Annotated in this window: 102 protein-coding genes and 2 pseudogenes (1 of these 104 only partly in view); 61 read left to right on the top strand and 43 right to left on the bottom strand. The window is 71.8% G+C overall.

Annotated features, from left to right (window positions below; genetic code table 11):
* Positions 1–478: 478 nt before the first annotated feature.
* Positions 479–1768 carry a PAS domain S-box protein gene (locus ACFYNS_RS07355; protein ID WP_388601389.1) on the bottom strand — a complete coding sequence of 430 codons (1290 nt, stop codon included), beginning with the start codon at positions 1766–1768 and terminating at the stop codon, positions 479–481.
* A 398-nt stretch (positions 1769–2166) separates the two neighbouring features.
* Between ACFYNS_RS07355 and ACFYNS_RS07350 the strand changes: the two genes are divergently transcribed.
* The 3 genes from ACFYNS_RS07350 to ACFYNS_RS07340 are packed head-to-tail and all read left to right on the top strand — an operon-like array spanning position 2167 to position 7084.
* Entirely contained in the window at positions 2167–3600 is a 1434-nt protein-coding gene (locus tag ACFYNS_RS07350; protein WP_360290432.1) for an ATP-grasp domain-containing protein, read from the top strand.
* Complete coding sequence (locus ACFYNS_RS07345) at positions 3597–5618, top strand: PEP/pyruvate-binding domain-containing protein (protein WP_388601386.1); 2022 nt, start codon at positions 3597–3599, stop codon at positions 5616–5618. Before ACFYNS_RS07350 ends, ACFYNS_RS07345 begins: the two co-directional genes overlap by 4 nt.
* On the top strand, positions 5615–7084 hold the full coding sequence (locus tag ACFYNS_RS07340; RefSeq protein ID WP_388601384.1) for an MFS transporter: 1470 nt from the start codon (positions 5615–5617) through the stop codon (positions 7082–7084). The genes ACFYNS_RS07345 and ACFYNS_RS07340 overlap by 4 nt, the downstream gene beginning before the upstream one ends.
* 81 nt (positions 7085–7165) lie before the next feature.
* Here ACFYNS_RS07340 and ACFYNS_RS07335 read toward each other — a convergent pair whose 3' ends face one another.
* Positions 7166–7798: a hypothetical protein gene (locus ACFYNS_RS07335; RefSeq protein WP_388601382.1), complete on the bottom strand. Its 633-nt coding sequence runs from the start codon at positions 7796–7798 to the stop codon at positions 7166–7168.
* Between the two features lie 184 nt (positions 7799–7982).
* On the opposite strand from ACFYNS_RS07335, the gene ACFYNS_RS07330 reads away from it, so the two are divergent.
* Both ACFYNS_RS07330 and ACFYNS_RS07325 read left to right on the top strand, forming a co-directional pair.
* Positions 7983–8153 carry a hypothetical protein gene (locus ACFYNS_RS07330; protein ID WP_388601379.1) on the top strand — a complete coding sequence of 57 codons (171 nt, stop codon included), beginning with the start codon at positions 7983–7985 and terminating at the stop codon, positions 8151–8153.
* Positions 8150–8581, top strand: a complete 432-nt coding sequence (locus ACFYNS_RS07325) for a transposase (protein WP_360290442.1) — start codon at positions 8150–8152, stop codon at positions 8579–8581. Before ACFYNS_RS07330 ends, ACFYNS_RS07325 begins: the two co-directional genes overlap by 4 nt.
* A 177-nt stretch (positions 8582–8758) precedes the next feature.
* Here the strand turns inward: ACFYNS_RS07325 and ACFYNS_RS07320 are convergent.
* Positions 8759–9531 (bottom strand): annotated as a pseudogene (locus ACFYNS_RS07320) (transposase family protein).
* A gap of 403 nt (positions 9532–9934) precedes the next feature.
* Between ACFYNS_RS07320 and ACFYNS_RS07315 the strand changes: the two are divergent.
* Both ACFYNS_RS07315 and ACFYNS_RS07310 read left to right on the top strand, forming a co-directional pair.
* Complete coding sequence (locus tag ACFYNS_RS07315) at positions 9935–10180, top strand: hypothetical protein (protein WP_388601376.1); 246 nt, start codon at positions 9935–9937, stop codon at positions 10178–10180.
* A gap of 249 nt (positions 10181–10429) precedes the next feature.
* Positions 10430–11056 carry a hypothetical protein gene (locus ACFYNS_RS07310; protein WP_360290446.1) on the top strand — a complete coding sequence of 209 codons (627 nt, stop codon included), beginning with the start codon at positions 10430–10432 and terminating at the stop codon, positions 11054–11056.
* Positions 11057–11426: 370 nt separating this feature from the next.
* On the opposite strand, the gene ACFYNS_RS07305 is transcribed toward ACFYNS_RS07310, so the two are convergent.
* Genes ACFYNS_RS07305 through ACFYNS_RS07290 form a run of 4 tightly spaced genes read right to left on the bottom strand, consistent with a single transcriptional unit; the run spans position 11427 to position 16094 of the window.
* Positions 11427–12212, bottom strand: coding sequence for an enoyl-CoA hydratase-related protein (locus ACFYNS_RS07305; protein WP_360290448.1), 786 nt, complete (start codon positions 12210–12212; stop codon positions 11427–11429).
* The gene (locus ACFYNS_RS07300) at positions 12209–14332 is read right to left on the bottom strand and encodes an acetate--CoA ligase family protein (protein ID WP_388601372.1); all 2124 of its coding nucleotides are present in this window, start codon (positions 14330–14332) and stop codon (positions 12209–12211) included. The genes ACFYNS_RS07305 and ACFYNS_RS07300 overlap by 4 nt, the downstream gene beginning before the upstream one ends.
* Positions 14332–15507 carry an acyl-CoA dehydrogenase family protein gene (locus ACFYNS_RS07295; protein WP_388601370.1) on the bottom strand — a complete coding sequence of 392 codons (1176 nt, stop codon included), beginning with the start codon at positions 15505–15507 and terminating at the stop codon, positions 14332–14334. Before ACFYNS_RS07295 ends, ACFYNS_RS07300 begins: the two co-directional genes overlap by 1 nt.
* Positions 15508–15518: 11 nt before the next feature.
* Positions 15519–16094, bottom strand: coding sequence for a thioesterase family protein (locus tag ACFYNS_RS07290; RefSeq protein ID WP_360290454.1), 576 nt, complete (start codon positions 16092–16094; stop codon positions 15519–15521).
* Positions 16095–16289: 195 nt separating this feature from the next.
* On the opposite strand from ACFYNS_RS07290, the gene ACFYNS_RS07285 reads away from it, so the two are divergent.
* A complete protein-coding gene (locus ACFYNS_RS07285) occupies positions 16290–17099 on the top strand; it encodes an IclR family transcriptional regulator (protein ID WP_360290456.1) in 810 nt (269 codons plus the stop codon).
* Positions 17100–17240: 141 nt separating this feature from the next.
* Here ACFYNS_RS07285 and ACFYNS_RS07280 read toward each other — a convergent pair whose 3' ends face one another.
* From ACFYNS_RS07280 to ACFYNS_RS07250, 7 genes are all read right to left on the bottom strand, one after another.
* Positions 17241–18653, bottom strand: coding sequence for an aminobutyraldehyde dehydrogenase (locus ACFYNS_RS07280; RefSeq protein WP_360290458.1), 1413 nt, complete (start codon positions 18651–18653; stop codon positions 17241–17243).
* A complete protein-coding gene (locus ACFYNS_RS07275; protein ID WP_388601367.1) occupies positions 18646–19992 on the bottom strand; it encodes a flavin monoamine oxidase family protein in 1347 nt (448 codons plus the stop codon). The genes ACFYNS_RS07280 and ACFYNS_RS07275 overlap by 8 nt, the downstream gene beginning before the upstream one ends.
* A 60-nt stretch (positions 19993–20052) precedes the next feature.
* A complete protein-coding gene (locus tag ACFYNS_RS07270; RefSeq protein WP_388601447.1) occupies positions 20053–21105 on the bottom strand; it encodes an ABC transporter ATP-binding protein in 1053 nt (350 codons plus the stop codon).
* Between the two features lie 80 nt (positions 21106–21185).
* Positions 21186–22034 carry an ABC transporter permease gene (locus tag ACFYNS_RS07265; protein WP_360290464.1) on the bottom strand — a complete coding sequence of 283 codons (849 nt, stop codon included), beginning with the start codon at positions 22032–22034 and terminating at the stop codon, positions 21186–21188.
* On the bottom strand, positions 22031–23026 hold the full coding sequence (locus ACFYNS_RS07260) for an ABC transporter permease (RefSeq protein ID WP_360290466.1): 996 nt from the start codon (positions 23024–23026) through the stop codon (positions 22031–22033). The genes ACFYNS_RS07265 and ACFYNS_RS07260 overlap by 4 nt, the downstream gene beginning before the upstream one ends.
* A gap of 4 nt (positions 23027–23030) precedes the next feature.
* Positions 23031–24197 (bottom strand): spermidine/putrescine ABC transporter substrate-binding protein, encoded by a 1167-nt coding sequence (locus ACFYNS_RS07255; protein WP_360290468.1) that lies wholly within the window; start codon positions 24195–24197, stop codon positions 23031–23033.
* A gap of 287 nt (positions 24198–24484) precedes the next feature.
* Positions 24485–25708: an aromatic ring-hydroxylating dioxygenase subunit alpha gene (locus ACFYNS_RS07250; RefSeq protein ID WP_360290470.1), complete on the bottom strand. Its 1224-nt coding sequence runs from the start codon at positions 25706–25708 to the stop codon at positions 24485–24487.
* A gap of 372 nt (positions 25709–26080) precedes the next feature.
* Here ACFYNS_RS07250 and ACFYNS_RS07245 point away from each other — a divergent pair, with 372 nt between their 5' ends.
* The 8 genes from ACFYNS_RS07245 (at position 26081) to ACFYNS_RS07210 (ending at position 34439) form a co-directional block, all read left to right on the top strand.
* Positions 26081–26527, top strand: coding sequence for a hypothetical protein (locus ACFYNS_RS07245; protein WP_360290472.1), 447 nt, complete (start codon positions 26081–26083; stop codon positions 26525–26527).
* Positions 26524–27894, top strand: a complete 1371-nt coding sequence (locus ACFYNS_RS07240) for an NADH-ubiquinone oxidoreductase-F iron-sulfur binding region domain-containing protein (protein WP_360290474.1) — start codon at positions 26524–26526, stop codon at positions 27892–27894. Before ACFYNS_RS07245 ends, ACFYNS_RS07240 begins: the two co-directional genes overlap by 4 nt.
* A 23-nt stretch (positions 27895–27917) precedes the next feature.
* Entirely contained in the window at positions 27918–28109 is a 192-nt protein-coding gene (locus ACFYNS_RS07235; protein ID WP_360290476.1) for a ferredoxin, read from the top strand.
* Between the two features lies 1 nt (position 28110).
* Complete coding sequence (locus ACFYNS_RS07230; protein WP_388601361.1) at positions 28111–30183, top strand: acetate--CoA ligase family protein; 2073 nt, start codon at positions 28111–28113, stop codon at positions 30181–30183.
* 63 nt (positions 30184–30246) lie between these two features.
* Complete coding sequence (locus ACFYNS_RS07225; RefSeq protein ID WP_388601359.1) at positions 30247–31419, top strand: acyl-CoA dehydrogenase family protein; 1173 nt, start codon at positions 30247–30249, stop codon at positions 31417–31419.
* Between the two features lie 121 nt (positions 31420–31540).
* Positions 31541–32713, top strand: coding sequence for an acyl-CoA dehydrogenase family protein (locus ACFYNS_RS07220; protein ID WP_388601357.1), 1173 nt, complete (start codon positions 31541–31543; stop codon positions 32711–32713).
* Between the two features lie 116 nt (positions 32714–32829).
* Positions 32830–33726 carry a 3-hydroxybutyryl-CoA dehydrogenase gene (locus ACFYNS_RS07215; RefSeq protein ID WP_360290484.1) on the top strand — a complete coding sequence of 299 codons (897 nt, stop codon included), beginning with the start codon at positions 32830–32832 and terminating at the stop codon, positions 33724–33726.
* A gap of 101 nt (positions 33727–33827) precedes the next feature.
* On the top strand, positions 33828–34439 hold the full coding sequence (locus tag ACFYNS_RS07210; RefSeq protein WP_360290486.1) for a TetR family transcriptional regulator C-terminal domain-containing protein: 612 nt from the start codon (positions 33828–33830) through the stop codon (positions 34437–34439).
* Between the two features lie 169 nt (positions 34440–34608).
* Here ACFYNS_RS07210 and ACFYNS_RS07205 read toward each other — a convergent pair.
* Positions 34609–35229, bottom strand: a pseudogene (locus ACFYNS_RS07205) (DUF5701 family protein); the annotation flags it as partial.
* A 386-nt stretch (positions 35230–35615) separates the two neighbouring features.
* On the opposite strand from ACFYNS_RS07205, the gene ACFYNS_RS07200 reads away from it, so the two are divergent.
* The 3 genes from ACFYNS_RS07200 (at position 35616) to ACFYNS_RS07190 (ending at position 37281) form a co-directional block, all read left to right on the top strand.
* Positions 35616–36269, top strand: a complete 654-nt coding sequence (locus ACFYNS_RS07200) for a TetR/AcrR family transcriptional regulator (protein WP_360290488.1) — start codon at positions 35616–35618, stop codon at positions 36267–36269.
* Positions 36270–36439: 170 nt separating this feature from the next.
* Positions 36440–36865 (top strand): MerR family transcriptional regulator, encoded by a 426-nt coding sequence (locus tag ACFYNS_RS07195; protein ID WP_075000144.1) that lies wholly within the window; start codon positions 36440–36442, stop codon positions 36863–36865.
* Entirely contained in the window at positions 36862–37281 is a 420-nt protein-coding gene (locus tag ACFYNS_RS07190) for a carboxymuconolactone decarboxylase family protein (RefSeq protein ID WP_360290490.1), read from the top strand. The genes ACFYNS_RS07195 and ACFYNS_RS07190 overlap by 4 nt, the downstream gene beginning before the upstream one ends.
* A gap of 245 nt (positions 37282–37526) precedes the next feature.
* Here ACFYNS_RS07190 and ACFYNS_RS07185 read toward each other — a convergent pair whose 3' ends face one another.
* Positions 37527–38255: a sensor domain-containing protein gene (locus tag ACFYNS_RS07185; RefSeq protein ID WP_388601354.1), complete on the bottom strand. Its 729-nt coding sequence runs from the start codon at positions 38253–38255 to the stop codon at positions 37527–37529.
* Positions 38256–38685: 430 nt separating this feature from the next.
* On the opposite strand from ACFYNS_RS07185, the gene ACFYNS_RS07180 reads away from it, so the two are divergent.
* The 10 genes from ACFYNS_RS07180 to ACFYNS_RS07135 all read left to right on the top strand — a co-directional run bounded on the left by ACFYNS_RS07180 (position 38686) and on the right by ACFYNS_RS07135 (position 48944).
* A complete protein-coding gene (locus ACFYNS_RS07180) occupies positions 38686–39072 on the top strand; it encodes a hypothetical protein (RefSeq protein WP_360290494.1) in 387 nt (128 codons plus the stop codon).
* Positions 39073–39262: 190 nt separating this feature from the next.
* A complete protein-coding gene (locus ACFYNS_RS07175; RefSeq protein ID WP_360290496.1) occupies positions 39263–40165 on the top strand; it encodes a hypothetical protein in 903 nt (300 codons plus the stop codon).
* Between the two features lie 255 nt (positions 40166–40420).
* Positions 40421–40894: a hypothetical protein gene (locus ACFYNS_RS07170; protein ID WP_360290498.1), complete on the top strand. Its 474-nt coding sequence runs from the start codon at positions 40421–40423 to the stop codon at positions 40892–40894.
* A 428-nt stretch (positions 40895–41322) separates the two neighbouring features.
* Positions 41323–42357: an ArsR/SmtB family transcription factor gene (locus tag ACFYNS_RS07165; RefSeq protein ID WP_388601350.1), complete on the top strand. Its 1035-nt coding sequence runs from the start codon at positions 41323–41325 to the stop codon at positions 42355–42357.
* A 532-nt stretch (positions 42358–42889) separates the two neighbouring features.
* Positions 42890–43801, top strand: coding sequence for an STAS domain-containing protein (locus ACFYNS_RS07160; RefSeq protein WP_360290502.1), 912 nt, complete (start codon positions 42890–42892; stop codon positions 43799–43801).
* Entirely contained in the window at positions 43798–44187 is a 390-nt protein-coding gene (locus ACFYNS_RS07155; RefSeq protein ID WP_360290503.1) for an STAS domain-containing protein, read from the top strand. Before ACFYNS_RS07160 ends, ACFYNS_RS07155 begins: the two co-directional genes overlap by 4 nt.
* Positions 44184–44753 (top strand): ATP-binding protein, encoded by a 570-nt coding sequence (locus ACFYNS_RS07150; RefSeq protein WP_388601349.1) that lies wholly within the window; start codon positions 44184–44186, stop codon positions 44751–44753. The genes ACFYNS_RS07155 and ACFYNS_RS07150 overlap by 4 nt, the downstream gene beginning before the upstream one ends.
* Positions 44750–45796, top strand: a complete 1047-nt coding sequence (locus tag ACFYNS_RS07145) for a SpoIIE family protein phosphatase (protein WP_388601347.1) — start codon at positions 44750–44752, stop codon at positions 45794–45796. Before ACFYNS_RS07150 ends, ACFYNS_RS07145 begins: the two co-directional genes overlap by 4 nt.
* A complete protein-coding gene (locus ACFYNS_RS07140) occupies positions 45793–47091 on the top strand; it encodes a PP2C family protein-serine/threonine phosphatase (protein WP_388601345.1) in 1299 nt (432 codons plus the stop codon). Before ACFYNS_RS07145 ends, ACFYNS_RS07140 begins: the two co-directional genes overlap by 4 nt.
* Positions 47092–47360: 269 nt before the next feature.
* On the top strand, positions 47361–48944 hold the full coding sequence (locus tag ACFYNS_RS07135) for an FMN-binding glutamate synthase family protein (protein WP_360290510.1): 1584 nt from the start codon (positions 47361–47363) through the stop codon (positions 48942–48944).
* Between the two features lie 101 nt (positions 48945–49045).
* Here ACFYNS_RS07135 and ACFYNS_RS07130 read toward each other — a convergent pair whose 3' ends face one another.
* Complete coding sequence (locus ACFYNS_RS07130; RefSeq protein ID WP_360290512.1) at positions 49046–50737, bottom strand: APC family permease; 1692 nt, start codon at positions 50735–50737, stop codon at positions 49046–49048.
* Positions 50738–51364: 627 nt separating this feature from the next.
* On the opposite strand from ACFYNS_RS07130, the gene ACFYNS_RS07125 reads away from it, so the two are divergent.
* From ACFYNS_RS07125 to ACFYNS_RS07105, 5 genes are all read left to right on the top strand, one after another.
* Entirely contained in the window at positions 51365–52885 is a 1521-nt protein-coding gene (locus tag ACFYNS_RS07125) for an MFS transporter (protein WP_360290514.1), read from the top strand.
* A 58-nt stretch (positions 52886–52943) separates the two neighbouring features.
* Entirely contained in the window at positions 52944–53504 is a 561-nt protein-coding gene (locus ACFYNS_RS07120; RefSeq protein WP_360290516.1) for a cysteine hydrolase, read from the top strand.
* A gap of 380 nt (positions 53505–53884) precedes the next feature.
* Entirely contained in the window at positions 53885–55432 is a 1548-nt protein-coding gene (locus ACFYNS_RS07115; protein ID WP_388601341.1) for a glycosyl hydrolase, read from the top strand.
* Between the two features lie 249 nt (positions 55433–55681).
* Complete coding sequence (locus ACFYNS_RS07110) at positions 55682–56482, top strand: helix-turn-helix domain-containing protein (protein ID WP_360302349.1); 801 nt, start codon at positions 55682–55684, stop codon at positions 56480–56482.
* A 10-nt stretch (positions 56483–56492) separates the two neighbouring features.
* Positions 56493–56879 carry a VOC family protein gene (locus ACFYNS_RS07105; protein WP_360302347.1) on the top strand — a complete coding sequence of 129 codons (387 nt, stop codon included), beginning with the start codon at positions 56493–56495 and terminating at the stop codon, positions 56877–56879.
* Between the two features lie 91 nt (positions 56880–56970).
* Here the strand turns inward: ACFYNS_RS07105 and ACFYNS_RS07100 are convergent, their stop codons facing one another.
* Complete coding sequence (locus tag ACFYNS_RS07100) at positions 56971–59226, bottom strand: MMPL family transporter (protein WP_388601339.1); 2256 nt, start codon at positions 59224–59226, stop codon at positions 56971–56973.
* Between the two features lie 365 nt (positions 59227–59591).
* Between ACFYNS_RS07100 and ACFYNS_RS07095 the strand changes: the two genes are divergently transcribed.
* Positions 59592–59984, top strand: a complete 393-nt coding sequence (locus tag ACFYNS_RS07095; RefSeq protein ID WP_360302341.1) for a peptidase inhibitor family I36 protein — start codon at positions 59592–59594, stop codon at positions 59982–59984.
* Positions 59985–60070: 86 nt separating this feature from the next.
* On the top strand, positions 60071–61006 hold the full coding sequence (locus ACFYNS_RS07090; RefSeq protein ID WP_388601337.1) for a hypothetical protein: 936 nt from the start codon (positions 60071–60073) through the stop codon (positions 61004–61006).
* A gap of 81 nt (positions 61007–61087) precedes the next feature.
* On the opposite strand, the gene ACFYNS_RS07085 is transcribed toward ACFYNS_RS07090, so the two are convergent.
* The gene (locus ACFYNS_RS07085; protein WP_388601335.1) at positions 61088–61273 is read right to left on the bottom strand and encodes a hypothetical protein; all 186 of its coding nucleotides are present in this window, start codon (positions 61271–61273) and stop codon (positions 61088–61090) included.
* A 345-nt stretch (positions 61274–61618) separates the two neighbouring features.
* On the opposite strand from ACFYNS_RS07085, the gene ACFYNS_RS07080 reads away from it, so the two are divergent.
* A complete protein-coding gene (locus tag ACFYNS_RS07080) occupies positions 61619–62473 on the top strand; it encodes an alpha/beta fold hydrolase (protein ID WP_388601333.1) in 855 nt (284 codons plus the stop codon).
* Between the two features lie 44 nt (positions 62474–62517).
* On the opposite strand, the gene ACFYNS_RS07075 is transcribed toward ACFYNS_RS07080, so the two are convergent.
* The 4 genes from ACFYNS_RS07075 to ACFYNS_RS07060 all read right to left on the bottom strand — a co-directional run bounded on the left by ACFYNS_RS07075 (position 62518) and on the right by ACFYNS_RS07060 (position 66409).
* The gene (locus ACFYNS_RS07075) at positions 62518–63528 is read right to left on the bottom strand and encodes a DUF389 domain-containing protein (RefSeq protein ID WP_388601331.1); all 1011 of its coding nucleotides are present in this window, start codon (positions 63526–63528) and stop codon (positions 62518–62520) included.
* A 257-nt stretch (positions 63529–63785) separates the two neighbouring features.
* A complete protein-coding gene (locus tag ACFYNS_RS07070) occupies positions 63786–64646 on the bottom strand; it encodes a hypothetical protein (RefSeq protein WP_388601328.1) in 861 nt (286 codons plus the stop codon).
* Positions 64647–64676: 30 nt separating this feature from the next.
* Entirely contained in the window at positions 64677–65381 is a 705-nt protein-coding gene (locus tag ACFYNS_RS07065) for a hypothetical protein (RefSeq protein WP_388601326.1), read from the bottom strand.
* A complete protein-coding gene (locus tag ACFYNS_RS07060; protein ID WP_360301918.1) occupies positions 65378–66409 on the bottom strand; it encodes an NlpC/P60 family protein in 1032 nt (343 codons plus the stop codon). Before ACFYNS_RS07060 ends, ACFYNS_RS07065 begins: the two co-directional genes overlap by 4 nt.
* A 300-nt stretch (positions 66410–66709) precedes the next feature.
* Here ACFYNS_RS07060 and ACFYNS_RS07055 point away from each other — a divergent pair, with 300 nt between their 5' ends.
* The 7 genes from ACFYNS_RS07055 (at position 66710) to ACFYNS_RS07025 (ending at position 74632) form a co-directional block, all read left to right on the top strand.
* Positions 66710–67156, top strand: coding sequence for a DUF6668 family protein (locus ACFYNS_RS07055; RefSeq protein WP_360301915.1), 447 nt, complete (start codon positions 66710–66712; stop codon positions 67154–67156).
* Positions 67157–67169: 13 nt separating this feature from the next.
* The gene (locus ACFYNS_RS07050) at positions 67170–67487 is read left to right on the top strand and encodes a hypothetical protein (RefSeq protein ID WP_075000170.1); all 318 of its coding nucleotides are present in this window, start codon (positions 67170–67172) and stop codon (positions 67485–67487) included.
* Positions 67488–67538: 51 nt separating this feature from the next.
* Complete coding sequence (locus tag ACFYNS_RS07045; RefSeq protein WP_360301912.1) at positions 67539–68303, top strand: hypothetical protein; 765 nt, start codon at positions 67539–67541, stop codon at positions 68301–68303.
* The gene (locus tag ACFYNS_RS07040; protein ID WP_388601322.1) at positions 68303–69649 is read left to right on the top strand and encodes a hypothetical protein; all 1347 of its coding nucleotides are present in this window, start codon (positions 68303–68305) and stop codon (positions 69647–69649) included. The genes ACFYNS_RS07045 and ACFYNS_RS07040 overlap by 1 nt, the downstream gene beginning before the upstream one ends.
* Positions 69636–71135, top strand: coding sequence for an SCO6880 family protein (locus tag ACFYNS_RS07035; protein WP_360301906.1), 1500 nt, complete (start codon positions 69636–69638; stop codon positions 71133–71135). Before ACFYNS_RS07040 ends, ACFYNS_RS07035 begins: the two co-directional genes overlap by 14 nt.
* Before the next feature lie 220 nt (positions 71136–71355).
* On the top strand, positions 71356–72843 hold the full coding sequence (locus ACFYNS_RS07030; RefSeq protein WP_388601319.1) for an ATP/GTP-binding protein: 1488 nt from the start codon (positions 71356–71358) through the stop codon (positions 72841–72843).
* Between the two features lie 274 nt (positions 72844–73117).
* Entirely contained in the window at positions 73118–74632 is a 1515-nt protein-coding gene (locus ACFYNS_RS07025) for an RICIN domain-containing protein (RefSeq protein ID WP_388601316.1), read from the top strand.
* Between the two features lie 131 nt (positions 74633–74763).
* On the opposite strand, the gene ACFYNS_RS07020 is transcribed toward ACFYNS_RS07025, so the two are convergent.
* Together ACFYNS_RS07020 and ACFYNS_RS07015 are read right to left on the bottom strand one after the other, a co-directional pair.
* On the bottom strand, positions 74764–77652 hold the full coding sequence (locus ACFYNS_RS07020; protein WP_388601313.1) for a BTAD domain-containing putative transcriptional regulator: 2889 nt from the start codon (positions 77650–77652) through the stop codon (positions 74764–74766).
* A 144-nt stretch (positions 77653–77796) separates the two neighbouring features.
* Positions 77797–78255 carry a DUF4913 domain-containing protein gene (locus ACFYNS_RS07015; RefSeq protein ID WP_388601445.1) on the bottom strand — a complete coding sequence of 153 codons (459 nt, stop codon included), beginning with the start codon at positions 78253–78255 and terminating at the stop codon, positions 77797–77799.
* Positions 78256–78442: 187 nt separating this feature from the next.
* Here ACFYNS_RS07015 and ACFYNS_RS07010 point away from each other — a divergent pair, with 187 nt between their 5' ends.
* Positions 78443–79924, top strand: a complete 1482-nt coding sequence (locus tag ACFYNS_RS07010; protein ID WP_360298886.1) for a hypothetical protein — start codon at positions 78443–78445, stop codon at positions 79922–79924.
* 574 nt (positions 79925–80498) lie between these two features.
* Here ACFYNS_RS07010 and ACFYNS_RS07005 read toward each other — a convergent pair.
* From ACFYNS_RS07005 to ACFYNS_RS06970, 8 genes are all read right to left on the bottom strand, one after another.
* Positions 80499–82604, bottom strand: coding sequence for a type IV secretory system conjugative DNA transfer family protein (locus ACFYNS_RS07005; RefSeq protein WP_388601310.1), 2106 nt, complete (start codon positions 82602–82604; stop codon positions 80499–80501).
* Complete coding sequence (locus ACFYNS_RS07000; RefSeq protein WP_388601443.1) at positions 82601–84076, bottom strand: ATP/GTP-binding protein; 1476 nt, start codon at positions 84074–84076, stop codon at positions 82601–82603. Before ACFYNS_RS07000 ends, ACFYNS_RS07005 begins: the two co-directional genes overlap by 4 nt.
* A gap of 119 nt (positions 84077–84195) precedes the next feature.
* Positions 84196–85689, bottom strand: coding sequence for an SCO6880 family protein (locus tag ACFYNS_RS06995; protein WP_360298880.1), 1494 nt, complete (start codon positions 85687–85689; stop codon positions 84196–84198).
* Positions 85690–85863: 174 nt separating this feature from the next.
* Positions 85864–87201, bottom strand: coding sequence for a hypothetical protein (locus ACFYNS_RS06990; protein WP_360298877.1), 1338 nt, complete (start codon positions 87199–87201; stop codon positions 85864–85866).
* Between the two features lies 1 nt (position 87202).
* Entirely contained in the window at positions 87203–88054 is an 852-nt protein-coding gene (locus ACFYNS_RS06985) for a hypothetical protein (RefSeq protein WP_388601307.1), read from the bottom strand.
* A 3-nt stretch (positions 88055–88057) separates the two neighbouring features.
* Positions 88058–88393, bottom strand: coding sequence for a hypothetical protein (locus ACFYNS_RS06980; protein ID WP_276477081.1), 336 nt, complete (start codon positions 88391–88393; stop codon positions 88058–88060).
* Positions 88394–88450: 57 nt separating this feature from the next.
* Positions 88451–88759 carry a hypothetical protein gene (locus ACFYNS_RS06975; RefSeq protein WP_276477080.1) on the bottom strand — a complete coding sequence of 103 codons (309 nt, stop codon included), beginning with the start codon at positions 88757–88759 and terminating at the stop codon, positions 88451–88453.
* On the bottom strand, positions 88756–89739 hold the full coding sequence (locus ACFYNS_RS06970; protein ID WP_388601305.1) for a DUF6668 family protein: 984 nt from the start codon (positions 89737–89739) through the stop codon (positions 88756–88758). The genes ACFYNS_RS06975 and ACFYNS_RS06970 overlap by 4 nt, the downstream gene beginning before the upstream one ends.
* Before the next feature lie 240 nt (positions 89740–89979).
* Between ACFYNS_RS06970 and ACFYNS_RS06965 the strand changes: the two genes are divergently transcribed.
* The 3 genes from ACFYNS_RS06965 to ACFYNS_RS06955 all read left to right on the top strand — a co-directional run bounded on the left by ACFYNS_RS06965 (position 89980) and on the right by ACFYNS_RS06955 (position 93010).
* Entirely contained in the window at positions 89980–90804 is an 825-nt protein-coding gene (locus ACFYNS_RS06965) for a transglycosylase SLT domain-containing protein (protein WP_360298867.1), read from the top strand.
* Positions 90805–90809: 5 nt separating this feature from the next.
* A complete protein-coding gene (locus ACFYNS_RS06960) occupies positions 90810–91994 on the top strand; it encodes a hypothetical protein (protein WP_388601302.1) in 1185 nt (394 codons plus the stop codon).
* A 446-nt stretch (positions 91995–92440) separates the two neighbouring features.
* Positions 92441–93010 (top strand): sigma-70 family RNA polymerase sigma factor, encoded by a 570-nt coding sequence (locus tag ACFYNS_RS06955; RefSeq protein WP_388601299.1) that lies wholly within the window; start codon positions 92441–92443, stop codon positions 93008–93010.
* 175 nt (positions 93011–93185) lie between these two features.
* Here ACFYNS_RS06955 and ACFYNS_RS06950 read toward each other — a convergent pair whose 3' ends face one another.
* From ACFYNS_RS06950 to ACFYNS_RS06940, 3 genes are all read right to left on the bottom strand, one after another.
* On the bottom strand, positions 93186–93776 hold the full coding sequence (locus ACFYNS_RS06950) for a DUF4232 domain-containing protein (RefSeq protein WP_388601297.1): 591 nt from the start codon (positions 93774–93776) through the stop codon (positions 93186–93188).
* Positions 93777–93870: 94 nt separating this feature from the next.
* Positions 93871–94017 carry a hypothetical protein gene (locus ACFYNS_RS06945; protein WP_360293648.1) on the bottom strand — a complete coding sequence of 49 codons (147 nt, stop codon included), beginning with the start codon at positions 94015–94017 and terminating at the stop codon, positions 93871–93873.
* 176 nt (positions 94018–94193) lie between these two features.
* On the bottom strand, positions 94194–95645 hold the full coding sequence (locus ACFYNS_RS06940; RefSeq protein WP_360293646.1) for an amidase: 1452 nt from the start codon (positions 95643–95645) through the stop codon (positions 94194–94196).
* Between the two features lie 132 nt (positions 95646–95777).
* On the opposite strand from ACFYNS_RS06940, the gene ACFYNS_RS06935 reads away from it, so the two are divergent.
* Complete coding sequence (locus tag ACFYNS_RS06935) at positions 95778–96404, top strand: TetR/AcrR family transcriptional regulator (RefSeq protein WP_388601294.1); 627 nt, start codon at positions 95778–95780, stop codon at positions 96402–96404.
* A 316-nt stretch (positions 96405–96720) separates the two neighbouring features.
* On the opposite strand, the gene ACFYNS_RS06930 is transcribed toward ACFYNS_RS06935, so the two are convergent.
* The 3 genes from ACFYNS_RS06930 to ACFYNS_RS06920 all read right to left on the bottom strand — a co-directional run bounded on the left by ACFYNS_RS06930 (position 96721) and on the right by ACFYNS_RS06920 (position 100629).
* Positions 96721–97242 (bottom strand): Tn3 family transposase, encoded by a 522-nt coding sequence (locus tag ACFYNS_RS06930; protein ID WP_388601291.1) that lies wholly within the window; start codon positions 97240–97242, stop codon positions 96721–96723.
* Between the two features lie 458 nt (positions 97243–97700).
* On the bottom strand, positions 97701–97871 hold the full coding sequence (locus tag ACFYNS_RS06925) for a hypothetical protein (protein ID WP_360293635.1): 171 nt from the start codon (positions 97869–97871) through the stop codon (positions 97701–97703).
* 142 nt (positions 97872–98013) lie between these two features.
* The gene (locus tag ACFYNS_RS06920) at positions 98014–100629 is read right to left on the bottom strand and encodes a polysaccharide lyase family 8 super-sandwich domain-containing protein (RefSeq protein ID WP_388601287.1); all 2616 of its coding nucleotides are present in this window, start codon (positions 100627–100629) and stop codon (positions 98014–98016) included.
* 296 nt (positions 100630–100925) lie between these two features.
* On the opposite strand from ACFYNS_RS06920, the gene ACFYNS_RS06915 reads away from it, so the two are divergent.
* From ACFYNS_RS06915 to ACFYNS_RS06880, 8 genes are read left to right on the top strand one after another with little or no spacing between them, the layout of a single operon-like run.
* On the top strand, positions 100926–101276 hold the full coding sequence (locus ACFYNS_RS06915; protein WP_360293629.1) for an NADH-quinone oxidoreductase subunit A: 351 nt from the start codon (positions 100926–100928) through the stop codon (positions 101274–101276).
* Positions 101267–102577 (top strand): hypothetical protein, encoded by a 1311-nt coding sequence (locus ACFYNS_RS06910; RefSeq protein ID WP_388601284.1) that lies wholly within the window; start codon positions 101267–101269, stop codon positions 102575–102577. Before ACFYNS_RS06915 ends, ACFYNS_RS06910 begins: the two co-directional genes overlap by 10 nt.
* Positions 102570–103499, top strand: coding sequence for a complex I subunit 1 family protein (locus ACFYNS_RS06905; RefSeq protein WP_388601281.1), 930 nt, complete (start codon positions 102570–102572; stop codon positions 103497–103499). Before ACFYNS_RS06910 ends, ACFYNS_RS06905 begins: the two co-directional genes overlap by 8 nt.
* Before the next feature lie 60 nt (positions 103500–103559).
* Positions 103560–104120 carry an NADH-quinone oxidoreductase subunit J gene (locus tag ACFYNS_RS06900; RefSeq protein ID WP_360293621.1) on the top strand — a complete coding sequence of 187 codons (561 nt, stop codon included), beginning with the start codon at positions 103560–103562 and terminating at the stop codon, positions 104118–104120.
* Entirely contained in the window at positions 104117–104422 is a 306-nt protein-coding gene (locus ACFYNS_RS06895; RefSeq protein WP_360293618.1) for an NADH-quinone oxidoreductase subunit K, read from the top strand. Before ACFYNS_RS06900 ends, ACFYNS_RS06895 begins: the two co-directional genes overlap by 4 nt.
* Positions 104419–106320, top strand: a complete 1902-nt coding sequence (locus ACFYNS_RS06890) for a proton-conducting transporter membrane subunit (protein WP_388601278.1) — start codon at positions 104419–104421, stop codon at positions 106318–106320. The genes ACFYNS_RS06895 and ACFYNS_RS06890 overlap by 4 nt, the downstream gene beginning before the upstream one ends.
* Before the next feature lie 7 nt (positions 106321–106327).
* Entirely contained in the window at positions 106328–107839 is a 1512-nt protein-coding gene (locus ACFYNS_RS06885; RefSeq protein ID WP_360293612.1) for an NADH-quinone oxidoreductase subunit M, read from the top strand.
* Positions 107836–109248: an NADH-quinone oxidoreductase subunit N gene (locus ACFYNS_RS06880; RefSeq protein WP_388601275.1), complete on the top strand. Its 1413-nt coding sequence runs from the start codon at positions 107836–107838 to the stop codon at positions 109246–109248. The genes ACFYNS_RS06885 and ACFYNS_RS06880 overlap by 4 nt, the downstream gene beginning before the upstream one ends.
* Before the next feature lie 4 nt (positions 109249–109252).
* On the opposite strand, the gene ACFYNS_RS06875 is transcribed toward ACFYNS_RS06880, so the two are convergent.
* From ACFYNS_RS06875 to ACFYNS_RS06865, 3 genes are read right to left on the bottom strand one after another with little or no spacing between them, the layout of a single operon-like run.
* Positions 109253–109483, bottom strand: a complete 231-nt coding sequence (locus tag ACFYNS_RS06875; protein ID WP_360293606.1) for a DUF397 domain-containing protein — start codon at positions 109481–109483, stop codon at positions 109253–109255.
* A gap of 29 nt (positions 109484–109512) precedes the next feature.
* Entirely contained in the window at positions 109513–109722 is a 210-nt protein-coding gene (locus ACFYNS_RS06870; RefSeq protein ID WP_360293603.1) for a DUF397 domain-containing protein, read from the bottom strand.
* Positions 109719–110558 (bottom strand): helix-turn-helix transcriptional regulator, encoded by an 840-nt coding sequence (locus ACFYNS_RS06865; protein WP_388601273.1) that lies wholly within the window; start codon positions 110556–110558, stop codon positions 109719–109721. The genes ACFYNS_RS06870 and ACFYNS_RS06865 overlap by 4 nt, the downstream gene beginning before the upstream one ends.
* Positions 110559–110676: 118 nt before the next feature.
* On the opposite strand from ACFYNS_RS06865, the gene ACFYNS_RS06860 reads away from it, so the two are divergent.
* The 4 genes from ACFYNS_RS06860 to ACFYNS_RS06845 all read left to right on the top strand — a co-directional run bounded on the left by ACFYNS_RS06860 (position 110677) and on the right by ACFYNS_RS06845 (position 113208).
* Complete coding sequence (locus tag ACFYNS_RS06860; RefSeq protein WP_360293601.1) at positions 110677–110907, top strand: hypothetical protein; 231 nt, start codon at positions 110677–110679, stop codon at positions 110905–110907.
* A complete protein-coding gene (locus ACFYNS_RS06855; protein WP_360293598.1) occupies positions 110904–111119 on the top strand; it encodes a hypothetical protein in 216 nt (71 codons plus the stop codon). Before ACFYNS_RS06860 ends, ACFYNS_RS06855 begins: the two co-directional genes overlap by 4 nt.
* 121 nt (positions 111120–111240) lie before the next feature.
* On the top strand, positions 111241–111828 hold the full coding sequence (locus ACFYNS_RS06850) for a hypothetical protein (protein WP_360293596.1): 588 nt from the start codon (positions 111241–111243) through the stop codon (positions 111826–111828).
* Between the two features lie 579 nt (positions 111829–112407).
* The gene (locus ACFYNS_RS06845) at positions 112408–113208 is read left to right on the top strand and encodes an MOSC domain-containing protein (RefSeq protein ID WP_360293593.1); all 801 of its coding nucleotides are present in this window, start codon (positions 112408–112410) and stop codon (positions 113206–113208) included.
* Positions 113209–113212: 4 nt separating this feature from the next.
* Here ACFYNS_RS06845 and efeU read toward each other — a convergent pair whose 3' ends face one another.
* On the bottom strand, positions 113213–113522 hold the 3' end of the coding sequence (gene efeU / locus ACFYNS_RS06840) for an iron uptake transporter permease EfeU (protein ID WP_360293590.1). 527 nt of this gene lie beyond the right edge of the window; 310 of the gene's 837 nt are visible here — the last part of the coding sequence; the start codon falls outside the window, past its right edge; it ends in the stop codon at positions 113213–113215.

The following is a 113522-nucleotide window of genomic DNA, read 5'->3' as shown; positions in this document are numbered from 1 at the left end:
GGCCGTCGAAGGGCCAGGCCGCCGACCAGCTCGTGACAGGATCGACCACGGCGAGGACAAGGCAGCGGGTCGCATGGTCACGCCGTCCGCCCGACGGAGTGCGCCCGGCACCATCGCGGACTGGTTGCCGCCGGCGCAGCCGCCATCGCGGAACTCCTCGGAGGCTGACGTACCGGCCGGTGGCGAAGAGCTCCCTTCCGGGGTGAGGGGGGAACCGGCGAAAGCCGGCACGGCGAGGGCCGAAGTCCTTGGCGACCTGGCCGACCGAGCGGTCACCACGACGGCACAGCTCCACGATCTCGGCCTCGAACTCCGGCGTGATCGAGCGGCGAGCGCGACGAGGCTTCTTCCCCATGCTCTCCATGACGGACATCCTCCCGGGGACGAACCCCTGATCTCGAATGTCCGCCGAACCGGATCAAGCCCAAGTCGCAGGTGGTCCCGCACCGTGGACAGTCCTCAGGAACGGCCGCACGTCTCAGGTGAGGGGGGTGGCCGTCGTGGCAGGGCGCGGGGGCCAGGCGCGGGGGGAGAGGATGCCGAGGACGTAGGCACGGGCGACGAGGGCGGGTCTGGTCGCCGCCCCCAGGAGACCGCGGAGCCGACTGAGGTGGTAGTCGATCGCCTGCCGGGAGAGCCTGAGCGAGGTGGCGATCTCGCCGTTCGTGCTGCCCTCCGCGAGGAGGGAGAGTATGCGGATCTGCGCGGCGGTGAGCGGGGGGTGGGCCTCGTGGGCGAGGCTCTGGTGGGTGACGACGGCCCACACGTGCGCGGCGCGGCCGGCGGACCGGCTCACGGTGGCCAGGTGCAGTTGCGCACGGCGTTGGCGCCCCTGGGAATCGACGAGCACGGCGGAGGTTTCCACGCGTCTGATGCGGCGGGATATCAGCCCCTCCCATGCGAGGCGCAGTTCGTGGAGGTCGGGTGTGGCGGCGAGCAGGGTGTGCGCACGGCGGCCGACGAGGTCGGACAGGCTTGTCCGGAACAGTTCGGCGGTGGCCGTACCCGCTTGCTCAATACGGCCGTTGACCGAGAGCAGCGCGCAGGGCAGCCCGCTGTGGTCGCGCAGTGCCCGCAGGTTCTCCTCGGCCTCCCGGCGCTGGTTCATGGCGCGGGCGTGCTCGGTGATGTCGACGTAGATCCCGGCCACACATGTCTGGCCGTTCTCCTGGGCGGGGAAGCGGTGGCCGGCCGCCTGCCCTGTGCTGCCGTCCGAGCGGTGATAGCTCAAGTTGTGGCGGACCGGCTTGCCACGGCTGAGGATCTCCTGATCGAGGGCGCGGAACTGCGCGGCGTCGGAGGGGGAGTCCAAGTCCTCGATGTGGCTGCCGACCACCTGTTCCGGTGTGGTGCCGTAGAGGTGCGCGTAGGAGTGGTTGGCCCATAGGTAGCACCCGGCGCGGTCGCGGATGAAGGCCGGGGCCGGGGCGAAGTCGGCGAACTCCGTGAAGGCGGCGTATTGGCGGCCGCCCGCGGGCTGTGCATCGGCCTCCACTGCGAGCCCGCGGGTGCAGTCCTGGCCTTGGTTCTCGGCCTGGGGTGATCTCACATCGAAGGTCCGGCCGTCGAACTGGACCCGACAGCGACCGTCTTCCAAGGAGCGGCGCGGTGAGGACATCTCCTGACGCAGGTGGTCGAGGAAGCGCTGCGCGGTGAGCAGGTCCGCGAAGGCGCCGCCGCCCCTCTCCAGGAGATGCCACTGCTCGTCGACCTCCCACCAGAACACGGAGAGGCGCTCCAGCAGCGCTTTGAGACTGGAATTGTCCACGACGGCCTTCCCCTCCATGTTCCCACCGACCGACTGGAGGCGACACCGCGATGTCTATCCCGTGCGGGTCCCGCCCATGCCCGGTTCTCGGCCATCTGCGAGTTGTGACCGCATCCCCGGTGAGGCGCGCCAAATGTGATCACGGATCTTCATCTTCACTCAACAATGTCTGCGACTTTGGCATTTGCCTGATCGCTGCCTGCCTCCTGCGGCACTTCTGGGTCCCACAGTCTGATTCCCTTGAGTGTGTTGCCAGTTACCCGTCGTGATCTATGCGGGTTGCGTCACCCGTGTGTCCCGGTCGGAGACGGAGAGCGGGACAGCGCAGGCGACCAGGCGGCGGGGCCGAGCCACCGCTCGATACCCCGGACAGGACAAGCGATGGGAGACGAACTTCAGTGAGCACAGTGCTGTTGGTGCATGCCAAGGGTGGTCCGCCGCTCGGCCACGTGCTGTCCCGGGCGGCCTCGAGAGCGCAAGTGCACTTGTTGGCGCTCAGCGAGGTTCCCGCGACTGTCGCCGCTTCCGCCGAAAACCTGTGCACCTCGGTCGTGACGCCCGCCGAGGCGGAGCGCTCGGACCTGGTCTCACTGATCACCTCGCGCGCCGAGGCTGTGGGCGCCGACGCGGTGCTCACCTTCTCCGAGTATGCGGTCGTAGCGGTCGCCGAGGCATGCGAGGTGCTCGGCCTCGCCGGGGCCGGCGGCGCCGCCGCGTCGGCCCGCGACAAGCGGATGATGCGGCGCACCTGGCAGCGCAGTGGCTTGCCGCAGCCTGAGTTCCGCCCGGTCGCCACGCAGGCGGAACTTCACGAGGCCGTCGCCGACCTGCCCGCCCCCATGCTGCTCAAGGCGGCCTGGAGCGCGGGCTCCACCGCCCACCAGATCATCAGCTCCCCGCAGGGGGCCGACGCGGCCTGGCGGCGCTCGCGCGAGGTGATGGCCGAATCCGCCCAGTCGGGCTTCGCCGAACTCCATGTGGCCGAGGCGGAGGCGCATTTCGTGGTCGAGGAGATCGTGACGGGCACCACGGCGCAGTGGTTCGACGAGCCCGGTTGGGGCGACTACGTCAGCGTCGAGGGGGTGGTGGCCGAGGGCGTCTTCCACCCGGTCTGTGTCAGCGGCCGGATGCCCACGGTGGAGCCGTTCACCGAGCGTGCCACTATCACTCCCGCGCTCCTTCCCGCAGACCTCCAGGACCGCGTGGTGGCCCTCGCCGGAAGGGCTGTCGACGCTCTCGGCCTGCGCGATTGCGGCACCCACACCGAGATCAAACTCGGGGCCGGCGGGCGCATGTGGCTGATCGAGACGGCCGCCCGGTTCGGCGGTGCGATGACCGTGCCGCAGATCGAGGAGGTCTTCCGGCTCGACCTCGTCGGCATGCTCGTGGACCACCTCCTGGGTCGCCCGGTCTCCTGGCCCGAGCGGGCCCTCGGCCCCGAGCAGGCGCGGGGCGCAGCAGGCTCCCTCGTCGTCCTCGCGGTGGACGGCCACGGTGCGGCCTGGCGGGACCGCAGGGTCTGGAACTTTCCCGCGGTGCAGCATGCCGTCGCACTGAGTGAAGGCAGCAACCTCTCGGTCGTCCCGGACAGTTCGCTGCCCGACGGCAGCATCGTGCCGGTCTACGATCCCGTCGGCGGAGCCAACACGATGGCGGCCCTGTGCCTGCTCTCCGCTGACGACGCGCGCACCGTGCTCCGCGATTTCACGGCCCTGGTGGACGCCCTGCCCGCCGTGCTGCCGCCGCCCGTCGTGCCCACCGTGCCGCAGTCCGCGCCCGCCGCCGGCTCCCGGATCCGTCCGGCCGCGGAGCCCGAGGGGGTCCCCGCATGAGCGGCCGCGCTACCGACCAGCTCGCAACCGTCGCTCCGGAACCCGCGACCGACCGCACAGTTGTCGGCGAGAATCTCTCGCTGCCGCTGTTCCGCACGCTTTCCGGGGTCCTTTCCGGCCACCCGTACCTCAAGGTCGTCGTCGACCGGGCCGAGGGCACCTGGCACCTGCTCGACACGGCCGCGCATCCCTTCCACGTCAACTACATCGCGACCCGTGTGCTCGGCATGGATCTCGCCGAACTCGACGCCACACTCGACGAGTTCAACGCATCCGTCTACATGGACCCCGAGCGACGCTTCCTGCTCGGGGTGCTGTCCCTGCACACCGGCGAGGACCCGGAGGGTCGTGAGCGCACCTTCCTCGTGCTGGAGACGACCGAGGCCGACACCATGCACGGGGGGTTGCTGGAGTTCTTCTTCACCTTCGTCCGTGAGCGCGTCGACGGCAGGCTGCCGCTCCTGCTCAAGCCCGCCAATCACGGCCAGGAGGAAGAGCTGGCCGCAGTCAGCGAGCAGCGGGTGCCGCGCATCCTCAGTCACGAACTCTTCGGCACCAGGACCCGGACCCCGCTCAACCCCGGGGAGGCGACTGGCAGGTTGCGCTGTTTCCGGAGCGTGGAGGAGTACGAGGCGGCGGTCGACGGGCTCGGCTGGTCGGACATCGTCGCCATGCCCTCCCTGCCGGACAACGTCGAGCGGGTGGCCGGGTTCATCAACACCGAGCCCATCACCCCGCTGTCCCACACCAACGTTCTCGCCTCCGGATGGGACATCCCCAACGCGATCCTCCGCGATCTGGAACAGCTCGTCGAGAAGGACGGCCTGGACGGCGCCTGGGTCCGCTACCGGGTTCGCGAGGACGAGATCACCCTGGAGCGGCTGGATCAGGCCCCCGAGCTGCGGGCCCCGGCCTGGCATCAACAGCGCATCCGGCTGGAACCCCCGCTCCTCGAGGACGCGCCCGTACTCTCCCTGTACCGGCTGCGCAGCGCTGACCGGGACCGCTACGGCACCAAGGCGGCCAACCTCGGAGAGCTGCATCAGGTACTCGACAGCCGCACGGCCGATCTCACCGGGTTCTACGGTCGCCCCCGCCCACCACGGGAGGACCTGTACGGGCACCTCGCGGCCAGGCTCGGCCTGCGCACGCCCTCCGCTGCGGAACTCCGCGCGGCTGCGGTGTCCTTCGTGGCCGACACGGTCGAGGCCCCCGAGGGCATCGCCTTGCCGTTCTCCCTCCAGCACCGCTTCCTCACCTCTTCTCCGGCGCTCCAACAAGGCATCGGCAAGCTGAAGATGGCGCTCGAACTCGACGCCACCGACGTGCTCGACTCGCTCTGCCTGCATGTCCAGCACCTGATCAGGCACACCCCGATACCCGAGTCCGTCGCCAGGGAGATCACCTGCGTCCTCCCCGCCCCGCTTGCCACGCGCGGCCGCCTCGTGGTGCGCTCCTCCTCCAACGCCGAGGACCTTCCGGGCTTCTCCGCGGCCGGCCTCTACGACTCCGTCACCACCGTCCGCGGCACCGAGGAACTTCTCGACGCCGTGCGCCGCGTCTGGGCCTCCCTGCTCTCGCCGCGCAGCGTGCGGCTGCGCCACCAGGCGGGCATCTCCCTGGACGACACGTACATGGGCGTGATCATCCAGGTGTATGTCCCCGCTGCGCTCGGCGGTGTCCTTGTGACCTGCAACCCGACCCGACGCCAGGACTTTCGCAACGTCTACCTCAACTGCTCACCGGGTTCGCCCGAACAGGTCGTGGAGGGAGCCGTCCTGCCGCAGCAGTACGTTTACAACACCGTCGAGGGGGGCGGCCGAACCGTCGACCTCGGTTCCTGGAGCGAGGGGCTGTCCGCCGGTACGCGCGCCCGACTTGCGGACCTGTCGCTGACCGGGCGGCTGCTGCAGTCCCACTTCAGCGCACCCGAGGTGGACGCCCCCCTGGACATCGAGTGGCTGCTGACCGACCAGGATGACTTCCGCCTGGTCCAGATCCGCCCCTACGCCCTGTGAGCGCCCGCCTCCAGCGCTCGCGCTCCGCCGCGCGGCCTGCGGCCACCCCTCTGACCGGCGCCGCCCGCCGCATCATCCGGCTCAACTACGGCTTCCAACTGCTGTTCAACCTGCTGTGGTGGATGCCGGTGTTCTACGCCTACCAGAAGGACGCCGGCCTCTCCGACGGGCAGATCTTCGGTATCCAGAGTATCTACTATGTGGCCTTCTGCCTCTTCGAGATCCCGACCGGGCTGATCGCCGACCGTGTCGGCGCCCGCAACTGCCTGCGCGCCGGCGCCCTTGTGATGACGGCGGCGAATCTCGCTCCGGTGTTCAGCGCCTCGTACACCGGCTTCCTCGTCCACTTCCTCGCGATCGCCGCGGGCCGCTCCCTCACCTCGGGAGCGGCCAGCGCCTACCTGTACGACGGGCTGCGTGCCGAGCGATGCGACAAGCACTACCTGAAGGCGGAGGGCACGGCCCGGGCACTCGGACTCGCTGCGAAAGTTCTGTGCTGGCCACTGGTCGGGCCGCTGATGGCCCTCGCTCACCCTGCTCCGTACGTCCTGAGCGCCGTGAGCGCGGCGGGCTCCCTGGCTTGCGCCCTGGCCCTGCCCCGGTTGGCCGTCCCCGGCGGGGCGGGCGGCACGGCATCATCGGGCCGAACGAGGAAGGAGTCCGGGGCTGCGGGAGGTGGCCGCGGGCGCGGTGTCTCGCTGGGCGACGCGAAGGCCGCACTGCGCTGCATCGCCTCGTCGCCATGGCTGGCACTGGTGATGGTGCAGGGCGTGGCCGTGTTCACGCTGTCCCGGATCTGCCAGGTCAACCTCTTCCAGCCGATCCTGCTCGACCACGGCATCGGTGAGTCGTCGCACGGTGGGGTGCTCGCTGCCATGACGGTGGCGGAGGCCGTGGGCTCGGCGCGCCCCCAGTGGCTCGGTTCTCGCCTGAGACCGGTGGCCTGGGTCTCCGTTCTCAGCCTCGTCCTCGCGGGCACCCTGGCGGGCATCACCCTCGGCGGACCCTGGACGGTCGTCGCCCTGCTCTGCCTGTTCGCCGCTGCCACTGGCTTCGCCTACCCGATCCAGCGCAAGCTGGTCAACGACGCCGTGCCCGCCCATGCCCCGCGGGCGACGCTCTTGTCGGCCGAGTCGATCGTGGACCGCGCAGTGTGCGCACTGGCGGCCGTCGCCGTGGGTGCCTACCTCTCCGCCGGACGCCTGGACGCCCTGCTCTGGCACAGCGCCCTGGCGACCGCTGTACTTCTCGGCGCCTTCCAACTCGTCCTGCGCAGCGGGGTGCTGCGGCGCGTTACCGACGGGACGGGCAACGGGAACGCCACCGAGGAGACGGCCGACCGCCCCCTCCCGGGCGCGACGGCGGACAAGGGTGCTCTGCCGGCGGCGTCCGGCGCACCTGGGAGGCCAGGCGCGGGCGGGCCAGGACACCCGACAGCGGACGCACACCCCAAGGCCGGAGCGTAGGGGTCTCATGTCCACCCCTCTCGGGGAAAACGGAGCCGCAGAGGCGCTTGCACGCGCCCGCCGTGCCGCGGCTCTCGGGCGTCAGGAGCGGTGCGTCAGGCGTTCGATGACCCGGGCCGGGAGGTAGGTGGGGCGGGAAGGCTGACCGACCTGGTAGGCGACGTAGCAGAGCGAGGCGGCGACAGCGGTCTCCTCGGCGGCCTCGGCCTCGTAGACGAGGCGGCAGCCGTTCGCGTCGGCCCTGGCACGCTCCCAGAGGGCGGGTGCGGGCTTGCGCTCAGCCTCGGTGCGCGGAGTGAGGATCCGGTCGCCGAAGTCCTCCCAGGCGAAGGAGGGGGAGCCCGTCCAGGCCCTGTCGACCTCCTTCTTCAAGGCGGCAGCACGCTCGGCATCCGTCTCACCCCAGGAGGACGGGACGTTGGTGATCAGCCCGACCTCGATGTTCCGCTTCCGCAACTCGCGCAGATAGGCGGCCGCGCCGGGCATATAGCTGATGCCGGCGTCCTCGGCCGTGTGCACCAGGGTCTCGCCCAAATCGAAGTAGACGATGACGCAGCCGCGCGCGGCGTCCGCCCGCGCCCCGGCCGGAGCGTCATGCGACACCTCCACGGGCACGGCCGCGTTCGCCGCAGTACCCGGCGCGGCCCACGCCAGTACGGCACCTGAGAACGCGAGGCTCGTGCGGAAGAAGCCGCGGAATGCGGATCTTGTCATGGTGGTTGGCGCCCTTCTCCTCGACGCATCTCATGGATGCACATGTCCGGTGCGTGACAGGCGGCCGGTCCAACGTGGCCCTCGCGTGCCCGGAAGAACGTTCTTTCTCTCGCCGTTCCCTCCCGCCATACCCCTGAACAGCGCACACCACTCGGCCCCCGCCTGAGCTGTGGAAGAAGAAGGTGTGGCCGCAGGTAAGACAGCCGCGGCGGCGTCCGGGGCCTGGATCCTCTTCGAGGACGAGGCCGGGCAGTCGATGACGCCGCCGCGCGCGAAGACCTGGGGCCGGATCGGCCGGACTCCGGTGGTGCGGGTTCGTGGACGCGGCTCCGGCCGGGTCTCGATGGCGGCATGACCTGCTACAAGACCGGCGAGCGTTCCCGGCTGATCTACGCGGTCCGCGAATACAACGGGCGTAAGAACCAGCCCCAGGGCTTCGGGTGGCGCGACTTCCGGGACCTGATCCTGCGCGCCCGCTCCCAGCTCGGCGGCCCGATCGTGCTGGTCTGGGACAACGTACGCATCCATCTGACCGCCCCGCGTCGGGAGTTCATCGGGGCGAGGGCCGACTGGCTCACTGTATTCCAGCTGCCCACCTGTGCACCGGACCTGAACCCGCAGGAAGGAGTGCGGTCGATGGTCGAACGCGACCTGGGCAACCTCGCTGCAGCCGACCTGTCCCAGATCACGCGAGCCGGGAAGCGACGACTCAAGCGCATCCAGTACCGGCCACACCTGATCGGAGGCTGCCTCGCCGAGACCGGCCTGACCATCAACCCCTGACCGAAAACGACACCACGAGTTCCACCTCAGTACCTGACTTCAGATCCTCTGGACGTGGCGCCAGCACCCAACCCGCACGCCTACGTCAGAAACCCGTTTACTCACGCCAATTACCTTTGGCTAGAGGTTGTCCCGTAAATGATCTGGGGCATGCAGGCTGACCTGCTCGTTTGCCTGTCATCCGGTGAGGGTGAGGTTGTGCAGGCGTGCGATGCCGAGCATGGCGTGGTGGACGCCTTCGCCTTTGAGCCGGGAGTCGCGCAGGATCTTCCAGCTCTTCATGTGGGCGAAGGTGTGCTCCACGCGGGCGAGGACCTTGCGGTGGGAGGCGTTGTGCTCCTCCTTCCAGGCCGACAGTTGTTCATTCTTGTGCCGGCAGTAGTGCGGGATGGTCAGTCCGGTGCCGCGGTGGCCGCCGTCGGCGATCACGGTGGGAGTGGTGCCGACGGCGGTCTTCGGGCCGGAGTCTTCCCAGGCCCGGCAGTCGTTGCGTTCGTCTGGCAGCGGCTTGCCGACGGTGACGACGAGCCGGGTGTCGGCATCGATGACGACCTGGTGGTTGGTCGAGTAGCGGTAGTTCTTGCTGGAGGCGGCCACGGTCCGGTCGCGGGTGGGGACCAGGACACCGTCCACGATGAGGACGGTGTCCTTGCGGAACCGCCTTCTCGGCTGGAGGGCGAGAGCCGGTCCGAGGTGGTCGACGATCCGGTCGGCCGCTGACTTGGAGATGCCGAACAGCAGGGCGAGTCGGCGCAGGGTGAGGTTGGTGCGCCAGTACGCGGCCACCAGCAGCACCGGTCCTCCAGCGGCAGCGACCACGGCCGACCCTTGCGGACCGGATCGGCTCCCTCACGCCGCAGCGCGGTGATCAGCCTGTTGAAATGCCGCGGCCTCAGTCCCGTGAACGGACCTGTCCAGGAGGGCTCCGACGCCGGCCACGACAAGATCATCTCATCCCTGACCAGCAGTTACGGGACAACCTTTAGCACCGGCCAGGGCGACTTCTTCTGCTAAAAAGCCGGGTAGCGGCAAGGAAGTTACGCCGTAGAGTCCGATCTTCGCCAACCGTCAGAGGTTGGGCGTCCATGTACCCAATCTGACGACGCCGAAGAGGAGAACACCCTCCTCGCACGCGGCGGAACGCGTTGCAGGAACTGGACCAGGGCGTCCGCCGATGACGCTCAACGCCATCGATTGCATCCTCGACAAGGGGAACAAGGTAAAATGCGATCCAGCGCGTCAACCTATCCAGGTGGGAGCGACGAGGCTTCCCGGGGGGCCTATTGGCGTAGTCATTTCCGCCGATCCGAATCATATTGTAACCGCCATTATTCCAAAGGAATTCGATACCCCGTGAATGCTAAGGCGGAGCTTCTTTCCCTCGTTGATGAATTTCTATCAGGTGAGGATCAATCGATTTCTTTGATCAATCGTATCGAGGGGGTCCTGGTGGAGAATTTCCCGGAGTCCCGCGCGTTTGAGGAGCTTGCTGAGCCGCTGTCATTTTTCCGCCCGGGGTGCGGCCCACCTTACTGTGATGTTCAGGGTATGCGTGAAGCTCTCCAGGGGGCATCAGGCAGCCTGAACTATCTTGAGTGACAAATTCTGCAGTTATCAGAATGGGTAAGTGGAGAATCCGTGCCCTCTCGTTCGAGAGGTCCTCGTCGGCACAAGCCTCGAATCCAATGGATGGGCGCATATCCAAAAGGGCTCCAATCGTATAGACAGGAAGGGTGGGGCAAGGTATTTCCTCCGAGGGTAATCAAATACTCACCAGGGATGGGCCGCGGACTACTATGCTCCAGGACCCAAGAAGCCAGACATGGAAATTAAGTCAGGAGAAGATTGATGGCAGGGGGCGACTGGATCGTCAAAGATTGCGAAGATTACCGGAAGGTCCGCTCTCGCATTGCAGCTACATTTGAACTTGACGTCAGATTGCCTGAAAAGGTGTTCAGGCGGGACAATGAAGAGTCCCTTTTCTGCGAGTTTGACGTAGTCCTCGCCCCGGAATTCTGGCCAGCGCTCAGCGCAATGGCGCAGTGGCACGGTGATACGCGAGTCGAGCTAGTAGTCCTTGAGCCTGCGTGTGAGACCTTCTATCTTTCTGACTACCGGATGTACCCGGCAGTCTCACTGCCCGTCGAAGCTGACAAAAATGAATACTGGGCGGCTATCGGTCACGAACCCGACGGCGACATCATGGGGTCACTGGCGATTTCAGCGAACGTCATAGCTTTGACCGGTCCATCTGGGAAATGGGGATGCTGGGGTGAAAGGGACCCTGAGGTGGCGGTTTTTCAAGGCTTCCCTGATGCGGCCATCCGAAATGACTGGTGTACGCGCTTTGGTCCCTTTTTGGGTGTTGCGGAGGCGCTGGAGGCTTACCTTCCGCCGACATTTGCTAATTGGGCCGTACCGCAAGAATACGCCGCAACTCTGACCGCGAACTACGGTGCCCCGAGGCAGCCATAGGCGAACTCGTTGCTCTCGCAGAGCAGTTGAGACTCCGTCTGTCCGTCGGGACGGACGGGGCAATGCTGGGGCAATGACCTGATCGGCACGCAGCCGCGGCTGACCGGAACATTCGCCCACTCCGCGATCTCCGAATGAATCGAGAACTGGTACAACGTGCAGCGTGTGCTCACTCTGTGGGTGCTCGCAATTGTGCTGGCCGAGGCGCGCCTGGGCCAGCATGTCTGTCGGCCGGGCTCATGGTGGAGCCGCCGCCCGAGCTTCCCGGGGGCGGCGGATCGGCGAGGACCGGGCTCGGCAGCCTCTCGGCCGAGGCCGCAGCACTACGCCACCCGGGCGCGGCGAGGCGTGGTGCGGTCGGCCGTCGCGCTCACGCACCGGTCCAGTGCGGGGACCGCTTCTCCGCGAAGGCGCGGGGACCCTCCAGGGCGTCGTCGGAGTTCAGCATGGCCCGGTACCGGGGCAGGTGGGTGTGGCGCATCCGGGTATAGGCGTCCTCGACGCTGAGATGCTCCGTCACGCGCAGTACCTCCTTCACGGCCGCCACCGCCAGCGGCGCACCCTCCCGCAGGGTGTGCGCCAGGGCGAGGGCCCGCTCCAGGGCGGTGTCCGGCCGTTCGGCGACCTCGTTCACCAGCCCCCAGCCGGCCGCCTCCTCCGCCCCCAGCCGGCGACCGGTCAGCAGCAGCTCCGTCGCCACGGCGCGCGGGAGCCTGCGCGGCAGTCGCAGGACGCCGCCGGAGTCCGCGATCAGGCCGAGCTTCACCTCGGGCAGCGCGAACTCGGCGTGCGCGTCGGCGACGATGAGATCGGCGGCGAGCGCGAGTTCGAAGCCCCCGCCCAGGGCGAGCCCGTTCACCGCGGCGATCACCGGCTTGTCCAGTTCGAACAGCTCCGTCAGTCCTGCGAATCCGCCGGGCCCGTGGTCGGCGTCGACGGCCTCGCCCCCGGCCGCCGCCTTGAGATCCCAGCCTGCGCAGAAGAACCGGTCCCCGGCGCCGGTGACCACGGCGGCGCGCAGGGTCCGGTCCCTGCGCAGCCGGTCGAAGCCTTCGTACAGGGCCTGGCTGGTGGCGGCGTCCACGGCGTTTGCCTTGGGCCGGTCCAGCGTGATCACCAGTACGCCGTCGTGTGCGTCCAGCCGTACGGGGGTCATGGCGACTCCTCTTCGTCGTTCCCGTTGTTCCGGTGCGGCGCGACACGCCTGAGCACCACGTCCGCGGCGACCGCGCCCCGCCCCTCGGGCAGTACGAGCAGCGGGTTGACATCGAGTTCGGTGACCTCGGGGTGGTCTTCCACATAGGCGCAGACGGCCTGAACGGCGGCGACCGCAGCACGTACGTCACCGGCCGGACGGCCGCGGAACCCGCGCAGCAGCGGCCATATCCGCAGCGAGGACAGCGCGTCCTCGATCTCCGTCACGGTCGTGGGCAGCAGCGACGTGGCGGTGTCGCGGACCAGTTCCACCAGTACTCCGCCGGCCCCCAGGGTGAGCGCAGGGCCGAAGGCGGGGTCGTGGTGCACGCCGACCAGGAGTTCGGCGACGGCGTCCGGCACCATCCGCTCGATCAGGAACTGGTCGGCGAGCCCGGTCATCGCCGAGACGGCCTCCTCCACCGCCTTCTCGTCGGCGAGCCCCAGCCGTACTCCGCCCACCTCGCTCTTGTGCGCCGTCCCGGCGGCGAGAGCCTTGGCGACGACGGGGAAACCCAGCGTGCGTGCGGCCTGTGCCGCCTCGCCGGGCCGGGCCACGGCGCTGTCCGGGACGGACAGTCCGTGGTCGGCCAGCTCCCGCTTCCCGGCATGCTCGTCGAGCATCTCCTCCTTGCGGGCGGGTCGGCCGGCCCGCCCGCCGTGCGGCGGCAGCGCCCGGTCCGCCGTGCGTCGGGCGGCACCGATGCGACCGGCCGCGGCGATGGCCCGTACACCGTCCGCCAGGCCCTGGAGGGGGGCGATACCTTCCGACAGCAGCCGTCGGCCGACTGGCTCCGGCACCCCCTCGGGCAGCGTACCGACGACGCACGCCGGGGCCCCGGTACGCCGGTGCGCCGCCACGAAGGCATCCAGTGCGGTGCTCCAGGCCTCGTCCTCGCACAGGTCGGCGCGAGGGAGGTCGAGCAGCAGCGCGTTCATGTCGCAGCCCGCTTCGAGCAGGGCGGTGAAGCATTCCAGCTGAGCGTGGAAGTCCCCCCAGATGTAGGTGTGGTAGTCGAGCGGGTTGCGTACGCTCACCTTGTCGCCCAGCACGTGGCGCAACCGCGCGGCCGACCGTTCCGGAAGCGGTGGGAGCTCGACCCCGTGCAGCTGAGCGGTGTCTGCCAGCAGGGCCGCCTCGCCGCCCGAGCAGCTGGCCGAGGTGATCCGGGTCCGCCCCGCCGGGTCCGGGGGTCCGCTGAGCGGACCGTGGACGTGCAGCAGCTTCAGCGTTTCCACGAAGGTGCCGACCTCCGCCACGCGTGCGACGCCGGTGCGCCGGAACAGGGCCTCGCACAGGACGTCCGACCCGGCGAGGGAACTGGTGTGGCTCATGGCGGTCTGCGCACCCAGCTCGGAGCTGCCGGTCTTCAGCGCCACGACAGGCACACCGCGTCGCAGGGCGGCCAGCGCCGCGCGGGCGAACCCGTCTGGGTCGGCGATCCCTTCCAGATGCAGCCCGATGGCAGTCACCCGGGGGTCGTCCAGCAGCGCCTCGATCAGTTCGGGTACCCCGGTGACGGCCCCGTTTCCCGCGTTGATCAGGTAGGCGAGGGGAAGGGCTCGGCGCTGCATGGTGATGTTCTGCCCGATGTTGCCGCTCTGGGTGATGACGGCGACACCGTTTCCGGTCCGGACGCCGCCGTGCTGGTCGGCCCAGAGCGCGGTGCCGTCGAGGTAGTTGAGGACGCCGAGGCAGTTCGGGCCGATCACCGGCATCTCGCCGGCGGCGGCCCGCAGGGCGTCCTCCAGTGCGGCGCCGCGGGGCCCGTCCTCGGCGAACCCGGAGGCATGGCACACGGCGCCGCCCGCGCCGCGCCCGGCGAGTTCCGCGAGGATCTCCACCGTGGCCTCCGCGGGTACGGCGAGGTACGCGGCGTCCGGCGCCGCGGGGAGCTCGGTCGTACTGCGGTGGCAGGGCAGACCCTCGATGTGGTCCCGCCGCGGGTGCACGGGCCACAGCTCGCCAGCGAAGCCGAGGGCACGACACCGGCGTACGGCCGCTGCGGCCGACGCGCCCCCGTAGACGGCGATGTGGCGGGGGTTGAGCAGGCGGCCGAGGGAGTGGGCGCCCGCTGCCATCAGGCGCCCAGTGGACGCAGCAGGGAGCGGGAGATGATGTGCCGCTGGATTTCGCTGGTGCCGTCCCAGATGCGCTCGACGCGGGCGTCGCGCCAGTAGCGTTCGATGGGCAGCTCGGCCATGAGTCCCATGCCGCCGAAGGTCTGGAGCGCCTGGTCGGTGATGCGGCCCAGCGCCTCCGAGGCGTACAGCTTGGCCATGGCCGCGTCGCGGTCGGTCATGGTGCCCTGGTCCTGTTTCCAGGCGGCGCGCAGGGTCAGCAGTTCGGCGGCCTCCAGCTCGGTGGCCATGTCGGCGAGGGGGAAGCTGACGCCCTGGAAGCGGCCGATGGGCTGCGCGAACTGTTCGCGTTCGGCGGCCCACTCCAGAGCGAGGTCGAGAACACGCCGGGCGCGGCCGATGCTGGTGGCGGCGACCTGGAGTCGGCTGGCGCCGAGCCATTCCCCCATCAGCGCGAAGCCGCCCCCCTCCTCGCCCAGCCGCTGCCCGGCCGGCAGCCGGACGTCGGTGAAGGTCAGTTCGCACTGGTGGTAGCCGCGGTGCGAGACGCACTGCGAGCCGCGCCGCACCTCGACGCCGGGTGCGTCGAGGTCCACCAGGAAGGCGGTGATGAGGTTCCTGGTGCCGCGCTCGGTCTCCTCGGTGCCGGTGGCCGCGAAGACGAGGGCGAAGTCGGCCATGTCGGCGTGCGAGATGAAGTGCTTGGTGCCGTTCAGTACGTAGATGTCGTCGCCGTCGCTGCCGCGTTCGCGAACGGCCCGGGTCCGCATCGAGCGCACGTCCGAGCCGGCGCCCGGCTCGGTCATCGCGAGGCAGTCGTGCCGCTCACCTCGGACGGTGGGCAGGAGGTAGCGGTCGCGCTGCTCGCCCTCGCATGCTCGGAGGATGTTGCTGGGGCGGGCGACGAGCATCTGGAGGGCGAAACCGGTCTTGCCCAGTTCCCGCTCGACAAGGGTGATGCTGACGGCGTCGAGGCCGCCGCCACCGATCTCCTCGGGCATGTTCGCCGCGTACAGCCCGGCGGCGATCGCCTTCTCACGGATGCTGCGGGCCAGCTCCGGCGGCACGTCGTCGAGCTTCTCGACCTCGTCCGCGTGCGGGTCCAGTTCCGTTCTCACGAATTTGCCGACCGTCTCCACGATCATGCGTTGCTCGTCGGTGAGCTCGAACTCCATGTCTTCCTTCCTCACCTGGCCCGGTGGCCGGTCCGGCCCCGGCCACCGGGTATGCCGATGGGTTTTCCGACCAGCTCGGGCACGGGCAGTACGTCGTGCGCCGCCTGGATCGTGTCGAGTCGGCCCAGCAGCTCATCGGAGAGCCGGCAGGCACGCCCCTGTGCCGTGTCCACGTGCAGCAGCATCTGTTCGGCTGCGGCGAGCAGGGTGCCGTCGGCGCCGTGCCACATCTCGTGGAAGAGGTGCAGCCGCTTGGTGTCGTGGTCGAGCAGCCGCAGCGTGAGCCGGAGCGGTGCCCCCTCGGTGGCCTCGCGTTTGTTGTGCAGATGCGTCTCGACCGTGTAGAGGGACCTCCCCTGCGCCCGGTACTCCTCGTCGATACCCAGGTAGCGGAAGAACGCGTCGGAGTTGTCGCCGAGGACGCGCAAGTAGCACGACTCGCTCATGTGCCCGTTGTAGTCCACCCACTCCGGCAGTACCGGAGTGCTGTGCAGATCGAGTGGCGCCGGTACGGGCGCCGTGTCCTTCCATGGCCGGTGGCCGGTCCCCTCGTACGGGGTGACCACGCGTGCCGGATTCTCTGCCATCCGTTCCCCTGCGGGCTGCTCGACTCGCGTCGCACAATGTGCGTCGCCTGCTCACATTGTGCGACGCTACGAGAGCGGCTTCCGACGCGTCAAGGGGAGCGACCGCCCCTGGCGGGCGGCGGAGCCCGCGGAGGCCAGGGGATGACGGGCGGCTACGCTTCCCCGAGCGGACGACGAGAGCGGGAGGCATCGGCAATGGACGCGGCGCACGCCCCGGACGCCTTGGAGGAGCGGGGCGGGACACGGCCGGGCGGAGGGCGCGTACAGGCGCTGGAACGGGCGATCGCACTGCTCAACGCCGTCTCGGCAGGCGCCCCCGAAGGCCGCCCCGCCGCGGAACTCGCCGCCGAGTGCGGCCTGAACCGGGCCACCGCCTGGCGGCTGCTGGCCACCCTGGAACATCACGCACTGGTCGAGCGCGACCCGGTGGGCAACCGGTACACCATCGGTTCCGCGGTCAGCCGACTGGCCTCCACCGCGGGCGTGGAAGGGCTGATCCGCCGCTCGCACGACGTGCTGGAGCGGCTGTGCCGGAACACCGGGGAGACGGCCAACCTCGCCGTCGCCCGCCGCCTCGGCCTCACCTACGTCGACGAGGTGGTGCCGCCCGCGGTGCTCAGCGCGCGCTGGCTCGGCCGACAGGTCCCGATCCACGCGACCTCGGCCGGCAAGGCACTGCTGGCCTGGCAGACGAGCGGCGAGGTGGACGCCATGCTCTCCGGCCCGCTGGCCGAGTACACCGACACCACCCGCACCGACCGGCCGGCTCTGCACGCCGAACTCGCCCAGGTCCGCGCCCGCGGTTACAGCGTCAGCGTCGGCGAACTCGAACCCGAGCTCTACGGGGTCGCCGCCCCCGTACTCGACGCGGGTGACCACCCCGTGGCCGTCGTCAGCGTCTGGGGCCCGCGGGACCGCGTCCCCGAGTCCCGCTTCGCGGAACTCGGTTCCCAGGCCCGACAGGCGGCGCGCGAGATCCGTGCACGCCTGACGCCGGAGGTCTAGCCACCGCCGGGCCGGGGACGGCCGCAGGGAGGTTCCCTCCTGAGGTGGTGAGGAACGACTCGGCGCGTGTGCTGTCCTGAGGCGTGGCTGTGCGGCCGGACACCACGCGAGGGCCACGGAAGGCGCTGCCCGGTCCGCTGCTCAGAGCATGACGTGCTTGACCTGGGTGTAGTCCAGCAGTCCGGCCATCGACAGATCGCTGCCGTAACCGGAGTGCTTCACCCCGCCGTGCGGCATCTCCGAGACCGTCGTCCCGTGGGTGTTCACCCAGACGATGCCCGCGCGCAGCGCCCGGGTGGCCCGCATGGCGCGGGCGTGGTCGCTCGTCCAGACACTCGCCGCCAGACCGTACCGGGTGTCGTTCGCCAGCCGCAGGGCCTCCTGTTCGTCCGTGAAGGGCTGCACGGTCACCACCGGGCCGAAGATCTCCTCCCGCACGATCTCGTCGTCCTGCCGCACCCCGCAGACCACGGTGGCCTCGTGGTAGTAACCGGCCCCTTCCCGGGCCGCGCCGCCCACCAGCACCTTCGCGTGCCCCGGCAGCCGCTGCAGGAGGCCCTCCACCACAGCGAGCTGACCGGCTCCTGCGAGCGGCCCGAAGTCGCTGCCGGGCCGCAGCGCCGAAGCGTGGGCGGCGAACGCCTCGACGAACGCGTCGTGAAGCTCCGCGTGCACCAGCAGCCGGGTCGGCGCCGTGCAGTCCTGCCCCGCGTTGTAGTACGCGACGGCGGCCAGCTGGGCGGCCGTCCACTCCACATCGGCATCCTGGTGGACGACGACCGGTGCGTTGCCGCCCAACTCCAGGTGTACGCGCTTGAGGTCGCTCGCCGCAGCGGCGGCGATCTCGCGCCCCGCTCGCACGCTGCCGGTCACCGCGACCAGCCGGGTCGCCGGGTGGGCCACCAGCGCCCGGCCGGTGTCACGGTCCCCGCACACCACGTTCAGCACGCCGGGCGGCAGATGCCCGGCGGCGCAGCGGGCCAGCAGCCCGGCCGAGGTGGGCGTGGAGTCCGCCGGTTTGAGCACGCTGGTGTTGCCTGCGGCCAGGGCCGGTGCCACCTTCCAGGCCGCCATCATCAGCGGGTAGTTCCAGGGGGTGATCTGGGCGCAGACGCCGACCGGTTCCCGCCGCTGCAGCGAGGTGTGCCCCTCGACGTATTCCGCCGCGGCGGCACCGGGCAGGTTCCGGGCCGCACCGGCGAAGAACCGGAAGGTGTCGAGGACCGCGGGGAGTTCGTCGGCCCGGAACAGCTCGGCGGGCTTACCGGTGTCCGCGACCTCCGCCGCCACCAGTTCGTCCGTGTGCGCCTCCAGCGTGTCGGCGATCCGCAGCAGCGCGTCCGCCCGTGCGGCGGGCGTGGTCACCGACCAGTGCTCGTAGGCCGCCTCCGCCGCCGCGCAGGCGGCATCGGCCTCCGCCCGGCCGGACAGCGGCGCCGTGCGGTCCGGGACGCCGGTGGCGGGGTCGGTCAGCGGCATGGTCGCGCCCGAGGCCGCGGGCAGCTCCGCGCCGCCGATGTGGTTGTACGGGACGGGGGCCGGTTGCTCAGCCACGGCGCAGCACCTCCTTGGCGGCGGCGCGTCCCGTCCGGACCGCGCCCTCCATGTAACCGGCGACCCACTGGTCCGAACCGCAGACGAAGAAGGGTGGTTCATGGGTGCCGTGCAGCGGCCCGACGGCTGTCACGTCGCCGGGCGTCCACTGCGTGACATAGCCCTGGGTCCACGGGTCGGTGCCCCACATCCGGGTCCAGGTGCCGACCGGGCGGTGTGCGTCGTCGCCGTAGAGGCGGGCGATCTCGGCCAGCAGCTCCCGTTCGCCCTCTCCCTCGGGCATGCCCAGCAGCACCCCGTACCGCTCGGGCGGGACGAGGCAGGAGAGCACGCCTTCGCTCTGCGGCCAGGTGCTGCCGAGCACGCCTTCGCACTCGGAGAGCCCGCTGCGGCCCGAGGCACGCCAGAAGGGCTTGTCGTAGGCGGCGACGAACTTGGCCGCCACGGCGTGTCGCTGGCGGTGCAGCGAGGCGAGCCGCCCGTCCGAGACCCCGGTGATCTCGACGGACCGCAGCGGTCCCGCGGGCAGTGCGCTGACCACGGCCCCGGCGGTCACCGTCTCGCCCCCGGTGAGGCGGACCGCGCAGCCGCCGGGATCGACGGCGACCGCTTCGACCGGTGCGCCGGTCCGCACCCGCGCGCCCAGCTCGTCGGCCATGCGCAGGGCCACGGTCGCCGAACCCTCCGCGACCCGCAGCCCCTCCCATTCCTCGTAGTCGTAGTGTTCGACGTGCTCGGCTCCCTCTCCCGGCACGGCAGCGCGCGGCGGTACGGCCGCGTGCTTGCGCAGCGCCGCCAGCAGCGAGGTGCGCTCGTACGAGCCGTCGGCCAGTGCCAGTTGGCCGATCTCCCACAGCCGTACGACGCCCGGCGAGGCGCCGGCGGACCGCAGCCAGTCGGCCACGGAGATCCGGTCGAGGGCCTGGGCGTGCGGATGGCTCCACGGGTCGCCGGGGTGGACGGTGCGGGCGAGGTCGGCGAACGCCTCGGAGACGCGCCGGTGGCAGGCGTCGTCCCCGGTACCGAACCAGTGCGGCGGGTCTCCGGCCGAGACCCCTTCGGGCGTGGCCCGGGCGAGGAGACCGGGCTCGGCCACGTAGCTGGGGACCAGAGTGAGCCCCAGTTCGCCGGCCAGGGTCAGATAGGCGGTGTGGGCACGGCCGACGACCTCGCCGCCGAGCTGGACGAGCCGGCCGTCCGGGAGCGTGGTCTGTTCGACCCGGCCGCCGACCCGCTCCCGGGCCTCGACGACCAGCACGTCGGCCCCGCCCGCTGCGAGGTCCCGCGCCGCCGCGAGACCGGCGAGCCCGGCGCCGAGAACGATCACGTCATGGTGCATGGGAAGCATTCCTTCGTATCGGTCCGCGTTCGGCCCGGGGCCACTGTCCGGTCATTCGAGTCATTCGAGGACCAGGCAGTGCTCCGGAAACCAGCCGACCTCCACGTGCTCGCCCCCGCTCCAGCGGTCCTCCATCCGCGAGCGGTCGGTGTTCTGCTCCAGCACCGACACCGTGACCCCGGGCGCCAGTTCGATCAGATAGGTGGTGGTCGGGCCCGAGTACACGGTCGCCCGGACCACGCCGTTCACCCGCGCCATGCCGGGAGCGAGGTCCGACAGCCAGATCTTCTCCGGCCGGATCGAAAGACTCACCCGGCTGTCCTCGGCGATGCCTTCGCGGGGGCCGACCGGCAGCTCGGGGCCCTGGTCCATGACCACGGCGCCGGACCGGTAGGTGCCGGGCACCAGGTTGGACGTGCCCATGAAGGAGGCGACGAAGCTGTTCGCGGGCCGCTCGTAGACGTCCTCGGGAGTGCCGCACTGCTGCAGGTGTCCCTCGTTCAGCACGGCTGTCCGGTCCGACATGGTCAGCGCCTCGTCCTGGTCGTGGGTGACGAAGACGAACGTGATGCCGATCTCCCGCTGGATCTGCTTGAGTTCGACCTGCATCTGGCGGCGCAGCTTGAGGTCCAGCGCCGCCAACGGCTCGTCGAGCAGCAGCACCTGGGGCCGGTTGACCAACGCACGGGCCAGCGCAACGCGCTGGCGCTGGCCCCCGGAGAGGGTGGTCGGTCTGCGGTCGGCGAGCTCTGCCAGCTGTACGCGCTCCAGCATCGTGGCGACCCGCTCGCGGATCTCGGTGCGGGCCACTCCCTTGCGCTTGAGGCCGAAGGCCACGTTGTCGCGCACCGACAGATGGTCGAAGAGGGCGTAGCTCTGGAAGACGGTGTTGACGTCCCGCTTGTTCGGCGGCAGAGCGGTGACGTCCGCGCCGTCCAGCAGGATCGTCCCGTCGGTGGGATCGGTGAACCCGCCGATCATGCGCAGCGAGGTGGTCTTGCCGCAGCCGGAGGGGCCGAGCAGCGAGAAGAACTCGCCCGGGGCGATGTCCAGGCACAGGTCCTGGACGGCGTAGGAGGAGCCGTAGCTCTTGGAGACGCTGTCGAGTCGCACGGCGGGCGGCGGGCCCGTGGCGTTCGTGGTGTTCGTGGTGTTCGTGGTGTTCGTGGTGGTGGCGGTGGTGGTCACGGGTGTCACTTCCCGGAGAGGAGATCGAGGCCGCCGCGGCGGCCGAACAGGCGCGGGATGAACAGCGCGAGGGCGATGAGGGCGATCGACCCGACGAGCATCAGCGTGCCGACGGCGTTGATGGTCGGCTGCACCCCGAAGCGGATGGCCGAGTAGATCCGCACCGGCAGCGGCTGGGGGTCGACGCCGGTGGTGAAGTAGGCGAGGACGAAGTCGTCGAAGACCAGCGCGAAGATCAGCACCGCGGATGCCAGGATGCTCGGCAGCAGCGCGGGCAGGGTGACCAGCCGCAGCGCCTGCCAGCGCGTCGCGCCCAGATCCATCGCGGCCTCCTCCACCTCCGGATTCAGCGCCGCGATCCGGGAGCGCAGGATGACCGTCACATACGAGATGGAGAAGGTGATCTCGGCCAGCATCACCGTGCCGGTGGAGAGCGGGATCTGCATGCCCTTGAAGAGCAGCATCGCCGCCACGCCGGTGACGATCTCCGGAGTGACCAGTGGCACCAGCATGATCAGCCCGGCGAGGGAGCCGAGCCGGTTGCGGCAGCGGACCAGGCCGAGGGCGAGCGTCACGCCCAGGACCAGCGAGCCCACCATCGCCACCAGGGCCACCTGCAGGCTCATGCCCAGCGAGTCGATCAATAGCTGGTCGTGGAAGAACTCCCGGTACCAGCGGAGACTGAAGTCCTTGAAGACCGTCAGCGACTTCTGGGAGTTGAACGAGTAGAGCACCACCACGCCGATGGGCAGATACAGCAGCGCGAAGAACGCGACGGTGACGGCGAGCGCGAACCGGGGCTTGCGGTCGGTGCCGCGGCGGGCGGGGCGGGCGGCGGCGGAGGGTGTCGTCATCGGATCGCCTCCGCCTCGTCCTTGCGGGCGCGCCGCAGGTATCCCAGCATGCCGAGGAAGAGCACGGCCAGCAGCAGCATGGTCAGCGCCGAGCCGAGCGGCCAGTTCTGGCCCTGGAAGAACTTGTCCTGGATCAGATTGCCGATCATGATCTGGTCGGGGCCTCCCAGCAGCTGAGCGCTGACGAAGTCGCCTATGGCGGGCAGGAAGACCAGGACACAGCCGGCGGCCGCGCCCTGTCTCGTGGCGGGCAGGGTGACGTGGAAGAACGTCCGCAGCGGGCCTCCGTACAGGTCGCGCCCGGCTTCGATCAGGGCGACGTCCATACGTTCCAGCGCGGCGTACAGCGGAATGATCATGAAGACGATGAAGCCGTAGACGAGCCCGGCCACCACGCTGGTGCCGGTCTGGAGGATCTTGGTGCCGTCGCTCGCCAGCCCGATCGCGCGCAGCCCTTGCAGCAGCGGCCCGTCGTCCGAGAGGACCACCGACCAGCCGTACATGCGCACCAGGTAGTTGGCGAAGAACGGTACGACGATCAGTGCGATCAGCAGTGTCTTGAAGCGCCCGCCGTGCAGCGCGATGGTGTAGGCGACGGGATACGCGATCAGCAGGCAGATCACACAGGTCAGCAGCGCGTAGCCGAGGGACCGCAGCATCACCTCCAGATATGCGGGTTCGGCCAGCGCCGAGAAGTTCTCGGGCCGGAAGCCGAAGCGCGGGTTGCCGAGCGCGTCGGTGGTGCCGAGCGCCAGGGTGGCGACCAGGACCAGGGAGCCGATGAGGAACGCGGTCATCCACAGCGTGCCCGGCAGCATCAGCACGGTCCACAGCCGGTTGCCCCTTGCGGAGGGGCCGCTCCGCGCGGGTCGCCCGGGGGAGCGGTCCCCACGGGGCCCGCCGGCTGTGTCGGCCGCACCGTTCTCGGGGAGGCGTCCGCTCTTTTCGTCGAGCCCGGGATGTGCCGGCTCGGTGGTGTTCTGCATGGCCATGGCGTCAGCTGGCTTTCACACGTGTCCAGGCGGCGTCGCGGGCACGTTCGGCCTGCTTGTCGCCGTTGTGGAAGTACAGGTCGTCCTTGAGTTCGTCGGTGGAGACGACACAGGAGGGGAAGGGCTCGACCAGCGCGGAGTAGGTGTCCTCCGAACCCTTGACCGGCATCGGGTATCCGATGTATTCGATGTTCTTGCGGACGTTCTCGGGCCGGAGCAGGTAGTCGATGAAGAGCATTGCCGTACCGGGGTGGGGAGCGTTGGAGGGAATGGCGTAACAGTCGGAGTTGAGGGGCGCCCCTTCCTTCGCGATCTCGAATCCGAACTTCGACGGGTCCTTGGCCTCGTTCAGCATGGCGGCCATGTCACCGCTCCAGGCCTGGGTCATGGCCGCGTTGCCGGTGAGCAGGTTGTTGTAGCTGTTACTGGAGAAGCCCCGCAGGTGCGGGCGGAGCGAGCGCAGAGTGGCGGTGATCTCGCTGAGGTCGTCCGAGTCGGAGGTGGAGACGTCGAGGCCACGCTTGAGCGCGGCCATGCCCAGCACCTCGTCCCGGTCGTCGAGCACGAAGACGCGGCCCTTGGCGCGCGACAGCCACAGGTCGTCCCAGGACCCGGACAGATCGTCGCCGATCTTGTCCTTCCGCCAGCCGATGCCGGTCTTGTACATGGTGAACGGCACAGTGTGCCGCGATCCCTGGTCGTACCAGGGATCGGTGAAGTAGTCGTAGTGGCCGAAGATGGCATCGGCGTTGCGGAGCTGAGAGTGATCGATGCGGCGCAACCGGTTGCCCTGGACGAGCCGCTCGGCCCACTTCGCGGTCGGGAAGATGATGTCGTACTTGTTGCCGGCGTTGAGCTTGGCGACCATGCCTTCCATCGAGTCGAAGTTCGACTGCACGACCTTCACGTCGTACTCCTTCTCGAACCCGGCGAAGACCGCCGGATCGATGAAGTCGGCCCAGTTGAAGTACACGAGATCGCCGTCGATCTTCATTTCGATGGGCTCGTCGTCGGTCTTCTGGGAGGCGGAGCCTCCGGAATCGAACCCGCACCCGGATGCGGCCGTGCCGAGCCCGAGTCCGACCGCGGCGGCGGAACCGGTGCGCAGGAGGGATCGGCGGGACAGGTGGCGGGACATCCAGGTGGATGGGGAGAGCGCCTCGGGGGACATCGGTGGTCCTCTCCATGCGGTCCGTACGGGGGGAACGGACACTGATCGGGTGTGTACACGTGGCGCGCGCCGACCGGGTGGGACTCGGAAGACGGGGCCCGAGGGGGTGTGGCGCCGGGGGTGCGGTGCCGTTGCGGGTGCTCTGAACCCTGTGCCGCGGGGTGGGTGCCGCGCGAGCGGGACGCGGAGGGGCGGCCAGGGATCCGAAGGGGGTGCGGCGGGGAGACCGGTGCGGGTGCGGCAGTGCGTGTGCCGATCCGGCTCCCTCGCGTGCGTTCGCGGCCGGCTCAGGCCGTCTCGTCGTCCGGGACCGCCGCGAGATCCGCCCGGATCCGGTCGGCGAACCAGCCGACCGCCGACTCGCGCCGGGACAGCGGGCCGGGCTCGAACCCTGGGGTGGTGAGTCCTTTCTGTACGCGTGCCACAAGCTCGGCATCCTCGTCGTTGGTGATCCAGCCGATGTGGATGTTGAGCCGCCGCGCGATGCGGGTACGCAGCGAGGTGCCGGCGCGGGTGTAGAACGCGCCCGGGACGGCGACGCGGTCGACGCCCGTCGGGATCGCGGTCCAGGCAATCACAAGGTCGGGGTAGAAGTCGATGAGCGTATTCGGATAGATGACCGCGTACCGCCATATCCGGCGGTCGGCCTCCGTCAGACCGGGCATGGGGGTGGCGAGGCGCTGGTAGAGGCGCTCGGGCCAGTTCGACGAGGGCTTGTCGCGCAGGGGAGAGGCGAAGAGCGCGTAGGGCCCGTCGGTCTCGCAGGTGTAGCCCTGGTAGTCCAGCAGCCGCATCAGTCCGGGGTGGGCCACGGGTACGTGGTAGCCCTCCAGATAGTTGTCGACGGCGACCTTCCAGTTGGCGTGCTGGACCTCGGCGCCGTCGAGGTCGTGGATCCGGTCGCGGCCCACCGGCACCAGGTCCGTCCCGGCGTAGCGCCCGACGGCCTCGGCGAGCCCGGCGCACTGCTCGGCGAGCGGGACGGCATCGGGGTCGTGATTGACGAAGACGAAGCCGAGGAACGACTCGACGCGGACCGGGAAGAGCCCCAGCTTCGGTTTGTCCAGGCACGGGATCTGCCGGGCCTCCGGCGCGCCGACGAGACGGCCGTCGAGCTTGTAGGTCCAGCCGTGGTACGGGCAGCGGATGGCCTTGCCGTCCGGTTCGGGTGCGGAGACCAGCCGGGTGCCGCGGTGCCGGCAGACGTTGAGGTGGGCCGCCAGGCTGCCGTCCTCGGTGCGGACGACGAGCACCTCGCGCCCGGCTGCGGTGGCGGTGAGCCGGGCGCCCGGGCCGGGCAGGTCCGACTCGTGGCAGACCAGTTGCCAGGACTTGGCGAAGATGTGCCGGCTCTCGGCCTCGGCGACGCCCGGGTCCGTGTAGTAGCGGGCGGCGAGGGCCGCACCGGGGTGGGGCGGGGCGGAGTCGGGGGCCGTGGGCGACGCGGGCGCCGGCGGCTCGGTGCCGGGCGGGCCCGTGGACGCGGGGGTGGCCGGGGATTTCGCGTGCATCAGCTGACTCCAGAGTGAGAGGGTCGATTGCTGACTGAATGGTTAGTCAGCCTGCGGAGCCGGTCGTGCGGTGTCAAGGGTTGCGAACTGACTAATCAGTTAGTTAGCGTCTGGTTGTCGCCGCGACGAGTCCCGGATCCCGGACCGCGGCCGTTCCGGACGGTTCGCGTCCGGCCCGCCCGCGACACGGCACCCGCTGCTTCTCCCCTCACCCCCGTCACCTCTTGCCCCTCGACGGTGCCCGAGGCGCCCCCGGCACCTCCCGGGCCGCCCGGCACAGCCGTGGCCCCGACCCCCACCCGGGGGCCACGGCACCCACCAGGTCACCTCCCGGCACCGGCCGGGTCCGCACACCTCTCCCCGGAGGCACGCATGAGCGGTCGTCGGAGTCTGGTCTGGCTCGGCCTGACACCCGAGCCGGAACGGGAACTGCCCTCGAACGTGGCGGCCCTGCGCAGTCCACCGACGGGCTCCGCCGCCGAGCAGCGCCGCGTGCAGCAGCTGATCCTGCGCGGCAGCGAACGCAGCTGGCTGCGGTACCTGGACGAGGTCGCCGACCTGGTGACCCACGTCGCGAACGGCACCCGCCCCGGCGACCGCCGCGCGGCCCGGCTGGCCGCCGAGGTGATCCTCGACCACCACCGGATGCTCATCGGTCTCCCCGGCAGCGCCTACGCCCGCACGGCCCGCCAGCGCCACGCCCTGGAGTCCGCGCTCCGCATCCTGCACGCCGCGAGCCCCGGTTCCGGTGGAGCCGACGGGGCCGAAGACACGGCACGTCCCCACGACGCCGCCACACGCCCCGGAGGGCACGCATGACCACGACGCGAGCCCGCAGGGCAGAACGGACCCTCATCCGGTCCCTGACGTCTCCCGCATCCCCCGGACCCGAGGGCGGCCGCACGGCCGGCACCGTTCTCGGAGCGCGTCCCGACCGGCTGGAGAGCGTTCAGACGTACCTCGCACACGGCGGATACGGCACCGCACTCACCCCCGGCGCGCTGCTCCAGCACCTCGACGATGCCGGGCTGCGCGGACGGGGCGGAGCGGGGTTCCCCACCGCCACCAAACTGGCCGCCGTACGCGACGCCGGTGGCGCGCCCGTCGTCGTCGCCAACGGCGAGGAGGGCGAGCCCGGCTCCGTCAAGGACCGCTGGCTGCTGCGCGCCCGCCCGCACCTCGTCCTCGACGGCCTCGCCCGGGCCGCCGCCGTCACCGGAGCCCGGCGCGGATACGTCTACCTCGCCGATCCGACCGCGGCCCACCGGGTCCGGCAGGCCCTCGCGGAGCATCCGCCACCCCTGTCCGTCGACGTCGTGCAGACCGAGCACACCTACGTCGCAGGAGAGGAGAGCGCGGCGGTCCGCCGCATCGACGGCGGCCCCGCCCTCCCGCTGGCCAAACCGCCCCGGCCCTTCCAGCAGGGCGTCGGCGACGAGCCCACCCTCGTCGCCAACGTCGAGACCCTCGCCCGCATCGCGCTCGTCGCCGCCCGCCCCGACCTCAGCCACCGGATCGCCCGCAGCACCCTGATGACCCTCTCCGGGCCCGGCGCAGCGCCGCTGCTCACCGAGGCCCCCTACGCCACCACCCTGCGGGAGCTGGCGCGCGCCCAGGGCAGCACGGACGCCCAGGCCGCGCTCATGGGCGGGCTGTTCGGCGGACTCGTCGCGGAGCGCTCGTTCGGCCTGCCGATCGACCCCGCCCGTCTCGCCGCAGCGGACACCGCCCTCGGCTGCGGCGCCGTCCGCTTCCTCGGCCCGCACGACTGCCCCGTGACCGCCGCCGCCCGCGCGGCCGCCTACCTCGCAGCCGAGAGCGCCCAGCAGTGCGGCGTGTGCGTCGCCGGTTCCGGATCGGTCCGCGACGCCCTGCGGCAGCTGGCCGACGGCAGCGCGGCGGAAGACGTCCGAACCGCGCTGGGCCGCTGGTCCACCGGACTGCCCGGCCGCGGCGCCTGCGGCCTCCTGGACGCCGCCGCCGGAACCGCGGGCAGCCTGTTGCGCGCCTTCCCCGCACTCGTCGACGCCCACCTGGCCGCGCCGTGCGCCCGCTGCGCCGCTGCCGCAGAACCGCCGGGCGCGCCCCTCTCCGCCGCCCACCGCCTCACCGTCCCCGTGCCCGAGGTGCCGGACACCCTCCCGTCCGTACCCGTCCGCACGGCCGCACCCGCGCCCCGCCCGTGAGACGGGCAGTCGAAAGGACCCCGATGAAACTCCTGCTGGACTCCACCCGGTGCCAGGGCTACGGGCTGTGCCAGGAGCACGCCCCCGGCCTGATCGCCCTCGACGAGTGGGGCTATGCGTCCGTCGTCGCCGCGGACATCCCGCCCGGCGAGGAGACCGCCGCACGGGACTGCGCCGACAGCTGCCCCAACTCCGCGCTCAGGCTGGAGAAGTGACATGGCCAGCACGCCCGGCCGGAACCTGACCCCGCTCTTCGACCCCGCGTCCGTCGCGGTGGTCGGTGCCAGCGACGATCCCGCCAAGTACGGGCACGCGATCGCCGCACAGGCGCTCCGCGCCCCCGGACGCCGACCTGTGCACCTCGTCAACCGGCGCGGTGGCACCGTGCTGGGCCGGACCACGTCCCCCAGCGTCGCCGCGATCGGTGAACCGGTCGACCTCGTCGTGCTCTCCGTCCCCGGCGAGGGGTTCGAGGCGGCTGTCGACGACGCGCTGGCCGGTGGGGCCCGCGCGCTGGTGGCCATCACCGCGGGCTTCGCCGAGACGGGCGCCGCCGGCCTCGAACGGCAGCACGCGATCACCGCCCGCGTCCGGGACGCCGGAGCGGTCCTCGTCGGCCCCAACTGCCTCGGCATCGCCGACAACACGACCGCGCTGCATCTCGCCTCCGGCACCTTCGCCCCCGGCGGCATCGCCCTGCTGAGCCAGAGCGGCAACCTCGCCCTCGAACTCCAGCTCCGGCTCGCCCCGCACGGCTCGGGTTTCTCGAGGTTCGTCTCCCTCGGCAACCAGGCCGACGTCACCCTCGTCGATCTCGTCGACGACTGCGCACGGCACGAGGGCACATCCGCCATCGCCGTCTACGCCGAGGACTTCGGCGACGGACGGGCCTTCGCCGAGGCCGCCGCCACGGCCGGGAAGCCCGTCGTGCTGCTGACCGCCGGGCGCGGCACCGCGTCCGCACGCAGCGCACAGTCCCACACCGGCGCCCTGACCACCTCGGCCGACGTGGTGGCCGCCGCCTGCCGCGACGCCGGAGTCCATCTGGTCGCCACCCCCCGGGAGATGGCCACCGTGCTGGCCGCTCTCGGCATCCAGGAACGCCGGCCCGGGCGGCGCACCGCGATCTTCACCGACGGCGGCGGCCATGGCGCGATCGCCGCCGACGCGGCCGAGGCCGCCGGACTCGACGTCCCCGAGCTCGGCGAGGCCGCCCAGGCCCGGCTGCGCGGGGTGCTCTGGCAGCAGTCGGCCGTCGGCAACCCTGTCGACCTGGCGGGCGTGGGCGAGCAGGACCCCGGCTCCTACGCCACCACGGTCGACGCCCTGCTCACCACCGACGAGGTCGACACGGTGCTGCTGACCGGATACTTCGGCGGCTACGCGGCCTCGGAGGGAGGCCTCGGGGACGGCGGCGCGGACCTGGCCGAGGGTGAGGTCCGCGCCGCCTGGGAGATCGTCCGCGCGCACGCCGGGCGGCCCAAGCCCCTGGTCGTCCAGTCCATGTACCCCGCCTCGCCCAGCTGCCGGATACTTGCCGACGCCGGCATCCCCGTCTTCGGCGCCACCGAGGACGCCGCCCGCGCCCTGGCCGCGCTCACTGTCGACGACCCCGCGGGACCGGCCGGCATCCCCCCGCTGCCGCCGCCCTCCGCGGAGGTGAGGGACCCCGGCTACCACTCCCTACGGGCGCTTCTCGGCGCCGCCGGGCTGCGGTTCCCCGCGGCCCGCCAGGTCACCGACGAGGCGGAACTGCTCTCCGCGGCAGCCGAGTTCGAGGGTCCGTACGTCCTCAAGGCGCTGCATCTGCTGCACAAGTCCGACGCGGGCGGTGTCGCGCTGCGGCTGCCCGACCGGGCCGCGCTGCTGGCCGCGTACCGCGAGATGCACACCCGGCTGGGTGCCCCCGCCTACTCGGTCGAGGCCATGGCCGACCTCAGCGACGGGGTCGAACTGATTGTCGGCGTCAACCGGGACCCCCGCTTCGGTCCCGTCGCCATGGTCGGTCTCGGCGGCATCCTCACCGAGACCCTGCACGACGTCGCGTTCGCGCTGGCCCCCGTCCCGCCGACGCGGGCCGAGCGGCTGCTGCGCGGGCTGCGCACCGCCGGGCTGCTCGCGGGCGCCCGGGGCCGGCCCGCAGTCGAGCTGACCGCGGCCGCCGAGGCCGTCGCCCGCATCACCGAAGTCGCCGCCGCACACCCCGAGATCGCCGAACTCGAGGTCAATCCCCTCCTCGTCCGGCCCGACGGCGCCCTCGCCCTGGATGCCCGCGCTGTCCTGGCCTGACCGGCCGACCCCGCCATCCGCCCACCCCACGGCCCGAGTCACCCACCGCTTGGAAGGATCCCCATGGACTTCCGCTACACCCCCGAGCAGGCCGAACTCAAGGCCCGCGCCGCCGCCTACTCCCAGCGGCTCATGAGCTACGAGAACGAGTCGGAGGAAGCCGACGGCCCGCTGCCGGCCGAAACCGTCCGCACCCTGACCCGCGAGGCCGTCGACGCCGGTGTGTTCGCGATCAACATGCCTGTCGAATGGGGCGGCGCCGGGCTCAGCCTGCTCGACCAGGTCATCGTCGAGGAGGAGTTCGGCAAGGTCACCAACTGCCTGTGGGACATCCCCTGGCGGCCCGCCAACGTCCTGGCGTACGGCACCGAAGCGCAGCGCGAGAAGTACCTGCTGCCCGTCATCCGCGGCGAACGCTTCGACGCGTTCGCCGTCACCGAGCCCGGCGCCGGATCGGACGCCGGCTCCGGCACCAGCACCGCGGACCCGGTGCCGGGAGGCTGGCTGCTCAACGGCGAGAAGTGGTTCGTCACCTGTGGGGATGTCGCGGACTTCCTGCTGGTGCAGGCCGACGCGGGACCTGACCGGCAGCCCACGCTGTTCTTCGTCGACAAGCAGGCGCCCGGCGTGCGGATGTCCCGCGTCCCGCGCTTCATGCACTCCGCGGTCAACGGCCACCCCGAGTTCGTCTTCCAGGACGTCTTCGTCGCCGACGAGGACGTGCTCGGCGGGGTCGGCAACGGCTACGAACTCACCAAGGAGTGGTTCACCGACGAGCGGCTCATGATCGCCGCCCGGACGACGGGTGCGGCCGAGCGTGCCCTGGAGCTGGCCCGTGACTGGGCGGTGGAGCGGCGGCAGTTCGGTTCCCGGATCGCCGACTTCCAGCTGATCCAGGGCATGCTGGCGGACTGCGCCGTGGACATCGCCGTCAACCGCGCCTACACCCACCAGGTCGCCTGGGAGGCGGACCAGCCGGAGACCGACCGCAAGACCCTGCACGCCAAAGCGTCGACGGCCAAGCTGGCGGCGAGCGAGGCGGCCGGCCGGGTCGTCGACCGCTGTCTGCAGATCTTCGGCGGGCGCGGCTACGACCGCTCCTACCCGGTCGAGCGCCTCTACCGGGAGGTCCGCGTCGACCGGATCTGGGAGGGCACCTCGGAGATCCAGCGCCTGATCATCGCCAACGAGCTGATCAAGCGCGGCACCCGGGCCCTCGCCCTGCCCCTGCACTGACCTCCGGATCCCCTCTTCCCCTCCCGCCGCGTCCGGCTCCGGCTGATCCGTCCCGGCCCCTCCGGCCCCCGGCCTCGCCTCCTCTGTCCCGTCCGTCACCCCGCATCCCCGAGGATCCGACATGGACTTCCGCCTCACCGCCCGCCAGCAGGAGCTCAAGGGCACGGCTCGCAGGCTCACCGATCTCATCACGAAGTACGAAGACGACTGCGAGGAGAACAACGGCCTGCCCCCGCAGGCGCACGCCGCCATCCGGGACGCCGTGCTCGACTGCGGCCTCCAGGCCGTCAACATGCCCACCGAGTGGGGCGGCGCCGGGCTCGGCATCGTCGAGCAGGCCGTCGTCCAGGAAGAGCTGGGCCGCCTCACCGGCGCCCTGTGGGACATGGTCTGGCGGCCCGCCAACGCCCTGCGCGTCTGCACCCCTCAGCAGCGCGAACGCTTCCTCATGCCCGTCATCCGCGGCGAGCGGCGCGACTGCTACGCCGTGACCGAACCGGAGGCGGGCTCCGACCCGCAGAACCTCAGCACGACCGCGACCCGCACCGCGGACGGCCAGTGGGTCCTCAACGGCGAGAAGTGGTTCGTCACCGTCGGCGACCACGCCGACTTCCTGATCGTTCTCGCGGCGGCGGGTGAGGAGCGGGCACCGACCTTGTTCCTCGTCGACAAGGACACCCCCGGCGTCGAGATGACGCGGGTGCCGCGCTTCATGCACACCTTCGTCTACGAGCACCCCGAGTTCACCTTCACCCAGGTGCGGGTGCCGGACGACGCGGTGCTCGGCGGAGTCGGCGAGGGGCACGAGCTCACCCGCTCGTGGTTCACCGAGGAACGTCTGATGATCGCGGCGCGCACCATCGGGGCCGCGGAACGTGCCCTGGAGCTGGCCCGTGACTGGGCGGTGGAGCGGCGGCAGTTCGGTTCCCGGATCGCCGACTTCCAGCTGATCCAGGGCATGCTGGCGGACTGCGCCGTGGACATCGCCGTCAACCGCGCCTACACCCACCAGGTCGCCTGGGAGGTCTCCGAGGGCACTGCCGACCGCAAGACCCTGCATGCCAAGGCGGCCCTCGCCAAGCTGGCGGCGAGCGAGGCGTCGGGCCGGGTCGTCGACCGCTGTCTGCAGATCTTCGGCGGGCGCGGCTACGACCGCTCCTACCCGGTCGAGCGCCTCTACCGGGAGCTGCGGGTCGACCGGATCTGGGAGGGCACCTCGGAGATCCAGCGCCTGATCGTCGCGGGCGAACTCGTCAAGCGCGGCACGGGCGTCCTGCAACTGCCCTCCACCTGACGGCCCACGCACCCGATCACCGGCGGCCCCGGCCCACCCGGCCGGCGCCGCCGGTGATCGGGAAACCCCCGTCCCGGGCCCTCCGGGACGGCCCACCCGTTCGGAAGGAGCCACACATGCCGGAGCCGGTGACCGCCGCGCCCTCGGGCAGCGCAGCATCCGTACAGCGCGTCGGCGTCGTGGGCTGCGGCCTCATGGGGTCCGGCATCGCCGAGGTGTGCGCCCGCGCCGGACTCGACGTCGTCGTCGCCGAGTCCGGCGCCGCCGCCGCTGCAGCGGGCCGCTCCAGGATCGCCGGCTCCCTGGAACGTGCAGCCGCGGCCGGCAAGCTCACCACGACGGACCGGGACGCCGCCCTGTCCCGGTTCGCCGTCACCGACGACCTGGACCGGCTGGCCGACCGGGACCTCGTGATCGAGGCCGTCGCGGAGGACGAGGCGGCGAAGCTGGAGGTGTTCGCCCGGCTGGATCGCGTGGTGCGACGCGGGGATGCCGTCCTGGCCACCAACACCTCCTCCCTCCCGGTCATCCGGCTCGCCGCCGCCACCCGACGCCCCGAATACGTCGTGGGACTGCACTTCTTCAACCCTGTGCCCGTCCTGCCGCTGGTGGAGCTGGTGCCCTCCCTGCTGACCGGCGAGGACACCGCCCGCCTCGCCGAGTCCTTCGCCACCGAGGTGCTGGGCAAGCAGGTCGTGCGCGCCCGGGACCGGTCGGGCTTCGTCGTCAACGCCCTCCTCGTCCCGTATCTGCTCGCGGCCGTCCGCATGGTCGAGTCCGGCACGGCAACGGCCACGGACGTCGACCGTGCGATGACGCTCGGATGCGCCCACCCGCTCGGCCCGCTCGCGCTCGCCGACCTCATCGGGCTCGACACCATCCAGGCCATCGCCGAATCGCTGTACGACGAGTTCCGCGAACCCCTCCACGCCCCGCCGCCGCTGCTGGCCCGCATGGTCGACGCGGGGCTGCTGGGCCGGAAGACAGGCCGCGGCTTCCACTCCTACCGCTGAACGGGCACTGCTCCGGCTGTTTCCGTGCCGATGCGGGAGGATGGGAGAGGCGAGCGGCCGGTGCACTCCCGGCCACCGGACCGACCAAGGGGAGCACGCACGTGTCCAGCGCCGAACGCGCCCGCGCGTCCCGCGAGCGGATCCTCTCCGCCGCCTGCGAAGTGATCGCCGATGTGGGCTTCGAGAAGATCCGCATGCGCATGGTCGCCGAGCACGCCGGGGTGTCGACGGCCCTGCTCCATTACCACTTCGAAAACCGCGAGAAGCTCTTCGCCGAGGCGATGACGCACTCCTTCGCCCACACCAGCACCGAACTCGAACGGGACGCCGACACGGTGCCCGCGGCCGTCATCCTCGCCCGCATCCTGCACAGCCTCCTACCCACCGACCCGGTGCTGCGCCAGGACTGGCGGCTGTGGCAGGAGCTGTGGGTGCGCGCGCTGCGCGACGAGACCACGCAGCGCCTCGCCGTCGACCTCTACGACCAGTTGCACGACTGGGTCGTCCAGGCCCTGCGGCGTGGTGTCGACAGCGGGGAGTTCGCCGACTGTGACGTCGATGCGACCAGCACCACGTTGCTGGCGCTGTGCGACGGTTTCGGTATCCGGCTGATGCTGGGCGACCCCCGGGTCACCGTCGCATCGGCGCAGACGGCGATGTGGGCGACGGCGGCCCGGGAGCTGAAGATCGCGCCGCAGTTCCCGCAGCTGTGACCCCCGCAGCCGCGGCCCCTGCCCGCCGGGCACCACTGCTGCTGCGACGGCGGGGGGCTCACCTCGGCTCGACCTCGCCCGGCCCGGCGCCGCCCGCCTGGCCGTCCTCGCCTCCGACATCCGCTGCGGACACCACACCAGGAGCTGCCGGGCGGGGCAGGTCCTGGATTCTGCGGTCTTCCGCGGAGGCGAAACCGAGCCAGGTGTGGCGGTTGCGCCACCAGCACCAGCCGACCTTCGGGGCGCCGCGTCGTTCCCGCCCGTCCCGGCCGGTGCCGTTGCTGATCCACAGGGCCGGGGTGCGGGCGTCCAGGGTGCCGTCGGGCTTCCGCAGCCGGGATCCGATGGTCATGAAGCACCGGTTGCGTTCCAGCACCGCCGGCCGGTGGAGCACCCAATGGAGGCCCTCGGTGAGCAGCAGGGGCGTTCGGCCCTGCTCGGCAAGGGCGGGCAGGGCCTCCTCGGGACTCCAGTTGGCCATGTGGTCGCCCCGGTCGATGCCGGTGACCAGGTAGAGGGGGGCGTCGGGCAGGTCGATGCCGCAGGGGATGAAGCGGTCGACGTCGGTCATGTCGCTGACGACGAAGCCGGGCTTGTCGCCGTGGCGGAGCAGCGGGGCGAGCGCGGAGGCCGGAACCCGGTCGGGGTGAACGGCGAGGAGGGTGCCCTCGTCGGCGGCGGATTCCGCGGCGAAAGAGCGGAGGGTGTGGGCGGGCAACCCGGCCAGGTCGTGCACGCCGAGAGCGATCAGGTGTTCTGCCTGGGCCGTGAGCGCCGGGAGTGTGGGCATGGGGGCGGGGGATGTCGAGGTGGGCAAGGCACTCCCTGATGTGCGGCGTGGACGGGCATGGGTGGGATGGCGGGGTGCGGCCGGTCCGGTGCTGGTGGCCCGGTGCCGCTTCCGGATGTAGCGGTTCGGTTCCGTGCGGGGCCGGTTCACCGGGGCGCGGCGGCGGTGGATGCGTAGGGCGGGCTTCGGCAGCGTGGAGCAAGCGTGCGGTGCTGCGTACATGCGCGCGGGGAACGGTCAGGGCTCCACCAGGAGCAGGAGCCGAGCGAGCTGCGGGAGCCCGTCGCGGAGGATCCGCGCTGTCGACGAAACTTGCTATCAGTGTAAAAATAGTTCAGGCGAAGAAGCGGGTCAACATAAAAATGCTACCGGTGTAAGATTTTTCCATGGCCGCCCGCACCGCACCGCCGACTCCGCAGCCCGGACTCCGTGAGACGAAGAAACAGGAGAGCCGCCGGCTGATCTCCGATTCCGCCACCCGGCTGTTCCTCGCCCAGGGCTTCGAACAGACCTCCATCGCCGAGATCGCCGCCGCCGCGCGGGTGGCGAAGAAGACGGTCACCAACTACTTCCCGCGCAAGGAGGACCTGGCACTGGACCACCAGGATGCCTTCATCGCCTCACTGGCCCGTGCGGTCACCGACCGCCGGCCGGGCGAGTCGGCACTGGCCGCGCTGCGCCGCGCCTTCAGCGACGCGGTAGCCGCCGCCGATCCGGTCGCCGGGTTCTCGGGAGCCGAGTTCGCGCGCATGGTGGCCGACAGCCCCACCCTGACGACCCGGCTGCGCGAACTGCACGACCTGCGCGAAGCCGCCCTGGCGACAGCGCTCACCGAGGCCACCGGCGCGGGACCCGACGACATCGGCGTACGCACCGCCGCCGGACTGCTCGGAGCGGTCCACCGCATCCTCTTCGACCGCATCCAGCGCCTCACCCTCGCCGGGGAGGACGAAACGCGGATCCGCACCGAGATCACAGCAGCGGCCGAGGACGCGTTCGGCCTCGTCGAACCCGCACTCGGCGGCTACGCCGTCGCCTGACGGCTGTTCGCTGCCCGGTGCCTGGCGCCCGTTCGCTCCCAGGACCGTCCGGGCGGGATCCGCCGCGCCTGCTGGCCGACCACCGCCCGTGGCCGGTACCGGACCGGGCGGCAGACGCCGTCCGGGTAAAGCTTGACTTGGAGCACACTCCAAGTTCTACGGTCTTCTTCATGGCCGACGGAAGCACCCTCCCCGAGCAGAACCGGGAACCCGCCCTGACGATCGCCCAGGTCGCCGAGCGGACCGGTTTGTCGCCCGACACCCTGCGCTACTACGAGCGCGCCGGGCTGATCGACCGGGTGGGGCGCACCACCGGGAACCAGCGTCGCTATGCGGCCGCCGACCTGGCCTGGCTCGAGTTTCTGCTGCGGCTGCGCGAGACCGGCATGTCCATCACCGACATGCAGCACTTCGCCCGGTTGCGAGCCGACGGGGCCGCCACCGTCCCCGACCGGCTGGCCATGCTGCGCGCACACCGCAGCAGCCTCGCCGAGCGCATCCGCAGCCTGCGTCGCAACGCCACCGCACTGGACGCGAAGATCGACCACTACGAACAGCTGCTCACCGAGCAGCCGGAAACGGACACACCCGCATGAGCGCCACCGACGCAGCCACCACCCGCCAGGACCGCTTCGCACATGGTCTGGAGATCCTCACCCAGGTCGACGGCGAGGGAGGACAGAAGGTCGTCGACTCCCTCGCCGACATCAACCCCGAACTCGGCCACCAGGTCGTCGCCTGGGCCTTCGGGGAGATCTACGACCGTCCCGCCCTGCCCCCGCGCGACCGCCAGTTGGTGACCCTCGGCATGCTCACCGCCCTCGGCGGCTGCGAACCCCAGTTGGAGGTGCACATCAACGCGGCCCTCAACGTCGGGCTCACCCCCGAGGAGATCGTCGAGGCCCTGCTGCACGCGGCCGTCTACTGCGGAATGCCCAAGGCCCTGAACGCCACCTTCGTCGCCAAGAAGGTCTTCGCCGAACGGGACCTGCTGCCCGTCGAGACCCAGTAGTCCCGACAACCGGGCCCGGTCTTCCGAACCGCGGTGTCGGGGAGATCGGCCGGCAGCACTCGGACGGCCCGGACCCGGTGGAGCTGCTGTGCCCGATTTCCCCGCACACCCTCGGCGCCGCTGCCCGGAGAGCACCGGCCTCGCGGTCCGCCGATGCCGACCGGAGCCGTCGGACTCCTGGAGACGGCGCCTGCGTCCGGGCGGCACTGTCCTCCACGGAGGAGACCGCGATCGGCGGTCGCGTCCTACGTGGTCTGGATCTTGTCGACCTGGGATGTGATGAGGTGGGGGGGAATGGTGTTGTCTCCGGGGCGGTAGGACCCGTACCGGGAGAAGGTGACGATGAGGTTCCCCACCCGGACGTGCACGAAGAGGTGGGGGAACTCGTGACGGTCCTCGGCGTAGGAGACCGTACGCAGGTAGTAGGAGAGGGCCTGGTCGCCCTCGTCCGGCCCGGCCCTCCGCTTCACGCCCCGGTAGGGGTCGCTGTCCTCGGGTGTCTCTCCCGCGCGAAACGCCGAGGCGCAGGCTTTGGTGGACGAGCTCAGGCTGCTCATCACATCCGACGCGTCCTTCACCGAGGGATAGGACACCAGGATCACACTGACGAAGTCCTCGGGCGTCTTCACGAAGCGCCGGCTCGCCCGGGCGCCGGCCCGGTCTGTGGTCCACGGGCGGATACCGTCCACCAGCGGCTGGCACTCCGGCTCGGACGCCTTCCAGTCTTTGCCGCTGGTTGTCGTGTCCCAGGACCGGCGGTACTCCGTGTCGAGTTCGTCGTTCCGGGTCAGCAGCAGCTTCTTCAACTGCGCCCGCGACAGCGGCTCGGTGTGCCGCACGTGTTTCTCGCTCTTGTCGCTCTCGGCGCTGCTCTCCGGTGCTGCCGGACCCGCTCCCGACGTGCAGGCCCCCAGCAGGATCACCAGCACTCCCGTCCCCGCAACAGCCGCCCTGCCGCGTGCCGAAACTCCCACTGGACCCCCCTTTGGCACGAACCTGACTACGCAGCGTAGATGACGGCGCGGAGAGCACCGCTGTCCGGGGGGACAGGCTGTCCTTCACAGGCCGCCGAGGAGACTGACCGGCATCGCGCCGAGGCCGACAGGGGCACACGGGAACGGGGAGGGGAGAACACGGCCTCTCTCGGGACCCGTTCGACGGCGTACTGCACACACGGGTGGTCGGGCGCAAGGCGGTGCGGCGCTGCGGGACTTTCGAGGCTCGTCGAATCATCCTCTCCCAGCCCTGGTCGGCGTGGTCCACTCAGGACGGACGACGAAGTACAACGACGGATATCGACGGACAACATGGTGGACGGGGAAGGGGAATTCCTTGAAAGCGAGATCTGGGCGGCGCGGAGCATTCGCTGCCGGGGTGGCTTTCGTGGCCGCCTGCGCTGCTGGTATGACGACCGCAATGCCCACTGCCGCCATGGCAGCGGACAAGCCCCACAGCCGGAACGGGCCCGAGACCTGGGACACTTCGGGGCACGTGAGCGGCTGGTTCGAGCACAAGGGCGACAAGCTCGTTGCCTGGGACGCGGTGGCGGACGGAAAGTCCGCCGTCCTGGCCGCGCGTCGACAGCACTGGTCCGACCACAACATCCGTTATTACTGCACTCCGCTCTGGAATGCCAAGGGATCCGGCCATCTGGTCAAGCGGACGTGCGACGGGAAGGACCCGGCCTACACCCCTGAAGGCTGGTACATGTTCTATTTCCCGTGCACCGGTGAGTACGCCGGCCGGGAAATGGGGGACTGCGGAGCGATGGAAGGCATGGGAGTCACCTGACCGGCCCGGCACTCGACAGGGGGCGGGCCGTAAGGCGCGCCCCCTGCTCGGTTGCACAGCTTTCACGGAGCATCTTGGGGGACGTATGACGCGCTGGGGATTGCCGGGTGCGGGAGCAGTACTGTCCGTTCTGGTGATGGCGCTCGGCGGGTGTTCCACCGCCCCTGGGTCCGGATCCCCGGAGCCGGTCGTGGTGCCTTCGCCGACCACCGACGGAACGGTGGCCCTCCCGCTCGACGCCTATTTTCCCACCCGGAAGGCGGAGAACACGATGTCCGCGGCCGCCGACTCCTTCGCCCGGAGCTGCCTGCGCCGCTACGGATTCGCCGCGGAGCATCCCGTCATTCCGGAGGACAGCGGAATCGCCATTCAACTCCGGGAGATGAAGGATGCCCTGTTCGTTCCCGAAGAACAGGCCCGCCGTCACGGATTCCACCGGCCTTCCGGCAAGGCGCCGCAGCATGCGAAGGGCGACATGCGGCCTGACGCGGAGTCGGTGGAGAAGAACCGGAGGGAGCTGCGGGCGATGCTGCCGGTGCTCAACGGATGGCATCGGGCGCAGGAGGCGCGCGAAGCAGGACGGGACGTCAGGCCGCAGAAGACGTACCACGGTCGGAAGATTCCGAAGTACGGCTGTTTCGGGGAGGCGGACACCCGGCTGTCCACCGGGCTGGACCAGCCGGTCCCCGGGAGCTCCCCGGGAGGCGCGCAGGACGCGTTCAACTTCGTCCAGCGGCTGCGGGCGCATGCGGCGGCAGCCGTCGCCGAGGAGCCGCGCGTCGTGGCCGTCACCAAGCGCTGGGCGAAGTGCTATCGAAAGGCGACCGGTCTCTCCCGGGCCAATCCGTACACTGCCGCGCGCGATCCGCGCTGGCAGCGCACCTCCGAACCGTCCACCAAGGAGATCCATGCAGCCGTGGCCCACACCCGGTGCCAACTGCGCGTCAATTTCCTCGGGGTGGTGGATGCGCTGACCGTTCGGTATGAAAAGCGAGCGGAGGCTCGCCACCGTTCGCGGCTGCGAGCTGTGCGCGACTTCCACCGGGCCCGTACCCGCAAGGCCGAACAGGTCACTCACGGCCGCTCCGGCTGAGATCCGTCGCGCCGGATCCACCACGTCCCGAGGGCTTCGCCGGCACCACGGGGAGCTGCGTCGTGTTCGGTCGTCCCTGCACGACCAGGTCGGCATGCGGTCGTCCGGCCGTATGCGAAGGCAGGAAAACGTGACCATCCCTGCCGGCGCCGCCAGTGGCTCCCCAGCGCCCTCCGGAGAGGGAACAGCCGGGACCCGTCCGCGAGGTGGCTGTCCGTGAAATTGTGATCACCTACCCATCTGCAAAGGAGAAACATGCGCAAGGTCATCAGTGGTACGGCTGTCCTCGTCACGGCAGCGCTGCTGACGGGTTGCGGCGGCAGCGACGACGGCGGCTCGTCGGCGGACGAGAAGTCCGCACACGAGAGCGTGCAGCCGAAACCGAAAGCGACGTCGCAGCCGACGCCGGGCACGGGGAGCGGCAGCGGCGAGGTCGAGCACAAGGTCACTCTCGAAGTCCGCGGCAGCGGTACGTCGCAGATCTACTACACCCTCGCCACCAACAAGATGGAGACGGTGAAGTTGCCCTGGAAGAAGACCTCGACCATCACCCTGAAGACCGACGCCCAGAAGCGGATCGGCACCACGGTGTCCGTCGCACCCGGTTCCGTACCCGACGCCGACGGCACGCTCCGCCCGGCCGCCTGCGTCATCACGGTCGACGGGAAGAAGGTCGCGGACAACCAGGGCGGCGCCTCCGAGAAGCCGTGCGAGTACACGGTGAAATGAGCCTCCGGCCGCCGCTGCGCGGAGTCGCGGGGAGGGTGAGGTGCCGCCATCGCGCAGGCGACCGCCGTGGACCCCGAATCGGTCGGGAAACCGGAAGGCGTCCCCACCGGAACGGGGGTGCGGAGGCTGACGCGGCCGCAGATTCCCGGTCCCGAGGCCCGTGTTCCGAGCCGCCGCTGCGGTCTGCCCAGCTCACCGGAGAGACGTTCTCCTGGCGTTCTTCTCCGGAATGCGGTGCAGGGCATTCGGCTCCGAATGATCCGGTTTCACTTTCCATCAGCCCTGCGCGCCGCAGTGCACGGGTACTTGACCGGTTGTGCGGCCGCATGCGCCACATTCCCACCGAGACCGAGTCCATCAGGTGGACGTGGCTGAGCAGAAGGTGATTCGATTGCGATCGAAAGAGGGGCACGGAAGAAGGCAGCTTCGTGATCACCATCCCGCTGAGCGCGGACGCGCTGGCTGCAACGCGATTCGCGGTCTCCCCGCTGATGCACGCGGGAGCGTTGCTGCATCCGTACCGACCGCGCACCACGACCGGCGCGTACTCCCTGTCATACAGCCACGTCAGTGGTGTGCTGCGGGAGCAGCGGCTGCATCTGCTCGCCGCGGTACGCCAGATGGTGCACGCCTTCGCGCCGGTCTTCTACGCGCCGGTTTTCCTGACGCCCCCGGCGGCCGCGGGCCGGATCCCCGAGCCGCATGAGGATCTGCACCGCGTCGCCTCCGCTCCCAGCCGGGTCGTGGCCCGGCAGCTCGACAGCCTCCTGGGCGTGCAGTCCCAGCACGGCCGCGCCGCGCTCGCCGCGCTGCGCATCCTGCGGAGGGCCGCGGACCGCGGAGAGGCGGACTTCGCGAACCAACTGGCCTGCGAACTGGACAGGTTCTGGCTGCGTGGCCTCTCCCGCACCTGGTCGGAGGCCGCGGCCGGCGCCGCGGAGGACATCGCTCTGCGCACCCGGCTGCTCGCGGATCACGGCATGGCAGGAGCGCTGGGGTCGCTGCACGAGTCCGTCTGCTACGGCGACGGGGCCCTCCGCATGGTGGGTCCGGGTACCGTCGAGGTGCCCGCAGGGGGGCACCTCGTCCTGTTCCCCTCGCCCTGGGCGCACACCTGGCTGCTGAGCGTCGACCCCCAGGAGCAGCGCCCCGCCTATCTCATCTACCCGGCCCGTCCCCGACCCTGGTCCTCTCCGCCTGACGGTACGAACCGCTCCATGGGGGGCGTCATCGGTCCCACCCGATCCGCCCTGCTCGCGGACCTCGAGGTGGCGCGCACGACCACGCAGCTCGCGGCCCTGCACCACCTGAGCGCCTCGACCGTCTCCTACCACCTGGGCCTGCTGCACCGAGCGGGCCTGGTGAGCCGCACGAGGACCCGCAATTCCGTGTACTACCAGCGCACCGTGCCGGCGGCGGCCCTGCCCCGGCCGGTCGCGGAGCCCGCCTCGCCGAGTCGGTGACCGGATGAGGAGGGGGCACCTGAGGGCGGGTATGTGCCGGGCAGGGGCTTCGGGCGGGTGATCCGGGCCAGGGGAGCCCGGCAGGGGAGAGGTCCGGGCCGGGGGAGCCGGGTGGGGTGTGAGATGCTAGGAATGCAGCAACTCCGTGCTTAGACAGCAGGCACGCCTTTCCGCGGGAGCGGACTGTGGCGTGCCGTCGCGTCGACTTCCTCCCGTCCCCCACAGGTCAGCAGACGGGAGCATCGACGTTTCATGAGTGCTGCCGCCGCAGAGTTCGTGCCGCGCCCTCCCGGCCGGGTCCTCCCCGCGCCCTGGTGAGCAGGGCACCCCGAGGCCGCCGAGGACGGGTTCAGACCCGGCCCGGGCCGGTGCCCGTCCGGCCGCTGTGCGCGAGTACCTTCCCGTTCCCCCGGTCGCGTCCCCGTGCCCGGTGCCGTCCTGTGCGGGCGGAACCCGCCCGGCGGCAGACCCCGTGGATGTGCGGTGCCCGGGTGGGTACGACAGTCAAATGTGTGAGTGAAGGGGTCCGTTGATGAGTGTCACCGAGTCCGCTCTGCGCGAGCGCCTGTGCGAGGTGCTGGTGCGGCGGGGCGACGAGATCGCCGACCGCTGGGTGCGGCAGCAGGTGGAGCGGGTTTCGCTGAGCGAGGGGCTTGCCGAGGAAGACCTGCACGAGGAGGCGGACGCGCTGGTCGCCGCGCTGCGCCGGGGGATGGCGAGCGAACTGCCCACGGAGCGGGTCGTCGCCGTCCATCAGGAGCTGCGCGAAGCAGTGATCGACATGTCGATGCGGCGGGCGCGTGCGGGTTCCTCTCCGACCGCCATCTCGCTGTCCGTGCTGGCGCTGAAGGACGTGCTGCTGGAGGCGGCGCAGCAGGAGTCGCTTGCGGCCGACGACATGCTGGCGGCGGCCCTGCTGCTGAACCGGCTGCTGGACGCCGCCGGGGTGCTGTGCTTCGAGACCTACGTCGAGGGCCGCGAGGAGATCATCCGCAGGCAGAGCCGCCAGTTGCTGGAGGTCTCCACTCCGGTGGTGCGACTGTGGCGGCACGTGCTGGCCGTGCCGCTGGTCGGCACCCTGGACACCGCCCGCAGCCAGGTGGTGATGGAGACCCTGCTGGAGGCCATCCAGCAGCACGAGGCGACGGTGGCCATCATCGACATCACCGGAGTACCGACGGTGGACACTTCCGTCGCCCAGCATCTGATGCAGACCGTGCAGGCAGTACGGATGATGGGCGCGGACTGCGTCATCAGCGGGATCCGGCCCGCCATCGCCCAGACCATCGTCCAACTGGGCATCGACCTCTCGGACATCCTCACCCGCGCCAATCTGGCGGACGCGCTGGCCACCGCGGTGCGGCTGACGGGGGAGGACGGGTCCGGGACCGTCTCCGGCCCGCTGTCGGCGCCCGGAGCGCCGGAGGTGCGGGCGGCGCCGTGAGGGGAGGACCGGTACCGATTCTGCGGCTGGGCGACACGCTCGTCACCGGCTTGCTCAACGAACTCGACGACTCCTCGGCTCTCGCGCTGGCCGAGGAACTGACCGACCGCATCGTCTCCGACCGGGCGCGCAGCGTACTGATCGACATCTCCCGCGTGGAGATCATCGACTCCTTCGTGGCACGTGCGCTGATGGAACTCTCGACGATGGCGCAACTGCTGGGGGCCCGGGTGGTCGTGGCGGGCATGCGGCCCGCCGTGGCCATCACCCTGGTGGAGCTGGGCATCGAACTGAAGGGCGTGGAGACGGCGTTGAACGCCGAGCAGGGCATGGCGGCCCTCGGCTGGCGCCACGCGTCCTCCGGCATGCAGGAGTCGCCGACGTGAGGACTTTCGGCGGCGCCGACGGCGGGCGTGGCGAGCGGCTGGTCCCCGGACAGCAGGCTCCCGCGCGCGGCCGGACCACCGGTCCGGCGGTCCCGGGGCGGCGCGCGGAGCCCGAGGAGCGCCCGCCGGAGCCTGTCGACGGCTCGTCCGGCGCGGCGGAGGGGACCGGGACCGCCACCCATCCGGTGTGCACGGACGAGGACCTGCTGCTGGTACGGCACGCGGTGCGCGCGGCCACGGTGGAGGCCGGGTTCAGCCTCGTCGACCAGACCCGGGTCGTCACCGCCGCCAGTGAACTGGCCCGCAACGCCTATGTGCACGGCGGCGGGGGTGCGCTGACCATCGAGCTGCTGCGGCACGGCACCCGGCGGGGGGTGCGGCTGACGGTGCGGGACGAGGGCCCCGGGATCGATGACCTGCCCAGCGCCCTGGCCGACGGCTACACCACCGGGGCCGGGCTGGGACACGGCCTGGGCGGGGCGCGGCGGCTCATGCACGAGTTCGAGGTGCGCTCGGAGCCGGGCAGCGGAGCCATGGTCACCGCCGTACGGTGGAGCGAGCGGTGAGCGGAGGCGAGCCCGGGGCCGTGCCGACGGCGCAGGTGCGGATCGATCACCACAGCGCTGTCCATCTCGCCGCCGACCTGGCCCGGCGCACGGCACGGCGGTGCGGGCTGGACGGCTCGCTCCCGGACCAGGCGGCCGCTGTCGCCAGCGAGCTGGCCAGCAATCTGGACAAGCACGCCGACGACGGCGTCGTCTACCTCCAGCCCCTCCCGCCGGGCGGGGGGTTCGAGGTGCTGGCCGTCGACCGGGGGCCGGGAATGGGAGAGTTGCAGCGCTGCCTGACCGACGGCTACACCACCACGAACACGCTCGGCACCGGCCTGGGCGCGGTCAGCCGGGTCGCGGACGCCTTCGTGATCCGCACTCGGGTACCGGACGGCACCGTCGCCTCCGCCCGGTTGACGCCCCGCGCCGGCTCCGCGGCCGGAGAGTCCGCCGAACGGCCCGGTCCGGGCGGGCTGCCCGGCCACCGCGTCGGTGCGATCTGCCTGCCGGCCGAGGGCGAGGAGCACTGCGGGGACGGATGGTCCCTGCACGCCGCGGCGGGGCGGGTGACGGCGGCCGTGGTCGACGGACTGGGGCACGGCGAGGCCGCGGCCCGCGCCACCCGCGTGGCGCTGCGCGTCGCACGTGAGGTGCCGGACAGCGCCCTGCCGGCGCTCATGTCGAAGATGCACCGGGCTCTGCGGCACACCCGCGGGGCCGCTGTCGGGCTGGTGCGCCTCGAACCCGGACAGCTGCACTTCTGCGGGGTCGGCAACGTGCGCGTCTGCGTGCTCCACCACGACCGGTCCCCCCGGCGGATCGAGAGCCGTCCGGGGATCGTCGGGTGGAACCTTCCCACCCCGCACGTCCGCACCGAGCCGCTGGCGGCCGACCGGCTGGCGGTGGTCCACTCCGACGGTATACAGGCCCGCTGGTCGCACGATCCCTCCCGGTTCCTGTCGCACCTGCCGGCGCCGCTGCTGCCCGCGGCTCTGGCACACCGGCACCGCCGGCTCCGGGACGACGCCACCGCACTGGCACTGACAGGACTGCGATGAAGCAGACGAGGCTGGAGAGCGGGCAGCTGACCACGTTGGGCGGAGTGCGGCGAGCCGTGCGCCGCCTCGCCCGGACCCACGGTGTCCCGGCCGAACTGCGGGCCCGGCTGGTGGTGTCCGTCGCCGCCGTCGCACGGGACGAACTCGCCGAAGGCCGCGGTGTCCGGGTCCGCCTCTCCTCGGCGGGTGCGGGGGAGACGCATGGCGGCGGCGAAGCCCTCGCCTGCGTCCTGGCGCCCGTGGGCACCGCCTTCGAGGCCGGTCGGCGAGAGCTCGACGGACTGCCCCTGCCCGCCACGACCGACGCGGACGGTGCCGCGGTATGGCACCTTCCGCCGCGCACGTCCGGGAACGGAGCCGCGCACCTCCCCGATGGCGAGGCGGTCTCCGACGGTGAGGTGGCCCCTGCCCGGGAGGCGGTCACCGAGGGGGAGGCGGTCCACGAGGAACTGCGGGCGGTACTGGACCGCTGCGACGCCGTGGAGGCCGAGCACCGCTTGCTGAAAGCGGAGTTGGAGGAGACCAACAGCGGTGTCCTGGCCCTCTACGTCCAACTCGAGGAACGCGACGAGCAGTTGCACCGCACCCACGGACAGATGCTGCGCGAACTGGAGGAGGCGCTGCGCCCGGCACCGCTCGAGGTGTCCGGTCTGGATCTGGCCGTGCACTACGCTCCCGCGGAGACCGACGCCCCCACCGGCGGTGACCTCTACGACTGGTTCCGGCTGCCCGACGGCACGGTGCACATCACCGTGGTCGACGCGCTGGGGCACGGGGTCCGCAGTACCGGAGCCGCCCTCAACGTCACCCAGACCGTGCGGACGCTCGCTCTGGAGGGCCACCCGCCGGGGACCATCGTCGAGCGGGCGAGTGAGATCCTGGCCAGCATCGACCCCCAGTTGCTGGCCACCGTCCTGCTCGCCCGGGTGGACCCCGACAGCGGGGAGGTGCTGCTGGCCAACGGCAGCCATCCGCCGGCCCTGGTCGTACGGGAGGAGGGCACCTCCTCCTACCTCCAGGTGGCCGGACGCGGGGTGGGCTTTCCGCTGCCGGGCAGCGAGGACGTGCTCCGTACCCGCCTCGCCCCCGGTGACCTGCTGGTGCTGTACACCGACGGGCTGACCGAGAGCCGCAAAGACCCCCTGGAGGGCGAGGCCCGGCTGGTCGACTCCGCGGCCCGGCACCGGCGGCGTCCCATCGAGGAGATCCCCGAGGCGATCGCCGAGGACATGCACACCGTCGTGCTGCACCCGGACGACACCCTCGCCCTGGCACTGCGGGTGCCCCGCGGGTGAGCGGTCGGCCGCTGCGCGGGTGAGCGGCCGGTGTGCCGGGGATCCGGTCGGGGCGAGCGCTGCCGGACCGGGGCCCGGCCACCTCGGAGGCGTGAACTCCTCCGTGCAGGGCACACGGACCGATGCACACGCCATATCCGCCGTACGGAGGAGGCGGCGAGCGTGATCACGTCGGCACCCGGCCCCGCGCGGCCCGGGCGAGGACACCCGTGGTGCACCTCGGTCGCCGCCACCAGCCGCCTCGCCGCCGACCAGGGACCGTCTCCACAGTGATCAGAATCCTCAGCGTCGCAGCCCTCGCGCTCGCGGCCGTCCTGGCCGCCGCCCTGTCCGTGCAGTCCCCGTGGTGGTGGCTGCCCGCCGCGCTGCTGCTCGTACCCGCCGTGATCGGCGTGTACGACCTTCTCCAGCGCAAGCACGCGGTGCTGCGCAACTACCCGGTGCTGGGCCATCTGCGGTACCTGCTGGAGAGCATCCGCCCGGAGTTGCAGCAGTACTTCATCGAGCGGAACCACGACGGCCGCCCCTACGACCGCGACACCCGCGACCTCGTCTACCAGCGGGCGAAGGGCACCGCCGCCGAGGAGCCCTTCGGCAGCGAGCGGGACCTCTACGCCACGGGCTATGAGTTCCTGACCCCCTCCCTGGGCCCGGTGCCGCCCCCCGAGACGCCACCGACCGCGCGCATCGGCGGCCCGGAGTGCACACAGCCCTACGACATGGCGTTGCTCAACGTCTCGGCGATGAGCTTCGGGTCGCTCTCCGCCAACGCCGTTCTCGCCCTCAACCAGGGCGCCGCGCTGGGCGGCTTCGCGCACGACACCGGCGAGGGCGGCATATCCGACTACCACCTGCGGCACGGCGGCGACCTGGTGTGGGAGATCGGCACCGGGTACTTCGGCTGCCGCACGGAGGACGGCGGCTTCGACCCGGACCAGTTCGCCGAGAAGGCCGCGCTCGACCAGGTCAAGTGCGTGGAGCTGAAACTCTCCCAGGGGGCCAAGCCGGGCATCGGCGGCGTGCTTCCCGGCGGAAAGGTGAACGCCGAGATCGCGCGGGTGCGCGGGGTGCCGGAGGGCCGGACCGTGATCTCGCCGCCCTACCACCGGGTGTTCTCCACACCGCGCGAGCTGGTCCGGTTCCTGGCCCGGATGCGGGAGCTGGCCGGCGGCAAGCCCGTCGGCGCCAAGCTGTGCGTCGGCAGCCGGCGCGATGTGCTGGCCCTGTGCAAGGCCATGCTCGCGGAGGGGACCGCGCCCGACTTCATCGTCGTCGACGGCGCCGAGGGCGGGACGGGTGCCGCGCCGCTGGAGTTCTGCGACCACATGGGCCTCCCGCTGTCCGAGGGGTTGATGACGGTGCACAACGCGCTGGTCGGTACCGGACTGCGGGAGGGGATCCGCATCGGCGCGAGTGGCAAGGTGGCCACCGGCTCCGACATCGTCAAGCGGCTGATCCAGGGCGCCGACTACACCAACGCGGCCCGCAGCATGATGTTCGCCGTCGGGTGCCTCCAGGCCATGAGCTGCCACACCAACGCCTGCCCCAGCGGCGTCGCCACCCAGGATCCGCGGCGGGCCCGGGCGCTCGATGTCACCGACAAGTCAGCGCGCGTGCACCGCTTCCAGGACGCCACGGTCCGCAGCGCCCTGCGGATCATGGCCGCCATGGGGGCGAGCTCGGTGAGTGAACTCGGCCCGCACATGCTGTGCCGCAGGCTGGACCCGGTCACCATCCGCTCCGCTGCGCAACTGCACGAGTGGCTCACCCCAGGCCAGTTGCTCAAGGACCCGCCGGAGGACTGGGCCGCCGACTGGGCCGCCGCCGACCCGGACCGCTTCGCGGCTGCTTGACCCGTACCTCGTCGTTCCCGCACCCGACCGCCGAGCGGGCGGTGCGGGCGCGCTGCACGCGCCGCACCGCCCGCTCGGCGGCTGCAGGGCAGGCGCAGGGCTCAGGCGTCCTGCGGATCCTGCTCCGCGAGGATCTCGCGGACCCGGGCCGCGGGCAGTGTCGACCGCAGGGCCAGCCAGACCACCAGGCCGCTGAGGACGAAGGTGGCGGCGGCTCCGAGGCCGAGGCCGAGCACGCCGAGATTGCCCGCGCTCTCCGCCTTCTTCGGGAAGTCGCCGAGGTAGCTGACGAGAGCCAGTCCGGCGAACCACACCAGCACCCACCAGCCGTACTGGAAGTCGAGGGCGGGTGTGCGCTGCTTCGTGGTGGCGTGGTGCACCGCCATCAGGACATAACCCAGTCCGATGGCGAGGAACAGCTTCCAGTTGGTGTCCCACCCGGTCCAGTAGACGATCAGATTGGTGGACCACAGGGCGACGAAGGACACCACCGGGCCCAGCTTGCCCAGACTGAACGGACGGGTCTGCTCGGGAAGTTGCTTGCGCATCGCGAGCAGCACCAGGGGCCCGCAGCCGAAGGAGAGCACGGTGCTGTTGGTCACGAATTCCACCAGCTGGCTCCAGCCGGGGAACGGCAGGAAGAAGAAGCAGCCCACCGCGAACGCGAGTATCAGACTCACCCACGGCACGCCGGTGGCGTTCACCTTCGCCAGCCCGGCCGGCGCGTTGCCGTTGCGCCCCATGGCGTAGGAGATGCGAGCGGTGACACCGGCATAGATCAGCCCGGTGTCACCGGGGGAGATGATGGCGTCGGCATAGAGCAGCCCCGCCAGCCAGACGGCGCCGAGGATGCCTGCGATGGCGGCGAGCGGGCCGAAGGTGGCCAGGACGTCGCCGTGCGAGCTGAAATGGGCGCCGACCGCTTGCCAGCCTTCGGCCTTGATGGCGCTGGTGGGCACCGCGCCGATGAAAGCAGTCTGCAGCAGGACGTAGATGATGCCGCACAGGACGACGGAGCCGATCATGGTGAGCGGGACGTTCCGTTTCGGGTTGTCCGTCTCGCCCGCGAGCTCGACTCCCTGGCGGAATCCGAAGAAGGAGAAGGCGATACCGGCGCTCGCCACTGCCGAGAAGACGCCCTGTGCTCCGTAGGGCGCGAAGCCGCCCACGTCTCCGCCCATGCTGAAGTGGTCAGTGGTGAAGCCCATGGCGAAGAACACCGCTATCACCAGCAGAATGATGGCGAGCTTCCACCACACCAGTACGTTGTTTATTCGGGCGAACCAGCGGACTCCGAAAAAGTTGACGGCCACGAAAATTGCCATCAGCAGCACGGAGACGCCCGTTCCCGCGGGGGTCAGGACGGCCTCGTTGTTCTCGTCGAGCCGCTGGAGCCAGGAGAGCCAGTTCGTGGAGTACTGGACGACTGCCAGCACCTCCACGGGTGCCACCGCCGCGGCCGCGATCCAGGTGACCCAGCCCATCGAGAAGCTGGTGAAGGAGCCGAACGAGTAGTGCGGGTAGCGGGCCACCCCTCCCGAGTGCGGGAACATCGTGCCCAGTTCGGAATAGGTCATGCCGATGAAAATGAACATCACGGCGCCGATGGCCCAGGAGAGTATGGCGGCGGGGCCGGCCATCTGAGCGGCGTCGAGCGCGCCGAAGAGCCATCCGGAACCGATGATGGAGCCGACCGCGGTGAACAGCAGGCCGACGGTGCCGAATTCACGTTTCAGTCGACTGTCGTCCCCGGCGGATACTGATGTGTCCGGGGTCTTGTTGTCAATGGCCATTAAGGAACCTCCTCTGCTTGCTCAGATGTCGCGATTTGCCGCATCTGGGAATTTCGCGCAGCATCTTCGGTGGGCCGCCGTCGTAGGCCGTCCGGGGGTCCAGTAGAAGCGATGATTGAATCCATGGCTTTAAAGAAACGACAAAGATGTACAGTGAAGCGAGGTTGCGCCGTCATGCGGGGCTCACGGTCGCGATCCGGCGCGGTCTCCCTGGGGGGCGCCGGTGCCCGGGGAGCGGGCCGGCCGACCGTGCCGGTGTCGAGGACCTCGACCTGGGGTGGGCCGCGTGGGCCCGGCTGTCGGGCGAGGAGGACAGCACCAGCGGCTGCCACCGGAGGGGCCCGGCACCAGCCGGTGACGGCGACGGCCGTCGCGCTCGCCGCGAAAGGACCGTGGAGCGCGTCCCGGCCCTCGGTGAGGGGCGGCTGCTGACCGTCCTCGGGACCGATACGTCCTCAGGGCTGCGGGCCATCGGCGGGTGGCAGCGGGACGACAGGCACGGACGGCCCGCCGGGACGTTGCAGAGGTGCACGGCAGACAGGTGCACACAAGAGGAGCGCCGCGACGTGCTCGCGGCCAGGGCCGTGTCGGAGCGGCTGACCCACGAGCAGGGCGGAAACGGATGCGATGAGGCAGGCGGACGGGCCGGGATTCGACCGGCGACTGCTGGCGCCGATGCTGCTGGGCTCGGTCCTGAACCCGGTCAACTCGACGATCATCGCCGTCGCGCTCGTGCCCATCGGGGCTGCGCTGGGCGCACCTCCCTCGCAGACCGCGTGGCTGGTCTCCGCCCTCTACCTGGCCACCGCGCTCGGGCAGCCGGTCGTGGGACGGCTCATCGACCTCTTCGGCCCCCGCAGGCTGTTCCTCCTCAGCACCGCTCTGGTCGGGGTCGCCGGTGTGGTCGGCACCGCGGCGCCGAACCTGGGGGTGCTGATCGGTGCCCGGGTCCTGCTCGGGTTCGGCACCTGTGCGGGCTACCCCTCCGCGATGGCCCTGGTGCGCAGCGAGGCGGAGCGCACGGGCCGGGACAGTCCCCGCGAGGTGCTGACAGCGCTGGCGGTCGCCAACCAGACCGTCGCCGTCGTGGGCCCGCTGCTGGGCGGTCTGCTGATCGCGGCGGGCGGCTGGCGCGCGACGTTCGCGCTGAACGTGCCGTTGTCCGTCGCGGCAGTGCTGCTGGGCCTGCGCCGGCTGCCGCGTACCACGGGACGGGACCGGAACCGGTCCGCTCGGAGCGGCCCCCGGCCGGGGGCAGGCGAGCCCGGCCCCGGATCGGGCGAGTCCCGGCCCGGGTGCGGGGAGAACGGGCCCGGGGAGAACGGGGCCGCGGCGGACAGCGGGACCCCGCCTCGCGAGCGCCCGGCTGCCCGGCTGGATCTTCCCGGCATGGCCCTGTTCGCCGCGACGCTCACCTCGCTGCTGCTGTTCCTGATGAACCTGCACCTGCGCGACTGGTATCTGCTGGTGCTCTCCGCCACCGCGGGAACCGCTTTCGCCGTACGGGAGTTGCGCACCGCCGCTCCCTTCATCGACCTGCGGGTGCTCGGCGGGAACACCCCGCTGCTGGCCACGTTCGGTCGGGCGCTGCTGGCCTACACGGTCTCCTACTCCTTTCTCTACGGTTTCAGCCAGTGGACGGAGGAGGGCTACGGACTGACGCCCTTCCACGCCGGGCTGGTGCAGATGCCCATGTTCCTGCTGGCGATCGGCGTGGCCATCGTCGCGGGGCGGCGTGCCGGGGTCCGGGGAAAGCTGGTGGTCGGCGCGCTGGGGCAGCTCGCCGCCAGCGCGGTGCTGCTGACGCTCACCGGGCGGAGCGCACTGTGGACGCTGGTGCTGGTCGCCCTGATCTTCGGAGTCCCGCAGGGACTGAACAACCTCGCCCTGCAGAACTCCGTCTACTTCCAAGCCGATCCCGAGCGCACCGCCTCCTCGGCCGGGCTGCTGCGCACCTTCGCCTACATCGGTTCGATGGTCGCCTCCTCCGCGGCCGCCGCGTCCTTCGGGCAGCGTGCCGACACGGCGGGCATGCACCGGCTCGGCTGGGTGATGCTCGGCGCCGGTGCGCTCCATCTCCTGCTGACCGCGTTCGACCGGTCGCTGGGCCGGGTGGCGACAGCGGACGCCCGGGCGGCTGCGGAGTAGCCCGCCTGTGGGCGGCCGACCGGACCTGCCCACCGCATCCGATCCGAGAGGCACCCTCATGTCCCGCACCGCACTGCTCGTCATGGACTTCCAGCACAACACCCTCGCCCGGATGCCCGACGGCTGTCTGCCGCGTGCGGTGCGCGCCCTGGAAACGGCCCGCACCGCCGGTGTCCGGGTCCTCCACATCGCACTCGGGCTGCGCCCCGGCCACCTCGATGTCCATCCGCGCAACAAGACCTTCGGCGCCCTGCCGTCCCACCTCTTCACGCCCGACGATCCCGGCGCCGCCCTCCATCCCGACGCCGCTCCCGCCGACGGGGAGCTCGTCGTCCACAAGAACCGCGTCAGCGCGTTCGCCGGGAACGGTCTCCAGCAGCTGCTGGCCGCCCAGGACATCGGCCACCTCGTCCTGGCCGGCATCTCCACCGGCGGGGTCGTCCTCTCCACCGCCCTGCGGGCCGTCGACCTCGACTACCGGGTCACCGTCCTGTCCGACGCCTGCGCCGACTCCGACCCCGCCCTGCACGACATGCTGCTCGGCTCGGTCCTCGCCCGGCGTTGCGAGGTCACCACCGTCGACGCCTGGCGAGGGACTCTCGAGGGCCCTGACACCTGAGCGCGCCGCGCCGCCGCTCCTCGGGCGCGGCCGGGAGTGCGCCCGCACGGAGGGCGCGTCCGGGCATGCGCCGGGGGTCTCACCGCCCGCTGGGAGGATCGTCCGGGCGCCGGTAGCGGGCGCTCTGGTGTGGCGGCCCACGGTCCCGACCGGCCAGGCCCGAAGCGCGCCTCGGAGCCCGTCGGAAGTCGCCCCCTGGCTCGGCCGACGGCGGGCCGCCGGTGAACCGCCCGCTGTGCGCATCCGTCGTGCGTACGCAGACGAATTGCCCCGAGAGGTGACCCGAGAGGCGTGTTGTGCGCGCGAGACCACTGACATCACTGCGATCACTGCGATCGTTCAAACCCCTACTACTCGCTCTACTGCTGGTCGTCGCCGGTGTGTCGGCCGTCACTGCGGCAGAGCTCCGCGGCCCTTCCGAAGGCAGGGACCGCATCACCGGAGCGTCGGCGTCCGGCTCGGAACACACCGTCACCCTGCGGAACCAGACAGCGGAACGCGTCTGGGTCGGAGCCGGGGTCAACGCCGACGGCTCCCAGCCGCTCACCGGACTGCCGGTGCTGGACCCCGGGCAGTCCGCCACCGTCACCATTCCCGAGCACTCCTCGGCCGGACACTGGCGCGGCAAGTTCTTCGCCCGTCAGGGCTGCGGCGGCGAGGAGGGCAGCACCTTCCACTGCGCCGTGGGCGACTGCGGCCCCTACGCCGACCACTGCACCACGGGTGAACAGCCCACCAGTCTGGCCGAGTTCAACTTCGACCCGGCCGACTCCGCGGCTCCCTGGTACAACGTCAGCTATGTCAACGCCGTCTCGGCGGCGGTCACCATCACCCCCGACGGGGTGACCCCGCCCGAGAACGGCGGGGAGTGCGCCGCGGTGGGCTGCCCCACCGACCTGCTGGCCCACTGCCCGCCCGAGAACCTCACCAAGGACGGGAAGTCCGGCAAGCCGCTGGTGTGCGTCAACCCGAACCGCGACGCGAAGACCGCCTACAGCGAGGCGCTCACCAAGCAGTGCCCCACCGCCTACGCGTGGTCCAAGCACGACACCGAGAGCGGTAACCAGGTCGTGCGCCAGTGCAGCCACTGCAAGGGCCTGACCGTCACCTTCCACGGCCGGGGCGGCACCGAGAAGCCCCGCAACGCCCCTGCGCGCCGGGGCAACAAGGACCAGCCCCGGCACGGCGACGACGCCACCCCCGCGAACGGCAAGGGCGTGGCGCTCAACCCCGTCGGCGGCGCCTCCCAGGCGCTCAAGGATTCCGGCGCCCACTGGTACCACAACTGGGCCTCCTCCAGCGCGGGGGTCGACAAGCCCGAGGGCGCCGAGTTCGTCCCGACGATCTGGGGCCCCGGATCGGTCACCGACGCCGAGCTGAACAACGCCGCGAAGGAGGGCAGGAACCTGCTGGCCTTCAACGAGCCCGACTCGGCCTCGCAGGCCAACATGACGCCCGAGCAGGCGCTGGATCTGTGGCCCCGGCTGCAGAAGACCGGCCTGCGGATGGGGGCCCCGGCCGTCGCCACCGGCGCCGACAAGGCGGGCGGCTGGCTGGACCGGTTCATGAAGGGTGCCGACGAGCGCGGGCTGCGGGTCGACTTCATCCCCGTGCACTGGTACGGCTCCGACTTCGGGCCCGCCGCGGCCGGCCAGCTGGCCGACTACGTCAAGCGCGTCCACGACCGGTACAAGAAGCCCGTCTGGGTGACCGAGTACGCCCTCATCGATTTCACCCAGGGCACTCCCCGCTATCCGAACGAGCAGCAGCAGACCGCCTTCATCAAGTCCTCCACCGAGAAGCTGGAGAACCTGGACTTCGTGAAGCGGTACGCCTGGTTCGCTCTCAACACCGAGACCAGCCCGACCGGTCTCTACAACGGTCCCACCGCGAACGCCGGCGGAAAGGCCTTCCGGTCCGCGGGCTGACCCGCCACCGGAGGTGACCTCCCCGTCGGCCCCCCCCCCCCCCCCCGCCCCCCCGCCCCCCCCCACGCCCGCCCCCCCCTCCCGCGGCGCACACCGCCCCCGTGCGCGGGCCCCCCCCCCCACCGGTGGTCCCCCCCCCGGCGCCCCCCCCCCCCCCCCCGCCCCCCCCCCCCCCACGGCTGCCGGGCCACGTGCCCGGTGTGCCCGCCGGCCCGGCCCGGTTCCGCGGCGCGGTGCGACAATGGCGGGGTGGAACTGCGTCAGGCCGCTCACGCGGCGGGCATCGGTGTGGTCGCCGCGAGCGAGCACCTGGGGCCTTCCCGCCTGCACCGGGCCCTGCCCGCGCTGCGCGGACGGCTCGTCGTCAGCCTGGGCGCCCCGATGGAGGTGCGGTACGACGGGCAGGTCCGCCACCTGCAGGCAGTGGTCGCCGGACTGATGCGGCCCGGCGCCGCCACCCCGGAGCTCGTGCTGCGGTCCCACCAGCCGACGGTGTACGTCGACCTGGCACCCTCGGCCCTGCACCGGCTGACCTCGGTGCCGCCCCGCGAGCTGGACGCGGGCGGCGTCGACGCCGATGTGCTGCTCCCGTGGGCGCACCGGTTGGGCGAGGAACTCGCGGCCCGGCCCGCCGACCGGAGGGAGGCCCTCGTGCGGGAGCACCTCCTCCGGTGTCTGGACCGGGCGGACCGGCTCGAGGTGCGCCGGGACGCCCATGCGGCGCTGCGGATCATCGGCGCGTGCGAGGGGCGGATCTCCGTCGAGGAGCTGGCCCGGCAGGTCCACCTCGGTCCGCGCCGCCTGCGGCAGGTGATGCACGATGCGCTCGGCATCGGCCCGAAGTTCGCCTCCCGCGTCGCGCGGCTGGCCGCGGCCCTCGACCGGGCCCGCGCGGGGGCCGATTCCTGGGCCCGGGTCGCCGCCGAGAGCGGCCACCACGACCAGAGCCACCTCGTCCGCGACTTCAAGGACCTCATGCGGACGACTCCGACCGGGTGGCTCGCGGAAGAGGGCCGGAATCTACAAGGCCGCCGCCTCCCCGCTACGTGATCATCGAGCCATGACCGACGAACTGATGCCCAAGCTGCTCGTGTCCGACGCGGACGCGGCGATCGACTTCTGCACCGAGGCCCTGGGTGCCGTCCTCACCACCCGGGTGGCCGGCGACGACGGCGTCGTGCACCACGCCGAACTCACCGTGGGCTCCACGACCCTCGCGCTGGCGCAGAGCGTCCCGGACTGGGGTTGGCACGATCCCGCTTCGCTGGGAGGCTCACCCGTCCTCCTCACGGTCCACGTGTCCGATCCGGACGCCACGGCGGACCGTATGGTGCGGCTGGGGGGTGAGCTGGTGATCCCCGTCGAGAACCGCCCCTACGGCAAGCGGCAGGGCCGGGTGCGCGACCCCTTCGGGCACCTGTGGGTGATCAGCGGCGCCCTGCGGTAGGCGCGGGCGGGGCGGTCCGCGGCCGCGCGCCCCGCCGCCCGCCGCCCGCCTCCCGGGACGGGGGAGGCGGGCAGCGGGGGCGGTCCGGGCGTCAGATCCGCGCGGAATCCGCCGGGCGCGGCGCCGGGTCGACGGCTGATCCCTCCGCGGCGGGTTCCGGCTCCGCCGCGGGCGCGTGGCCGCCCTCGCTGAGGCCGAAGCGGTCGTGGAACCTGCGCAGGAATCCGGGTGCGTACCAGGCCGAGCGGCCCAGCAGGCGCATCGCGGCGGGGACGAGGATGCCGCGTACGGCGACGGCGTCGATGAGGATGGCCAGGCCGCTGCCCAGACCGAACAGCTTCATGAAGCTGATCTCGGCGACTCCGAACGCGAAGAAGCTCACCGCCAGCAGGCAGGCCGCGGCGCTGACGATGCGCCCGGTGTGCCCGAGGCCGTTGGCCACGGCGGACTGGTTGTCCTCGCCGCGCTCGTGGAGTTCCTTGATCCGACTGGTGACGAACACCTCGTAGTCCATCGAGAGGCCGAAGGCGATGCAGAACATCAGCACGGTCATCGACGTCTCCATCGGCTGCGGGGTGAAGCCGAGCAGCCCGGAGAGATGGCCGTCCTGGAAGATCCAGGTCATGACGCCGACGGTCGCCCCCAGGCTGATCACGTTGAGGGCCAGGGCGCGCAGCGGCTGCACGATGCTGCCGGTGAACAGGAAGAGCAGCAGGAAGGTGGTGACGACGACCAGACCCACGGCGAGCGGGAGCCTGCCGGCGATGGAGGCGTTGGAGTCGACCAGTTCGGCGTCGGTCCCGCCCACCAGCGGGTGCGTCCCCGGCGGCGGCGAGGCCGTGCGGACCTCCTCGACCAGGTCCCGGGCCGCCTCCGACTTCGGGGTCAGGGAGCTGACCACGTTGAGCTGCTGCGCGGCGGGACGACTCAGCGCCGGGTTGCCGGGGCCGGTCGCCGCGGCCTGCCCGTCGGCGTAGACCCCCGTGCCGGCCTCGACCCGGACGACTCCGTCCAGTTCGGAGAGTGCGGCCGCGTACGACGCGAGCGCGGGCTCTTCCACGGCGCGGTCGATGACGATGTGCAGGGCGGCGGCGTCGTTGCCGTCGAAGTTCTCCCGGAGCGAGGTCGAGACCTGGCGGCTCTCGGCGTTCTCGGACAGCACGCGTTCGTCCGGGGTGCCGAAGGTGATGCCCAGCAGCGGGCTCGCCGCGGCCAGCAGCACCGCGAGGACGGGCAGCGCGGTGAGCGCGGGCCGCCGCATGACGGTGCGGGCCAGCCGCCCCCAGCCGGTCGCGGCGGATCCGGCACGCCCCGGCTTCGCCCACGGCATCCGTCCGCTGTCGACGCGGCGTCCCAGCACGTTCAGCAGGGCCGGCATCACGAACAGGCTCGCCAGGGCCGCGATGACGACGACACCGACCCCGGAGTAGCCGAACGAGCGGAGGAAGTACTGGGGGAAGACCATGAGCGCCGCGAGTGCGGCCGCCACGGTCGCGGCGGAGAACGCGACCGTGCGCCCCGCGGTGCTCATCGTCGTGCGGACGGCGTCCTCCACGCTCGCCCCCGACGCGAGCTGTTCGCGGAACCGGCTGATCATCAGCAGGGCGTAGTCGACGCCGAGTCCGAGGCCGAGGGCCGTGGTCAGGTTGATCGCGAAGACGGAGACGTCGGTGACGCTGCCGACGAGGAAGAGCTGCGCGAACACCCCTACGATGGCGATGAGCGCGATGAGCAGCGGCAGCAGCGCGGAGACCACGGTGCCGAAGACGACCAGGAGCAGCACCAGGACGAGCGGTACGGCGATGGACTCGGCCAGCACGAGGTCCTCCTCGGTCTGCGGCCCCATCTCGTGGCTGACTCCGGCGCTGCCGCCGGCCTTGACCGTGAGGGTGTCCTTGTACGTTCCGCCGTAGGCGTCGAGGACGTGCTCGGTGTTCTCCTGCTGCTCCGCGTCGTGCCCCTTCACCCGGGCGAGTACGAGGGCTTCGCGGCCGTCCTCGGAGCGGAGTGCGGCACTGCCGGTGTCCCAGTACGAAACCACCTTCCCCAGGTCCTGTTCGGCCTTGAGATCGGAGACCAGGGCCCGGCCGGTCCGCTCGGCCGCCGGGTCGTCGACGCGGCCGTCGGCGGCGCGGACCAGCAGGACCAGGTTCGTCTCGCCGCCGAACTCCTTCTCGATGGCGTCGCGGGCCCGGGAGGACTGGGAGGCCGGGTCGTCGAAGCCGCCCGCGAGCAACTTGCCGAACGCGCCCGCGCCCAGGGCGCCCATGAGGGCGACGACCACGGCGGCGACGATCAATACCAGCCGGGACCGGCGGATCGCCAGCTCGGCTATGCGCTCAAACACGCGGAATCTCCTTCTTGCGTCCGTACAGGGAAACGACGGGGAACAGCCGGGTTCGGCGTGCCCGCACGGGGCGCGCGACCTCACCGGGGCGGCGTGGGGCCGGTCTCTTCGTCGCCGGGCATGACGCTAGTGAGGAGATGAAGAATTTGGCAGTGTCAGATTTTCTTAACATGTCTGCCGAGGGCTGGGTGGCGGTCGGCGGGGGCTCGCCGGCGAGCGGCGGGGGCCGGGTGGCCGAACCCGTGTACAACCGCCGCCGCTGATGTTTTACTTCACTTCCGCGATGCCTGGTGTGTGCCTCAACTGCACGCATATGAGGCGTCGTTACGTCATTCGCTTGTCTATTGCAAAGAGAAGGATTCCACGTGAAGCGTAGGATCGGTGGACTGCTCGGCACCGTCTTCCTGAGTGCCGTCGCCGTACTGGGTTCGGGTTCCGTCGCGCAGGCCCAGCAGGCCGACGCGGACCTCGCGAAGCTGCACTGCACCAACTGGACGTTCTGCCTCTTCCAGCACGACGCCTACCGCGGCACCAGCGCCCGCATCTTCCTCGAGAACGTCCCGAACCTGGCGGCTTCGGACTACAGGTTCGACAACAAGGCGAGTTCCATGTCGAACAACACCGGCTACAGCGTCACGCTGTACCAGTACAAGAACTACGGCGGCACCCGCTATGTCGCCCGGAAGCAGAGCGAGGACAAGGACTTCACCAACAACCACTTCGACAACAAGGCCAGTTCGGTGAAGTTCCAGTTCTAGGAACGGTCCGAAGCCCGACGACATGCTCATGCAGCAGCGCGGCGCGGACCCGTCCGCGCCGCGCCCCCGCTCGCCGGAGGCCGATCGTGCCGCTCTGCCGTTCCAGGGCCGTCCTGCCCCTGAACTCGACGCTGCTCTGCCTGCTCTGCCTGCTCTGCCTGCTCACCGGGTGCGCCGGGGAGCCGCACCCCGGACCGGATCCGGAGGCCGCGGCAGGCGGACCGGCCGCCGCCTCCGTCCCGCCGCCCGGCGAGGAGGCGCGGGCGATCAGCGTGCCGCTGGACCGCTACGACCCCTCGCCCGCCGAACAGGAGGTCCTCGACGCCGCCGAGGACCTGCTGACCGCCCGGTGCATGCGCCGCCGGGGGCTGTCCTGGGAGCGGCTGCCGAGAACCGCCGCGCAGGACGCAGAGCCGCGCAACCGGCGCCGCTACGGGGTGGTGGAGCCCGAGATCGCCCGCGGCTACGGCTACCACCTGCCCCCGGACCGGCCCGGCGTCGCCCGCCGTGCGGCGGCCGCGGCCGCGCGCCGCGCAGGACTCGGCGACGCCGGAAAGACGGCTGCCTACGGTCCGGAAGGACGTCCTGGCAAGGCAACCGGCGGCTGTGTGAAGCAGGCGGAGGACGCACTGCTCGACGACGTGCCCGACGCGGACTTCGCGCTGCTGGACGACACCATCGGCACCACCTACGAGCGCTCCATGAAGGCCCGTTCCGTGGCGCGGGTCTTCCGCGCCTGGAGCGCCTGCATGCGGCAATCCGGCTACCGCTACGCCGATCCGATGCAGGCGCTCTCGGACGAGCGCTGGCTGCGGGGCGACCGGGCCTCCGCGGCCGAGATCCGGCAGGCCCGCACGGACGTCCGCTGCAAGAAGGGCACCGACCTGGTCGCCGTGTGGAACGCGGCCGAGAACCGCATCCAGCGCGCGGCGATCGGCGAACACCCCGCGGCCTTCGCGAAACTGCTGCGGGCCCAGCGTGCCTGGATGGCGGCCGCCCGGCGGGTCCTGGAGGGGAGCTGAGCCGACGCATCCGCCGACGGGGGCCGGCGGCGGCCCGCGCGGCCCGTCGCGCGGTGGTGTGCGCCGCGCGGTGGCCGCGGCTCAGTCCGCCGTGCGCAGCGCTTCCGTGATCTCCTCGTCCGCGACGGCCATGGCGGCCTCGGCCCGGGTGTACCAGATCTCGCGCCGTGCCGCGGAGAGACCCGCCCACGGGTGCCGCTCGGCGCTGTACCCCAGAGTGCGGTACAGCGCTGTCGCATAGCGTTCACGCCGGTCGGTCTCGCTCATGTGGTCGCTTCCTCGGGGGAGTGGGCGGGTTTCGGGGATCATCGGGGTGCAGCGGCGCCCGGCCGTCCGGTCCGGGCGCCGAGTCTGGCACGTCGATGCCCCGGACGCCGAGCCCGTCGGCTGCCGGTCCCGCCCGGCCGCCTTCCCGAGGTCCCGGCCCGCGCTTCGGGGGCCCGGTCCGTGCGCGGAACGGCGCGCGTCCGTGCTGCACGTCAGCGGTGGACTATCGTCCCGTATCAACGGTTTCAGTCGATAGGCCCCCGTTTTCGGAGTGAAGTGCCGCTGGGCGCCGCCCTGCCGCTCCCGGCGAAGCCGCGGGGTGCGGCGGCGGACGCGGGAGGTGCGATGGACGGCGTGCGCAGCGGTTTCGCCGCGACGGACGACGGGGTGCGGCTGCACTACCTGGAGGCCGGCAGCGGTCCGGATCTGCTCCTGGTGCCCGGCTGGTCCCAGACCGCGGCGCAATGGCGCCATCAGATCGCCGACTTCGCCCGCACGCACCATGTCGTCGCCGTCGACCACCGCGGCCACGGCCGCTCGGACAAGCCGGATCACGGCTACCGGATCGCCCGGCTGACGACGGACATCCACCAGCTCATGCGCTCCCTGGAACTGGACGACGTCGTCTGGGTGGCCCACTCCATGGGGTGCGCGCTGGCCTGGTCCTACTGGGAGTTGTTCGGCGGCACCGGTCTGGCACGCCTGGTGCTGTTCGACGAGCCCGCCGTGCTGATCTCCCAGCCGTACTGGCCGGCGGAGCTGGCGCCCCGCCTCGGCGCGCTGTACGGACTCGGGCAGATCACCGACGTCGTCGCACAGCTCCGGGACCCGCGGGCGGACGCCGAGGCGTTGACCGCCGGATTCCTGGACGCCATGTGGACCCCGGCCGCGCCGGAGGAGGACCGCCGCTGGGTCCTCGCGCAGAACCTGCTCCTCCCCCGGGAGTACGCGGGCCGGCTGCTGCTGGACAACGTCATGCAGGACTGGCGTGACGTCCTGCCCCGGATCACCGTTCCTACGCTGGTCATGGGCGGGGCGCAGAGCGTGATTCCGACCGCGGCGGCGCGCTCGGTCGCCTCCGCCGTCCCCGGTGCCACCCTGCGCATTCTCGACCGGCGCGGCAGCCACTTCGCCTTCTGGGAGAACCCCGCGGCCTTCAACCGGGAGGTCCGGGCCTTCCTGGAGACCGCCGCGGGCTGACCGGGGCCGGAACGGTGCGGCCCCGGGCTCCGGGGCCGCAGCCGTCAGCCGCCGGTGCGCCCCGCGTCGACGCGCCGACCGCGCGTCGCGTCCACCACGACCGGGATGCCGTCCGGGATCCGACCTTCCAGGCCGTCGAGCAGCTGTGCGACCGGCGGGAGTTCCCCGGGGGAGCGGACGTGGATGTGCAGCGTCCTGGAGGCCGCGTCCACCCGGGTGACGGAGGAGCCGGGCGCGTCGGCCAGCCAGTGCTGGGCCACGTCCTTGGCCCGGCCGGTCCAGACGTTCAGCAGGAGCGTGAGCGCGGTGTTGGCCGACAGCGGGACGAACACCACGGCGAACAGCAGCGCCATGGCGACGTACGTCCTGCGGGTCGGCCGTCCGGTGCCCGCGGCGGTCCCCGCGGCTTCGGTGCCGTAGCCGAGCGCGGCGAAGACCACCATGCCGCCGAAGACCAGCGCGAAGAGGTTGGAGACGAACAGCACCAGTGCCCCCAGCGCCAGCCAGCCCGCCAGGTGCCCGAGGCACACTCCGGCCACCACCAGGGGCGGGACGAGGGAGATGGCGATCGCCACCCCGGGCAGCACGGCGGCGACGTCCCGGCGGGCGAGCGCGACCGCGCCGGCGAAGCCCGTGGCCAGGGCGGCGACCAGGTCCATCAGGCCCGGCGAGGTCCGCGAGGCGATCTGACTGTCCGACAGCAGGTCGAAATCGGTCGGCAGGACCAGCGAGAACAGCGCTCCGACAGCGATCACCAGGAGGCAGGCGAAGACCACCACCCTGAGCGCGCCGGTTCGCAGGCGCTGCACCGAGCCCAGCGCGATACCCATGATCGGCGTGGAGAGCGGTGCGATGATCATCGCGCCGATGACGGTGGCCGTCGAGTCCGTGAGCACCCCGCCCGCCGCGATCACCGAGGAGAGCGTCAGTATCGTCCAGAACGCCGACGCCTTTGCGGCGGTGTCCCCGTAGGCGGGGGCGAGATCCCGCGCCAGCTCGTCCGGCGAGCGGCGCTGGGCGGTCGGCAGAACACGGGCACGAACTCCGCTGAGCATGTCCCCGAGTATCGGCGCCGACACGGATCCGGCGTGCAGGACACGGTGCCCGGTGGCGGATCCCCGTCGCGGGCGGACCGTTCCGCCGCCGGGCACGGCACGCTCTGACAGCGCGCTCCGCCGCCCCGCATGGCACGCCCGGCACCGCGAGCAGCGCCGTCCGCGGCACCGCGAGCCGCGCCGTCCGGCACAGCGCGGGTCCGCCGGTCCCGACCCGCAGCGTCCGCCCGGCACCGGGTCCGGGCGGAGCGCTCCTGCTACCGCACCGCCGCGCGGCGCGGTCCGGCGGCGCCCGCGGCTGCGTCCCGAGCGGCTTCCAGCCGTGCCTGGTGCTCCACCGCGGCGGCGAACGCGCTGCCTCCCTCGCCGGGGATCTGGTTGCGCATGCGCACCACCGAGACCCCGGCGGCGACCGCCGTCGCCAGGTCGGCGATCTCCAGCCACAGCGCCTGGGCGCGGTCCGCGACCGCCTCGGCCTGCCCGTGGGCGCCCCGGTAGTGCCAGCGTTCGGCGACGTCCCGGTACAGCAGCACTCCGCCGACGGCGTCCCCGGCCTGGCCGGTGATCCGCGCCCGCGCCTCCCGGACCAGCAGCGCGTCGGGGTGGGACAGTCCGAGCGCGTTCGCGGCGTGCTCGTCGAGCTCGGCGGCCAGGCTCTCGGCCTCGTCCGCGCGGCCCGCGGCCGCGTACGCGTCCAGGCGGTCGACAGCGTCGCAGAGGGCTTGGGGGGTGGTTGCTCCCGCCGCGACGGGCGCTTCGGAGGCGGGCTCCGGTGCCGGCTGCGCCTGACCGGGGTCCGGGCGGCGGGCGGCACGTCCTTGCGCGGTGCGCTTCTTTGACGCCCTGCCCTGCCGGGCGCCGACGGACAGCTCGCCTACCGCTCCGTCCGGTGAGATGACCAGGTGCCACACGGTGCCGTCCCGTTCGGTCGCCTGGGCCCGCACCGGCCGTCCGAGCCCCACGGCCGCTGCCGCCACCGCGTCCACGGCCGAGGCCCGGGTGGGGTGTTCGGCGGCGGGCAGGAGCGGACCGGAGACGGCCACGCGGCCGCTGTCCTGCACGACGAAGGCGTAGGCGGGCCAGCCCGGTACCTCGGCGGGTTCGTAGGTGGTGGGCATGAGATCCCTTCCTGGTGAGAATCCCCGGCGCTAGCGCACGGTGACGTCGGCGACCCGCCAGAACGCGTCGGCTGACTTCCGGACGAGGTGCACGTAGGCCACCACGGAGGCCGGCTCCCGCGTCCATCCGTCGCGTCCGTGCGGGGTGGTGGTGACGGTCAGCTGCCGCCAGGCCACGGTGTCGGTGTCCTCCGGCTTCGCCGCGTCCTCGGTCCGGTCCAAGGCGACCGTGGTGTAGGCGCGGTGGTCCGCCCACCGCTGCCACTGGGCGCCGGGCGCCGAACCGCCGCGACGGCCGCCGAGTTGCCGCGCGTACGAGCGGGTCAGCCAGCCGGCGTCCGCGGTGCGCCGGGCGGCGTCCCCGGGACCGTCGTCGACGGTGGTGTCGTGCGTCCACATCGCGGTGAGCGCGCCCTCGGCGACCTCGTCGGCATCCTTCCCGTCCACGTCCCCGGGCTTGGGGACGCCGCCCTTGGGGGTGCCCCGCGTCTTCTTCTCCGCCTCCGCCGAACCGCCGGGCGAGGGCGAGCGCGAGGCGTCGCCGTCCGCGGCGGACGAACCCGACGGCCCCGACGATTCGGACGCCGAGGGCGAGGCGCCCGCGCGCGGCTGCCGCGTGGCTCCCCCGGACGCGGCGGTGCCCTCGTCCTCGGAGCCGCATCCGGCCAGGGTGGCGGCGAGTGTGAGCGAGAGTACCGCCGCCGCGGTCCCGGCGCGCCGACCAAGTGCTGTCATCCGAACCTTCTCACCTTCTGGGGCCTGCTGGTGTAGTAGCTGTCACCGAGCCGGCTGATCTTCACCACGTCGCCCGTCTTCGGCGCGTGGATGAACTGCCCGTTTCCGACGTAGATGCCGATGTGGTCGAAGCTGCCGTGCAGGTCGAAGCCGATCACGTCGCCCGGCCGCAGCGCGTCGCCGTCCACGGGCTTGCCCACGGTGACCTGGGCCTGCGAGGTGCGGGGGAGGAGCGTCCGGCCGCCGCTGGCGTGGTAGACGGCCGCCTGGACCAGGCTGGAGCAGTCGAACCCCACCGTGTTCGCCCCCTGCGCGAAGCCCCGGCTCGGGCCCTCCGGCCCGCCGCCACCCCATGCGTACGGGGTGCCGAGCCACTTCTTGGCGTAGGCCACCACGCGGTCGCCGAACGGGCCGCCCTCCTCGTCCGCCATGTCGCCGGAGTAGCCGGTCATCGCCGTGATGATCCTGGTGACGTAGCTCTGCGTCTCCGGATACGGCGGCAGGCCGCCGAACTCCTGGACCGCACCCGGCCCCGCGTTGTAGGCGGCGAGGATCAGCCGGGTCGGGTCTGCGCCCTTGCCCAGCGGCGCCACCTTCTTCGCGAGCCAGCAGTCGTAGCGGGCCTGGGTCATGATGGCGTCGCCGGGGGTGAACGGATCGGCGGTTCCGTCCGGTTCGGAACTCCCGTCCCTGCCCGCCGCGTCCACCCCCCAGGTCTTCCAGGTGCCGGGCAGGAACTGGCTCAGCCCCTGCGCCCCGGCACGGCTCCTCGCAGTGGCGTCCCAACCCGACTCGGCGTCGATCTGCGCGGCGATCAACGGGGCGCTGACCTCGGCGCACTCGCGTCCGGCCCGCTCGACCCATTCCACGTACTCCGGCGGGACGCTCCGCGAGTCGAGCGTGGTCACCAGCCCGGCCGGAGCGCCGGCTTCCTCCTCCTCGGCCGCCGCCACGACGGACAGTCCGACCAGCATGGCGAGCAGGCCGGCTGCGACACCCCCAGCCACCCTCAACGCGGTTGCGGGCATCCGCACCCCCTCTTGAACCAGTTCCGGCGAAAGTCCGTATGAGGGTCCGCAGTCCGAAATCCAGCACGTGGAACCACGTGACCACCCATGAGTTCGAGCGCGGCGTCGAGCACGCCGCCGAAGGGAGAGGCCATGGCCGGGGAAGTGCCGGTTTCCAACCCCTGGCTCTCTCCGACTCCGGCCCACCCTTCGGGGGGCAACAACGGGGAGCCGCGGCGATCGGTTCAGGACGGTCCGACGCCGGTCACGGGTCCGACCGCTCCCCAGGGCGGGGTGCCGTGGCCGGACCGGCTGCTGCCCGTGGCCCCGACACGGCAGGACACCGGGCACGGCTGGTGGTGGCTGGGCGTCCACGGTGGCGCCGGGGTCAGCACTCTGGAGCAGGCGGTGCCCGGCGGCCGGGACGCGGGCCGCGCCTGGCCCTCGGCGGGGGCGCCGCAACCGGTCGTCCTCGTGGCGCGCTCCGACGCGGGGGGACTGAAGGCCGTGCAGAGCGCCGCCCAGCAGTGGGCCTCGCAACTCGTCACCGGTGTCGAACTGCTGGGCCTTGTCGTCGTCGCCGACGCCCCAGGACGCCGCCCCAAGGCCCTGCGCGACCTGCTGTACCTCGTCTCCGGTGCCGTGCCCCGGCTGTGGGAGATCCCGTGGGTGGAGCAGTGGCGGCTCGGGGAGTCGCCCCTGACCCATCTCCCCAAGGAATGCGCGCCCTTGGCACGCGATCTGACCCGACTCACCCGACCCGCCTGAAGGGGAACCCCGCATGTCCACTCTGCTGGCGGCTGCCTCGGCCGCCTCCCAGGATCTCGCCCAGCTCGCCGCCGGGTCGGTGCCCTCCGGCCCTCCGGACGTCGGCGGCGGCGCGGCGCCGCCCGGTGCCGACGGACTGCTGACGGTCCTCAAGTGGGTGGCATGGACCGTCACGGCGCTCTGCGTCGCAGGGATCTTCGGAGTCGCGGCCCGGATGGCCCTGGACCACTCCCGGGGCGGAGGACGCGAGCACGCCAAGGGGCTGGGCTACGTGCTGGGCGCCTGCCTGCTCGTGGGCTCCGCCTCCGGCATCGTCGGCGCCCTCGTCTGACGGACCGCAACGGACAGCGCAGCGATGCGGATCACAGGGATGGGAAGGGACATGGCAGAGCCCGGCAACCGCGCGGGAAGCGACGATTCGCGCAGCCCCTGGCTGCGGAACGGCTTCGTCCTCGCGGTCGCGTTCATCGGCTTCGTCGCCGTCATCGGAGGGGCGGTCCTCGTCTCCTCCGACACACCGGAAGGCGGCTCCGGTGCGGCCTCACCTGCACCGGCTGCGGACGCCCGCACCGGGCAGCCACCGCCGTCCGCCGCGGCGGACCGCGGTGACTGCCCCGGAGAGGACGACACGGGCAGGAAGGTCCCCACCGCCCCGCCCGAGGGCGTGGAATGGAAGCTGTTCCACGCCGTCGCCCTCCCCTCGTCGAAGACCGCGGGCCCGGCCGTGGTCGAGAAGGACGTGGCGCGCTGCTACGCGCACACCCCGCTCGGCGCGCTGCTGGCGACCAGTCAGATCAGTGTCCGCTATCTGGCCGCCGACAACTGGCAGGGGGTCACCCGCGCGCAGACCGTCGGCGCGGGCCGGGACCCCTACCTGAAGGCCCGCGCCGCCTCGGAGCGCACGGCGGACCCGCGGGCCCAGGAGGGCGCGGCCCAGGGGCAGATCGCCGGGTTCGACTTCGTCAGCTACACCGGAAGCACCGCCGTGATCCGCACCGTGTGGCGGTTCCAGGACGGCCGGATGCAGGCCGCCAGCACCACCGTGCTGTGGCGGGACGGCGACTGGAAGCTGGAGTACCCGGCCGATCCGCCGGCGCCCGCCCCGGTCGACTCCCTGGCCGGATACGTCGAATGGGGTGGTGTGTGATGGCGGGCTGCGACTTCGGCTGGGTACGCCCCACGGTCGGCGGCTACTGCGTGGGCGAAGGGGAGGGCACGGGCCCGAAGGATCTCGGGGACAGCGCGTTCGACAACATCGCCGACAGCGCCGCCCAGGCGGCCGCGGACACCGTCAAGGCGCTCGGCAGCGCGTGGACGGACATCGACAGCCCCCTGCTGAGCTACGACAGCGGACCCGCGGCGTTCCTGCGCGGCTCCACCCTGTGGTTCACCTCCTTCACCGCCGTGCTGTGCCTGGTCGTCGCAGCCGGGCACATCGCCTGGCAGCGCCGCGGCGAGCCCGGAAAGCAGGCCGTGCGAGGGCTGCTCAACCTGATCGTCGTCTCCTCGGCCGGGGTGGCGGCGGTCAACCTGCTGACCGTGGCCGGGGACAAGTTCAGCGTCTGGATCATCGACAGATCGACCGGTTGTGAGCAGATCAGCGCCGCCGGCGAGCCGGTCGAGCAGTGCGTGGACGAGTTCGACGACCGCGTCTCGGCCATGCTCGCGCTGGGCGGCACGGACTCCTCCTTCCTCGTGCTGATCATGTCCCTGCTGGTCATCGGGGCCGGTCTGGTGCAGATAGCCCTCATGATCGCCCGGGTGGCGCTGCTGGTGATCCTCACCGGCACGCTCCCGCTGTCCGCCGCGGCCAGCTCCACCCCCTCCGGACGGGCCTGGTTCCGCAAGTCCGTCGGCTGGCTGCTGGCGTTCGTGCTCTACAAACCCACCGCGGCGGTCGTGTACGCGGCCGCGTTCTCCATGGCCGGCAACGCGCCGAAGGGGGAGGGCAACGAGATCATCTCCATGGTCTCGGGTGTCGTCCTGCTGGTGCTGGCCTGCTGCACCCTCCCCGCGCTGCTCCGCCTCGCCGCCCCCGCGGTGCAGGCGACGACCGCGGGCCTCGGCGGCGGCTCGTCCTCCGGCTCCGGCGGCAGCCGGGTCGTGGCCAGCGGCGCGCAGGCCGTGCCGCAGTTGCGCGGACCGGCCGCCGGACGATCGGTCTCCGGCGCGACCGCGGCCCGGGAGCGCGGGGACGCCACCGGCGCCCGCAGCAGTCCGGGGCACGCCGCGACCAGCCGCAGGCCCGCGCAGGGTGCGGGCGGACCGCAGGCGACGCCTGGATCCGAACACTCCGCCGCCGACCAGCGAACGGGCCGGTCCCGTCCGGCGGCCCTGCTCGACCGCCCCGGAGAGACGGAGCAGACCGCACCGGACGATCCCGCCGACCGGGCCGGCCCCACGGCCGTCAAGGAGACGCTCTCCTCCGCGCTCTCGACGGCCACCCACCGACACCGCGACGACCAGCAGGGGGAACCCCATGGCAGTGACTGAAGGATCCGGCCCGCGCACCTACGGCAACTTCCGCAAGCCGCGCGCCTCCGGACTGCGGGGCCTGTCGCTGGGGGCGACCATGCTGCTGTTCGGCGGCCTGATCGCCGTCGTCCTCAGCACACTGGTCTCCGTGTGGATCGCGCTGGGACTGGCCGTCGTGCTGGCATTGGCCATGGCACCGCTGGCGGTGCGTGACAGGCACGGCCGCACCCTGATGCAGCGCGGCGCGGTGCGGCTCGCCTGGTGGCGCAACACCTCCTCCGGCGGCAACCTCTACCGGTCCGGTCCGCTGGGCCGGGCGGGGGGCGGCAGCTGCCGGCTGCCGGGACTGGCCGCGCAGTCCTCCCTGAGCGAGGCGCAGGACGGCTACGGCCGCCCGTTCGCCGTCATCACCGTGCCCGCGACCAACCATCACACGGTGGTCGTCTCCTGCGACGCGGACGGCGCGGCGCTCGTCGACGAGCGGCAGGTCGACATCTGGGTGGCCCACTGGGGCCAGTGGCTCTCGGCGCTCGGCACCGAACCGGGGCTCGTGGCCGCCAGCGTCACCGTGGAGACCGCGCCCGACCCCGGCGTCCGGCTCCAGCAGGAGATCGGGGCCAACGCCGTCGACGACGCGCCGGACCTGGCCCGCGAGATGCTGCGCGATGTGGTCGCCGCCTACCCCAGCGGTTCGGCGCAGATCAGCACCCGGATCGCGCTGACTTACTCGGGTGCGGCCCGGGCCGGTGCGCCGCGCCGCAACGTCGAGGAGATGGCGGTGCACATCGGGACCCGGCTCCCGGGACTGACCGCCGGCCTGTCCATGACCGGTGCGGGCACGGCCGTCCCGATGACGGCGACCGAACTCGCCGAAGCCGTGCGGGTCGCCTACGACCCGACCGTCGCGCAGCTGGTCGAGGAGGCGCGCGCCGCCGGAGGCACCGGACTCACCTGGGACCAGGCGGGTCCGACTGCCGCGCAGGAGGAGTGGGACCACTACCGGCACGACGGGGTGCACAGCATCACCTGGGCCATGACCGAGGCCCCGCAGGGCGAGGTGTTCTCCAACGTGCTGACCGGGCTGGTGCAGCCCAGCCGCGACATCGCCCGCAAGCGGGTCACGCTGCTCTACCGTCCGCACAGCCGCGCCGAGGGCGCCCGCGTCGTCCAACAGGACTACAAGAACGCGCTGTTCACCGCGCAGCAGCAGCCGATCGGCCGCGCGAGCGACGACGCGGAGGTGGTGGCGGCCCGGAAGGCGGCCGAGGAGCAGGCCCAGGGGCACGGAGTGATCCAGTTCGGCCTGCTCATCACCGCGACCGTCGACTCCGCCGAGGACCTGCCCCTGGCCACCGCGGCGGTGGACAATCTGGCGCCGGCCGCCCGCATCGCGGTCCGACCTGCCTACGGCTCGCAGGCCGCGGCCTTCGCCGCCGCGCTGCCCCTGGGCCTGGTGCTGCCGCTGCACACCGCGCTGCCGCAGACCGTACGGGACGCGATGTAACGCAGATCGCCGGACCGCCGTGGGGTGCCCGGGGATCCTGCGGACCCGGCACCGGGCCGCGCTCTCGCCCGCCCCGGGCCGCCGGTGCAGCCGGCCGGAGCGTCGCGGCACGGGGGCCCGTCAGGGTGCGGTCGACTGCGCGCTCAGCCACCACGTACCCGCAGATCGGGGATCGGGCGAGGGACGCCCCGGACGCGGCCACACAGCACAGGAGGATTTGATGGCACACAGGGCCGAGAAGACGCGGGCACGCAGTGCCGATCCGAGCTTGCCGCGGGCCACCGCGCGGGGCTGGCCCGGCCGGGGCGGCGGCATGGTCGGATACGTCGATCCCGCACCCGAATGGCGCGGCACCTCCGTCCAGGTGTGCGGCCTGTGGCCGTTCGGCGCCGGAGCGGGGACCCCGATGGTGGGGGTGCCGCTCGGCCGCGACCTGGACTCGGGGGCCACGGTCTGCTGCGACCCGGTGAGCTGGTTCATGCGCACGGGCCTGCTGGCCAACCCGTCGATGTTCGTCCTGGGCCGCCCCGGGCTCGGCAAGTCCACCGTGGTGCGGCGGATGGCGCTCGGCCTGTCCGGCTACGGCGTCCACCCGCTCATCTTCGGCGACCTCAAGCCCGACTACGTCGACCTCATCCGGGCGATCGGCGGGCAGGTCATCAGCCTGGGCCGGGGCCGCGGGCACCTCAACGTCCTCGACCCGGGGGAGTCCACGGCGGCGGCCGCCCGGCTCACCGGGGACGCGCGCCGGCAACTGCTGGCCGCCACCCACAGCCGCCGGCTGCACATGGTGTCCGCGCTGGTGACCATCCTGCGCTCGGAGCCGCCGAGCGACCGTGAGGAGACCGTGCTGGCCGCGGCACTGGACGTGCTCGACGATCGGCACGGCCCCGGCCGTACCCCGGTCCTCGCCGATCTGGTGCAGGTCATCAAGGAGGCGCCGGAGTCGGTGCGCGCCGTCGCGCTCGACCGTGGGGACATCACCCGCTACCGGGACATCACCGAGAACCTGGAGGCGTCGCTGACCGCGCTGCTGGGAGACGGCCTGCTGGGCGACTCGTTCGCCCGTCCGACCACCGAGCCGATGAAGCTCGACCGGCCGGTGTGCTTCGACGTCAGCAACATCGACGACAGCGAGACCCTGCTCCAGGCCGCCGCGCTGCTGTCCTGCTGGTCCTACGGGTTCGGCGCGGTCTCCACGGCGCATGCGCTTGCGGACGCCGGACTGGAGCCGCAGCGCAACCACTTCCTGGTGATGGACGAGCTGTGGCGGGTGCTGCAGGCGGGCCGGGGACTGGTCGACCGGGTCAACGCCCTCACCCGCCTGGACCGGCAGCGCGGCGTGGGCCTCGCCATGGTCACCCACACCATCGGCGACCTGCTCGCGCTGCCCACCGAGGAGGACCGCATCAAGGCGAAGGGCTTCGTCGAGCGCGCGGGGATGGTCGTCTGCGCCGGTCTGCCCCCGGCCGAGATGCCGCAGCTGGCGCAGGTGGTGGAGCTCACCGAGGTGGAGAAGCGGCTGCTGGTCGACTGGTCCACGCCGCCGGCCTGGGACAGCTCCCGCAGCCGCCAGGCCGACCCGCCCGGACTCGGCAACTTCCTCGTCAAGGTCGGCAGCCGCCCCGGCATTCCCGTTCACGTGGACCTGACCGCCGGGGAACTGGATGTCAACAACACCAACAAGCGCTGGAACAAGACGGCCTGAGACGTGCGCCGGACCGCGGGGGAGGCGTCCGCCCCCGCGGGTGAACCGTTCCGGCCGCCGATCCGTGAACAGAGGCGGAGGCCGGGCCCCCACCCGGGTCTCCGCCCGAGTCGGGCCCGGGGCGCGTTCCCCGTTCGGCGCCCCGGGCCCGGTCCGGCGACGGGACGGGCAGGGACGACGGCTGCCGGTGCGTGGTTGAACCGGTCCGTCCAGGAGTCCGTGTTCATCCGGGAGTTCGTTCGTCGCAAGCCGAGTCGTCAGGAAGTGGTGCAACATGAGCGAGGACGGAGAAGCGCAGCCGCCGGGCGTGCCGCCGGGGCAGTCCGAGCCCGCCCCCTTCGACGTCGTCATCACCGGAGAGGGTGCCGCGTCGATCGACGGCGAGCCGGTCCCGGTGCTCGGGGACCAGCCGCTGGACACCGCGATCCTGGACACCCTGCACGGGTACGCGCAGCTGCGGGACGACCCGGTCACGGCGGCCATCTCCAACCCGGCGACGGGCTACGCGGTGCGCGTCGAGGTCGGCCCCGACGGCTCCAGCCGACTCGCGGGGCAGGACTCCGCGGACGGCGGTGCCCCCGACGCCGCGGAAGCCGACGCCGCGGCCCCGGCCGGACCGGTGGCTGCCGAGGCGGCGGTCCCGGCCGGACCGATGCCGATGTCCCCGGCCGGCCCCCCGGCGGGGGAGGGACCGGCCGCCCCGCAGCCTGCTGCCGCGCCCGTCGGGCAGCCGCAACCGGCCGCGGTCCGGTCGCGTACCGCGATGCCCTCGATCCCGCGGCCCTCGATCCCGCGCCCGTCCATGCCGTCCATCCGGCGCCCGTCCCTGCCGGGGCGTTCGCCCGGCTCCGGAAAGGCCGCGGGCGGCGCGACGCGCGGTTCGGACGTGGAGTTCGTACCCAGCAGCCTGCTCAAGAAGCCCTGGGTGGTCGGGGGCGTGGCCGTAGCGGTGGCGGCGCTGGTCACCACGCCGCTGGCGCTGGCCGGGGCCAGCAGCGGGGGCAGCGGCGACAGGGCGGACGGGAAGATCCGGGTCGAGGATCCGAAAGAGGAGCCGGACCGCGGCCCGGGCGGGTCGGTGCACCCCTCCCGCCCGCCCTATCCCAGCGGCTCCCCGTCCGGGTCCCCCTCGCCCGAGGACAAGGACGAGGACAAGAAGGACAAGCCGAAGTCGGCGGACTCGAAGCCCGAGAAGCCCGACGACGAGGACGCCGAGAACGCCGGGGACTCCGAGAAGGACTCCGACTCGTCGGACGGGAAGTCCTCCGGCGGCAAGGACGACCACGTCAGGAAGGCGCCGAACCGCAGCCGCATCCCGCACGGGGTGACCATGGTCGTGAACCGGAAGACCGGCGGCTGCCTGGATGTGCCCGGCACCGGCAAGGGCAAGCCGGACGGCCGGGTCCAGCAGGGCGACTGCGACACCACCGCCGGCGCCCGCGGCGGCAACCAGCGGTGGAAGCTGGACCTGAAGGTGAAGGACGGCGGGCCCGGCAAGGCGGACCTCTATCTGATCCGCAACGTCAAGGACAACCTGTGCCTGGACCTGGCGGGTTTCGGGCCCAAGGCCGCCAGGTCCCCGGTGACCGAATACCACTGCCGTCCCAAGAACGACAACCAGCTCTGGTGGCTCGACAAGCGCTCCAACGGCACGTACTGGATCCGCAATCACGAGAGCGGCAACCAGTGCCTCGATGTGGCGGGCGCCGGGGAGAAGACGAACGCCCAGCTGCTGATCTTCGGCTGTGACGACGCCGACGACCACCAGTGGCGCTTCAAGAAGCCGTGAGGCCCGGGCCCGCACGGGGACGGCAGCGGTCGCCGGCGCTGTCCGGGCCTCGCTCCGCTGCGCGTGCGGCCGGCCGTGGGGCGGGAGAACCCGGCCCCGGGGCCGACCGGCACCCGGCGGCCACCGGAGGCTCAGCCCCGCGGTGTGCTGCCGGGCTCGCCGTCCAGCGCGCCGAGCTTCTCGCGGATGCCCGCGGCGTCCCGGTGGTTGAACTCCTCCAGCAGTGCCAGGGCGCGGCTCCAGTGCGTGCGTGCGGCATCCGGCGCACCGGTGGCCAGGTGGACGTCGCCGAGGTGATCGATGGTCTGTGCCTCACCCCACCGGTTGCCGACCGTTCGGTGCTTGGTGAGCGCGTGCTGGTAGTGCTCGATGGCCGCCTCGTGGTGCTGGAGGCGGTGGTGGACCGTGCCCAGGAAGTCCAGCGAGATGCCCTCCACCCAGGTGTTGTCGGTGGCGCGTTGGACCTCCAGTGCCTGCTCCAGGTAGCTGCGCGCCTCGTCGAGCCGGTCGAGCCGCAGATGGGCCTCGCCCAGGTTGTTCAGGCAGATGCCCTCGCCCCAGCCGTGCCCCAGCGTCTGGTAGGTCTCCAGCGCCTTGCGCAGGTGGACCAGGGCCTCCTCGATCCGGCCGGCCCGCAGGCAGACGTCGCCGAGGTTGCCGGTGATCCGCGAGGCGCCGCTCTCGTCGCCGAGCAACTGCCAGGCGGCCAGCGCCTGATGGTAGTGGTCGATGGCCTCGTCCAGCCTGCCCGCGTTGGTCAGCGCGTTGGCCACCCCGGTGAGCGCTTCGGCCGCGCCCTTCCGGTCGCCGTCCCGGCGCGCCGCCGACAGGCTCACCCTGTTGCAGGAGAGCCAGTCGTTGGTGTGGCTGCGCAGATAGAAGAAGCCCCACAGGACGGCCGTCACCCGCCAGGCGATGCCGGAGCGGCCGCCGGTGGCGGCCTGGTTGATCGCCGCGATCAGGTTGGAACGTTCGGCCGAGCACCATTTCAGCGCCTGGTCGTAGGTGGTGAACCGGGGGGTGACACAGCCTTCGGGCAGCGGCACCAGCGGAACCCGCGGCCGGTTCGGCGTGATGAACCGGGAGGCCGCGGCGGAGGCGTGCAGATACCAGGTGAGGATCCGCTCGATCGCCTGCTGTCGCTCCGGCGCCGCCTCCTCGCAGTCGGCCTGCTCGTGGGCGTAGATCCGCAGCAGGTCGTGGAAGGCGTAGCGGCCGGGGAAGTGCTCGGTCAGCAGATGGGCGTGCGTGAGTTCGGTGAGCAGCCCGCGGGTCTCGCGCAGGTCGAGGCCCGCCAGGGCGGCGGTGGCGGGTGCGGAGATGTCCGGGCCGGGCGCGGCGGCCAGCAACTGGAACAGCCGGGCGGCCGGGGCCGACAGCGCGTGGTACGACCACGAGAACACCGCGCGCACGTCGGTGCTGAGGTCCCCGCCGGCGAACGCGTCGAGGCTGCCGTGGTTGTCCCGCAGCTCCTCGGCGACCGCGTACAGCGGAAAACTGGGGTGGGTGGCGGCGCGCGCGGCGACGATGGCCAGCGCCAGGGGGAGCCGCCCGCAGCAGGCGATGATCTCGTCAGCGGCCTCCGGCTCGGCGGCCATCCGGGCCGTACCGATCCGCCGGGCCAGGAAGTCGCGGGCGTCGGCGAGCGGCAGGGGATCCAGGGTCAGCGGATGGGCCCCGTCGTTGGCGATCAGACCGGTGAGCTGGTTCCGGCTGGTGATGACGGCCAGACAGCCGGGACCCGTGGGAAGCAGGGGCCGCACTTGTTCGGTGTCCCGGGCGTTGTCCAGCAGCAGCAGGACCCGCCGGTCGGCGAGCAGACTGCGGAACAGCGCCGTGCGCCCGTCGGGGCGGTCGGGTATCTGCCCCGGAGGCACGCCCAGTGCGTCGAGGAACCCGTGGGTGGCCTCGTCCGGATGCATCGTCGAGCCGGTCGCGTCGAAGCCCCGCAGGTTGACGTAGAGCTGGCCGTCGGGGAACCGGTGGGCGATCTCGTGCGCCCAGTGCACCGCCAGGGTGGTCTTCCCCACTCCCGCCATGCCGCCGATCGCGCTGATCACCACCGCGTTCGGATGCCCGCCGTCGGCGGGCAGCAGACTGTGGGTCTGGGCCAGTTCGCTCTCCCGGCCGGTGAAGACCGGCAGGTCGGCGGGGAGTTGCGCCGGCCGTGCCGCGGCCGTCGGCTGCGGGGAGTCCGCCGCCGCCGTGCCGCCGGAGGGCTGCGCCGGTGCCGGCGCACGCAACGACGGATCGGCCGACAGCATCCGGGTGTGCAGATCCACCAGGGCGGCGCCCGGCTCGACCCCCAGCTCCGAGATCAGCGTCCCGCGGATCTCGCCGTAGGCCGCGAGCGCCTCGGCCTGCCGCCCGGACCGGTACAGCGCCAGCATGAGCAGCTCGTAGAGCCGTTCGCGCAGCGGGTTCCCCGCCGTCAGCGCCGTCAGCCTGGCGGCCACTTCCTCATGGCGCCCCAGTTCCAGACCGAGGTCCAGATGTGTCTCGCAGGTGCTCAACCACTGCTCGTCGAGCCGGTAGCGCTCGGCCGCGGCCAGCGGGCCGGGGACGCCGGCCAGCGGCCTGCCGTCCCACAGCTCCAGTGCCGCCTGCAGCAACTCGTCGGCGGCGCGCAGGGAACCGCCGGTGCGCAGCTTCTTCGCCTCGGCCACGCGCCGCTCGAACACGTCGAGATCGAAGCCGTCCTGGGCCACGCGGACGAGATAGCCGTCCGCGGAGGAGACGATCACCCGCGGCGGCTGCCCGGACTTCCGACCCGGCTCCAGCACTTTGCGCAGTCGCGACACGTAGGTACGCAGCACGGTGACCGCACCCGACGGCGGATCCTCACCCCAGATGGCGTCGACGAGTTCGCCCACCGTCGCCGGCCGTCCGCGGCGCAGCAGCAGCGCGACGAACACGGCACGTTGCTGCGGTGACCCGAGGGCCACCTCCTGCTCCCCGCGCCAGGCTCGGACCGGTCCTAAAACAGCGACGCGCAGGGAGTTCGTATGGCTCACGTTCACGAGTTCGACTCTACCGAGGCCCAAACGATCCGGAAGTACCCCGTTGCATTTCTCACCGAGAGGTTCCCACCCGGACTTCGGAACGTAACGCGTTCGAGATCCTGTCCGGAGAGACCGGTCGGAGCCGGAGGCGAGGGTGCGTCTTCAGACGGCGTGCGGCGGGGGGAACAGCGGCTCGACGGGCGGGGGCTCCTTGGCGCGGTGGTTCCCGGGCTTGCAGCCGGCGAACGGGCCCGAGGGGTCCCGCAGGCTGCTCATCACCGGTCCCAGGAAGTCCCGGTGCCACGAAGCAGGACCCGTCAAGTCCGCGACCGGGCCGGTCAGTGCGGCCCAGGCCAGCCACAGACCGTGGAGCTGGGCGATCGCTTCGGGATGTTCCCACCAGCGCGAGCACCAGGGAGCGGTGGAGGTGACTTCGCGGCCGTAGACGGGCAGCAGGACGTGGTGCGTCCACTGGGTCAGCCGCTGGAACTCCATCTGGTACTCCGGCCCGTCCTTGTAGAGGATGAACCGGGGCGTGGCGGGCTTCTCCTCGGCACCGTCCGGCCGACCCACCGCACTCCCTTCGCCGTCCTGGGCGTGGCTCGAGGTCTCGTCGTCCATGGACATTCCCGGTACTCCTGCTCCTCCGGTCACGGTCGGCTCCGGCAGTGCCGTCGAGAACACCACGTGCCGCGGCCGCGCCCGGTTCACTCGGTCCGGTCGGCTTCCGGCGGGCCGTTGAACCGAACGCCGAGCGGATCCGTGACGTCGTCGAGCAGTCGGTGCCGACGACGCGGAGGACGTCCCTATGCCTGAGCCGACCAGTCCACGCCGTCTCCGGCCCCAGCGGTTGGCGCGGCAGTTGCTCGACGAGGAGCTACGGGCCAGCACGCGTGCGCGACAGCAGGAGTTCGCCGCACCTCCCGCCTGGGGACCGCTGCCCCGAGCGGCGGTACAGCGCTCGGGTCCACCGCCGGCTCCGGGCTCGGCGGGACAGGCAACGGACGATGTCGCGGACGAACTGCTGCGCGTGCTGCGCGACATCTGGCTGCGCGTGCTGCGCTACCGGCGCGGACCGGCGCCGGCGGCCGACGGGGGAGAGCACTCCTTCGAGCAGCCGCCTCCCACCCGGAGCCAGGAGGACTACCAGGCGCCATGGGCCGAGGCCCGGCAGTCCCCGGACCTCCAGGGGTACCAGTGGAACCCCGAACCCCCCGGCAGGCAGCAGCCCCTGGCAGCACCGGGCTCTGCCCAGGCGCCCGGATTCCCGCAGGCGCCGGGCTTCGTGCAGGGGCGCGGTCCCGCTGGGGCACCCCCCTTCGCCCAGCCGCCCGGCTTCGCACCGCAGGGGCCCGGCTATCCGATGGCTCCTCCGGGCCAGGGCTTCGCGCCGCCGCCGCAACAGCGCGACGGCCGACGGCGCCTGATGAAGGAGCAGTCGGCAGAGGGCGCCGACTCGGCCCTCGAGCAGTACGGGAAGCTCCGCCCTGAGCAGCAAGCGGCTGTCCGGGCGGAGGTCTCGAAACTCATCGACGGCAAGACCCGCTACCAGGTGGCCGCGAGCCGCAATCTGCTGCCCTTCAACGTCTCACTCGCGCAAGCGGCCCGCTCGTACGCGAAGAGCACCGAGGCGCCGCCGTCCGAACGGTCCTGGCTCTCCAGGCTGACGGCCCGGAAACCGGCGCAGCAGGGCGGCACCCGTGCCCGTACGGCTGAGGAGGGTGCGCCTGCGGTCCCCGGGGCCCGCATGGCCGCGCCACCGCGACTGCCCCAACTGCCGCACTATGCGGGCCAGACCCCGGTGGCGCCACCCCGTGCCCCTCTTCCGCAGTCGGCTCCGGGGTCCCGTACCGACAATGCCGCCACCCGTGCGGTGTCCCGGGCCGTGGCTCCCGACCGGGCGGACACCGCGGTGCGCCGGACCGGTCCGCCCGTACCGCCCAAACTGCCCGTCCCTCCTCCCAAGCTTCCGCTGGACGCGCCCGACACCGCACCCGCTCGGGCCCGGAACTCCTCGCCTGCGGGGAGTCCGGGGACGAGGCCGGTGAGTCCTGCTCAAAGCTCTGCCGATCCGACCGTCAGAACACCGGTCAGTCCCACCGTGAGTCCGGTGTCGCGGACCGTCTCGCCCAGCTTCAGCCCGGTCGTGGCCAACCAGTCGCTCGAGCACCTTCCCGGTGGCGAGGCGCGGGGGACAGGGACCCCGGCGCCCTCGCCGCCGTCGCCGTACCGTGCTCCCGCCGTGCAGCAGACCGGGACCCCGAAGCGGGGTCCGTCGCGCAGCCGTTAGGGGCGCGACGGGCGCGACGGGCGCGACGGGCGCGACGGGCGCGACGGGCGCGGCGGGCGCGACGGGTGCGACGGGCTCCCTGTGCGGGTGGGGCGGCCGGTGGGGCGGCGGCACCTCACCTGCCGCCGCCCCGCCCCCTTCGGAGAGCGGGAACGCTGCCGCTCGGTAGCCGGGGTACTGCCACTGGCCGGGGTCGGTGTACCAGGACGGCCGGCTGTCACCGGCATGCGGATGAGAGGAGTGCCGACGCTGGAGCCCGCTGCGTCCGTACGTCTGCGCCGCCGCTTCGTAGCCGTGCGGCTGGTCGGCTCCGGGCTGCCGGCCGGCCTGGCCGGCGGCGTCCTGACGGCGGTGTGCCGCAACGGGCCGCTGCACGTGCGCTGGTGGGACATCGGTGCGGCTGTCGGTGTGCTCACCGCTCCGGTCCTGGCCGCCGCCTACGGCAGCGTGCTCCTGCTGTCCGTCACCCGGGGCTGCCGAACCAGACCGCGGCCCCGGGGCGGCCGGTCACGGCGCGGCTCCAGTGGCCGGCCCCGGGGACGACCCCGAGCGGTCGAGGCGGGTCTGCGAGCGGTCACTTCGTCGCTTCGCGGGTCCACCGGAACCCGTCGTCGGACAGGCCGTGGGACGGGCCGCTGCCTGCGGGGCCGTCCGGAGTGACGTACCCGGCGCTCTCCGAGCGGTCCACATCTCCCGGAGGGACCTTCTCCAGGAACGCCGCCTCCTCGGCGTCTTCCGGCGCTGCCCAGCCGGAGGGCGGCGCCGGGCGGCCGATGTCCGACGGGTACGGGGCGTCGTCGTATCCGGGGTCGCGGCCGTCGTCGTAGTCGTCGTAGTCGTCGTAGTCGTCCTCGTGGTCTTCTTCCGCGCTGTGCTCGACCCCGACGCTCATTCCGGCGGGTGCGTCCCCGCCCATCCCGCTGCCCGCCCAGGCCCGGGCCGCGCGCCGGGTGATCGCCTCGGACTCGGCCTTGGCCTCCGCCGAGATGGCCCCGGCGCCCGGCTCCTTGAACCAGGGGCGCAGCCGGATGAGCGCCGGGCGGACGCCTGTGGCCAGCAGCAGGGCCGTGCCCTTGGGGAGGGCACGGATCTTGTCCGGAGGAAGGATCGGGTCCAGGCGGTAGGAGACCGAGTGGGAGCCGCCCTCCTTGCTGCGCGAGTAGGACGCGGTCTTCACATCCTGCTGGCCGACGAGTTTGGAGACCTTGTCCACGAAGTCGGCGTCGTCGAGTCCCGCGCCCAGGAGCTTGACCGTGGCGGCGCTCCACAGCGCGTCCATGCCCGCCTCGCCCCACACCCGGGAGCCCTGCCGGTAGCTCTGCAGCAGGGTGACGACGTTGATGCCGCGTGAGCCCAGGTGGCTGTAGAGGTCGGGCAGGTCGGAGATGCGGCAGACGTTGGCGGCCTCGTCCAGCACGGCTGTCATCGGCGGGTCGAGTCGGCCGCCCATCCGCTCGGCGGCGATCACTCCGGCGCGCAGGGTGGCGTCCGCGAGTCCGGCGATGACGCCCGCGGCCGAGCCTCCGCCGTCCTTGGAGAGCAGATAGAGGGTGTCGCGGCCCAGCACGTGCTCGTGCGGGCGGAACTCGGGCAGCTGCGGATCGGGCTGCACCCAGGCGGCGATCTCGGGGTCGAGCAGGCAGGCCACACATTGCCGTGCGGTCTCGTAGATGCCGTCCCGGGTCTCGACGGCGCCGCGCACCGTGCCCTGGAGCTGCTCGGCCATGGCGATCATGTCGGCGTCGCGCAGCAGGTCGACGGGGGTGCGGTCGGCGGGGTCGGCCAGCCAGCCGAGCAGGTCGGTGACGGCCGCGCCGCCGCGGGCCGCGGCGAGGAACAGCGCGGTGAGGGTGTTCTGGGCGGCCGAGATCCAGAAGTCCTTCTTGGAGGCGTCGTCGTTGACCGACGCGACGAAGTGACCTGCCAGCCGACGGGCGCCCTCGATGGTGTGGCAGTCGGCCAGGATGTTCCACCACATGCCCCGCGGGCTGTGGGCGATCCCCTGCGGGTCGAACGTCCAGACGGTTCCGGTGCGTTCGCGGGCCGCCCGGGTGACCGCGTAGACGTCGGACTTGTTGGAGGTCAGCAGCACCGCGCCGTTGGCACGCAGCACCCTGGGTACCGCGATGCCGGTGGACTTGCCGGCCCGCGGCGCCATCAGGTCCAGCTCCACGTCCTCGAAGGAGGAGCGCAGTTCGGGTCCGTCCGGGTCCAGATCGCCGAGCAGATTGCCGGTCTGGTCCGGGTGCAGTTCGGCTTCGTTCTTGAGCGAGGGCCGCAGTTCCCGGGCGCGTTTCTCGATCCCGGCGGGCAGCATGGCGGCCAGCTCCCGCCGCCCGGCCAGGCCCTTGGTGCGGGACCGCGAGCGGTTGATCAGCCGCCACACGGGGACGACGACCGCGGCCGTGGCCGCCCCGAAGACCAGCACGATCCCGCAGTACACGGCGACGGGTGACGCCTGCGGCCACAGCGCTCCGGAGCCTTTGGTGAGCAGTGTGGCCAGCAGCGTGACGGAGAACGCCGGAGCGTGCCAGCCGGCACCGTTGAGCGCGGCCCCGAGCGTGCCGCCGAGCCACACCCCGGCGGATGTCGTCAGGGCGAGCACCATCACGCCCACGATGGCCCAGGGCCACAGATCCCGGCTGTGCATGCCCCCTGCCGCACTCGGGCTCGGATTCATGCGATCCTCCTGTCCGGTTCCGACGGAGCAGCCGGCCCGGCCGCCGGATCCGGCGCTGCCGCAGGCTGCTGTTCGACGCCGGTGCCCGGAGCGGGCTGTTCGGTCGGGGCGTCGTTCTGCACCCAGCGGACGTTGGTGTCGTGCAGCCGGCTCTCCGTCTCGGTGATCCCGACCTTGATCGGGAGACCGGGACGGCCGCCCACCTTGATCAGGAAGCGGCCGCGGCCGGGCGGCTCCTCGCGGTCTCCGGTCACGGCCCAGCCCGGGGGCGAGGACCAGGAGGAGACCAGTTCGATCTCCCGCTGGGACAGCCCGACGATCTTCCCCAGCTCCTCCATCTCCGCCCGCGGCAGTCCCGCGCAGACGACCATGCCCGCGCGTTCCACGAAGCCGCGGGCCTTGGCCCGGTCCGCGTCGGTGCCCAGCGACTCGGCGTCCTTGAGGGTGTGGGTGATCTTGGCGTCGCCCATGCCGAGCGTGCGGTTGAGGCGGGTGAGCGCGTCGATCCGGTCGACGATGCCGGAGGCCGCGCGCAGCGGCCGCCACAGCTCGTCCAGCACGGTGAAGAACCAGCGCCTGGGCGTGAGCCCCTCGTCGGCCAGCGCGTGGGATGCGGCCACCGAACCGAGCCCGTCCGACCAGGCGGCGAGCATCGCCGCCGCGGTCAACTGGGTGTCCGCCTCCCCGATCCGGGAGATGTCGATGCACACCGCGGGAGCGTGCAGATCCACCCGGGTCGAGGTCTCCGAGGCGAAGGTGTCGCCCAGCGGACCGTCGAGGATGCCCAGCAGCGAGCGGTGCAGCGGGTCGACCGCGTCCCGGTAGCGGGTCTCGTCCCCGCGGTCCAGCGTCACCGCGCGCACCCGGTCCGGGCCCTCGCTGAGCACCTTCAGCACGTCCGGCAGCAGTGGGGCCTGCCCCGGGCGTGTCCGCTCGCGCAGGTGGTGCAGCACGGCCGAGAGGACGGCCTGCTCGTGGTCGTCCATCGGCCGCCCGCGCACGATGGTGATCAGCGCGGCGACCATGTTCAGCACCCGGCCGTGCGCCTCGGCCATCAGCGACTGCCCGGCCTTGCCGCCGATCCGGGCGGCGACCGCGCCCATGGCGCCCGGATCCAGCAGGTTGATGCCGCCGGTGCCCCGGCCGATGGAGATCACCTGACCGCCCAGGGCCCGCACCGTGTCCGCGTAGTCGGGCTTGAGGTCGCCCAGCACAAGCGGTACGACGCCGGTTGCGGACAGGCCGATCAGCATCCGGTTGACCAGCGTCGACTTCCCCAGGCCCGGCATGCCGAGCATGAAGAGCGACGGGTTGGAGATGTAGCGCGCCCGGGTGAACCAGGAGAGCGGGTCGCCGCACACCGTCGCGCCCGTGTGCAGGTGCTGCCCCAGCGGGACCCCCGTCATAGGCGCGCCCGAGCCCGCCGCGAACGGCCACAGCCCGCACGCCTGCACCGTCGTGGCCCGCCACATGGTGGGCGGGTCCATGCCGCCGACCTGCCCGCCGCCGGGTCCCGGCCAGCCGCGCGAGGGTGCCATGGGTTCCCGGCGCGGCGCCTTCTGCTTGGGCCGCTTCTGGCCGCCCCGCGGACTCACAGCGCCTCCCGCAGGTCGCGCGGCACCAGGGTGAGTTCCCACGGCAGGATTCCGGTGGGCAGGGTGCAACTGAAGGCGGCCGCCTGCATCCGGTCCGCCGGGCGCATCGACAGCCGCGCAGCGCCTTGCAGGTTCCGCATGGTCGCGCTCACGTCGGCCAGGTCCTCCTCGTCGTCGACGGTGGCGGTGAGCATCAGTGAGAACTCCACCAGGCCCGCGCCGGTCGCCTCTTCCTGGGCCGTCTGTTCCGTCGCCCGCACTTCGGTGGCCGCGCGCGCCTGCACCATGCCGCGTCCGGAGGTGGCCATGAACTGGGCGGCACGCCGGTCGGCCTCCACGATCCGCGCCGAGGTCGCCGGGTCGATGGGCCGGTAGAGCAGTGCCACCCGCTTGCGGCGGGTGCTGGGGGAGGGCTCCAGCAGGCCGCGGAGCACGTTGGCCCGCACGGTGCCGCGCGGGGCCAGGGTGAGCATCCAGGTGCGGGAGACCCCGGAGTCGTGCTGGTAGGAGGCGACGTTCTCGACGCAGGCCGAGGGACCGGCGTCCTCCCACTCCAGCCCGGTCCCGCCGTGCTGGGCCCGGATGTCGAGGACTTCGCCCGCGACCGCCGGGTCGTAGGCGACCCGTACCACCTCGGCGATCCGTTCGGCCGACAGCGGGTAGGCCACGCCGCCGCCCGCGCCGACGAGCCCGGAGAGCAGGCCCGGGATGCGGGTGGCCAGATCGGTGATCAGCTCGTCGTGCTTGAGCTTCTGCCCGGGCGGGAGGCCGTAGGTGAGGGTGATGTAGGTGTGCATCTCGGAGGACGCCTGCGGATACGACCCGACGACCTCCTCCATCACGGCGCGCGCGGCAGCCGGGGCGTCCGGGGCGAGCCGGGGCAGCACCTCGTGCGCGAGCCGGGTGCCCGAGTCCGGGGCCGTCTCGACGATGACCGAGGCGCCGCGCAGTCCCGTCTCGTGCGACAGCCGGGAGAGCCAGCCGCCCCACGACGCCACCCAGGTGTCCACCTGGTCCGGGTCCACCAGGGAACCGCCGTCGGGGTCGCAGCCCAGGACGATGGTGTAGAAGTTCCGGCTGCGGTGGAAGAGCACGCCGAAGTCCCGGTCGTAGGCGTCCCGGCCCTCGTGCATCTGCATCCGGCCCAGCAGGCCGGGAGGCTGGAAGCGGCCTTCCTGGCGGCGCGACAGCGGCCCCGAGACGTAGGTCGTGGACCCCTTGGACTTGCGCCGCATCCAACCGATCCGCAGCGCGAGCAACTGGTAGGCGTTACGCCCGTCCTGGGTCCGGATGATCAGCGGTACGAGCACGATGGCCAGCGGCACCAGGATGACGACCGCTGCCGCCAGCGAGATCAGCGACGCCAGCAGGGTGACGATGAGTCCGCCGAAGACCCCCGCGGTACCGAGCATGCCGAAGGGCCCGAGTCCCGGTCGTCTCGGCCTGCGCCAGTTCCCGTACGTCGGGCTCGACGCGGCTTGGGTTGACATGCGTTGCTTCCTTCCGTGTCCCTCTGGGTTCCGCCCGGGCCCACCCGCCGGGCCCGCCGGATTCGGCCGCGCCCCGGGAGCCCTCCGGCGCCGGTGACGTGGCGGGTCCGAAGGTCCGCGGCGGTCCGGGTGCCGCCGGTCCCGGAGGTCCGGCGGCACCCGGCCGGGTGGGCCCTACTTGTTGTGGCCGAGATCGGGGTTGGAGTCGTTCACCGCGCCGGTGAACAGCTGCCCGGTGCCCTTGGCGATGCCCTTGGCGGCCTCGCCGGCCGCCAGCGCGACACCCGCCGCCCCGGCGCCGCGGCTGATGGCCCCGCTCGGGCCCCCGCCGCTTCCGCCGCCGGATCCACCGCTTCCGCCTCCGCCGGAGCCTCCGCCGCGGGAGTTCCTGCTGCCGGAGGGGCTTGTGCCGTCCCCGCCGCCGGAGCCTCCGCCGCCTCCGCCGCCGGTCTTGGCCAGCGCGGCGGGCCCGGCTCTGCCCCCCGGCCCGGACCGGCCACCGGATCCGGACTGCCCGCCGGGCCCGGAGGCGCCGGAGGGGCCGGACCGGCTGCTGGAACCGGAGTTGGAGCCGCCGCCACCGCCGCCCCCGCCGGAGAGCCCGGCGGTGGCGATCGACTTCGCGCCGGTGGCGATGCCGCCGCCGGCGGCGGACGCGGCACCGGAGAAGGCGCTGCCACCGCCGAGCGCTGCCGTGGCGGGCACGATCAGCTTCAGCAGCGCGGGTAGGGCGATGGCCGACAGCAGCATCACGCAGATACCGGCGATCTTGATGTGGACCTTGTCACTGGAATCCTTCACGGGCGCGTTCCCGGTGAGGAGCTCCGTTCCCGCGAAGATGACGAGACCGGCCGCGGGTTTGTAGAGCAACCAGGCGATCATCCAGCCGATGTGCTTGCGCCACCAGCCGCCGCCCCAGTCGCTCATGGAAGCCGCGGCCGCCAGCGGCAGCGTGCCGAACAGCACGATCATCACCGCGAGCCGGATGTAGAGCAGGATCCCGTGGATGATGGCCGCGATGAGCAGCAGGAAAGCGAGGATCACATACAGGAATGCGGGGATGCCCTTCGAGGAACCGCACGCCATCGACTTCATCTGCGTCTTCATGGCGGTGGTGTACAGATGCGAGGCGAAGCCGTCGCCCACCGCGGCGGCGGCACCCACGACAGCCGTCCCGCCGCCCGCCACCACGATGAGGCGCAGCATGCCCCGCAGCGCGGTCTGCCCCGCCTCGCCGCGGCGTTCGGCCGCCATCCGGATGCACGCGAAGAGCAGCGATCCGATGGCGGTATAGACGACGAGCCAGTGCAACTGGCCCTGGACCGGGTTCGAGGCACTCGGCAGGAAGGTGGGGATGTTCTTCGTCAGCGACTTGAACGCGCCCAGGGCGCCCAGCATGACGAGGTCGCCGATGCCCCGCATGATGGTGCCGACCGGGTCGCCCAGGAACTTGAAGAAGCCCACCAGAGCGTCGAGCAGCGGGTTTCCGGAACCACTGCAGACGTCAGCCATCTCAGGCAGCCCCCCACCTGACGAATCCGCCGCTGCTGACGGTGGATTCCGAAGCGGAGAAGAGAGTGCCGTCGGACTGCGGCTCGACCTTCCAGTCGCCGCCGCTCCACCGCATGGTGACCGTCGTCGCCCCCAGCCCTCCGCCGGCGCCCTTGATCAGCAGCCGGACCTGAACCTTGTCCCGTGTGTACGAGCCGACGAGGAACCCCGAATACACTCCGGCGTCCTCGTCGTCGAGGTTCGGCCGGCCGAGGCCGGAGCGCTGGGAGATGAACGTGTCGCGTCCGTCGCCGGGCACGATCTGCTGCTCCGCGACCGTGCGCCAGTCCTCGGTGCCCATGTGCGTGAGAATCCCGTGAGCCGCCATGACGGCCCCCATGGGCGTGTGGGCGTAGCACCACCACACCGGTCCGTCGAACCGAGTGGGGCCGACCGACGCGGAGGTCGGCACATGCATGCCGTCCAGGTTCTTCCACACCACGTCCTTCGGTGCGGCGGTCGGCCGGGCCTTGCTCAGGCCGCTGCTGGGCTTCTTCTCCGCACCCGGCTCCTCCCCCTTCTTCTTCTGTCCCTCTTCGTCTGCGTCCTTCATGTCCTGGTCCTTGGTGCGGCACCCGTGCGGTCGCTCGCCCGGAGGCAGCGGGTCCTCGCCTTCGGCACCGGGGGAGAGGGGGCCTTTCACCGCCTGGGGCGCGGGTGTTGCGGCGTCAGCTCGGCCGTTGTCCGCCCCCGTGAGGTAGGAGAAGGTCGCCAATACGAGCGCGGTCCCCAGGAACACGGCCGAATAGACCCAACTGCGCTGCTTCCAGAAGGGGGCGTCGTCCGCCACCTCGTTCCGTTCACGGCCGAGCATCGCTCAGTTGCCGCCGCGGATGAGGAACCCGGCGGCGTCGCCCCCGCCGTCGCCGCTGTCGAAGAGCCAGCTCGCGAAGGGGCCTGCGGCCGCGATGAGGCAGCAGCCGGCCAGCACCATGCCCAGCCTGCTCATGTGTTCGGAGCTCTCACCGCGCTTGAGGGAGATGCCCATCATCGCGCCGGTGATCACGATGCCCAGGACTCCGGCGGCGGTGCCGACCCACGCGGCCATGCCGAGCATCTGGTTGATCTTGCCACCGAGTCCGTCGGGAACTTCCCGCTCCGGCTGCGGAACGCCTGCCTCGGCCAAGTAGTAGTAGACCATCGACATCTTCATGGGGATTCCTTTTGTCTTTGTCTGCTGACAGGGGACGGTCGGGGGGAACCCGACGGATCAGGTGTTGTACGGGCCGAACCACTCGACGATCGGACCGGCGGTGGTGGCGACGACCGAGGCGACGAGCACGATGAAGAGCCCTCGGAAATAGCTCGCGCCCTCGCCCATGTCTCCGCGGCGCAACTGGAGCGAGAGCTGGGTGCCGACGATGATCAGACCGAGTACGCCGGCCACCGAGGCACCCCAGGCGAGCCAGTTGAGCAGCGCGTCCGCGTTCGCGGCCGTCTTGCCGGTCGGGCTGTAGGGCGGCACCGTCTCCGGGTCGAAAGGCGGCTCGTCGTCCAGCAGCCGGGTCAGTACGCTCATCGCTTCTTCTCTCGTCTTCCGGGGCGCTGGGCCGCGCCCCCCGCCAACTCGGCGAGCACGCGGACGGATTTGGGCAGCGCACCCGAGCGCTTGTCCCCCCGCCACGCCGGAATCCAAGGGACCCGGTGCACGTCGGCCACCGAGCGCAGTACGCGGATCCGCTGCATGAGGTGGAGGGGGAGGCGTCCGGGCGCGTCGGCGACCAGCACCACCGCGAGCAGTTCGACGCCCGCCGGGTGCCGCCCGGAGTGCAGCGCCTCCAGTGCACGGGAGGCCGCCCGCAGCCCGGACGCGTGGGTGCGTGCCACCAGCAGCACCCGCCCGGGCTCGCCCTGCGCCGGATCGGGCAGGCGGCGCTCCAGGTCGCTGCCGCCGGCCAGTTCGGCGAGCGTGCTCGTGCCCGCCCCGCCGTGCGCGCCGACCCAACTGACGGCACCGCCGGCGGGAGCCGCAGCGCCGGGGACCGCCGCCTGACCGAGGCCGGGGAGCGCGGTCGCACGAGGTGCGGGGCGCTGCACGGCCGGGTCCGGAGCCGTCGGCGACACGGACTCCGGCTGCCACTGCGGCGCCGGGGCGGCCGGAACCGCCTGACCGGGCTGCGGGGTGGTCGCGGGCGGGGGAGCCGACACGGGCGCGGGTGCCGGGTTCGGCTGGGGCGCGGGCGGGGCAGCCGGTTGGGGCTGGGTCGTGTTCGCCGGGCTCGGCTGCGGTGCGGGTGCGGGTGCGGGTGCGGGTGCGGGTGCGGGTGCCGTCGCCGGACCGGGCTGCGGTGCGGCCGGGCGCACCGGGTCGAGCGGCGCCGTGGCCGCCGCGGCCGGATCCGGCGTCGGGCCGGCCTGCGGGGCCGCCCCGGACTGCGGAGCCGACGGTTCGGCCCGCTCCGGTGCCTCCTGCTCGGGCTGGGGCGCGGTCGGTCCGCGTACCCACATGTGCGGTCCGGCGGGTGTCTGCCCGGCGGACGCCGGTGGGGGGACGCTCATCGCGTGTCCAGCCTCCTCTCGTGCGACTGATGGCTCCTGTGGCTCCGCGGGACTGCGGTGGGTCGGAGCAGCGGATGTTGAAGACGAATTGAACTGATTCGTCCTCGTTCCCGTTCCGAAGTGCGAGCGCGTTGTGCTCCGTCGGAGAGCCACAACGGGGCTTCGGCAAAAGTGGTTCACCGTTCTTGACACTCGGTGGCGATCCGTGGCGGAAGCGGTACGGGAAGGAGGAGACAGCCGGTGAGCGAGAGTGGCGGGGCGTCCGGGAAAGCGGCCATGATCGGCCTGGCCGGAACGGGCTGCGGTTGCCTGATGCTGCCTCCCGCGGTGGCGGGCATCGTGGTCCTGCTGATCATCTTCGGCGGGCTGGGCGTCCTCTTCGCCCCGATCATCGCGCTCATCCTGCTCTTCGGCGGTGGGGGCAGCGGAGCCGACAACCCGGAGGCCGACGTCGACGAGGACGCGGTCGCCGCGTCGGTCCAGGGCGACGGCAAGGGCGAGCTGGACGAGAAGACCGTCCCCGAGGACCTGGCGGAGACCATCCAGGACGCCGGCGGCATCTGCGACGCCATCGGCCCGGTCGTCATCGCGGCGCAGATCGAGCACGAGTCGTCGTTCAACAAGGACATGCTCGGGCCGCACGGCGAGAAGGGCATCTCGCAGCTCCCGCCGGACAAGTTCGACGAGTTCGGCGAGGACGAGGACGACAACGACGAGACCTCGGCGACGGATCCCGAGGACTCGATCATGGCCCAGGGCCGCTACATGTGCTCGCTCGCCAAGAGCGTCAAGCCGATCGTCGACAGCGGCAGAGCCCCGGAGGACGAGAGTGTCCTGGACCTGACGCTCGCGGCCTACGAAGTGGGACTGGAGGCCGTCCAGGAGGCCCACGGCGTCCCCGAGGACAGCAAGGCCCAGAGCTATGTCATCACCGTGCGGTCCCTCTTCCCGCGGTTCGAGGGAATCGGCGGCTCTGTCGCGCCCTCCGAGTTCCCCGACTACGACGTCCCCGACGCGTCGTCCTCCGACTCCCCGTCCCCCGACCCCGATCAGAGCGGAGAGTGAGCCGCATGCTCGACACCCCCGACGGTCCGGCGCACGGTCGCCGCCCGGTACCGGGCGGTGACACCGCTCAGCCGCTCCTCGAGGGCCGCTTCGAGGCTCTCATCGCCCGCAACGGCAGCGTGGCGCTGAACGGGGAGCGCCTGCCGGTGGCGAGCGGGGAAGAGGTCCATGTCGCGGTGCTCGACGCGATGCACCGCGCCGCCCAGGAGCGCGGCGAGCCGGTCGAGGCGACCGTTCTCGACCTGCGGGAGGGCGGGTACGCGACGCACATCCGGGTCGCCCCCGACGGGTCGAGCCAACTGGTGGAGCCACAGGCGGAGGTGGCCGACGGGGAGCCGCCCGCGACCGGTCCGGAGCCGCCCGGGGCGCCCGGCCCCGACGCCGTGCAGGGCGGGCCGGTATCGGCAGCCCCACCCGTGCCCGGTCCACCCGTCTCCGGGACACCGGCACCGGCCGCGCCTGCTCCTGACGCGACGTCATCGCCGAGGCCCGGCGGGCCGGCGGAGCCCGTGTCCGGGGCGCCCGCGTCCGGGGAGCCCGAGGCTGGGACGCCTGCCTCCGCGGGGCCCGAGGCTGGGATGCCTGCCTCCGCGGGGCCCGAGGCTGGGACGCCTGCCTCCGCGGGGTCCGCAAACCAGGCGCCCGCGTCCGGGGTCACCGCACCCGTGGCGCCCACCCCGCTTGCCGCCGGGACGAACGCGTCCGGGCCGGAGCCCGGCGCGGACGGGCCGACGGTGCCCGGCGAGCTGGCCGAGGCGGTGGCCCATATCAACCGGGCCGCGGCGGAAGGCGAGGCGCAGCGCGCGATGGTGCTCGCGTTCCGGCTGCGGGAGCACGCGGTGCGCAGCTACGGCGAGGAGCACCCCTACGCTCTGGAGGCCCGTGATCTGGAGGCGTTCGTGGCCCGTCAGGGCGGCAACTACGGGAAGGCGACGGAGGTCTATCTGGACCTCGCCCGGATCTGCCACCAGCAGGGCGACCAGCGCGCGTACGGGTATCTGCGGCGCGCGGTCGGGAACTGGTATCTGCTCGCGGACCCGAAAAAGGTGCTGACGCGCGGTCAGGCCCTGCTCGACGCATGGTCGCTGCTCGCGGCGCAGGACGGACCGGCGGCGCACGACACGACGTTGCCCCGTCATGTGCAACTGCGGATGGACGCGTTGTCGGACCCGGCCGGCAGGTCGGCCTGACGCTCTGGCACCTCGGTATCCGAGGTCTGACATGCCTTCAGCCTCGGAGACGCCCACGGATCCGGCGGCGAGATAGATCACAACGGGCCAGAGAGGAGGCCGCTGACCAGCGACATCAATATTCGATTGACGGCGAGGGCCGCCCTTTGAGGGTGGCCTCGCCGCTGACGCGTGTGACCGGCGTCACGCAATCCCTCCGATCTGTCGTGAACTTCTGCCGCAGGGTGAGCATCTAATTCCTTGTAAAGCACGGAAGACACTGGTTTAGCGGGAAAAGACTGTCTACGTCCCATTTGTGATGCTCTGTGAGCATTTACCGGAGGGGTGAACGGCCGTCAACAGCATGTGGACCTTCCCTCGCGACTCTCTGCCTCGTGAGGGGGCCGCTGTGCGCGTCCCGGGGCCGGTCCGCCGTCGTCGGCGGCATGATGCGAGGGGTTGGAACCGTGAGTTGGATCGTCTTGGGGTCTGAGGGTGCGGCCAGCGCCCAGGAGCGGGCGATGCGCTCGCTCTACGAGCAGCACGCACGGCCGTTACAGGGTTATGTGCTCCAGCTGCTCGGTGGTGACGTGCAACGGGCCGAGGACGTCGTCCAGGAGACGCTGCTGCGCTGCTGGCGCAATCAGCAACTCGTCGGCTCGGGGCAGGAGCTGCGTCCGTGGTTGTTCAAGGTGGCGCGCAATCTCGTCATCGACGACTACCGGCTGCGCCGGGCCCGCCCCAACGAGGTCGACGGCGCCGCCTGGTTGGAGGACGTGCTCTCCGAGGCCGACGATGTCGACCGGGTGCTCTCCTCGCTGGTCCTGGTGGAGGCGTTCCGGACGCTGTCGCACGCGCACCGCGAGGTGCTGTACGAGACGTACTACACCGGCAGGTCGACCCGTGAGGTCTCCCATGTGCTCGGCATACCTCCGGGCACGGTGAAGTCGCGTCTCTACCACGCGGTGCGGAAGCTGCGGCTGGCCCTGGACGTTCCCGGGGCGGTGGCGGAGAAGCCCGCCGCCTCGGCCAAGTAGCCGGTGGCCGGGGTGCAGGGGGACCCGTCCCCGGCTCGCCGTGCGGCGCCGGACGCGGAGCCGGTGCCGCACGGCCGGGCGGACTCCGGAGGAGAGCCGCGGAGGCGGCCCGGCCGCACGCCGAGGCGCTGTCCGGCGTGGGACAGCGCCTCGGGCGGGCAGTTCCGGAACGTGCTCAGCCGACGTGTACGTCGGTGGCCAGCGCGGTGACCTCCAGTCGGCCGTTGTCCACCCAGGAGGGGAACTTCAGCGTCTTGTGCGTGGTGTTGGCCGGCGGCGTCACCTGGAGGTACGCGGCGTCCCGGGCGTCGGGCGTCCCGGTGTTGGCGTGCGTCCAGGAGATCACGGCCGCCACGCTCGCGTCGTCCTTCAGCGCGATCGTCTTCTTGCCGGGGTCCTTCGCGTACCAGCTGTCGCCCCAGTGCACGGACGAGCTCAGCGTCCGGTGACCCGAGTCCTCCAGACCGAGGCCGGGGTATCCACGCAGATTGCAGGTGTGACCGCTGGTGTTCTTCAGCTTGAGGACGACCCCTTCATGGTTCATCCCGCCGCCGAGCTTCTGTCCGAAGGAAGCGGTCAGCCCCGAAGTGTTGCAGGTGGGCACGCTGCTCGCCGCCGGGTTGCCGAGCGCCTGGCTGCCGAGCGCCTGGGCCGCTCCCGCGCCGGCGAGGCCGAGGCCCGCGGCGGCTGCGACGGCCAGACTCGCGGCGCCGAAGCGCTTCGCCCCCCGTCCGCGTGCCGTGCTGCTGCGGTGCTGCTCAGTCATGTCGGGTATTCCCCTTTCAATCGGGGTGCATGTGCGCTTTACGGAAGATGTGATGCGCTCACCGCGCGAAAAGTTCACCGGATGGTTCGACGTGTCATGTGACGCCGGTCACGTCGGCGCTGTAGACGCGGCTCCACTCGCCGGTCCGGACGGTGACCTCGTTGCGCCACGACGGGGCGATCTCTCCGTCCGCGTCGAATTCGACGTCGCGGCGTGTGCTGGAGTTGGAAACTGCGGACATGAGCGGCACTCCTTCGCGCAACGTCGGCAGGTGGGGCCGACAATCGAGGGTGGTGCAGGACCCCGCACCGTGACCGTGTGCGGGGTCCTGCCGTACCAGGACGGCATGCGCGAGGTGTTTCTCCCATTGGCTCAGCGCATGGCTCGTCGGCTCCCGGCTGCAGGGGCGGGCGCTTCTCAGTGGCCCGTGCGATTCCCTGCCCACACCGTGGGGATTCGGCCCGACCATGGGCTTGCCTGTTCCAACTGGCCGGCGAGGCGGAAGAGGCGGCTTTCGAGACCGTATCCGGCGGCGAACTGCATACCGATCGGAAGCCCCGTTTCCGGGTCGGCCGTCAGCGGCACGGACATGGCGGGCGTGCCCGCCGTGTTGAAAGGCATGGTGAACGGCGCGCGGTCGAAGACGGTGTCGATCCAGCCGAGGCCGTCCAGCGTCTGCGTGCTCGCGGCATAGGCGCCCAGGGGCGTGGGAAGCTCCGGCACGGTCGGGGTGAGCAAGATGTCGTAGGTGTCGAAGTACCGGGCCAGGCTGCGGGAGACACGGTTGCGGATCGTGAGAGCGGCGACGAACTGGGCGCCGCTGACCAGCTGCCCGTAGTGGTGGCCGGCGAGGGTCGTCGGTTCGAGGGTGGAGGAATCGATGGGCCGGCCGAAGGCGGCAGCCAGCTCGTCGACCGTGGCCGCGAGGTTCGCCGTGAACAGGTGGGCGTTGGCCAGGACGTACTCCTCCCAGTCGGCCCCGAGGTCGACCTCGGCCTCCTCCACCTGGTGGCCGAGGGATTCGAGCAGACCCGCGGTACGAGAGAGGGCGTCGGCCACCGGTGCGGTGGTGCGGCGTCCGCCCCATGCCTGGGTGAGGACACCGATCCGCAGCAGGCCCGGGTGGCGGGTGACTTCCTCCGTGTACGGCCGGGACGGCTGCTGGGCGAAGTAGGGGTCACCCGGTTCCGGGCCGCTGATCTGGTCGAGCAGGGCCGCACTGTCGCGTACCGTGCGGCTGACGCTGCCGTGCACGGCCAGGCCGCTGAAGAGCTCATCGAAGTCGGGGCCCATGGAGACCCGGCCGCGGGTGGGCTTCAACCCGAAGAGGCCGTTGTAGGCGGCGGGGATGCGGAGCGAGCCGGCAGCATCGGTGCCGTGGGCAATCGGAACCACCCCAGCCGCTACAGCCGCGCCCGCGCCCCCGCTGGATCCGCCCGCGCTCCGCTCGAGGTTCCACGGGTTACGGGTCGCGCCGTACAGCACTGGTTCTGTCGTGATGCTGTAGGCCATCTCCGATGTCGCGGTACGTCCGAACGTCACCAGTCCGGCGCGACGCAAGCGCAGCGTCAGGAAGGAGTCGGCGCGCGCGACGTTGCCGGCCGCAAGGCGGCTGCCCAGCTCCATGCGCCGCCCGGCCATGGCGGCTCCGATGTCCTTGATCAGGAAAGGGGCCCCGGCCAGCGGCGTGCTGCCGGGCTTGGGCTCGTCGTCGGCCCGCCAGGTCTCCGCGACGGCGTTGATCTGCGGATCGACCGCCTGCGTGGCCTCGAGCGCGGCTGCTTGCAGTTCGGCGGCGGTCACCTCCCCTTCGGCCACCAGCTCCGCGAGTCCGACCGCGTCATAGTTCACGTACTCGGCAACTCTCACTTTTGCTCCTAGCGGAAAGAACAATACTGCTGAGTCCCTGACGATACCCAACGGTATCGAATAGAACGAAGTGGTACCGTAGGAGCAATGAGACAAGAGGTCCCGCACCCGAGCGGACGTCACGGAGCAGCCATGGCATCGACCGCCAGCAGGCCGAGCAGGGTGGCGAAACTGCCGCCCCGCGAGCGCATCCTCGACGCAGCGGAAGAGCTCTTCCAGAGCGAGGGAATCCGGCGGGTGAGCGTCCAGACGATCGCCGAGAAGGCCGCGACCACCAAAATGGCGATCTACCGGCACTTCGAGACCAAGGACGCGCTGGTCGCGGAGTGGATGCGGATCGTCGCCGCCGACTACCAGGCGGCCTTCGACCGGGTCCAGACGGAATACCCCGGTCGACCCAGGGAGCAGATCATGGGCTTGGCCCGCTTCATCGCCGAAGGATTGCCGGCCATCTCGCACCGGGGCTGCCCGTTCATCAACTCCCTGGCCGAACTGCCCGACCGCTCCCATCCAGCGCGGCAAGTGATCGAGGAACACAAGGCCCACCAGACCCGCAGGCTGGAGAGCATGTGCACCGAGGCCGGGCTGCCCGACCCCGAGCAGGCCGCAGCCGAGATCACCTTCGTACTCGAAGGCGCGCAGGTCAGCACCCAGAACGGAAGCATCGATCAGGCGGGGGACCGCCTGATGAGGATCGTCGAGGGAATCGTGGATCGGCACCGCTCCCCCCTCGACGCATCCCGTCCGGCCGTCGGCTGACAGCCTCGAATCCGCGTCCCCAGTACCGAGAGCCCGGTGCGCGTTCGCCCAAGTTCACGGGAACGCTTGTCTCCGAGTGCCGATGCCTGACTCCCCGACGCCCCTGCTCATCTGTCCTGCTCGGCGGCCCGCTCCGCTGGCGCGGTAAGCAGCGCATTCGCTGCGACAGCGAATCGCCCCGGCCACGTCTCCGCGGGCGAGGCGTCCCATTTACCCCGACAGATTCTGACGGCTCGTCACTCTCAGCTGCACGTCCGTCTGTCGTAGCTCTTCGCGAACCCGGCTGTGGGGCGGGCACGGTTGAGTCCTTCGGTGCTCAGGCAGCTTGGCCGAAGCCGGCCGCGGTCAGGTTCTGCTCGCGCAACGGGGCGAAGTCGACATCGAGTTTCGGGTCGTACACGTCGGGCCGGATGCCGAGTTCGTGCGTGCTGTACTCGCCGAACCGGTTGATGTGCTCGGTCAGACACGGCGAGATGTGCGCCAGGTCTTCCGGGTCGATCACCCACCCCCCCTCCAGCAGCTGCCGTACGATCTTCGCGATGTCCAGGGCGTTGTGGAAGATCACCGCGTTCGTGAGCAGCGCGTTGAACTTCACCGCCTTCTCCTGCTCGATGGGGTCGTTGTCGGCGATGACGCCGGGGTTGCCAAAGCCGATCCACTGGAAGGGGAACGGGGTCAGGGCGCGAGAGGCCGGGCGGGTGTCCTCGCGGCGGTACCCCCGGCCGTCCGGTGCAAGCGGGCCGGGGGCACCTGGTGCCCGGAAGGCTCCCGGCCGGGCCAACAGCCGGGTGTGCGCGCTCCGAGGGATCCGCCTTTCTGTGGGGTGGTGTGTCGTCATTCCGTCGTGCTTTTCGGAGAGCGCTCCGCTGAAGCATCCGCCCTTCCGCGTGCTTCAGTGGATTTCTATTCAGTGCTCACGGAGCCAGTGCCTGCAAGGGGAGCGGCGAATAACCCCCCGAGGGAGCGGAACGGATGCGTCGGGGGCGCATGACCTGGGCAGGGGGCGCATCCTCTCGGTGCCGTCCTGAGGGGCAGAATGCCCGCCGCCCGTGTCGCGGAATCCGAACGGTGGCGGAATCCGGACAAGAGGGAATGCGACCGGCGGATAATCGACCGCCGGGCACGGCGGGATACTCCGGGAGTGACCGGTGCCTGCCTGAAGAAACGTCTCCCTATTCCGTCATTACGTCCGAACGAAGACGAACGACGGCAAGGGTTCAGCGGTGCCGTGCCCGCCGGGGCGGGCGGCGCCGCCGACCGGACGCGGGAGGTGCGGCTGCGGCTGCCAACCGGCCGTCACCGGGGCGGCTCTTCCTCGCGTTCGCCCTCGGCCTGCGAGGGAGTGGTGCGCGGGCAGTCGGGGTGCTCCGCCTTGCGCCGCTCGGCGGGCGAGAGGGAACGCATCTCCGCGAAACCGTTGTCGCGCTCGCCCTCGGCCTGGGAGGGCATCGGGGTCTGGTCACTCATCGTGTCACTCCTCTCACTGGACACGCGGGCCGCGGCCGCCGCGCACGGCCCGCCTGCCCCCGGGTACCCAGCGCCGCCGGGGCGCACCGCCGGCGGAGGGCGGCGGAGCGGTCCCGGCGAAGACGGCTCCGCTCGGGACCGCTCAGCGCAGGGTGACGGTGAAGGTGCGCCCGTAAGCGTGGCGTGTACGGACCACGAGGAGGGTGCCGCCGCGGACGTGGCGTACGTCGACGCCCGGCGCGGGGGAGACCGGACGCAGCCGACGGCCGTGCAGCAGCAGCGTCAGCCGGTCGCGGTGCATCGTGGGGTCGGAGGCGGCGACGGTCACCTCCCGGTGGCGCCGCGGTCCGCGGCCCGGCTCCCGGCGGACGAGGACCGAGGCGGGTCCGTCGAGGCGCAGTCCGGCGACCGTCTGCGGCCGGCGGTCGAAGCAGTTCACGGCGAGCAGCCTGAGGCCGGTGTGCCGCACCGCCTGGAGGCGGGTGGTGTTGGCCGGCACGGTGAGGGGACCGTCATGGGCTCTGTACCGGCGCAGGGCGTGCTCGGAGGCGTGTGGCACGAGCGCGTAGGCCAGTGCGCGCGGTGCGGCACCCGCCTCCTGGCGGAATCCGGCGCGGAAGAGCTGCCGGGTGACGGGCGTGTCCGGGTTCGCGGTGCGGACCAGGCGGCGACTGCGGGTGACGGTCTCCAGTCCGACGGTGACCGGGTGGCGCTCCGCGCCGGGCGAGTCGAGGAACGCGTACCCCACGGCCGAGCCGCGCGTCTCGTCCGCGTACCGCAGCCAGCGCAGCGGTGCGGTGCCCGTGGCGGTCGCCCGCCTGCCGCCGTCGGGGCCCTCCGCGCTGATCCGCAGCACGTTCCCCGGAGGCGCGATGCGGGCGTCCACGGTCGTGGTGACCGCGCGTCCGGCCCGGTCACCGACCCCCGCGGCCAGCACCACGATCTCGTCGTCCAGCATGAACCACGACTTGGTGGCGGTCGCGTTCCGGTACACCGTGAAGTCGTCCGGCAGCCGGTCGCGTTCGGCGTAGGCGACGTCGTCGGACTGGACCATCCCGGCCGCTCCGCAGGCGTCCAGCGCGGCACCGCCCGAGTGGCGGGCGGTGCCGCGCGGGAAGTACACGTAGGTGTTCTGCGACTCGGACGAGGGCGTGAAATGCAGCGGGTGGTCCGGGTTGTCGTAGTACGGCTTCCCGTACAGCTCCGGTACGGTCCTGCGGTGCTCCTCCGGAGCGGTGACGCCCGCCAGTTCGGTGGGCGGGACGGCGGTGTAGTAGTCGACTCCGAACGCCTGCCGCTGGTCCTCCCCGGCCAGGTAGAGGTAGTAGGCGCCGTCCCCCTGGAACCACGGCATCAGGTTCTCGCCGCTCATGTACTCGTACTTGCTGATCCGCTCCGAACTGCGGGCGAGCGCGAACGCGTGGCCGGGGCGGCGGTGCACCGTGCGGTCCATCGCGTCGAAGGCGGTGCAGCGCGCCGCCGGGTTCAGGTCCTCGGCCGGTACCGAACCGTCCGCCAGGATGGCGGCGTGGCGCACCACGGTGAGCGGGGAGGTGAAGCGGGCCGGGTCGGGCGGCGCCGCCGACATCGTCTGCAGATACTTCACATAGCCCTTGAGCGCGCTGGCCCGTGCGCCGTCCGCGTACGCCGTCAGATCGGTGACCGCTTCCGCGACGGCGGCGCAGTCGGCGTAGCCGCCGCCGGTGCGGGAGACCGCCCGGCCCTTGACGATCTCCATCATCCAGCCCTCGAAGATGACCGGGGCGAAGCCGTCGGTCACCCACCGGTGCACCACCGGCACCAGTGCCTCGGTGCGTGCGTACCCCGTGCCCTCCAGGAACCCGAGAGTCTGCACGGCACGGGCCAGCAGCCCCTTCCCGTACGACCCGGTGTAGGCGACGGACGCGTGCTGGATGAACGACCCGTCCGCGTAGTGCCCGTCGGTCACCCCGTGCCGGAGCCGGTAGGGGTCCACCGTCGCGTAGACGGTGAGCTGGTCCTCCAACGCCTTGCCGATCCGGGCCCCGTCGTCCAGCAGGGCCCCCTGCAGGATGCGGTTGGTGGTGATGTCGGCGAGGTTGGCGCCGGTGTGGAACCGCGAGTCGAGATCGACGTCGCCGTCCTCGCCGTGCCGCAGATAGGCGTCCATGGAGCCGATGTAGCGGCGGAGCAGCCCGGGGTGCTGCGCGGCGGCGTCCTCGGCGAGCAGCACCAGGGTGGCGGTGACGCTGGTGGAGATGCCGATCTCCCAGGTGAACCAGTTGCCGTAATAGCCCTGTGACTGGTCGCCGTAGTAGCGCTCGTGGAGCAGGACGAGGCCCTCCAGCACCCGGCGCCGGGTGGCCGCGTCGTTCGGCGGGCCGCCGGGCGGGACGCCCGGGCTGCGGGAGGCCAGGGCGATCTCGTACAGCTTCCTGAAGGACGTGTTGAGGTGGCTGTCGCTGCTGCCGAGCGGCAGGCCGCGGAACAGCTCTCCGTCGCCCGCGGCTGCCATGTCGGCGAGATGGTCGCGCGCCGCCTCGGTGACCGCCGCCAGCTTCGCCGCTGTCTCGGGTCGCGCGTTGGACTCCGCCGTGCCGGCCAGGATCGCGCGCGCGTTGCCCAGCAGCCGTTCGGTTCCCACCTCGGTGCCGCCGTCCGGCGCGCCGTGTGCACCGGGCCGGACGGCGTCGGCGGCGAGTGCTTCCGGTGGTGGGAGCACCGCTGCCAGCCCCGCGGCGGACAGCAGCGAGAGCACATGTCGACGGGGGATCTCCATGGGGCCTCCCTGGGGGAGCCGGAGCGGCGTGGCGCAGGCATCACGCAGTGAAACAGCCGTCGGGTGCCCCGACAACACCTCGCGCATCCCGGATCGGAGCCGGCCCGCGCTGGCGTGGCATGCCGGGAAGCCGGGCCCGCAACGGGCACCCTCGAAGCCGACAGCGGATCACGCCGCATGAAGATGCCCCCCAGGGGTACGCGGCCCCGGCGGAACGGACAGAACGGCGCTGCGCGGAAGGGAGCGACGGCCATGGCAGTTCGGCAGGTACGGCGCGCATCAGGGGCGCGGGCCCGATGAGCGGTCTCACCGCCGCGGTGGCGCTGCTCGGGGTTGCCCTGCTGGGAGTCGGTGCCCTCTACGCGGCCGCCCGTGCACTGCGCGGCCCCGCCGGCTCGCTGCCCGCCGGGCCGTTCAACTCGGGGCTGGCACCGAGCGAGCACGCTGTCAGCCGCTTCCACGTCCGCTGGTACACGGCCACGATGCTCTTTCTCGCCTTCGACATGGAAATGGTGTTCATGTATCCGTGGACACGGGTCGTCTCCGCGGTGGGGGCGAGCGCGGTGACGGAGATGTTCGTCTTCCTCGCCGTGCTCGTCGCGGGTGTCGTGTACGCCTGGCGGGAAGGTGCGCTGCGATGGACCTGACGGCCCTTCCGCTGCGGGCCGCCGCCGCCCGGCCGCACGTCCTGCTGGTGACGACGCCGGGCGGTACGGCGACCCGGCTGGCCGCCGAGCGCCAACTCCGGCTCCAGGACCTGCCGCAGGCCCGCACGCCCGCGGAGGCCGACGTCCTGTTGGTCGCGGGCCCCGAGTGCCGCGGGCTGCGCCCGGCGATCGACCGGCTGTGGCAGGGCCTCCCCGCCCCCCGTGCCCGGGCCCGTGCCGCCACCCCCGCTGCCCTTCCCGACGCGCTGGCCCGCTGCCGCGCCGAGCTCGCCGCGCCGCCCGGACGACAGCACGCGGGCCACCGGCACGAGAACCCCGTGGGCGGCGGGCCCGACGCGGAATTCGGCGACGGGCGGGACGAGCATGACGGCGACGACGACGAGGACAGTGGCGGCGGCCATGGCGGCCATGGCGGCCATGGCGGCCATGGCGGCCATGGCGGCCATGGCGGCCACGGCGGCCACGGCGGGCACGGTGACTCCGAGTCGCCCTGGGGGCTGCCGATGGCCGGGCAGGGCGAGGACCGGGACGGGCTGCTGCTCGACCAACTGCATGTGCCGCTGGGCCCGTTCCTCGCCGACTGGCCGGACGCGCTGACGGCCCGCCTCACCCTGCAGGGCGATGTGGTCCAGCGTCTGGAGGTCGAGTGGCCGCCCGTAGGAGGCGACGCCGGCCCGCCGTTCTGGGGAGAGCCCTGGGCCCGGGCCGCCGCCGGGGAACGTGTCGCCGCGGGTGAGGGCGCACGGCGGCGGTCCGCCGCGCACGCGGACAGCCTGGGACGGCTGCTGGCGGTCGCCGGATGGGCGGGCGCGGCGACCACGGCCCGGCGGCTGCGGGACGACCTGCTCGACGGCACGTCGAGTGCGGAGCTGAGGCCGGGCGTGCAGCGGTTCGCGCGCAGGGTCGGCCGCTCCCGGACGCTGTACTGGCTGACCCGCGGAACGGGGGTGCTGACCGCGGAGGCGGCGCGGGACGCCGGGGTGACCGGGCCCGCCGCACGGGCCGACGGGGACGTCCCCGCCCGCTACCGGACCTGGCTGGCGGCCCTGGTGCGGGACGTGGACCGGCTGGCGGACCGAAGTCCGCTGGACCCGGCCGAGGAGGGCCCGCGGGGCGGCGGTGCGCCGGACGGTCCGTGGCCGTCGGCGGCGCTGGTGCGGGTGCTGCCGGGGCTGCTGGAGGGCGCCGAACTGGCGGCGGCACGCCTCGTCGTGGCCAGCCTGGACCCGGATCCGGACGAACTGGCCGCGGTCTCGCGGGAGGTGGGCGCGGGTGACTGAGACCGCAGCCTGGTGGTCGCTGCTGGCCGCGCCCGCGCTGCTGCTGGCCGGGGCGGTGCTCGCCGTCGCCGGGGACGCGCTGCTGGCCGCACGGGACGCGGGGCGCCCGACGACCGTCCGGACGGCGATGCGTCCCCTGTTGGAGGTGCCCCGGCTGCTGGCCGCGCAGCCCCGGCGGCTGCCGGCCGCGGACCGGCTGCTGTGGCGGCTGGGAGTGGTGTCCGTACCCGTGGCGGCGGTGCTGTCCGCCCTGGTGATTCCGTTCGGCGGGACGGCGGTCGCCGATCTGTCCGTGGGAGTCGTGTGGTTCAACGCGATGGAGGTAGTCACCTGGGGCGGGCTGTGGCTGGCCGGTTGGGGTCCGAACGCGGCGTTCTCGCTGATCGGCGGCTACCGCTTCGTCGCCCAGGGGCTGGCCTACGAACTGCCGCTGATGTTCGCCCTCCTCTCCGCTGCGACGGCGGCCGAGTCGCTGCGGGTCGGCGACATCGCGCAGGCCCAGCACGGCCTGTGGTTCGCGGTGTGGATGCCGATCGCGTTCGCCGTCTACCTGGCGGGCGTGCTGGCGTTCAGCTTTCTGGGGCCGTTCCGCTACCCGGCGGGCGAGGACATCGCCGCGGGTGTGCTGGGGGAGACCTCGGGAGTCGACCGGCTGCTGCTGGAGGCGGGCCGGTGGCTGTGGCTGACCTCCGGCGCGGCGATGGCCGTGCCGCTGTTCCTCGGTGGCGGGTCGGGGCCCGGACTGCCCGGCTGGGCCTGGTCGTCGCTCAAGACCCTCGCGGTGCTCGCCGTACTGGTGTGGGTGCTGCGCCGGATGCCGGTGGTGCGGGCCGACCGGTACGTGGAGTTCGCCTGGGTCGTTCTGGTCCCGCTGACCCTCGTGCAGGTCCTCGTGCCCGCGCTGCTGGTACTCGGACGCTGAACTGCCGCTGGCTGTCCCGTCGGCAGCCCGCCGACGGCCGACCGAAGGAGGAGAGACGACGTGGAATCCGTACTGCCGGCGGTGCTGGGCGTGCTCGCCCTGGCCGGCGGTGTGCTGGTCTTCCGCTGCGACTCGATGGCGCGGGCCACCTTCGCGCTGCTGCTCTCGCTGTGCTGCGTGGGCGGCGAGGTGGCGCTGCTCGGACTGCCCTACCTCGGCGTGGTGACCGTACTGATGATGATCATGGAGATGGTGGTGATGGCCGTCTTCATGATCGCCTACATGATGAACCCGGCGGGCCTGATGCCCATGTCGATGCTGCACAACAAGCGCGGCTCGCTGGCCCTCAGCGTCGCGGTGTTCGCCGCGCTCGTCGCCGCCGTCTTCCTGGTGCCCTGGCCGGCGCGGCGGGGCGGACCGCCGCCGGACACCACCGTGCAGGTCGGCAGGGCGCTGATGGGCGGACAGATGCTGACCATGATCGTGCTCGGCTTCGTGCTGCTGGCCACGATGGTCGGCGCCACCGTGCTGGCCACCCGGCGCGGCCGCTACGACCGCTTCGGCGACGCACTCGACCGCCGCACCCCCCGGGACCCGGTCGGTGGAGGAGTGGGACGGTGACCTTCGAACTCGTCTGCGTGCTCGCTGCGGGCCTGTTCAGCATCGGGCTGTTCGGGGCGCTGTCCCAGCAGTCCATCGTCATGATCATGATGGGCATCGAGTTGATGATCGGCGGCGTCATCGTCGCCGCCGCCGCGTTCTGGCACTTCCTCGCCCCCTCCGGTGCCGACGGGCAGGTCGTCATCGTCGCCGCCGTGGTGGCGATGGCGGTCGAGATGGCCATGGGGTTCGCCGTGACGACGGCGATCTACCGCGCACGCCAGGTCGACATGACCGACATGGCCGAGGACCTGAAGGGATGAGCGCACTGCTGTGGGCGCTGCTCGCCCTTCCCCTCGGCGCCGGGACCCTGCTCTGCCTCGGCGGACGCCGCTGGAACACCTGCGCCCCGGTCGCCGCCCCGGCCGCGGGGGCCGCCACCTTGGCACTGGCCGTCGCCGCCGCGGTCGCCCGGCCCCAGGCGAGCGCCCCGCTGTTCGCCGGGATCCGGGCCGGACTGCGGGTGGACGGACTCTCGGCGGTCATGGTGGTCACCGTCGCCGCGGTCACCACCGCCGTGCTGGTCTTCTCCGCCCGGGAGGCGGGCCCGGACGAGAACCGGGGGCGCTACTTCGGACTGCTGCTGCTGTTCGCCGCCGCGATGCTCGTCACCGTCACGGCGACCACGCTGGCACTGCTGCTGATGGCCTGGGAGGTGATGGGCGCCGCGAGTTGGGCCCTGATCGGCTACCGGTGGCGGCAGCCGGGCCGGGCGCGGGCCGCGGACACCGCGTTCCTGACCACCCGCGCCGCCGACCTGGGCATGTACCTGGCCGCGGGGGCCGCCCTGGCCGGAGGCGTCGGCTCCCTGCGGCTGGCCGCGCTGCCGCAGGCCGACGGGGTCTGGCTGCATGTGACCGGCGCCGGCGTCGTCCTCGCGGCGCTGGGCAAGTCCGCACAACTGCCCTTCTCCTTCTGGCTGTCGCGGGCGATGGAGGGCCCCAGCCCGGTCTCCGCGCTGCTGCACTCGGCCACCATGGTCGCCGCCGGTGCCTACCTGCTGCTGCGGCTGTCCCCGCTGCTGACCGCGACGCACTGGGCGGGGCCACTGGTCGCCTGGACCGGCGCGCTCACCGCCCTGCTGCTGGGCGCGGTCGCCGTCGCCCAGCGCGACGTCAAACAACTGCTGGCCGCCTCCACCTCGGCGCAGGTGGGCTTCATGGTGCTCGCGGCGGGCAGCGGGGGAGTGGCCGCGGGCACCGTGCAACTGGTGGCACACGCTGCCGTGAAGTCCGGGCTGTTCCTGGCCGCCGGAATCTGGCTGACCGCGCTCGGCACCCGGCACCTGCCCGCGCTTGAGGGCGCCGCCCGACGGTGGCCGTCAGTGGGCGCCGCCTTCGCGGTGGGTGCACTGGCGCTGGCCGGGTTGCCGCCGCTGTCCCTGTGGGCGGCCAAGGACGGGGTACTCGGCGCCGCCCGCGCCGATGACCCGGCGCTGTACGTGATCGCCCTGGCCGCGAGCGCCCTCGCGGCGGTCTACAGCGTCAAGGCGCTCTGGTCCGTCACCCGCCCGCTGCCCGGCGAACCGGCCGCCGGGCACGCCGGGGACGCCGCCGAACGGGCCGGCCACCCGCAGCGCCCCGCCCGCTCCGCGCTGCTGCCGCTATGGGCGCTCGGCTGCGCCGGGGCCCTCCTGGGGGTGCTGGTCCTGCCCGGTCCCGCCGACTGGCTCAGCGCCCTGCTCGGCGCCGGGGACCGGCCCCCGCTCCACCCCTGGGAAGCCGTCGTCTCCGCAGCGGTCGCCCTCGGCGCCGCGGGCGCCGCCTGGACCTGGCTGCCGCGCATCGCCCGCTCCGGGCATGCGGCCTCCCGCCCGCGCCCCGCCGTGCGCTGGGCCGAGCGGTGGCTGGGCCTGGACCATGCCGCGCATGTGCTGCTCGTACGGCCCGTCATGGCGCTGGCCCGGGCGCTGGCCGCCTTCGACGACCGGGTGGTGGACGGCGCCGTACGGCAGCTCGGGCGGGGCGGCCTGGCCCTCGCGCGGCTGGCGCGCCGGACCGACGACGGCGGGCTGGACGCCGCCGTCGGCGCGGTCGCCGCCGGGGCCCGCCGCCTCGGCTGCTGGGCCCGGCGCCCGCAGACCGGGCTGCTGCACCAGTACTACGCCCAAGCCGTCGTCGGCTTCGCGGCGCTGACCCTGCTCGTGCTGTTGGTGAGGTAATCCACTCGTGCTGACCGTCGTCACCTTCCTCCCCCTGCTGGCCTGCGCCGTACTGGCCCTGCTGCCGCGCGCCGTCCGGGTGCCGGACCGGGTCTGCTCCTGGGTGTGGATCGCCACCGCCGCCGCGGACCTGGCCCTGGTCGTGGCCGTCTGGGTCCGGTTCGATCCGCACGGCGGGTTGCAGTACGAGCAGCGGGCGCGCTGGATGCCCGGCGCCGGGGTGAGCTACCACGTCGGGGTGGACGGGCTGTCCCTGCCGCTGATCGCGATGGTCTGCGTCCTCTTCCTGGCCGCCGCCGTCCACATGCTGCGCGAGACCCGCCGGGTGCGCGCGCTCGCCTGCCTGTTCCTGTTCCTGCAGACCGTCAGCGTCGGCCTGTTCGTGGCGCTCGACCTGATCCTGTTCTTCGTCTTCTTCGACCTGTCCATCGTCGGCATGTACGTCGTCATCGCGGGCTGGGGCCACGGCGAGCGGGCCCGCGCGGCGGCGCTGAAGTTCTTCCTCTACACCTTCGTCGGCTCCCTCGCCCTGCTGCTCGGCTTCATCGGCCTGTACCTGGCCGCCGACCCGCACACCTTCGACCTCGTGGAACTGACCCGCAGCAACCCGCTGGCGGGCCAGGGCCTGTACGCGGGCCTGGTACTGCTGGCCGTCGGTGCCGGGCTCGCCGTCAAGACGCCCACCGTGCCGCTGCACACCTGGCTGCCGCCCGCCCACACCGAAGCGCCCGCCGCCGGCTCCGCGATCCTCGCCGGAGTCCTGCTGAAGATGGGCACCTACGGGTTCGTGCGCATCGCCATGCCGCTGCTGCCCGGCAGTTGGCGGCAGTACGCGCCGGTGTTCGTCGTCGTCGGCGTGGTCTCCGTCGTCTACGGCGCACTGGTGGCCCTGGCCCAGACCGACCTCAAACGCATGATCGCCTACACCTCCGTCAACCACATGGGCTACGTCGTGCTGGCGATCGGCGCCGCCGGATCACTCGCCGGAAGCGACGCCCAGGCCCGCTCCCTGGCCGTCACCGGAGCCGTCGTCCAGATGGTCAGCCACGGCCTGCTGACCGGCGCCCTGTTCCTGCTCACCGGAGTGCTGTACGACCGGGGCGGCACCTACGCGCTCGACGCCTACTCGGGACTGGCCGGGCACACCCCCCGCTTCGCCGCCGCCACCGGGATCGCCGCGTTCGCCAGCCTCGGCATCCCCGGCTTCTCCGGATTCATCGCCGAGTTCCAGATCTTCACCGGCAGCCTGGCCTCCCAGGCCGCCGCGACCGGCATCGCGCTGCTGGGCATCCTGCTGAGCGCGGCGCTGTTCCTGCGCGCCCTGCGCTCCCTCTTCCTCGGCCCGCCCCGGCTGCCCGCCGGCATCCCCCTGTCGGGCCTTGCCGACCTCCGCACCCGGGAGGCCGCCGCAACCTACCCGCTGCTGGCCCTCGCGCTGGTCATCGGCGTGCTTCCGCGGTTCCTGCTGGACGTGGTCGAACCGGCCGGACGCTCCGTGACGGAACTGGTGGCACGGTGAACGAGAACGTCGCCGCACTCCTGCCCGAGACCTTCCTCGCCGCGGCAGCAGTCTGCGGCCTGCTCGCCGGAAGCTGGCTGCCCCGCAACCGGCAGTGGGCCGTGGCGGCACTGGCCGCCACCGCGTGCCTGGCCGGCCTCGCCGCCACCGGCCACACCATGGCCACCGGCCGCGAACAGACCGTCTTCGACACCACCTTCGCCGTCGACGCGCCGACGAACGCCGGACGGCTGACCGTCCTGACCGCGCTGCTGCTCGTCGTGGCGTTGTCCGCGGAGTCGCTGCGCGGCCACAAGCGGGAGAGCGAGTACTACGTCCTGCTGCTGCTGACCGGCACCGGCACCCTCGTCCTGATCGGCGCCGACGACCTGCTGACCTTGTTCGCCGGGTATCTGCTCGCCAGTGTCCCCGCCTACGCGCTCGCCGCGTTCGCCAAGGACGCCCCGGGCACCGAAGCCGCCCTGAAGTACTACTTGTTCGGAGCACTGCTGGGCACCGTCATGCTCGCCGGAGTCGCGCTGCTGTACGCCGCCGCCGGCGCCACCGGCTACCGCACCCTGCGCGACGGGCTCCCCGGCGCCGACCCCGCGCTGGTCGCCGCCGGCCTGGTCGCCGTACTGGCCGGCCTGCTGTTCAAGGCCGGTGCGGTACCCGCCCACTTCTGGGTCCCCGACGTCACCGAGGGAACCGCCCCACCCGTCGCCGCCTACGTCACCACCCTGCCCAAGATCGGTGCGCTGATCGCCGGATACCGCCTGCTCCACCAGGCGCTGCCCGACAGCGGAGTCGACTGGCCGCTGCTGCTCGCCGTCCTCGCCGCCGCCTCCATGACCTGGGGCAACCTCGCCGCGTTCTTCCAGACCGACGCCAAGCGGCTGCTCGCCTACTCCACCATCAGCCAGATCGGCTACCTGCTGATGGCGCTCTCCGTCGCCACCCGCACCGACCTCGCACAACGCGCCCTGCTGCTCTACCTGGCCGCCTACGCGCTCACCAATCTCGGCGCGTTCGCCGTCGTCACCGCGCTGCCGCAGGCACGCTCCCTGGACGACTACCGCGGGCTGGCCGGACAGCGGCCAGGACTCGCCGCCGCCCTGCTCGTCTGCCTGCTGGGCCTGGTGGGCACCCCGCCGACCGGCGTCTTCCTCGGCAAACTGGAGATCTTCACCGCGGCCGTGGACGGCGGCCGGCCCTGGCTCGCGGCGCTCGCCGTCGCCAACACCGTCGCCTCACTCTTCTACTACCTGCGCTGGCTCGCCCCGGTGTTCCGGTCGGGTTCTGCCCAACGGCACGCGGTCACTGGCCGGGTGACAGTCGGCACCGCCTACGTGGCGGGCACCGGTTCGTTGCTCCTCGGCCTGGCCGGCGGCGCGGTCCTGCCGCTCACCACCGGCCCCCTGCTGGGCTGAACGCTCAGCCGCCGGACGGCCGCCCCGCACCGAAACCGCCGCCCCGCACCTCGGCCACGAACGCCTGCCAGGCGGGGGTGGGGATGAGGAGGGCGGGGCCGGAGGGATTCTTGGAGTCCCGGACGGGGAGGGCGGGGCCGGGGTAGTCGACGGCCATCTCCAGGCAGTTGCCGCCGTTCTGGCCGCTGTAGCTGCTCTTGCGCCAGCCCTGGTCACTGTGCGGCGTGTTGTTCATGATGTGGCCCTCCGTCGCTTGGCTGAAGTTCAGATCCGCCTTTCGGCTACCGCCGTGATGAACGCCTGCCAGGCGGGGGCGGGAACGAGGAGGGTGGGGCCGGTGGGGTTCTTCGAGTCCCGGACGGGGAGAGCGTGGTCGGGGCGGTCGACGGCGACTTCGAGGCAGTCACCGCCGTTGTTGCCGCTGTAGCTGCTCTTGCGCCATGTCGTGCGGGGAAGGCTACGTGTGCTTGTCATTGGGTAAGTTCCTTTGCCGCTGCCGCCATCAGATCGACGGAAGCTCTTGGGGACAGGGCGTCGGCCATCAGGAGATCATAGGCTCGACGGGCGGCCCCGACCTCCACCTCACGGGCATATACGTGGCCGCGCACGATGCCGTCCATGTACACCACGTCGGGTCCGACTTCCTTCTTCATCGTCAGCCCTGCGAAAGCCCCGTTGAGCCCGGCGTGAGCGCCTGCGGTGAACGGCAGCACCTGGAGCACGACGCGGGGATCGGCCGCGCATGCGAGGAGGTGCTCCAGTTGCCGCCGCATGACCTCGGCTCCGCCGATCGGCCGCCGCAGGATGCTCTCATCGAGTACCGCCCAGATCTCGGGTGGTGACTCCTCTTCCAAGATGTGCTGGCGGGTGAGGCGAGCAGCGATCAGCTCTTGTGCGTGAGGGAGCCGTCCGCCGTCGAACACCGCGCGGACGTACTCCTCTGTCTGCAACAGCCCCGGGACCACCTGGTTTTGGAAGTTCCAGATGCTGACAGCATCCTTCTCCAGGTCCACGAACGGGCGGAACCAGTCCGGGTAGGCGTGCTCGATCACGACAGGCCACAGCCGGGCGAACAATCCACTCGTGCACAGGACCTCGTCACAGCGCTGGGCGAATTCCTCGCTCGGGACGCGGCTGGCGGACTCGATCCGGGAGACGTACGAGTGGGTGCAGAAGGTGCGGCGGCCCAGTTCGGCCTGGCTCAGTTCGGCCTCTTCTCTCCTGATCCGCAACTCGGTGCCGAAGTAGGCGAGGGTCGACACCTTCGGATCGGCTTTGGGGTCCGTGTCGTTCCGGCGTTCTGCCGTCATTCCGTTCTCCGCCTCTTGACAAGCACAGGTGCACAGTGAGTGCTCTCCACAAGGCTATGTCCGGAGCGCCACGGTAGGGGCACGGAAAGTGAAAGTCCCCTGAGAAAGGCGCAGTTCCATGGCAGATCGCCGACGTACCCCGACGCTGGCCAAGCTCCGCGAGGCGGAGGGCACCCACGAGCGGCTGCGGGCCGCGCTCGCGGAGGCGGGCATCATGCTGCCGTCCCTTCGCGTGGACCTGGCTTCCTGCGTGGACAGGTCGCCGCGCGGCCCGCTGCTCGAACTGGGCGGCTGCAACCTGGCGACGGCCGAGAAGCTGGCCGCGGCGCTGGGCGGAAAGCCGCGTTGAGCCGTGGCGAGTGGCGGCCGGGCGAGGTCGTCAGCGACCTCGCCCGGCGTACAGCAGGCATCGTCCACTCGGTCGGTGAAGACGGCTCGGTGCGTCTCGTGCGGCCCGGCGGTCCCGCGTGGCATGCCGATCCCGACGACCTGCGGTCGGCGAGCCGCGCCGAGGTGATGTCGGTGAGACTGGCGACGGCCAACCACCGGTGGGGGCTGTAGCGCCGCAGCTGTGGGGATGGGCTTGCACTGCGCCCCTGGAGGGGGAATTCTGACTTCTTCCGGGGCGCCGAGCCGATGGCGGGACGGGGAACGGACCGGCCTACAGGGACGAGGAGTTGACGTGTGGGGATGCGGACGCCCGCTGGGAACGGCATTACGGTGCGGCACGGTCGCGCTGCTGCTGTCGGCCGTGCTCGTGGGCTGCGGGGACGGCGAGTCAGGCAATCCGACGGGCTTGACCCCCGGCGACGCGACCGCGAGTTCGGCAGGCGGCAACGAAGGGGCGGAGTCCCCGAGCGCCGCGCCCGAGTCCCGGAACCGCAAGTACGTCGCCATGATCGTGGACGGCGAACTGCACGCCATGCTGGCGTTCAAGCTCTACCCGGCGGGGGGCCAGGTGGTCGGGAAGTACACTCTGATCCACTTCGACGGCTCGGGCCGTGAAATCCGGACGAAGACCGACTTCAACGGCCGCGGCACTCGCACCATGTTCGAGTTCGACGGCCTGACCGACTATGGGAACGTCAAAGGGACTCTCTCCGAGGACCGAACCCGGTTGAAGTTCGACCGCACCTTCGGTGTGGAGAAGACGCGGTGGACCATCGTCTCCTCCGAGGACGTGTTCGAGTCGGCCGTCAAGAAGTACGCCAAGCGGTTCGAGTCCTGTTCCAAGAAGAAGGACTACAACCCTTGTGAGGACGTGACCTGACCCGCCAGGCAGGCCCCGACCATGCGCGAGCTCTATGAGTCGACCGACGCCGAGGAACCAGCTTGGCCTGAACTCAGGGAGGTCATGGGCGCCGGGCGGCTGGCTGCTGTTGGGCGTCGCCCGGGACTCGTGCCGACAGTTCGATGGCCTCGATCCGGGGCTTCTCGGCGCCGTGTGAACCGGTCGGTCGGCGGTAGCAGATCGGGGGTGGCGCACCCTCCGGCCTCCAACTGCCCAGGACATGTCGACCCTGGCATCGTCGACGCACGAATGCCTTCTTCGAGGAGAGAGGAACGACATTGCCGACCACGTGGGAGTACCGGGTGATTCAGGGGGCCGGATGGCACCGGCAGCTCGACGCCGCAGGTCTGGGGGGCTGGAAGCTGTGGGCGTGGTACCGATCCAGGCTCATACCACGAGCTACGCGGGTGCACAAAAGACGGTGAACACGGAATTCGCAGTTCTGCCTCCGGTGCCTGGGTGGGAGCGCAGGGCGTCGGACGAACGTCGCTCGTGACGCGGTGCCAGGGGATATATCGACAGGCGTACGACCAGGTGGGCTCCTGTACGCTCATCCGAATGGCGGATGTGGTTGGCGTGGTCGAACGGATCTGGCGTTATCCGATCAAGTCGACCGGCGGTGAGCGGCTACACCGGGTGGACGTCGATGCGAGGGGTCTACTCGGCGATCGTCTCTTCGCGGTGCGTGATGCCGAAGGGAAGTTCGGCTCGGGAAAGAACACCCGCCGCTTCCGCAGGATGCCGGGTCTGTTGCAGCTGCGCTCACGATACGTGGACGGCGTCGGCCGGCCCGAACTGCTGGATCCACACGGCATGGCCGTCGAGGATCCGACTGCCTACATCCGTCGCTATCTCGGCCGGGAGGACGTCGAAGTGGCCCCCGAGGGCGCCGTCTCCCACTTCGACCAGCTTCCTGTGAGCGTTCTGACCACGGCCACCCTCGATTGGGTGCGCGAAGCCGTGCCGGGTGTGCCGGTCGATGAGCGGCGGTTCCGGCCGAACCTGTTGGTACGGACACCGCCGGACACACCGCCTTTCGTGGAGGACGAATGGTTCGGGAACACCGCGCGGATCGGCACCGTCACGTGCGTGGAGTTCGTGCGGTCCAGCCGCCGATGTGTGATGACCAACGAGGCCCAGCAGGATCTGCCTCACTCGTCGTCGGTGCTGCGCGCCGTCGCCGACGCGCACGAGGCCCGGCTGGACGCCCTGGCCAGCGTCGCGGCTCCAGGGCCGGTGCAGGTCGGAGACACCGTCGCGCTGATCCAGCCGCGGTCCACCGGATCGTCGAAGCCATCCGCGGTTGGCCGACGACGATCCACCGACGAACCTGCTGGACAGACCCGAAACCGTCACTGAAGTCCTAGGCGGCCGTCGGCGACGGCTTCCGTGCGGAGGCGTCCCGCCGCGGGGCGAGGAAGAACGTCATCGTCACGCCCAGGTACAGCACCCAGACGACCAGCTGGAGGACGGTGGGGTCGGGCTGGAAGTTGAAGACGCCCTTCAGGAGCGTGCCGTACCAGCTGTCCGGCGGGACGGCGGAGCTGATGTCGAACGCCTTGGTGCTCAGGCCGCCGAGGAAGCGGGCCTCCTGGAGGTCGTGGACGCCGTAGGCCAGTACCCCGGCGGCGACGATGACCAGCATGGCGCCGGTCCAGGTGAAGAAGCGGGCG

It is taken from the genome of Streptomyces sp. NPDC006925, assembly GCF_042869575.1.
Taxonomy (GTDB): Bacteria; Actinomycetota; Actinomycetes; order Streptomycetales; family Streptomycetaceae; genus Streptomyces.
This window is presented reverse-complemented; position numbering and strand designations above follow the sequence as displayed.

Coding starts and splice junctions, on each gene's coding strand:
- ACFYNS_RS07345 (WP_388601386.1), top strand. CDS start 3,597: ATGAGCGGCCGCGCTACCGACCAGCTCGCAACCGTCGCTCCGGAACCC.
- ACFYNS_RS07335 (WP_388601382.1), bottom strand. CDS start 7,798: ATGACAAGATCCGCATTCCGCGGCTTCTTCCGCACGAGCCTCGCGTTC.
- ACFYNS_RS07325 (WP_360290442.1), top strand. CDS start 8,150: ATGACCTGCTACAAGACCGGCGAGCGTTCCCGGCTGATCTACGCGGTC.
- ACFYNS_RS07310 (WP_360290446.1), top strand. CDS start 10,430: ATGGCAGGGGGCGACTGGATCGTCAAAGATTGCGAAGATTACCGGAAG.
- ACFYNS_RS07305 (WP_360290448.1), bottom strand. CDS start 12,212: ATGACCCCCGTACGGCTGGACGCACACGACGGCGTACTGGTGATCACG.
- ACFYNS_RS07300 (WP_388601372.1), bottom strand. CDS start 14,332: ATGGCAGCGGGCGCCCACTCCCTCGGCCGCCTGCTCAACCCCCGCCAC.
- ACFYNS_RS07295 (WP_388601370.1), bottom strand. CDS start 15,507: ATGGAGTTCGAGCTCACCGACGAGCAACGCATGATCGTGGAGACGGTC.
- ACFYNS_RS07290 (WP_360290454.1), bottom strand. CDS start 16,094: ATGGCAGAGAATCCGGCACGCGTGGTCACCCCGTACGAGGGGACCGGC.
- ACFYNS_RS07285 (WP_360290456.1), top strand. CDS start 16,290: ATGGACGCGGCGCACGCCCCGGACGCCTTGGAGGAGCGGGGCGGGACA.
- ACFYNS_RS07275 (WP_388601367.1), bottom strand. CDS start 19,992: ATGCACCATGACGTGATCGTTCTCGGCGCCGGGCTCGCCGGTCTCGCG.
- ACFYNS_RS07265 (WP_360290464.1), bottom strand. CDS start 22,034: ATGACGACACCCTCCGCCGCCGCCCGCCCCGCCCGCCGCGGCACCGAC.
- ACFYNS_RS07260 (WP_360290466.1), bottom strand. CDS start 23,026: ATGGCCATGCAGAACACCACCGAGCCGGCACATCCCGGGCTCGACGAA.
- ACFYNS_RS07255 (WP_360290468.1), bottom strand. CDS start 24,197: ATGTCCCCCGAGGCGCTCTCCCCATCCACCTGGATGTCCCGCCACCTG.
- ACFYNS_RS07250 (WP_360290470.1), bottom strand. CDS start 25,708: ATGCACGCGAAATCCCCGGCCACCCCCGCGTCCACGGGCCCGCCCGGC.
- ACFYNS_RS07245 (WP_360290472.1), top strand. CDS start 26,081: ATGAGCGGTCGTCGGAGTCTGGTCTGGCTCGGCCTGACACCCGAGCCG.
- ACFYNS_RS07240 (WP_360290474.1), top strand. CDS start 26,524: ATGACCACGACGCGAGCCCGCAGGGCAGAACGGACCCTCATCCGGTCC.
- ACFYNS_RS07235 (WP_360290476.1), top strand. CDS start 27,918: ATGAAACTCCTGCTGGACTCCACCCGGTGCCAGGGCTACGGGCTGTGC.
- ACFYNS_RS07230 (WP_388601361.1), top strand. CDS start 28,111: ATGGCCAGCACGCCCGGCCGGAACCTGACCCCGCTCTTCGACCCCGCG.
- ACFYNS_RS07225 (WP_388601359.1), top strand. CDS start 30,247: ATGGACTTCCGCTACACCCCCGAGCAGGCCGAACTCAAGGCCCGCGCC.
- ACFYNS_RS07220 (WP_388601357.1), top strand. CDS start 31,541: ATGGACTTCCGCCTCACCGCCCGCCAGCAGGAGCTCAAGGGCACGGCT.
- ACFYNS_RS07215 (WP_360290484.1), top strand. CDS start 32,830: ATGCCGGAGCCGGTGACCGCCGCGCCCTCGGGCAGCGCAGCATCCGTA.
- ACFYNS_RS07200 (WP_360290488.1), top strand. CDS start 35,616: ATGGCCGCCCGCACCGCACCGCCGACTCCGCAGCCCGGACTCCGTGAG.
- ACFYNS_RS07195 (WP_075000144.1), top strand. CDS start 36,440: ATGGCCGACGGAAGCACCCTCCCCGAGCAGAACCGGGAACCCGCCCTG.
- ACFYNS_RS07190 (WP_360290490.1), top strand. CDS start 36,862: ATGAGCGCCACCGACGCAGCCACCACCCGCCAGGACCGCTTCGCACAT.
- ACFYNS_RS07180 (WP_360290494.1), top strand. CDS start 38,686: ATGACGACCGCAATGCCCACTGCCGCCATGGCAGCGGACAAGCCCCAC.
- ACFYNS_RS07170 (WP_360290498.1), top strand. CDS start 40,421: ATGCGCAAGGTCATCAGTGGTACGGCTGTCCTCGTCACGGCAGCGCTG.
- ACFYNS_RS07160 (WP_360290502.1), top strand. CDS start 42,890: ATGAGTGTCACCGAGTCCGCTCTGCGCGAGCGCCTGTGCGAGGTGCTG.
- ACFYNS_RS07140 (WP_388601345.1), top strand. CDS start 45,793: ATGAAGCAGACGAGGCTGGAGAGCGGGCAGCTGACCACGTTGGGCGGA.
- ACFYNS_RS07130 (WP_360290512.1), bottom strand. CDS start 50,737: ATGGCCATTGACAACAAGACCCCGGACACATCAGTATCCGCCGGGGAC.
- ACFYNS_RS07125 (WP_360290514.1), top strand. CDS start 51,365: ATGAGGCAGGCGGACGGGCCGGGATTCGACCGGCGACTGCTGGCGCCG.
- ACFYNS_RS07120 (WP_360290516.1), top strand. CDS start 52,944: ATGTCCCGCACCGCACTGCTCGTCATGGACTTCCAGCACAACACCCTC.
- ACFYNS_RS07105 (WP_360302347.1), top strand. CDS start 56,493: ATGACCGACGAACTGATGCCCAAGCTGCTCGTGTCCGACGCGGACGCG.
- ACFYNS_RS07085 (WP_388601335.1), bottom strand. CDS start 61,273: ATGAGCGAGACCGACCGGCGTGAACGCTATGCGACAGCGCTGTACCGC.
- ACFYNS_RS07080 (WP_388601333.1), top strand. CDS start 61,619: ATGGACGGCGTGCGCAGCGGTTTCGCCGCGACGGACGACGGGGTGCGG.
- ACFYNS_RS07075 (WP_388601331.1), bottom strand. CDS start 63,528: ATGCTCAGCGGAGTTCGTGCCCGTGTTCTGCCGACCGCCCAGCGCCGC.
- ACFYNS_RS07070 (WP_388601328.1), bottom strand. CDS start 64,646: ATGCCCACCACCTACGAACCCGCCGAGGTACCGGGCTGGCCCGCCTAC.
- ACFYNS_RS07065 (WP_388601326.1), bottom strand. CDS start 65,381: ATGACAGCACTTGGTCGGCGCGCCGGGACCGCGGCGGCGGTACTCTCG.
- ACFYNS_RS07060 (WP_360301918.1), bottom strand. CDS start 66,409: ATGCCCGCAACCGCGTTGAGGGTGGCTGGGGGTGTCGCAGCCGGCCTG.
- ACFYNS_RS07050 (WP_075000170.1), top strand. CDS start 67,170: ATGTCCACTCTGCTGGCGGCTGCCTCGGCCGCCTCCCAGGATCTCGCC.
- ACFYNS_RS07045 (WP_360301912.1), top strand. CDS start 67,539: ATGGCAGAGCCCGGCAACCGCGCGGGAAGCGACGATTCGCGCAGCCCC.
- ACFYNS_RS07040 (WP_388601322.1), top strand. CDS start 68,303: ATGGCGGGCTGCGACTTCGGCTGGGTACGCCCCACGGTCGGCGGCTAC.
- ACFYNS_RS07035 (WP_360301906.1), top strand. CDS start 69,636: ATGGCAGTGACTGAAGGATCCGGCCCGCGCACCTACGGCAACTTCCGC.
- ACFYNS_RS07030 (WP_388601319.1), top strand. CDS start 71,356: ATGGCACACAGGGCCGAGAAGACGCGGGCACGCAGTGCCGATCCGAGC.
- ACFYNS_RS07025 (WP_388601316.1), top strand. CDS start 73,118: ATGAGCGAGGACGGAGAAGCGCAGCCGCCGGGCGTGCCGCCGGGGCAG.
- ACFYNS_RS07015 (WP_388601445.1), bottom strand. CDS start 78,255: ATGGACGACGAGACCTCGAGCCACGCCCAGGACGGCGAAGGGAGTGCG.
- ACFYNS_RS07010 (WP_360298886.1), top strand. CDS start 78,443: ATGCCTGAGCCGACCAGTCCACGCCGTCTCCGGCCCCAGCGGTTGGCG.
- ACFYNS_RS07005 (WP_388601310.1), bottom strand. CDS start 82,604: ATGAATCCGAGCCCGAGTGCGGCAGGGGGCATGCACAGCCGGGATCTG.
- ACFYNS_RS07000 (WP_388601443.1), bottom strand. CDS start 84,076: ATGTGGCGGGCCACGACGGTGCAGGCGTGCGGGCTGTGGCCGTTCGCG.
- ACFYNS_RS06995 (WP_360298880.1), bottom strand. CDS start 85,689: ATGTCAACCCAAGCCGCGTCGAGCCCGACGTACGGGAACTGGCGCAGG.
- ACFYNS_RS06990 (WP_360298877.1), bottom strand. CDS start 87,201: ATGGCTGACGTCTGCAGTGGTTCCGGAAACCCGCTGCTCGACGCTCTG.
- ACFYNS_RS06985 (WP_388601307.1), bottom strand. CDS start 88,054: ATGCTCGGCCGTGAACGGAACGAGGTGGCGGACGACGCCCCCTTCTGG.
- ACFYNS_RS06980 (WP_276477081.1), bottom strand. CDS start 88,393: ATGAAGATGTCGATGGTCTACTACTACTTGGCCGAGGCAGGCGTTCCG.
- ACFYNS_RS06975 (WP_276477080.1), bottom strand. CDS start 88,759: ATGAGCGTACTGACCCGGCTGCTGGACGACGAGCCGCCTTTCGACCCG.
- ACFYNS_RS06970 (WP_388601305.1), bottom strand. CDS start 89,739: ATGAGCGTCCCCCCACCGGCGTCCGCCGGGCAGACACCCGCCGGACCG.
- ACFYNS_RS06960 (WP_388601302.1), top strand. CDS start 90,810: ATGCTCGACACCCCCGACGGTCCGGCGCACGGTCGCCGCCCGGTACCG.
- ACFYNS_RS06950 (WP_388601297.1), bottom strand. CDS start 93,776: ATGACTGAGCAGCACCGCAGCAGCACGGCACGCGGACGGGGGGCGAAG.
- ACFYNS_RS06945 (WP_360293648.1), bottom strand. CDS start 94,017: ATGTCCGCAGTTTCCAACTCCAGCACACGCCGCGACGTCGAATTCGAC.
- ACFYNS_RS06935 (WP_388601294.1), top strand. CDS start 95,778: ATGGCATCGACCGCCAGCAGGCCGAGCAGGGTGGCGAAACTGCCGCCC.
- ACFYNS_RS06930 (WP_388601291.1), bottom strand. CDS start 97,242: ATGACGACACACCACCCCACAGAAAGGCGGATCCCTCGGAGCGCGCAC.
- ACFYNS_RS06925 (WP_360293635.1), bottom strand. CDS start 97,871: ATGAGTGACCAGACCCCGATGCCCTCCCAGGCCGAGGGCGAGCGCGAC.
- ACFYNS_RS06920 (WP_388601287.1), bottom strand. CDS start 100,629: ATGGAGATCCCCCGTCGACATGTGCTCTCGCTGCTGTCCGCCGCGGGG.
- ACFYNS_RS06915 (WP_360293629.1), top strand. CDS start 100,926: ATGAGCGGTCTCACCGCCGCGGTGGCGCTGCTCGGGGTTGCCCTGCTG.
- ACFYNS_RS06910 (WP_388601284.1), top strand. CDS start 101,267: ATGGACCTGACGGCCCTTCCGCTGCGGGCCGCCGCCGCCCGGCCGCAC.
- ACFYNS_RS06890 (WP_388601278.1), top strand. CDS start 104,419: ATGAGCGCACTGCTGTGGGCGCTGCTCGCCCTTCCCCTCGGCGCCGGG.
- ACFYNS_RS06875 (WP_360293606.1), bottom strand. CDS start 109,483: ATGAACAACACGCCGCACAGTGACCAGGGCTGGCGCAAGAGCAGCTAC.
- ACFYNS_RS06870 (WP_360293603.1), bottom strand. CDS start 109,722: ATGACAAGCACACGTAGCCTTCCCCGCACGACATGGCGCAAGAGCAGC.
- ACFYNS_RS06865 (WP_388601273.1), bottom strand. CDS start 110,558: ATGACGGCAGAACGCCGGAACGACACGGACCCCAAAGCCGATCCGAAG.
- ACFYNS_RS06860 (WP_360293601.1), top strand. CDS start 110,677: ATGGCAGATCGCCGACGTACCCCGACGCTGGCCAAGCTCCGCGAGGCG.
- ACFYNS_RS06845 (WP_360293593.1), top strand. CDS start 112,408: ATGGCGGATGTGGTTGGCGTGGTCGAACGGATCTGGCGTTATCCGATC.